The organism is Bartonella sp. TS82HLJMH (genome assembly GCF_042193495.1).
Taxonomy (GTDB): Bacteria; Pseudomonadota; Alphaproteobacteria; order Rhizobiales; family Rhizobiaceae; genus Bartonella; species Bartonella grahamii.
In genome coordinates this window covers 1-115,343 of sequence record NZ_JBHILU010000001.1, presented here as the reverse complement: position 1 = coordinate 115,343, position 115,343 = coordinate 1, and the positions used below count along the sequence as shown (strand labels likewise).

At 37.5% G+C, this 115,343-nt stretch carries 81 protein-coding genes and 4 tRNA genes (1 of these 85 running past the window's edge); 42 read left to right on the top strand and 43 right to left on the bottom strand.

Annotated features, from left to right (window positions below; all coding sequences use genetic code 11):
* Together ACFIKO_RS00425 and lepA are read left to right on the top strand one after the other, a co-directional pair.
* Window positions 1–829 carry the 3' portion of a DMT family transporter gene (locus tag ACFIKO_RS00425; RefSeq protein ID WP_375673039.1) on the top strand. Its footprint begins 65 nt before the window's first position, so the window shows 829 of its 894 coding nt (coding positions 66–894); its start codon lies beyond the left edge, outside the window; it ends in the stop codon at window positions 827–829.
* A 1,463-nt stretch (window positions 830–2,292) separates the two neighbouring features.
* Window positions 2,293–4,098: a translation elongation factor 4 gene (gene lepA / locus ACFIKO_RS00420; protein ID WP_375619306.1), complete on the top strand. Its 1,806-nt coding sequence runs from the start codon at window positions 2,293–2,295 to the stop codon at window positions 4,096–4,098.
* Window positions 4,099–4,266: 168 nt separating this feature from the next.
* On the opposite strand, the gene ACFIKO_RS00415 is transcribed toward lepA, so the two are convergent.
* Together ACFIKO_RS00415 and dapD are read right to left on the bottom strand one after the other, a co-directional pair.
* Entirely contained in the window at window positions 4,267–4,413 is a 147-nt protein-coding gene (locus ACFIKO_RS00415) for a hypothetical protein (RefSeq protein ID WP_375673038.1), read from the bottom strand.
* 141 nt (window positions 4,414–4,554) lie between these two features.
* Complete coding sequence (gene dapD / locus ACFIKO_RS00410) at window positions 4,555–5,403, bottom strand: 2,3,4,5-tetrahydropyridine-2,6-dicarboxylate N-succinyltransferase (RefSeq protein ID WP_375619245.1); 849 nt, start codon at window positions 5,401–5,403, stop codon at window positions 4,555–4,557.
* A gap of 106 nt (window positions 5,404–5,509) precedes the next feature.
* Here dapD and ACFIKO_RS00405 point away from each other — a divergent pair, with 106 nt between their 5' ends.
* Window positions 5,510–6,373: an LOG family protein gene (locus ACFIKO_RS00405; RefSeq protein WP_375673037.1), complete on the top strand. Its 864-nt coding sequence runs from the start codon at window positions 5,510–5,512 to the stop codon at window positions 6,371–6,373.
* 32 nt (window positions 6,374–6,405) lie between these two features.
* Here the strand turns inward: ACFIKO_RS00405 and truA are convergent, their stop codons facing one another.
* From truA to def, 3 genes are read right to left on the bottom strand one after another with little or no spacing between them, the layout of a single operon-like run.
* A complete protein-coding gene (truA, locus tag ACFIKO_RS00400) occupies window positions 6,406–7,149 on the bottom strand; it encodes a tRNA pseudouridine(38-40) synthase TruA (protein ID WP_375619247.1) in 744 nt (247 codons plus the stop codon).
* 1 nt (window position 7,150) lies between these two features.
* Window positions 7,151–8,080, bottom strand: coding sequence for a methionyl-tRNA formyltransferase (fmt, locus tag ACFIKO_RS00395; RefSeq protein ID WP_375619248.1), 930 nt, complete (start codon window positions 8,078–8,080; stop codon window positions 7,151–7,153).
* Window positions 8,080–8,616, bottom strand: a complete 537-nt coding sequence (gene def / locus ACFIKO_RS00390; protein ID WP_375673036.1) for a peptide deformylase — start codon at window positions 8,614–8,616, stop codon at window positions 8,080–8,082. Before def ends, fmt begins: the two co-directional genes overlap by 1 nt.
* Before the next feature lie 90 nt (window positions 8,617–8,706).
* Here def and ACFIKO_RS00385 point away from each other — a divergent pair, with 90 nt between their 5' ends.
* Window positions 8,707–9,888: a DNA recombination protein RmuC gene (locus tag ACFIKO_RS00385; RefSeq protein ID WP_375619250.1), complete on the top strand. Its 1,182-nt coding sequence runs from the start codon at window positions 8,707–8,709 to the stop codon at window positions 9,886–9,888.
* A gap of 111 nt (window positions 9,889–9,999) precedes the next feature.
* The gene (locus ACFIKO_RS00380) at window positions 10,000–10,584 is read left to right on the top strand and encodes a hypothetical protein (protein ID WP_375619251.1); all 585 of its coding nucleotides are present in this window, start codon (window positions 10,000–10,002) and stop codon (window positions 10,582–10,584) included.
* 1,201 nt (window positions 10,585–11,785) lie between these two features.
* Here the strand turns inward: ACFIKO_RS00380 and ACFIKO_RS00375 are convergent.
* Both ACFIKO_RS00375 and ACFIKO_RS00370 read right to left on the bottom strand, forming a co-directional pair.
* A tRNA-Ala gene (locus ACFIKO_RS00375) sits at window positions 11,786–11,861 on the bottom strand.
* A 116-nt stretch (window positions 11,862–11,977) separates the two neighbouring features.
* Window positions 11,978–12,358, bottom strand: coding sequence for a TIGR02300 family protein (locus ACFIKO_RS00370; RefSeq protein WP_012754501.1), 381 nt, complete (start codon window positions 12,356–12,358; stop codon window positions 11,978–11,980).
* 187 nt (window positions 12,359–12,545) lie between these two features.
* Here ACFIKO_RS00370 and aroA point away from each other — a divergent pair, with 187 nt between their 5' ends.
* The 5 genes from aroA to pncB all read left to right on the top strand — a co-directional run bounded on the left by aroA (window position 12,546) and on the right by pncB (window position 26,586).
* A complete protein-coding gene (aroA, locus tag ACFIKO_RS00365) occupies window positions 12,546–13,874 on the top strand; it encodes a 3-phosphoshikimate 1-carboxyvinyltransferase (protein WP_375619252.1) in 1,329 nt (442 codons plus the stop codon).
* Window positions 13,871–14,518 (top strand): (d)CMP kinase, encoded by a 648-nt coding sequence (gene cmk / locus ACFIKO_RS00360; protein WP_375619253.1) that lies wholly within the window; start codon window positions 13,871–13,873, stop codon window positions 14,516–14,518. Before aroA ends, cmk begins: the two co-directional genes overlap by 4 nt.
* 132 nt (window positions 14,519–14,650) lie before the next feature.
* Window positions 14,651–16,351 carry a 30S ribosomal protein S1 gene (gene rpsA, locus ACFIKO_RS00355; protein WP_026500132.1) on the top strand — a complete coding sequence of 567 codons (1,701 nt, stop codon included), beginning with the start codon at window positions 14,651–14,653 and terminating at the stop codon, window positions 16,349–16,351.
* A gap of 227 nt (window positions 16,352–16,578) precedes the next feature.
* A complete protein-coding gene (locus tag ACFIKO_RS00350; RefSeq protein WP_375673035.1) occupies window positions 16,579–25,149 on the top strand; it encodes a GH36-type glycosyl hydrolase domain-containing protein in 8,571 nt (2,856 codons plus the stop codon).
* Between the two features lie 132 nt (window positions 25,150–25,281).
* Window positions 25,282–26,586, top strand: coding sequence for a nicotinate phosphoribosyltransferase (gene pncB, locus ACFIKO_RS00345; RefSeq protein ID WP_375619255.1), 1,305 nt, complete (start codon window positions 25,282–25,284; stop codon window positions 26,584–26,586).
* A 1,184-nt stretch (window positions 26,587–27,770) separates the two neighbouring features.
* Here pncB and ACFIKO_RS00340 read toward each other — a convergent pair.
* The 10 genes from ACFIKO_RS00340 to nth form a co-directional block, all read right to left on the bottom strand.
* On the bottom strand, window positions 27,771–28,157 hold the full coding sequence (locus tag ACFIKO_RS00340; RefSeq protein WP_012754508.1) for a YbaN family protein: 387 nt from the start codon (window positions 28,155–28,157) through the stop codon (window positions 27,771–27,773).
* Window positions 28,158–28,564: 407 nt separating this feature from the next.
* The gene (locus ACFIKO_RS00335) at window positions 28,565–29,470 is read right to left on the bottom strand and encodes a metal ABC transporter permease (protein ID WP_375619256.1); all 906 of its coding nucleotides are present in this window, start codon (window positions 29,468–29,470) and stop codon (window positions 28,565–28,567) included.
* The gene (locus tag ACFIKO_RS00330; RefSeq protein ID WP_012754510.1) at window positions 29,467–30,333 is read right to left on the bottom strand and encodes a metal ABC transporter permease; all 867 of its coding nucleotides are present in this window, start codon (window positions 30,331–30,333) and stop codon (window positions 29,467–29,469) included. The genes ACFIKO_RS00335 and ACFIKO_RS00330 overlap by 4 nt, the downstream gene beginning before the upstream one ends.
* Complete coding sequence (locus tag ACFIKO_RS00325; RefSeq protein ID WP_375673034.1) at window positions 30,330–31,160, bottom strand: manganese/iron ABC transporter ATP-binding protein; 831 nt, start codon at window positions 31,158–31,160, stop codon at window positions 30,330–30,332. The genes ACFIKO_RS00330 and ACFIKO_RS00325 overlap by 4 nt, the downstream gene beginning before the upstream one ends.
* Entirely contained in the window at window positions 31,157–32,065 is a 909-nt protein-coding gene (locus ACFIKO_RS00320; protein ID WP_375619258.1) for a metal ABC transporter substrate-binding protein, read from the bottom strand. The genes ACFIKO_RS00325 and ACFIKO_RS00320 overlap by 4 nt, the downstream gene beginning before the upstream one ends.
* A 290-nt stretch (window positions 32,066–32,355) precedes the next feature.
* The gene (pheT, locus tag ACFIKO_RS00315; RefSeq protein ID WP_375673033.1) at window positions 32,356–34,770 is read right to left on the bottom strand and encodes a phenylalanine--tRNA ligase subunit beta; all 2,415 of its coding nucleotides are present in this window, start codon (window positions 34,768–34,770) and stop codon (window positions 32,356–32,358) included.
* Window positions 34,771–34,802: 32 nt separating this feature from the next.
* Window positions 34,803–35,885 carry a phenylalanine--tRNA ligase subunit alpha gene (pheS, locus tag ACFIKO_RS00310; RefSeq protein WP_375619260.1) on the bottom strand — a complete coding sequence of 361 codons (1,083 nt, stop codon included), beginning with the start codon at window positions 35,883–35,885 and terminating at the stop codon, window positions 34,803–34,805.
* 95 nt (window positions 35,886–35,980) lie between these two features.
* On the bottom strand, window positions 35,981–36,382 hold the full coding sequence (rplT, locus tag ACFIKO_RS00305; protein ID WP_012754515.1) for a 50S ribosomal protein L20: 402 nt from the start codon (window positions 36,380–36,382) through the stop codon (window positions 35,981–35,983).
* 33 nt (window positions 36,383–36,415) lie between these two features.
* The gene (gene rpmI, locus ACFIKO_RS00300) at window positions 36,416–36,619 is read right to left on the bottom strand and encodes a 50S ribosomal protein L35 (protein WP_012754516.1); all 204 of its coding nucleotides are present in this window, start codon (window positions 36,617–36,619) and stop codon (window positions 36,416–36,418) included.
* A 154-nt stretch (window positions 36,620–36,773) separates the two neighbouring features.
* Complete coding sequence (nth, locus tag ACFIKO_RS00295; RefSeq protein ID WP_375619261.1) at window positions 36,774–37,514, bottom strand: endonuclease III; 741 nt, start codon at window positions 37,512–37,514, stop codon at window positions 36,774–36,776.
* A 120-nt stretch (window positions 37,515–37,634) separates the two neighbouring features.
* Between nth and ACFIKO_RS00290 the strand changes: the two genes are divergently transcribed.
* The 3 genes from ACFIKO_RS00290 to ilvD all read left to right on the top strand — a co-directional run bounded on the left by ACFIKO_RS00290 (window position 37,635) and on the right by ilvD (window position 41,177).
* Window positions 37,635–38,066 (top strand): Hsp20 family protein, encoded by a 432-nt coding sequence (locus ACFIKO_RS00290; protein WP_375619262.1) that lies wholly within the window; start codon window positions 37,635–37,637, stop codon window positions 38,064–38,066.
* Window positions 38,067–38,092: 26 nt separating this feature from the next.
* The gene (locus ACFIKO_RS00285; protein WP_012754519.1) at window positions 38,093–38,344 is read left to right on the top strand and encodes a DUF1150 domain-containing protein; all 252 of its coding nucleotides are present in this window, start codon (window positions 38,093–38,095) and stop codon (window positions 38,342–38,344) included.
* Window positions 38,345–39,338: 994 nt separating this feature from the next.
* Window positions 39,339–41,177: a dihydroxy-acid dehydratase gene (gene ilvD, locus ACFIKO_RS00280; protein WP_375619263.1), complete on the top strand. Its 1,839-nt coding sequence runs from the start codon at window positions 39,339–39,341 to the stop codon at window positions 41,175–41,177.
* 967 nt (window positions 41,178–42,144) lie between these two features.
* Here ilvD and mutS read toward each other — a convergent pair.
* Window positions 42,145–44,889 carry a DNA mismatch repair protein MutS gene (mutS, locus tag ACFIKO_RS00275; protein ID WP_375673032.1) on the bottom strand — a complete coding sequence of 915 codons (2,745 nt, stop codon included), beginning with the start codon at window positions 44,887–44,889 and terminating at the stop codon, window positions 42,145–42,147.
* Between the two features lie 195 nt (window positions 44,890–45,084).
* Between mutS and ACFIKO_RS00270 the strand changes: the two genes are divergently transcribed.
* Window positions 45,085–47,385, top strand: coding sequence for an NADP-dependent malic enzyme (locus tag ACFIKO_RS00270; RefSeq protein WP_375619265.1), 2,301 nt, complete (start codon window positions 45,085–45,087; stop codon window positions 47,383–47,385).
* A gap of 67 nt (window positions 47,386–47,452) precedes the next feature.
* Here the strand turns inward: ACFIKO_RS00270 and secB are convergent, their stop codons facing one another.
* Together secB and ACFIKO_RS00260 are read right to left on the bottom strand one after the other, a co-directional pair.
* Entirely contained in the window at window positions 47,453–47,929 is a 477-nt protein-coding gene (gene secB, locus ACFIKO_RS00265) for a protein-export chaperone SecB (protein ID WP_375619267.1), read from the bottom strand.
* Between the two features lie 142 nt (window positions 47,930–48,071).
* Window positions 48,072–48,566 (bottom strand): FxsA family protein, encoded by a 495-nt coding sequence (locus ACFIKO_RS00260; RefSeq protein WP_375619268.1) that lies wholly within the window; start codon window positions 48,564–48,566, stop codon window positions 48,072–48,074.
* 172 nt (window positions 48,567–48,738) lie between these two features.
* Here ACFIKO_RS00260 and ACFIKO_RS00255 point away from each other — a divergent pair, with 172 nt between their 5' ends.
* Both ACFIKO_RS00255 and ACFIKO_RS00250 read left to right on the top strand, forming a co-directional pair.
* The gene (locus ACFIKO_RS00255; RefSeq protein WP_375619269.1) at window positions 48,739–49,431 is read left to right on the top strand and encodes a Tim44/TimA family putative adaptor protein; all 693 of its coding nucleotides are present in this window, start codon (window positions 48,739–48,741) and stop codon (window positions 49,429–49,431) included.
* Between the two features lie 52 nt (window positions 49,432–49,483).
* Window positions 49,484–50,080 carry a Smr/MutS family protein gene (locus tag ACFIKO_RS00250; RefSeq protein WP_375673031.1) on the top strand — a complete coding sequence of 199 codons (597 nt, stop codon included), beginning with the start codon at window positions 49,484–49,486 and terminating at the stop codon, window positions 50,078–50,080.
* Window positions 50,081–50,956: 876 nt separating this feature from the next.
* Here ACFIKO_RS00250 and ACFIKO_RS00245 read toward each other — a convergent pair.
* The gene (locus ACFIKO_RS00245) at window positions 50,957–51,490 is read right to left on the bottom strand and encodes a GcrA family cell cycle regulator (RefSeq protein WP_273787476.1); all 534 of its coding nucleotides are present in this window, start codon (window positions 51,488–51,490) and stop codon (window positions 50,957–50,959) included.
* A 488-nt stretch (window positions 51,491–51,978) separates the two neighbouring features.
* Between ACFIKO_RS00245 and ACFIKO_RS00240 the strand changes: the two genes are divergently transcribed.
* From ACFIKO_RS00240 to ACFIKO_RS00230, 3 genes are read left to right on the top strand one after another with little or no spacing between them, the layout of a single operon-like run.
* Window positions 51,979–53,193, top strand: coding sequence for an aspartate aminotransferase family protein (locus ACFIKO_RS00240; RefSeq protein ID WP_375619307.1), 1,215 nt, complete (start codon window positions 51,979–51,981; stop codon window positions 53,191–53,193).
* Window positions 53,190–54,125 (top strand): ornithine carbamoyltransferase, encoded by a 936-nt coding sequence (gene argF / locus ACFIKO_RS00235; protein WP_375619271.1) that lies wholly within the window; start codon window positions 53,190–53,192, stop codon window positions 54,123–54,125. Before ACFIKO_RS00240 ends, argF begins: the two co-directional genes overlap by 4 nt.
* 36 nt (window positions 54,126–54,161) lie before the next feature.
* On the top strand, window positions 54,162–55,163 hold the full coding sequence (locus tag ACFIKO_RS00230; protein ID WP_375619272.1) for an Hsp33 family molecular chaperone: 1,002 nt from the start codon (window positions 54,162–54,164) through the stop codon (window positions 55,161–55,163).
* Between the two features lie 727 nt (window positions 55,164–55,890).
* On the opposite strand, the gene ACFIKO_RS00225 is transcribed toward ACFIKO_RS00230, so the two are convergent.
* Genes ACFIKO_RS00225 through ccmA form a run of 5 tightly spaced genes read right to left on the bottom strand, consistent with a single transcriptional unit; the run spans window position 55,891 to window position 58,812 of the window.
* Entirely contained in the window at window positions 55,891–56,484 is a 594-nt protein-coding gene (locus tag ACFIKO_RS00225) for a DsbE family thiol:disulfide interchange protein (RefSeq protein ID WP_375673030.1), read from the bottom strand.
* Window positions 56,459–56,710: a hypothetical protein gene (locus tag ACFIKO_RS00220; RefSeq protein WP_375619274.1), complete on the bottom strand. Its 252-nt coding sequence runs from the start codon at window positions 56,708–56,710 to the stop codon at window positions 56,459–56,461. Before ACFIKO_RS00220 ends, ACFIKO_RS00225 begins: the two co-directional genes overlap by 26 nt.
* Window positions 56,698–57,477 carry a heme ABC transporter permease gene (locus tag ACFIKO_RS00215; RefSeq protein ID WP_375619275.1) on the bottom strand — a complete coding sequence of 260 codons (780 nt, stop codon included), beginning with the start codon at window positions 57,475–57,477 and terminating at the stop codon, window positions 56,698–56,700. Before ACFIKO_RS00215 ends, ACFIKO_RS00220 begins: the two co-directional genes overlap by 13 nt.
* A gap of 46 nt (window positions 57,478–57,523) precedes the next feature.
* Window positions 57,524–58,189: a heme exporter protein CcmB gene (gene ccmB / locus ACFIKO_RS00210; protein ID WP_375619276.1), complete on the bottom strand. Its 666-nt coding sequence runs from the start codon at window positions 58,187–58,189 to the stop codon at window positions 57,524–57,526.
* An 11-nt stretch (window positions 58,190–58,200) separates the two neighbouring features.
* The gene (gene ccmA, locus ACFIKO_RS00205; protein ID WP_375619277.1) at window positions 58,201–58,812 is read right to left on the bottom strand and encodes a heme ABC exporter ATP-binding protein CcmA; all 612 of its coding nucleotides are present in this window, start codon (window positions 58,810–58,812) and stop codon (window positions 58,201–58,203) included.
* Between the two features lie 295 nt (window positions 58,813–59,107).
* Here ccmA and acnA point away from each other — a divergent pair, with 295 nt between their 5' ends.
* The 11 genes from acnA to gpsA all read left to right on the top strand — a co-directional run bounded on the left by acnA (window position 59,108) and on the right by gpsA (window position 73,297).
* Complete coding sequence (gene acnA / locus ACFIKO_RS00200) at window positions 59,108–61,795, top strand: aconitate hydratase AcnA (protein ID WP_375673029.1); 2,688 nt, start codon at window positions 59,108–59,110, stop codon at window positions 61,793–61,795.
* 237 nt (window positions 61,796–62,032) lie between these two features.
* The gene (rpsT, locus tag ACFIKO_RS00195; RefSeq protein ID WP_375673028.1) at window positions 62,033–62,299 is read left to right on the top strand and encodes a 30S ribosomal protein S20; all 267 of its coding nucleotides are present in this window, start codon (window positions 62,033–62,035) and stop codon (window positions 62,297–62,299) included.
* 701 nt (window positions 62,300–63,000) lie between these two features.
* Window positions 63,001–64,572 carry a chromosomal replication initiator protein DnaA gene (gene dnaA / locus ACFIKO_RS00190; RefSeq protein WP_375673027.1) on the top strand — a complete coding sequence of 524 codons (1,572 nt, stop codon included), beginning with the start codon at window positions 63,001–63,003 and terminating at the stop codon, window positions 64,570–64,572.
* Between the two features lie 185 nt (window positions 64,573–64,757).
* Window positions 64,758–65,879, top strand: a complete 1,122-nt coding sequence (dnaN, locus tag ACFIKO_RS00185) for a DNA polymerase III subunit beta (protein WP_375619280.1) — start codon at window positions 64,758–64,760, stop codon at window positions 65,877–65,879.
* A 20-nt stretch (window positions 65,880–65,899) separates the two neighbouring features.
* Window positions 65,900–67,033: a DNA replication/repair protein RecF gene (gene recF, locus ACFIKO_RS00180; RefSeq protein WP_375619281.1), complete on the top strand. Its 1,134-nt coding sequence runs from the start codon at window positions 65,900–65,902 to the stop codon at window positions 67,031–67,033.
* A 54-nt stretch (window positions 67,034–67,087) separates the two neighbouring features.
* On the top strand, window positions 67,088–67,540 hold the full coding sequence (gene aroQ, locus ACFIKO_RS00175) for a type II 3-dehydroquinate dehydratase (protein WP_273787466.1): 453 nt from the start codon (window positions 67,088–67,090) through the stop codon (window positions 67,538–67,540).
* Between the two features lie 132 nt (window positions 67,541–67,672).
* Entirely contained in the window at window positions 67,673–68,644 is a 972-nt protein-coding gene (gene cyoA / locus ACFIKO_RS00170; RefSeq protein ID WP_273787465.1) for a ubiquinol oxidase subunit II, read from the top strand.
* 75 nt (window positions 68,645–68,719) lie between these two features.
* Window positions 68,720–70,738 (top strand): cytochrome o ubiquinol oxidase subunit I, encoded by a 2,019-nt coding sequence (cyoB, locus tag ACFIKO_RS00165; protein ID WP_375619283.1) that lies wholly within the window; start codon window positions 68,720–68,722, stop codon window positions 70,736–70,738.
* A complete protein-coding gene (locus ACFIKO_RS00160) occupies window positions 70,735–71,403 on the top strand; it encodes a cytochrome (ubi)quinol oxidase subunit III (RefSeq protein WP_375619284.1) in 669 nt (222 codons plus the stop codon). The genes cyoB and ACFIKO_RS00160 overlap by 4 nt, the downstream gene beginning before the upstream one ends.
* A complete protein-coding gene (gene cyoD / locus ACFIKO_RS00155; protein WP_273787462.1) occupies window positions 71,403–71,891 on the top strand; it encodes a cytochrome o ubiquinol oxidase subunit IV in 489 nt (162 codons plus the stop codon). The genes ACFIKO_RS00160 and cyoD overlap by 1 nt, the downstream gene beginning before the upstream one ends.
* Before the next feature lie 398 nt (window positions 71,892–72,289).
* On the top strand, window positions 72,290–73,297 hold the full coding sequence (gene gpsA, locus ACFIKO_RS00150) for an NAD(P)H-dependent glycerol-3-phosphate dehydrogenase (RefSeq protein ID WP_375619285.1): 1,008 nt from the start codon (window positions 72,290–72,292) through the stop codon (window positions 73,295–73,297).
* Between the two features lie 1,885 nt (window positions 73,298–75,182).
* Here gpsA and fabI read toward each other — a convergent pair.
* The 3 genes from fabI to fabA are packed head-to-tail and all read right to left on the bottom strand — an operon-like array spanning window position 75,183 to window position 77,837.
* Window positions 75,183–76,001 (bottom strand): enoyl-ACP reductase FabI, encoded by an 819-nt coding sequence (fabI, locus tag ACFIKO_RS00145; protein WP_273787460.1) that lies wholly within the window; start codon window positions 75,999–76,001, stop codon window positions 75,183–75,185.
* Window positions 76,002–76,049: 48 nt separating this feature from the next.
* Entirely contained in the window at window positions 76,050–77,270 is a 1,221-nt protein-coding gene (gene fabB, locus ACFIKO_RS00140; RefSeq protein WP_375673026.1) for a beta-ketoacyl-ACP synthase I, read from the bottom strand.
* A gap of 57 nt (window positions 77,271–77,327) precedes the next feature.
* Complete coding sequence (gene fabA, locus ACFIKO_RS00135; protein WP_012754549.1) at window positions 77,328–77,837, bottom strand: 3-hydroxyacyl-[acyl-carrier-protein] dehydratase FabA; 510 nt, start codon at window positions 77,835–77,837, stop codon at window positions 77,328–77,330.
* A 231-nt stretch (window positions 77,838–78,068) separates the two neighbouring features.
* On the opposite strand from fabA, the gene irrA reads away from it, so the two are divergent.
* Window positions 78,069–78,581, top strand: coding sequence for an iron response transcriptional regulator IrrA (irrA, locus tag ACFIKO_RS00130; protein WP_375619288.1), 513 nt, complete (start codon window positions 78,069–78,071; stop codon window positions 78,579–78,581).
* A 46-nt stretch (window positions 78,582–78,627) separates the two neighbouring features.
* On the opposite strand, the gene ACFIKO_RS00125 is transcribed toward irrA, so the two are convergent.
* The 4 genes from ACFIKO_RS00125 to ACFIKO_RS00110 all read right to left on the bottom strand — a co-directional run bounded on the left by ACFIKO_RS00125 (window position 78,628) and on the right by ACFIKO_RS00110 (window position 83,343).
* On the bottom strand, window positions 78,628–79,188 hold the full coding sequence (locus ACFIKO_RS00125) for an SH3 domain-containing protein (protein ID WP_026500127.1): 561 nt from the start codon (window positions 79,186–79,188) through the stop codon (window positions 78,628–78,630).
* Between the two features lie 1,330 nt (window positions 79,189–80,518).
* Window positions 80,519–80,752, bottom strand: coding sequence for a 30S ribosomal protein S21 (gene rpsU, locus ACFIKO_RS00120; RefSeq protein WP_273717519.1), 234 nt, complete (start codon window positions 80,750–80,752; stop codon window positions 80,519–80,521).
* A 186-nt stretch (window positions 80,753–80,938) separates the two neighbouring features.
* Window positions 80,939–82,612 carry a formate--tetrahydrofolate ligase gene (locus ACFIKO_RS00115; protein ID WP_375673025.1) on the bottom strand — a complete coding sequence of 558 codons (1,674 nt, stop codon included), beginning with the start codon at window positions 82,610–82,612 and terminating at the stop codon, window positions 80,939–80,941.
* Window positions 82,613–83,266: 654 nt separating this feature from the next.
* Window positions 83,267–83,343, bottom strand: a tRNA-Arg gene (locus ACFIKO_RS00110).
* Window positions 83,344–83,710: 367 nt separating this feature from the next.
* Between ACFIKO_RS00110 and ACFIKO_RS00105 the strand changes: the two genes are divergently transcribed.
* The 3 genes from ACFIKO_RS00105 to pgi all read left to right on the top strand — a co-directional run bounded on the left by ACFIKO_RS00105 (window position 83,711) and on the right by pgi (window position 89,834).
* On the top strand, window positions 83,711–84,850 hold the full coding sequence (locus ACFIKO_RS00105) for an efflux RND transporter periplasmic adaptor subunit (RefSeq protein WP_375619290.1): 1,140 nt from the start codon (window positions 83,711–83,713) through the stop codon (window positions 84,848–84,850).
* Window positions 84,847–87,981: an efflux RND transporter permease subunit gene (locus tag ACFIKO_RS00100; protein ID WP_375673024.1), complete on the top strand. Its 3,135-nt coding sequence runs from the start codon at window positions 84,847–84,849 to the stop codon at window positions 87,979–87,981. Before ACFIKO_RS00105 ends, ACFIKO_RS00100 begins: the two co-directional genes overlap by 4 nt.
* 188 nt (window positions 87,982–88,169) lie before the next feature.
* Window positions 88,170–89,834, top strand: coding sequence for a glucose-6-phosphate isomerase (gene pgi, locus ACFIKO_RS00095; protein ID WP_375619292.1), 1,665 nt, complete (start codon window positions 88,170–88,172; stop codon window positions 89,832–89,834).
* Window positions 89,835–90,148: 314 nt separating this feature from the next.
* Here the strand turns inward: pgi and ACFIKO_RS00090 are convergent.
* A tRNA-Ser gene (locus ACFIKO_RS00090) sits at window positions 90,149–90,238 on the bottom strand.
* A gap of 285 nt (window positions 90,239–90,523) precedes the next feature.
* On the opposite strand from ACFIKO_RS00090, the gene rplU reads away from it, so the two are divergent.
* The 4 genes from rplU (at window position 90,524) to ACFIKO_RS00070 (ending at window position 96,465) form a co-directional block, all read left to right on the top strand.
* The gene (rplU, locus tag ACFIKO_RS00085) at window positions 90,524–91,003 is read left to right on the top strand and encodes a 50S ribosomal protein L21 (protein WP_375619293.1); all 480 of its coding nucleotides are present in this window, start codon (window positions 90,524–90,526) and stop codon (window positions 91,001–91,003) included.
* Window positions 91,004–91,015: 12 nt separating this feature from the next.
* A complete protein-coding gene (gene rpmA / locus ACFIKO_RS00080) occupies window positions 91,016–91,285 on the top strand; it encodes a 50S ribosomal protein L27 (RefSeq protein WP_375673023.1) in 270 nt (89 codons plus the stop codon).
* 1,409 nt (window positions 91,286–92,694) lie between these two features.
* Complete coding sequence (ptsP, locus tag ACFIKO_RS00075; protein ID WP_375619294.1) at window positions 92,695–95,226, top strand: phosphoenolpyruvate--protein phosphotransferase; 2,532 nt, start codon at window positions 92,695–92,697, stop codon at window positions 95,224–95,226.
* Between the two features lie 1,149 nt (window positions 95,227–96,375).
* A tRNA-Ser gene (locus ACFIKO_RS00070) sits at window positions 96,376–96,465 on the top strand.
* 469 nt (window positions 96,466–96,934) lie between these two features.
* Here the strand turns inward: ACFIKO_RS00070 and ACFIKO_RS00065 are convergent.
* The 6 genes from ACFIKO_RS00065 to ACFIKO_RS00040 all read right to left on the bottom strand — a co-directional run bounded on the left by ACFIKO_RS00065 (window position 96,935) and on the right by ACFIKO_RS00040 (window position 102,452).
* The gene (locus ACFIKO_RS00065; RefSeq protein ID WP_375673022.1) at window positions 96,935–98,155 is read right to left on the bottom strand and encodes an MFS transporter; all 1,221 of its coding nucleotides are present in this window, start codon (window positions 98,153–98,155) and stop codon (window positions 96,935–96,937) included.
* A 936-nt stretch (window positions 98,156–99,091) separates the two neighbouring features.
* Window positions 99,092–99,247 (bottom strand): hypothetical protein, encoded by a 156-nt coding sequence (locus ACFIKO_RS00060; RefSeq protein ID WP_375620386.1) that lies wholly within the window; start codon window positions 99,245–99,247, stop codon window positions 99,092–99,094.
* Window positions 99,248–99,824: 577 nt separating this feature from the next.
* A complete protein-coding gene (locus ACFIKO_RS00055; protein ID WP_375620387.1) occupies window positions 99,825–100,052 on the bottom strand; it encodes a hypothetical protein in 228 nt (75 codons plus the stop codon).
* A 23-nt stretch (window positions 100,053–100,075) separates the two neighbouring features.
* The gene (locus ACFIKO_RS00050) at window positions 100,076–100,582 is read right to left on the bottom strand and encodes a hypothetical protein (RefSeq protein WP_375673021.1); all 507 of its coding nucleotides are present in this window, start codon (window positions 100,580–100,582) and stop codon (window positions 100,076–100,078) included.
* 77 nt (window positions 100,583–100,659) lie between these two features.
* Window positions 100,660–102,186, bottom strand: a complete 1,527-nt coding sequence (locus ACFIKO_RS00045) for an MFS transporter (RefSeq protein ID WP_375673020.1) — start codon at window positions 102,184–102,186, stop codon at window positions 100,660–100,662.
* Window positions 102,183–102,452, bottom strand: a complete 270-nt coding sequence (locus ACFIKO_RS00040; protein WP_375673019.1) for a hypothetical protein — start codon at window positions 102,450–102,452, stop codon at window positions 102,183–102,185. Before ACFIKO_RS00040 ends, ACFIKO_RS00045 begins: the two co-directional genes overlap by 4 nt.
* A gap of 1,038 nt (window positions 102,453–103,490) precedes the next feature.
* Here ACFIKO_RS00040 and tmk point away from each other — a divergent pair.
* A complete protein-coding gene (gene tmk / locus ACFIKO_RS00035) occupies window positions 103,491–104,150 on the top strand; it encodes a dTMP kinase (protein WP_375620391.1) in 660 nt (219 codons plus the stop codon).
* Window positions 104,151–104,738: 588 nt separating this feature from the next.
* On the top strand, window positions 104,739–105,950 hold the full coding sequence (locus tag ACFIKO_RS00030; RefSeq protein ID WP_375673018.1) for an MFS transporter: 1,212 nt from the start codon (window positions 104,739–104,741) through the stop codon (window positions 105,948–105,950).
* 311 nt (window positions 105,951–106,261) lie between these two features.
* Here the strand turns inward: ACFIKO_RS00030 and ACFIKO_RS00025 are convergent, their stop codons facing one another.
* The 3 genes from ACFIKO_RS00025 to ACFIKO_RS00015 form a co-directional block, all read right to left on the bottom strand.
* Window positions 106,262–106,531, bottom strand: coding sequence for a hypothetical protein (locus ACFIKO_RS00025; protein WP_375673017.1), 270 nt, complete (start codon window positions 106,529–106,531; stop codon window positions 106,262–106,264).
* 2 nt (window positions 106,532–106,533) lie between these two features.
* Entirely contained in the window at window positions 106,534–106,980 is a 447-nt protein-coding gene (locus ACFIKO_RS00020) for a hypothetical protein (protein WP_375673016.1), read from the bottom strand.
* A 182-nt stretch (window positions 106,981–107,162) separates the two neighbouring features.
* On the bottom strand, window positions 107,163–107,327 hold the full coding sequence (locus tag ACFIKO_RS00015) for a hypothetical protein (protein ID WP_375673015.1): 165 nt from the start codon (window positions 107,325–107,327) through the stop codon (window positions 107,163–107,165).
* A gap of 147 nt (window positions 107,328–107,474) precedes the next feature.
* On the opposite strand from ACFIKO_RS00015, the gene ACFIKO_RS00010 reads away from it, so the two are divergent.
* Together ACFIKO_RS00010 and ACFIKO_RS00005 are read left to right on the top strand one after the other, a co-directional pair.
* Window positions 107,475–107,978, top strand: coding sequence for a helix-turn-helix domain-containing protein (locus ACFIKO_RS00010; RefSeq protein ID WP_375673014.1), 504 nt, complete (start codon window positions 107,475–107,477; stop codon window positions 107,976–107,978).
* A gap of 864 nt (window positions 107,979–108,842) precedes the next feature.
* On the top strand, window positions 108,843–114,683 hold the full coding sequence (locus ACFIKO_RS00005; RefSeq protein WP_375673013.1) for a Vomp family autotransporter: 5,841 nt from the start codon (window positions 108,843–108,845) through the stop codon (window positions 114,681–114,683).
* The last annotated feature ends 660 nt before the right edge of the window (window positions 114,684–115,343 follow it).

Sequence of the window (115,343 nt, the reverse complement as noted above, 5' to 3'; positions counted from 1 at the left end):
AACAATATTGTGGGGTATTACATTTTTAGTCATTCATATTGCGGTACGCTATAGTGGTCCCCTGTTTTTTGTTGGATTTCGTTTTATTGTTGCATCTCTTATATGTGGGGCAATTTTTTGGCGCTCTATAAAAGGTATAACGGTTTATGAAGTTTTCGCTGGGATGGCGATTGGTTTAGCCATGTTTTTAGGTTATGCTTTTCAAGCAGCTGGACTTCAAACGATTATTAGTAGTCAGTCGGCTTTTATTACAGCGCTTTATGTACCGATGGTTCCAATCTTGCAATGGATTGTTTTTAAAAAACCTCCCCGTTTTGCTTGTTGGGTTGGTATTGTTTTCGCTTTTATTGGGCTTGTTCTTGTTTCAGGACAAAAGCCGGGGAATTTTGATTTTTCAAAAGGCGAAATTTTGACTTTGTTAGGCGCTTTAGCGATTGCTGGAGAAGTCATACTCATCGGAATTTTTGCCAATAAGGTTGATAGTCGGCGTGTGACCATTATCCAGTTATTTTTTAGTGGTTTTTTTTCATTTTCTTGTATGCCTTTGATGGGTGAAAGCATTCCTGAATTTTCGTGGGTATGGTTTAGTATTGGCATCGGATTGGCATTAATGAGTGCCATCATTCAATTGGCTATGAATTGGGCACAAAAGTCTATTTCCCCTACACGTGCAACACTCATTTACGCAGGTGAACCTGTATGGGCTGGTATTGTTGGGCGTTTGGCTGGAGAGCATTTATCCCCGTTAGCATTATTAGGTGGCTTGCTTATTCTGATTGGGATCATTGTGGCTGAAGTACAACCTTCACAATGGCGTAAAAAAAAATAAAGCAATTGAAAAAATTGATTAGCTATGCACCTTTTCTGTTATAATTTTATTACATGAGATTTTTGCTTGCAAAGTTTTCATTTTTGAGGCTTTTTTTAATATGAAGAAAAGGAGGCTTTATAAGTTATTTCAGCTTTTGTATGGCAAATTGGAGCAATAATATTTATCTGTCTGCTTAACCTCTGAAACGGGAAGTCAACCTTCATTGAGTTAAAGCATGAAGTGGTAAAGACAAAAAACAACTCTCATCTTTACTGTTATTGTTAAATTTAGCTTTACAATTTTCAAAAACATCCATGGTAATTTTTTTGAACAATAGAAATTACGCACCGTTGCACGTTATTCCTTTTGTTATTTCATGGGATCACGCTTTTCACGTAAAATAGAACACCTAAAGCAGCCTCCCATAATGTTGTATATTAACGTGTTTTTTTAAAAGACAATTTTCTTAATATACATCATATTCATTAACGGTTCGCGTGAAGTATAGAAAAACCACAGAGCATCTTAAAATAGAAGGCACTAGCATTTTCTTTGCCAGTTCTCAATATTACGACAGCCTTTGGCATTTGAAAGAGAGAGGCATGTTTACTCATTTCTTAAACGTTTTTATCCATACACTAGTCCTGTTTTATAATGGAGAAGCAAAAAATTTGATTGATTCATTATGAGAAGATTTAAAATGAGAGAGTCTCGCAATATTCAGAGTTTTCATTTAAATTGCAAAACAATAAACGATCATTATAAATCAATGTGTTATCCAATGAATCGAAGAGGATTGGTGTTTTTTATCTTTAATGGATGGAGGAAGAAGTTGTATAAAAATTACATAAAAATATCACTCAATAGAGCATATTTCTAAAGTTTTAAAAATTGAGAAGAAACGCCCTCGATATTCATGTTATTTTATATAAGATTGCTAAAAAAAGCAGGTTATTGCGTATAAATAAAAAAGTATTTCTTGCGAATTTTATTGTAAGCCTAAATGATATAAACGCCCATCATATAAATATTATAACACATTGATTTATAATGATAATATAGAATCATTTACATTGAATTAGAACTCTGAATACCGTAAAACTTTCTCACTTCAAATCGTTTTCATGTTAAATCAATCCAAATCTACTTGCTTACACGTCACAAGAAGGTGGGCCATGTGGGTAAAAACTGTACAAGAAAGCCATATCTCTTATAAACTCTTTCAAGTGTAAAGGATTATCGCAACATTTGAGGCTGGCAAAATGTGTTATGGTACCGGTTTATCCAGCATATGAGTCATAAAATAAGATGTGAAAATATCATTTTAGCACCTTTGGATTTAATTTAGCAAATAAAAGCCTCATTTTTTAGGTTATGAAAAGTTGTATTTTGAGAAGCTTTTTAGGTTTATATTCTTTTGATAGAAGCCGGAGCATAATTGGTCTTTGCGTTTTGTATTATTCTTTGCTAAATCGCCTTATATGACAATAGATCGTAATTATATTCGTAATTTTTCCATCGTGGCGCATATTGATCACGGTAAATCCACTTTAGCTGATCGTTTGATTCAAATAACAGGTGGGCTTGATACACGTGAGATGAAAGAACAAGTACTCGATTCCATGGATATTGAGCGTGAACGTGGAATTACTATTAAAGCACAAACGGTACGTTTACACTATAAGGCAAAGAATGGTGAAACCTATATTTTAAATCTTATGGATACACCTGGTCATGTGGATTTTGCTTATGAGGTTTCGCGTTCATTGGCAGCTTGTGAAGGTTCTCTGTTGGTGGTGGATGCAAGCCAAGGTGTAGAGGCGCAGACGTTAGCAAATGTTTATCAAGCAATTGATAATTCCCATGAATTGGTTGTTGTGCTCAATAAAGTTGATCTTCCAGCAGCAGAACCTGAGCGTGTTAAAGAACAAATTGAAGATGTGATAGGCATTGATACATCTCAAGCAGTAGAAATATCAGCAAAAACAGGTTTGGGTGTTCCTGATGTTTTGGAGGCAATTGTTACACAATTACCACCTCCACATACAGGCGATGTTGCAAATCCCTTGAAAGCAATGTTGGTTGATAGCTGGTATGATGCATATCTTGGTGTCATTGTTTTGGTACGGGTGATAGATGGTACTTTAAAAAAAGGCCAAACCATTCGTATGATGGGTACAGGAGCAAAATACCCAGTTGAGCGCGTTGGGGTGTTTACACCTAAAATGGTACAGGTTGATGAGTTAGGACCAGGCGAGATTGGTTTTATCACTGCCTCTATCAAAGAAGTAGCAGATACACGGGTTGGTGATACGATTACAGAAGAGCGCCGTCCTTGTGAAAATGCTTTGCCTGGTTTTAAGCCGGCGCAACCAGTTGTGTTTTGTGGTCTTTTTCCAATTGATGCTGCCGATTTTGATGATTTGCGTGCAGCCATGGGCAAATTACGCTTAAATGATGCGAGTTTTTCTTTTGAAATGGAAACATCCGCGGCTTTGGGATTTGGTTTTCGCTGTGGCTTTTTGGGACTTCTTCATCTTGAAATTATTCAAGAGCGGTTAGAGCGTGAGTTTAATTTGGATTTAATCGCGACAGCACCTTCGGTTGTTTATCGCATGAATATGAATGATGGTTCTGTTAAAGAGTTGCACAATCCAGCGGATATGCCTGATGTGGTTAAAATTTCTTCAATCGAAGAACCATGGATTCGGGCGACAATCATGACTCCTGATAATTATCTTGGGTCAATTTTAGAACTATGCCAAGAACGGCGGGGGATACAGGCTGGTTTGTCCTATGTTGGAACCCGTGCTATGGTAACGTATGATTTACCACTGAATGAAGTTGTTTTTGATTTTTATGATCGGCTAAAATCAATCTCAAAGGGTTATGCTTCTTTTGATTATCAGATGGCAGATTATGCAGAAGGGGATTTAGTTAAAATGTCTATTTTGGTAAATGGAGAGTCTATAGATGCATTGTCTATGCTTGTGCACCGCACGATTGCAGAAAAGCGCGGACGTTCCATGTGTGAAAAACTGAAAGATCTTATTCCCCAGCATATGTTTCAGATTCCAGTTCAAGCGGCTATTGGTGGTAAAGTTATAGCGCGCGAAACAATTCGTGCTTTGCGTAAAGATGTAACAGCGAAATGTTACGGGGGTGATGTCACGCGTAAGCGCAAACTTTTGGAAAAGCAAAAAGAAGGCAAAAAGCGGATGCGCCAATTTGGAAAAGTAGAAATTCCACAATCGGCATTTATTCAAGCGCTCAAAATGAACAAATAATGAAAAAAGGAGTACTGTCTCTCATTGATTGCGCTTTTGCTTTTGTTGATTGGTTCAGGTGCTTAAAGAACACTTTTAAATAGAATTGCGCTGTGCTTCATGTTTTTGTGTATTGCGTAATGGTGTCATGCTTCTCACGTAAAACAGAATGCTTTAAACGAAATACATTTATGTTGTATATTGGTGTGCTTGTTTTAGTGAATCATCACTCAATGCATCAAATTCCATTTCACAATAGGGGCTATGAAAAATATAAAGTAACATACACTGTGAATGATATAAAATCCATTTGGCATCACCGTCTTTACGCGTCATAAAGGTGCAAAGCGCACCTATCATACTCTTTTTAAGCTCAAAATATTATGACAGTCCTTATCACTTGAGAGAATTCTTGTATTCGAGGTTATTATTTAAGTAAAAAAAACGATGAAATATTATTATGAATTAATATTGTGTTTAAGAACGTAAAAGATCATTAATGGATGTTTTTTCTCGTGTTTTTTGATCAACGCGTTTTACAATAACGGCACAATAAAGGCTTGGTCCTGCTTCACCATTTGGTAAAGGTTTTCTAGGGAAAGAACCTGGCACAACCACTGAATAGGCAGGTACCTCACCGATAAAAATTTCACCTGTTGTACGATCAATAATCTTTGTAGATTTTCCAATAAAGACGCCCATTCCCAAAACAGCACCTTCACGGATAATACAGCCTTCAACAATTTCAGAGCGAGCACCGATAAAGCAATGATCTTCAATGATTGTTGGATTTGCTTGCAGTGGTTCCAAAACACCTCCAATACCAACACCGCCAGAAAGATGGACATGTTTACCAATTTGTGCACAAGAACCAACGGTGGTCCATGTATCAACCATTGTACCCTCATCGACAAAAGCACCAAGATTAACAAAGGATGGCATCAATATAACGTTGGGTGCAATGTAAGCAGAATGACGTACAATGGCTCCAGGAACGGAACGAAAATCAGCACTTTTAAAATCTGCCTCTTGCCAACCAGAGAATTTTGAAGGAACTTTATCCCACCAATGTGTTCCATTGATTCCACCAGTGATAATTTGCATAGGATTAAGTCGAAAAGAGAGCAAAACCGCTTTTTTCAACCATTGATGAACATGCCATTGTCCATTTTTTTGTCGTTCTGCAACACGGATTTCACCTTTATCAAGAAGGTTCAATGCATGTTCGACACCCTCACGGATTTCACCTTTTGTGGTAGTGTTGATGGAATCGCGATTGTCAAAAGCTTGTTCAATAATCATTTCAAGTTGTGTGAGATGGGTCATGACGAGAGTTCCGTTAAACAAGTTGAAAGCTTCAAGATTTATTCTCTATGAACTACGCGAAGAAATGTGTTCAGTCAATAAAACGATGAGGAAGTAGGATAGGTGCATGAAAAAAGGCTGTAAAGAAAAAAGAAAAGGAGAGCAAGAAAATTGGACACCACTTCTCCATACGAAGGATGCTCTACAAAAAGTACATAAAATCTCTAATTCAGCACAAATGCGTTCGTCTACTTATCGTTTAGCCTATATCGATCAAGATTTTATGATGCGTCCAGAGTTGCGCTCACAACGTATTGGTCTTGAATTTTTAAAGCCGGAAATAACCCTTAAAGAATATGATATTCAATCAACAGTTGTTTTGTTTGGTGGTGCGCGTATTCCTGAATCTGGGCAAGCAGCGTGGGCTGCAAAAAATGAAATACAAAAGAAAAATTTGCGTGCTATGTCACATTATTACGATGAAGCGAGAGAATTTGCGCGTTTGTGCTCACTTTATTCTGCTACGACAGAATATCGTGAATTTGTGGTTGTTACGGGGGGCGGACCAGGAATTATGGAAGCGGGAAATCGTGGTGCTTGTGATGTTGGTGCCCCAACGATTGGTTTGAATATTATTTTACCACATGAGCAAGAGCCTAATTCGTATGTGTCGCCGCATTTGTGTTTCAATTTTCATTATTTGGGGATGCGCAAAATGCATTTTTTAGTACGAGCGAAAGCATTAGCTATTTTTCCTGGAGGATTTGGGACTCTGGATGAATTGTTTGAGACGCTAACTTTAGTACAGACGGGGCGTATGAAACAGGTACCAATTTTATTGTTTGGCAAAGAATTTTGGAGCAATACTATCAATTTTGAGTATCTGTCTGAACAAGGTACAATTTCTCCTACTGATGTTAATTTTGTGAAATTTGTCAATACAGCAGCAGAAGCTTTTGAAGAAATTCGTTCTTTTTATAAACTGCCTTGATGATTTTTAAGACGTTCACTCTTGAAGGATAATTAATACTCTACTTTGGTTAAATAAAGACCTGAAGGAGGAGCAACAACACCACAATGTTTACGATCTTTAGCATGAAGAGCCGCTTCGAGATCTTGAGCTGTCCAACGTCCAATACCCACTTCCATGAGGCTTCCTGCGAATGAACGGATTTGATGATGAAGAAAAGAACGAGCTTGCGCATAAAGGAAAATTTCTTCACCTTCTCTTTGAACATCCAAACGGTCAAGGGTGCGAATAGGGTTTTTGGCTTGGCAATGAGCTGAACGGAAAGTGGTAAAATCATGTTTTCCTACAAGCTTTTGAGCAGCTTCATGCATGGCTTCAGCATTAAGAGGCTTTGGCAACCACCACACGCGTTTGGCATTTAAGGCTGGTGGAGAGCGACGATTAAGAATTTTAAAAAGATAATGGCGTTTTACAGCGGAAAATCGTGCATCAAAGTCATCAGGGACATTTTGTACGTTTAAGATTGAAATCGCTTCTCCCTGTTTACGTAAAAGAGCATTGAGCGCATCACGTACAGTATGGGGATGCCAGTTTTTTATGAAATCAACATGCGCAACTTGTCCCGTAGCGTGTACGCCCGCATCGGTTCTTCCTGCTGTTGTTATAGTCAATTGTTGTCCACTAAAGGAAAAGATTACTTGTTCAAGAGCTCCTTGTACAGTGTGAAGTTTTGCTTGACGCTGCCAACCAGCATAATTTGAACCATCATATTCAAGAGTGAGTTTAAAACGTGGCATCTTAAAAAACAGCAGAAATATGAGCACCTCGCAAAAAGGTTGCGCTATCAAGGATTTTACCACCCGATCTTTGGAGAGAGGTTATTTCTATCCGCCCTTGTCCACAATGGACAATCAAAGAATCTGGTTCGATCCGTCCAATTTCAAGAGAAGGACCTGTTGTTAAGCGACTATCAAGAATTTTTACACGTTCTTCTCGTCCCCCAATATTCATATTGCACCAGCAACCAGGAGAAGAAGAGAGCGCACGGATATGCCTATGAATAAACTCTGCAGGTTTTGTCCAATCAATGCGGGTCTCTTCCTTTTTGATTTTGGCAGCATAGGTGATGCCTGTCTCTGATTGTGGGGTCAGTTTAAGTTGTCCTTTTTCAAGAGTTGATAGGGTTTCTATCATAAGTTCTGCGCCAATATGTGAAAGTTTGTTTAAAAGCTCAGTAGTGGTGGTGTTATCAGTAATGGGGATGGAGCGAGAAAGAGCGATGGGTCCCGTATCAAGTCCTTCATCCATTTTCATGATCATAATACCTGTTTCTTTATCACCAGCCATAATTGCTCGTTGAACAGGTGCAGCACCACGCCAACGTGGTAAGAGTGAAGCGTGGGCATTAAAACAACCAAAACGCGGTGTTTCGAGAATAGCTTTGGGTAAAAGGAGTCCGTAAGCTACCACAATAGCAACATCAACAGAAAGTGCTGCAAATTGCTCCTGTTGTTCGATTGTTTTGAGTGTTTGTGGCGTAAAGATAGGAATAGATTTCTCTTTTGCTACATTGTGAACAGGTGAAGGGATTAATTTAAGTCCTCGACGTCCTGCTGGGCGAGGGGGTTGACTATAAACAGCAACAACATCATGACCTGCATCCAATAAAGCATGTAAAATAGGAACAGAAAAATCTGGTGTTCCCATAAAACTTAATCGTAAAGCCATTACAAAACTGCTTCCTGCATGTTTTTTTCTTTTGCGCGTTTTTTAAATTTTCGTATCACCATATCGCGTTTGATCTTTGAAATGTAATCAATAAAAAGGCGCCCATCTAAATGATCAATTTCATGTTGCAAACAAGTTGCCAAGAGATCGTCTGCTTCAATTTCTGTTTGTTTTCCTTCACGGTTCTGATAGCGAACACGAAGGCGTTTAGGACGTTCAACTTCTGCAAAATAGTCAGGAATAGAAAGACAACCTTCTTTATAAATATTACGCTCATCTGAAAGCCATAAAATTTCAGGGTTGATAATAACAAATGGTTTTTTCTGCTCATCTTCAGAATTTCCAGAGACATCTATAACCAATATACGTAGCGGTATACCAATTTGAATAGCAGCAAGACCAACGCCCTTAGCATTATACATGGTTTCCAACATATCATCCGCAAGTTTTTGGAGAGCTAAATCGACCTGGTCAACGGGTTTGGACACTTCCCGTAAAATCGGATCAGGTAAAGTAACTAAAGATCTCATTGGCATAAGTAGAGATTAATCAATGGTTTGTTATTGGTCAATATTGAATAACGGATTCTTGCGTTTTTTTACAATAAGAGCGTTATATTACAATTTATGTTTGATTCGTTTTTTTCCATACTCACTGGTGAGTTTTTTTCTAAGCTAATGCTTTTGCTTTTATTTTTACTTGTCTGTTTGGCATTTTTTATGTTGGTACATTCTCATCGAAAAAAAGCATTTTTGGAAAATGAAATTGCTGAACGCGCACGGGAGGCACAAATGCAGATGGCTACCTTGCTGAGAACACAAGCTGAAATGCAAGGCAGAATGCAAACGATGGCGGAAATTTTTGGTCAACGGCAGGCTGAATTGAATAAATCACTTAGTGAGCAACTCAATGGGATGACAACAAGCTTAGGCCAAACACTTCAGGTACAGACCAAATCCACTTATGAAAATTTGAATCGTTTGCAAGAGCGTTTAGCAGTAATTGATGCGGCACAAAATAATATTCAATCGCTTACGGGACAAGTTGTTCAGTTGCAGTCCATTTTAAGCAATAAGCAGACACGTGGTACTTTCGGTCAGGGGCGGATGGAAGCAATTATTGCCGATGCCTTACCAACAAATGCTTATGCTTTTCAGGCTGTTCTTTCCAATGGAAAGCGCCCAGATTGTCTCATTCATATGCCCAATAAAGCCCCTTCTCTTGTTGTTGATGCTAAATTCCCTCTGGAGGCTTGGAATGCTATGCGTAAGGCAGAATCAGCGCAAGAGCGTCAAGAGGCAGAACGCCAATTTCGTACCGATATGGAGGTCCATATTCGTGATATTGCACAAAAATATTTGATTCCTGGAGAAACCCATGACACTGCTTTCCTTTTTGTGCCATCTGAATCGATTTTTGCAACAATTTATGAGGACTTTGAAGCACTGGTACAAAAATCCAATAGAGCCCATGTGATTATTGTTTCACCATCTTTGTTGATGCTCTCTGTCCAAGTGGTACAAACCATTATGAAAGATGCACGTATGCGTGAACAAGCGCATTTAATTCAATCAGAAGTAGCAAAATTGATGGAAGATTTTGGACGAATGGATACGCGTGTTCGTGCGTTACAGAAGCACTTTCACAAAGCAGGTGAAGATATAGAGGGAATTTTGATATCGTCCTCCAAAATTATGAAACGAGCAAATCGCATTGAAACTGTCGAATTAAAAGAGAATCACTCCGAACCAACAAAAATGACAACATTATCTCAGTCGCAAACATTGCGTTTTGCTGATGAGGAATAAAGCAAAGCAAGCTTCTTAAATATCACAAGTCAGATCATGTTCTTTATTGATTGGTAATACTTTTTTAGTACCTCTATCTTGTTTTATTTCTTAAACGAGAGGAATAGGAATATGCGACACCTTTTGTTTTTAGGGGCACTGGTGTTTCTGCTAGATGGGTGTGCAACAACCACTCCCATACACACAAACAACGCTTGTGCTATTTTGGCACAAAAAAATGGTTTTTTTGACAATTGGGGTAAGGCTTCTAAACGTGCAGAACTGCGCTATGGGATTCCTATGCCTATTATTCTTGCAACCATTAATATGGAATCGAGCTTTCGTCACAATGCACGTCCTCCACGTAAAAAACTACTTGGTTTTATTCCATGGAAGCGTCAATCGACAGCCTATGGTTATTCTCAAGCGCTTGATAGTACATGGGCAATGTATCTTCGCTCTACGGGCAGATCTTTTGCATGGCGTACGAATTTTGCAGATTCTGCTGATTTTATTGCTTGGTACCATCGCCAAAGTGTTCAACGCAATGGAGTGAGATTTGATGATGCATATAGCCTTTATTTAAATTATCATATGGGACATGGTGCTTATGCGCGTGGCGGGCGTGTCTCTGCTGCACTTTCACAGGCAGCACAGCGCATGGCAAGGATATCTAGGCTCTATGAACAGCAATTAAAGAGATGTGGATGGCGTTAGGGAAGATTTTTGAAAATCTCAATTAGGGAATTTTTGCGGTAAAATTATTTGAGAGCCAAATTTCTTATGGCGTGGTAAAACTGTATCGTTTTTCCGATTGTCAAATGAAATAAATTGTTATTTTTTAGAATAAACCAAAGAGACAGAAAGCTTTTGCAATACACAATATATTTGAGTGCACTCTCGATATTTTTACCTCCTTTGTTTAAAAAATTTACAATGGAAACTGTCTCCTATTTGGCTCTGGTATTTCGCACAGGTCTAAGTAACAGAGATTATTAAAGAAAAATTTTAAAATTTAATCTCATTTTTTATTTTCATTATGCGTATTACTGGCTGATTATTACATGAATATTTTCTTTGTTAACGTATAAAATAGCAATCAAAAAAAATGCAATTCGAGCATCATATTAAAGTAAGAATCTCGAATGGCGTAGGGTTTTATCATTTCAGATCTCTTGAGGTTAAATCAATAAAAACAATTGGCTTGCACATAACAAGCGTAATTGGCATGTGGATAAAAACTGTGAAAGAAAAGACTAAAAATGTTTTTTATGAACATTCTCAAAAGTAAGAATTATCGGCAACATTGGGAATTAGCACATATAATGATGGCGCCACTTTGCTTTTACAACTCAACCTTGCTTGTGACGGGCAAGGAAACAAAATTAATTGATTCAATATGTTATTTAAACGTGAATATACCTTAGTATTGAGCAGGTAGATGCTACCCAAGGTGGGCAATTTTTTAATTGGCAGGACATCTGATCAGGCTAAAAATACTCGAAAAAAGTTCTGATTCACAATAATTGAGAAGTATATTTTAATATTTTATTCTCTCATCTTCGTTTAGATACTTCGTACCTTTTAAAAAGATATCGATAGCCAACATTATTATGATTTTGTGGAAATATTGTGATAAAGGGAATTCAAATTTTGTCCTTTAAAACAAGACGTAAGTTAAACAGATCATTTTCTGTATTTGTGCAAAGCATAAAAATTATCTACTTTCACGGTTACGACAGTAAAATTTTATAATCCAACAAATGATTAAAAATGTGTTATAATATCATTAAAATGCAAGGAACAGGCGCTATTTGAATGATGATTTAATAGCACATAAATCTTTTAAATTGATGCACAGATTCTCTATTATAATTGATACTATAATTAATTCCCTTGATAGAATATCTGGTCCTTTTGGTGGAGCTAAGCGGGATCGAACCGCTGACCTCTTGCATGCCATGCAAGCGCTCTCCCAGCTGAGCTATAGCCCCTATAAAAACAAATTTTTCCAAAAGGAAAGTATACAATTTCAGCTTTTTAGAACGATCAAAATTGAAGATCAAGAAGAATTTACATTCAATGGAAAAGATATCCTCTTTCACTTCTCTTAAGCATCGTCATCATTAGAAACACCGCCTCCGAGAATATCAGTAACGTCATCATCTTCATCGTCATCATCATGAGATAAAAATGTATCATCGTCATCACCGAGATCTACATCACTATCTTCTAAATCAGGAAGATCGTCATCTTTAGAATCCTCATCATCCTCTTCAAGAAGCATAAAAGCAGATTTTTCAAGTGCTGTATCAAGCTCTTCAGCATCAACGTCTTCCTCATTGTTCGCTTCAGCTGCTGCAACTTCAAAGTAAGAACGCGGATAAGAAATTCCTGTATAGGGCGACACAATAGGATCGCGATTTAGATCGTAAAATTTTTTTCCTGTTTCTGGATCAACACGTTTAGTTCCAAGTTCTTGTTTTGCCATAAACCGTGCCTCTTTGATTAACTATTATTCCATTAAAAGATAAATTTTATGGTGCTTAATCGAAAAATAATGCCTTTGTCAAAGATAAATACACTGTTCCACAGTGATTTTTTCATGACGTCTTTTAAAGCATGTGCTAAAGGATGCACAATTTCATAAAAGTTAGATAGAATTAAATAGAATTTCCATGCAAAAAGCAATCCCTATAACCACCTATAAATCGAGTAGTCTCTCTGGAAAAATTAAAATACCAGGAGATAAATCAATCTCTCATCGCTCTCTTATATTGGGAGGATTAGCAAGTGGTGAGACACATATTCATGGATTACTTGAAAGCGCTGATGTACTCAATACAGCTGCTGCTATGCAAGCTATGGGTGCCTGTATTATTAAAAAAGATGACTTCTGGACCATACGAGGAACAGGGAATGGTTGCCTTTTAGCTGCACAAAAACCTTTAGACTTTGGAAACGCTGGAACGGGTGCTCGTTTGGTTATGGGAATGGTTGGTCCATATCATATGAAAACAACCTTTATTGGTGATGCTTCTCTCTCTAAACGTCCAATGGGACGTATCCTTGATCCGCTGCGTCTCATGGGGGTTGAAATTGAAGCAACGCACGACGATCACCTTCCTTTAACGCTTTATGGTCCGAAAATGGCTAATCCGATTCGTTACCGTGTTCCAATAGCTTCCTCCCAAATTAAATCAGCAGTCTTGCTTGCTGGACTCAATACCGCCGGCATTACAACTGTTATTGAACCAGTTCTAACACGAGATCATACGGAAAAAATGTTAAAAGCATTCGGTGCACAACTTGAAATAGAAAAAGATAATGAAGGTGCGCATTTGATTCATCTGAACGGTCAACCCCATCTTACTGGGCAAACGATTCATATTCCGGGTGATCCTTCTTCTGCTGCTTTTCTAATTATTGCAGCCCTTCTTGTAGAAGACTCTGATATCACCATTGAAAATGTTTTGATAAATAACTCTCGAATAGGACTTATCGAAACATTGTGGGAAATGGGTGCTCAAATTGAATTTTTGAACCGACGTCAAACAGGTGGAGAGGATGTTGCTGATCTACGGATAAAATCATCGGTTCTTAGAGGCGTTATGGTGCCCAAAGAACGTGCTCCATCGATGATTGATGAATATCCTGCTTTGGCAGTAGCAGCAGCCTTTGCAGAAGGCAAAACAGTGATGTTAGGAATTGAAGAATTGCGTGTAAAAGAATCAGATCGACTGTCTGCTGTTGCTCAAGGACTCGAAATTAATTGCGTAGACTGTGAAGAAGGTCAAGATTTTCTTATTGTTTATGGGAAAGGTTCTGCCAAAGGTTTGGGTGGTGGACATGTCTCCACACATCTTGATCATCGAATTGCTATGTGTTTTCTCATTTTTGGGCTTGTATCAGAAAAACCTGTTACCATTGATGATAAACGAATGATCGCTACGAGCTTTCCAGAATTTATTCCTTTTATAAAACAACTTGGGGGGAAAATCGCTTGAAGCCTTTTGTTATTGCCATTGATGGACCTGCAGCCTCAGGCAAAGGAACCTTAGCACGCAAAATTGCTGCACATTATCGTCTTCGCCATCTTGATACTGGTCTTACTTATCGTAGTGTTGCTCATACGCTTTTACAACAAAATTTAGCTCTTAATGATGAAAAAAATGCTATTATTTATGCTAAAGAACTTGATTTTAATACTTTAAATCCTTCCCTTCTTTCTTCTCATGAACTTGGTGAAGCGGCTTCAAAAATAGCGATTAACCCTGCTGTACGCAAAATTCTTGTCGAAAAACAACGCAACTTTGCTAAAGTTTTGCCTGGCTGTGTGCTTGATGGACGTGATATCGGAACTATTGTTTGTCCTGATGCCGATATTAAGTTTTATGTTCTAGCCAATGTTCAAACGCGCGCCAAACGTCGCTACCAGGAGATTTTAAAAAAAGGTGTTCAAGCAAATTATCATGAAATCCTAGCTCAACTTGAACAGCGCGACAGTCGCGATATAATGCGCAAACAAAGTCCACTAAAACCAGCAAAAAACACCCACTTGCTTGATACGTCAGAATTGAGTATAGAAGCAACATTTGAAATTGCATGTAGTTTTATTGATCCAATCATAAAAATGCATATAATTGGATAAATTCGTTAAGGTGACTTCCAGCCTAGCGCTAACTTTTTTTCCTTTATTCAAGGAGAAAGGCAGGGAGTTGCTTATGTTAACACTAACCTAGCGCTCATACCTTATAACACAAGGTATATATTAGGAGTTCTTATGTCACAATACAATCCCACAACAGCGGATTTTGAAGCCCTTTTAACAGAATCTTTTCAAACCAATGATCTTAATGAAGGATCTGTTGTTAAAGGTCGTGTTATTGCAATCGAAAAAGACATGGCCATTATTGATGCTGGTCTTAAAGTCGAAGGACGTATTCCTCTCAAAGAATTTGGAGCTAAAGCAAAAGACGGTTCTTTGCAAGTTGGCGATGAAGTTGAAGTTTACATTGAACGCATTGAAAATGCGATGGGTGAAGCTGTTTTATCGCGTGAAAAAGCACGGCGCGAAGAAAGTTGGGTCCGTTTGGAGGAAAAATTCAATGCTGGTGCACGCGTTGATGGAGTGATCTTTAGCCAAGTAAAAGGTGGTTTTACAGTCGATCTTGATGGTGCCGTTGCTTTCTTGCCGCGCAGCCAAGTTGATATTCGTCCCATTCGTGATGTTTCACCTCTCATGCATAATTCTCAGTCCTTTGAAATTTTGAAGATGGATCGTCGTCGTGGCAATATTGTGGTTTCACGTCGTACTGTTTTAGAAGAAAGTCGCGCCGAGCAACGTTCAGAAATTGTACAAAATCTTGAAGAAAACCAAATTGTTGAAGGTGTAGTGAAAAATATCACAGATTATGGTGCCTTTGTTGATCTTGGTGGGATTGATGGTCTCTTGCACGTTACAGATATGGCATGGCGGCGTGTTAACCACCCATCTGAAGTCCTCACAATTGGTCAAACGATTAAAGTTCAGATTATTCGCATCAATCAAGATACACACCGTATTTCTCTTGGAATGAAACAGCTTGAAAGTGATCCTTGGGAAAGTATCAGTGTTCGGTATCCGATTGGTAAAAAAATTACGGGTGCTGTCACCAACATTACTGATTACGGTGGTTTTGTTGAAATTGAGCCAGGAATCGAAGGGCTGATCCATGTTTCTGAAATGAGCTGGACGAAGAAAAATGTTCATCCTGGAAAAATTCTGTCTACATCACAAGAAGTAGAAGTGGTTGTTCTTGAGATTGATCCTTCTAAACGGCGTATTTCTCTTGGCTTAAAGCAAACATTTGAAAATCCATGGGAAGCTTTTGCCAATAAATTTCCTGTCAATTCGCAAATTGAAGGAGAGGTTAAAAATAAAACAGAATTTGGTCTGTTTATTGGGCTTGAAGGCGATGTTGACGGTATGGTTCATTTGTCTGATCTTGATTGGAACCGTCCTGGTGAACAAGTCATTGATACTTACAATAAAGGCGATATCGTTAAAGCTGTGGTCCTTGATGTTGACATTGAAAAAGAGCGCATTTCTCTTGGAATTAAGCAGCTTTCCAGCGATAAAGTTGGAGAAGCAGCGGCTTCTGGCGAATTGCGAAAAGGTGCTGTTGTAACATGCGAAGTGATTGCTGTTAACGACAATGACATTGGTGTAAAATTGATTGACCACAACCTTGAGACAACCATTCGGCGTGCTGATCTCGCGCGTGATCGTGATGAGCAACGTCCTGAGCGTTTCGCAATTGGGCAAAAGGTTGATGCTCGCATCACAGCATTTGATAAAAAAACACGTAAAATTTCAGTATCGATTAAAGCTTTAGAAATTGCAGAGGAAAAAGAAGCTGTTGCACAATATGGTTCTACAGACTCGGGTGCTTCTCTTGGTGATATTCTTGGTGCTGCTTTAAAAAAACAAGAACAAGATTAATCATCAATCATTAAAGCTTACGGTGTTATTAAGGTCACTCATTTTAGGGTGACCTTTTTATTTTCTAAAAAATTGTCTGCTTATTTTCTAATTATTGCGTAAAAAATTATAAATGCTTGCAACTAAAAACAAAAAGTTTGTTTTTTTGTCTATCAACGGTTCACTATTCAGATAAAATGCTTACAATTTAAATAAAAAACGATGTAATTGAATAACAATGGGACATTATGACGTGCATAATACCTTTCATAAAGTGCTTTTTTTCTCAAAAAGAGAAAAAAAACCATTTTATTAATACGGATTTTCCTCTTCGTGCAATTTATAAGGTACGGGAAGATCTTTATAACTTAGGGCATGATATAGCTTCTGGTAAAGAAATTTTACTCCCTGAATATGAAGGAGTAGAAGATTTTCGCAAGAGATTGAATGAAAATGCGAAACTTATTCTTAATGCCTTTCATACCAGTGATTTTGCAGCCCGAAATGATGAGACTATCGCACCGTCTGCTCAATGGCTCATTGATAATCATTACACCATTGATAAAACTATACAAAAGCTACGTCGTAATCTACCTAAGTCCTTCATAAAGCAACTTCCTCTTTCTACACACAAAGCGGAAATACCACGAATTTTTGCTTTAACTTGGCTTTATATTGCGCATACCGATAGCAGCTTTTCACAAGAAACACTCACTGCTATGACCAATGGATTTCAAGAAGTTTGTGCGCTCACAATTGGTGAATTGTGGGCTCTTCCTTCTGTTATGCAAATGCTGCTCATTGAAAATGTCCGTCGTCTTTCAGTACGTATCGAAAAAGCGCGACATATGCGCCATCTTGCTAGTCAAGTAGCTGATAAAATTTCTCTTGTAGAAAATAAAACAAATCTACACTCTCTCTTTACGCAGTATAAACCATTTACTGTTGATCCAACGTTTTCAGCACATTTATTCTATCGCTTGCGTAGTGCATCTGTCGATTCAACCGTAGCATTAACTTGGCTTGAAAAGCAATTGAAAAGCCAAGGCAGTAGCTTAGAGATTGCAACAGCTGATGAACATACCCGACAAGCAGCAGATGGTGTGACCATGGGAAATATTATCCGTGCTCTTAAAGCTATAGATGATGTTGATTGGACAGCATGGTTTGAAACAGTGAGTTGTGTCGATTCTATTTTGCGTAAAAATAGTGATTTTTCTGAAATTGATTCTCACTCACGCAATATTTATCGACAAGTCATTGAAAAAGTTGCACGCTTTTCGCCTCTTAGTGAGCTGGAAATTGCACATAAAGTTGTAGAAATGGCAAATTCCACTTCTAAAGATATGCCTCATCATTCTTGTGTGGGGTGGTACCTTGTTGATGATGGTCGTGGCATATTTGAAAAGGCTTGTGGATATATCCCGCCCTTTCTCATAAAATGGACACGAGCTTCCTGTTGCTCAAAATTGAGAGTTATCGCCATTCCTGTCTCTTTTCTGACGCTCGCTCTTTTGCTTGTAATTTACGCCCTTTTACAAATATCTGGCATGACATTAGGGATGTCTTTTTGCTTTACTGTATTAGCGCTTTTTCCTGCTATCGATGCTGCTTTTGCTTTATTTAACACTGTTGTTTCATGGTTTGTCCCATCAAGACAACTCATTGGCTATGAATATAAAGAAGGTATTCCAAAACATGCACGGACAATGGTTGTTGTACCTACTTTGATGACATCACGCGATGATATTGATGAACAAGTGCGCAATCTTGAAGTGCACTATCTTTCCAATCCTAAAGGTGCCATTCATTTTGCACTCATTACAGATTGGGTGGATGCTCCATTGAGAGAAACGCAAGATGATCTTGATTTATTGCACTATGTGCAAAAGAGTATTGATAAACTCAATAGTCGTTATCATTGTGATGAACTTCCTCTTTTTTTCCTTTTACATCGCCGACGCCTTTATAATACAAGCGAAAAATGTTGGATGGGATGGGAACGAAAGCGAGGAAAACTTCATGAACTCAATCGGCTCTTAAGAGGCGATAAAAACACAAGCTTTTATCCTCCCAATCCACACCTTCCTATGGATTGCCGTTTTGTTATGACGCTGGATTGTGATACACGTCTTACTCCAGAGAGCGTCGCGAAACTTGTTGGAAAGCTTAATCATCCACTCAATCATCCCATTTTTGATCCGCAAAGTGGAAAGGTTGTAAAAGGCTATAGCGTTTTACAACCACGCATTATTCCTTCTCTTACAACAGGAAAAAAAACATCAATTCTCCAACGGGTTTTTTCTATCAACCGTGGCATTGATCCTTATGTTTTTGCTGTTTCTGATACTTATCAAGATCTTTTAGGAGAAGGTACCTTTATCGGTAAAGGTCTTTATAATATTGATGCATTTGAACAAGCGCTTGATGGCAAAATTAAAGAAAATACTATTCTTAGTCATGATCTCTTAGAAGGAGGTTATGCTCGTACTGCTCTGGTAAGTAGCATAGAAGTCATTGAAGACTATCCAACCGCTTATAATATTGATGTTATGCGTTATCATCGCTGGATTCGCGGTGATTGGCAGCTTTTGCCTTATCTTTTTTCCCACCGTCAAATAAGTTCCGTGACGCGTTGGAAAATGCAGGATAATTTACGTCGTTCTCTTACTCCACTTATGTGGTTAATCGCAGCATTTGCAGGATGGACTTTTTTGTCTTTCAAGAGTGCAATTGTCTGGCAAATATTCTTGTTGTTTAGCTCCTTCATTTCTCCCATTCTATGTGTATTAAAAACGCTAGTCTCGTCCAATATAGATCATTCTTTGCGTGGACATTTTCAATTAATTTGGAACAAAACTGCTCTTACAAGCGCTGATATATTTCTTAAAACGACGTTTCTTGCTCATTCGGCGTATTTTATGACCGATGCGATTATTCGTACACTCTATCGTATGATGATTTCAAAACAGCATCTTCTTGAATGGAAAACTTCTGCCGCAACAAAATCAATGCCCAATAGTTTGCGTTTCTATGTTTTTATAATGGCACCAGCATCGCTTATTGGTGCCCTTACTGTAGCACTTCCTCTTTTTTCTGATAGTTTTGCAAGCTTGATTGCTTTGCCTTTTGGGATAGCATGGTTTTTTTCACCCTTCATTGCTTGGATTGTGAGTCAACCTTCAACCTTTCAAGATAGCCTTGATCTTTCCTCAAAAGATGAAAAAAAACTTCGCTCTATTGCACGGCGGACATGGCTTTATTATACAACCTTTGTCAATGCACAAAACAACTATTTGCCTCCCGATAATTTTCAAGAAGATCCTGAACCTCTTGTTGCTCAACGTACATCTCCTACGAATATTGGCGTTTATCTCCTTTCTATTATTGCTGCACGTGATTTTGGCTGGATTGGTTTTGAAGAGACCATTACCCGTATTGAATGTACATTACGCTCTCTCACAAAAATGGAAAAGTTCCGTGGTCATCTCTATAATTGGTATGAAACGGATACACTCAGGCCTCTTTTACCTACTTATGTATCAACCGTTGATTCAGGAAATCTTGCCGGTCATTTGATAACACTCGCTTCTGCCTTAAGTGAATGGGCTGAAAAACCGCCTCTTTTTTTTCAAAGTGATCGGGAAGGCTTATCGGATGTTCTTGTTATTCTTGAAGAAACTGTCAAAGAAATTCCAGATCATCAACCCAATTTACGCTCTTTACGTCAAAAAATCGAAGAAAACATCACTCGTTTTCATGACTCTGTCTTCACTTTTGTAAAACAAGAAAATACGATTCCTTCTCACATCATAGACCTTTCACATGCAGCCCACGATATTGTGCACTTAGTCAGTAAACTTGACCACAAAATTCAAACGATAGAATCTGCTCGTGCGCTTTCTTGGGCTAAATGCCTTATCGATACCTGTAACGCTTATCATCATGATGCGACTGCTCATTGTGATACTGAAAAATTACGTAAAAAACTAAACAGGTTGGCTATAGTTGCACGGCAAATAGCCTTTGATATGAAATTTGACTTTTTAGAACAGCCTAAACGGCATCTCTTATCCATTGGATATCGTGTTCAAGAAAACAAACTCGATGAAAATTGTTATGATCTACTTGCTTCAGAAGCACGTCTTGCAAGTTTTTTTGCTATCGCAAAAGGAGACATAAAACTTAAACATTGGTTTTGTCTTGGTCGACTCCTCGTACCCATAGGTTGGAAAGGTGCGCTCCTATCATGGTCTGGATCGATGTTCGAATATCTTATGCCATCTCTCGTAATGCATGAACCTTTAGGATCTGTCCTAGATCAAACAAATCGATTGATTATTCGTTGTCAAATACAATATGCTCATAAACGGGAATTGCCATGGGGTATTTCAGAGGCCGCATTTAACGCTCGCGATCATTTAATGAATTACCAATACGCTCATTTTGGTGTTCCAAACCTCGGACTCCAACGTGGTCTTTCACGCAATGCTGTCATTGCTCCCTATGCCAGCCTTCTAGCGGCACAATATGCTCCTGTTTGCGCTGTCGCTAATTTAAAACGACTTCGTGATCTTGGAGCTTTAGGAACATATGGTTATTATGACTCTGTCGATTTTACCCCTTCACGCGTGAAAACAGGGGAAAAATACGCTGTTGTACGCAATTATTATGCGCACCATCATGGCATGTCTATCCTTGCTCTTAACAATGTTATTTTTCAAGGGCGAATGCGTGACCGTTTTCACCGTGATCCCATTATTGAAGCAACGCAATTGCTGTTACAGGAAAGAGCGCCTCATCTCATTCCTATTATTCATACCAAAGCTGTTAATCGTATGCGCAATAAGTCTCAAGCACTTGACGCCGCTCCTTTGCGCATTATTACAAACCCGTTGCTCAAACCACGAGAAACGTTACTTTTGTCTAATGGCTTTTATTTTACCATGCTAACAGCGAATGGTTCTGGCTACAGTCGGTGGCACGATTATGCGATTACGCGCTTTATTCCTGATGCAACAGAAGATCAACAAGGTACTTTATTCTTCTTACGCGATACGCATAGTGGACGGTGGTGGTCTGTTACTAGTGAGCCAACACGTGTTATTGAAGAAGAAGCTGTCAGCATTTTTACAGATGAAAAGGCTGAATATACAAAAATGGTTGATGGTATAAAATCAACACTTGAATGTCTTATTACATCTGAAGGATGTGGCGAAGGTAGACGTATTCAACTGATGAATACGACAAATAAAGAGCGCCTCATTGAAGTGACTTCTTATGGTGAATTAGCGCTTGCCACAATGGATACAGACGAAGCTCATCCTGTTTTTTCCCGTATGTTTATAGAGACAGAAATTGCTGAGGAAGGTAAAACAATTTTTGCTAAAAGGCGCAAACGCTCACCTAGCGATCCTGAAATCTATGTTGCCCATTTTGTCTCTAGTACAACAGATATTCTCCAAGAGACAGAAGCTGAAACGGATCGCTCTCTGTTTATTGGGCGGGGTCGATCTATTCATCGGCCCGCTGCATTTGACCAAAATACTCGTTTCAGTAACAGTCAAGGTTGTGTTCTTGATCCTATTATGTCATTGCGATGCCGTATCAAAATTTCAGCATATGGAAAAGCAGAACTTATTTTTTGGACTTTTGCTGCTCATACAAAAGAAGCGCTGCATAATCATATTAAACATTATCGACAACCCGATATGTTTCAAAAAGAACTTTCAAGGGCATGGACGCGCTCACAAGTCGCACTGTATCAGAGCGGAACCCAGCCTAAAGAAGCTATTGTCTATCAAAAATATGCCACATCGCTTATCTACCTTGATCGAACATGGCGTCTTTCTCCTGAAATATTAGCAAAAACGCTTGGAAAACAGTCCGATCTTTGGCCTATGTCCATTTCAGGAGACAATCCACTCTGTCTCCTTAGATTAAATAACGAGGGAAATATCTCTGTACTGCGTGAGCTCCTTAAAGCACACGAATATTGGCGTATGCGCGGACTCATCGTTGATTTGGTAATTCTCAATGAACAAGTATTTTCCTATATACAAAATACACAACGGGCTCTTGAATGGGTCTGTGAATCTTATCGACACCACGCACAAGAGGCAGATGAACGCCAACATATTTTCATGCTTCAGCGTGACAAAATAAATGAACAAAGTTTTAAAACGCTTCTTGCATCAGCGCGCATCGTTCTTGATGCCCAAAATGGCTCTTTATCTGAACAGCTTAAACGATTTGATGAGAGTGATTTTGATCTTACAGTTCATAAAAATTATCATGAATTGCATGATCAATTAGATTACCAAAAATATAACGAAGGAAGGCAAGTTACAACACAAACTGAACAAAATTTTTTTGCTTCCATTGGTCTTATTAGCCAACGAAAACCATCCTCTTTTCCCATAAATGGAGAAGATCTAAAATATTGGAATGGTTACGGTGGTTTTAACCAGTATAACCATTATGTAATACGTCTTCATGGACGTACAACCACACCGCACCCGTGGATTAACGTCATCGCTAATCACAAATTTGGTTTTCATGTCTCTGCTGAAGGTGCAATTTTTACTTGGGGTAACAATAGCCGCGATTATAAATTAACTCCTTGGGCAAATGATCCAACATCTAACCGGCCAGGAGAAGCACTTTATCTGGTTGATCGCCAGTCTTTAAAACGTTTTTCACCCGTTTCTGCTGTAGAATGTGATGAAAATATTGTCTATGAGGCTTGTCATGGTTTTGGATTTTCAACTTTTAAATCGACACATTCAGAAATTGCATTAGAACTGACTCATACACTCGATCCGGAAAAACCAGTTCGCTTTTCACGTCTTACCCTCACGAATGAAGGGACAAAACCACGCAGTTTACGCCTTTATAATTATGTTGAATGGGTTTTGGGAAATACCCGTACAAAATATGCCCCCTTCATTATTTCCTCTTATGAGGACAAAAGGGGTGTACATTTTATTCAAAATCCTTATCACATTGAAAAATCTCAACAAGTCACATTTTTATCGGCATCTGAAATGCCAACCAGCACCACAACCAATCGTGCTGAATTTATTGGTGCAACGGGAACCGTAACGCATCCAACTGCGATCCGTAAAGCTGGTGCTCTTTCGAATACCATTGAAGCAGGATGTGATCCTTGTTCAGCATTTTCCTATGATATTGATCTTCAAGCAGGGCAAACAAAAGAAATCATCTTTTATCTTGGCAGTGCTGAAAATAGACAAGAAGCTGAAAAATTACTTAATCACGTACGTGCAAGTGATTTTGAAATTCTGCTCACAAAACAAAAACAGCAATGGAGCGATTTTGTTTCTCCTTTTCAAGTTAAAACACCGGATCCCTCTTTTGATATTATGGTCAATCATTGGCTCCCTTATCAGACCTATGCATGCCGCATCATGGCACGTGCAGGATTTTACCAAGCTAGTGGCGCATTCGGTTTCCGCGACCAATTGCAAGATAGCTTGTCTTTGCTCTTACTTGAACCCCAACTGGCACGTGAACAATTGTTAAACGCCGCCGCGCACCAATTTCTTGAAGGAGATGTGCAACATTGGTGGTTACCCGATACAAATGCTGGTGTTCGTATGCGCATTTCTGATGATATTGTTTGGCTTGCATATGCAACAGCTCTTTATGTCAATACCACTGGCGATGATACCTTTCTTGATACGCTCATTCCTTTTATTGAAGGCGATATGCTCAAAAGTGGGCAACAGGATGCTTATTTTCAACCCACCCAATCCTCAATGGTTGCAACAGTTTATGAACATTGTGTTTTAGCTTTAGACCTTGCCATTAAACGTTGTGGACCCCATGGTCTCCCTCTTATTTTAGGTGGGGATTGGAATGATGGCATGAATTTGGTAGGTGTGGAAGAAAAAGGTGAAAGCACTTGGTTAGGGTGGTTTCTTGGTACTACATTACAAGCATTTATTCCTTTGGCCAAAAAACGTGGTGATAACAGCCATATGCAAATATGGAGTACATACCTTGAACGCTTAACAAAATCTCTAGAGGAAAACGGTTGGGATGGTGCTTGGTATCGACGTGGTTATTTTGATGATGGAACACCTCTTGGTTCTAAAATCAATGATGAATGCCAAATTGATACCATTGCTCAATCTTGGGCTGTCATTTCTCAAATGGCGTCGCCTGAACATCAAAAGCAAGCAATGACATCAATGTTGGAACATCTCTATGATAAAAAAGGCGGACTTATTCGCCTTTTTTGGCCACCTTTTGACAAAAGCACACTTGAGCCTGGTTATATAAAAGGTTATCCTCCAGGAATCCGAGAAAATGGTGGTCAATACACGCATGGTGCCATTTGGAGTATTTTAGCATTGGCAAAAATGGGGCAAAACGATAAAGCTTATGCGTTATTTTCTATGATTAACCCGATTACCCATGGACAAGATCCTGAAACTTATCGTGTTGAACCTTATGTGATGGCCGCAGATATTTATTCTGTTGAACCACGATGTGGTCAAGGCGGTTGGACATGGTATACAGGCTCAGCCGGTTGGTTTTATCGCGCTGCAACACAAGCTATTCTTGGAATACAGCGTCAGGGAGACCTGTTGTTTTTACAGCCACATTTACCCTCTATTTGGCCAAAATATGAAGCAACAATGAAGTTTTATGATGCCGTTTATACCATTAAAGTAAAATGGGGACCTAAAAATATGCTCCATGTTAATGGCAAAAAATATACCGAAGTTCATGCGGGGATAAAGTTACACAAAACAGGTCAGCATGAAATTATACGTATTGTTAAATCTTAGAGATGAAAGATGAAAAAGAGAGCAGACTTTTTTATTCTTGCCCAAAACTGTAGAGTTGTTATATCGCACCGCCTATATTGTCCGTGTTGGTGCATAATATTTTAGATTTTATGAAACTGAAAGAAAAAGGTTATGAATCATCCGGATATTGCTAGACGTGTTTACAATCATACTTGGAAACTTGATCCCATTATTCGTTCACTTCTTGATACGGATTTTTATAAGCTTCTTATGGTACAGATGATTTGGGGGTTGTATCCTGATGTTAATGTTACTTTTTCCCTCATAAATCGCTCTAAAACAATACGTCTTGCCGATGATATTGACGAGAGTGAATTACGTGCTCAACTTGATCATGCTCTTAGTTTGCGCTTTACAAAAAAAGAAATGATCTGGCTTGCTGGTAATACATTTTATGGACGCAAACAAATTTTTGAACCGGATTTTCTTCAGTGGCTTGAGAATTTTCAACTCCCAGAATATGAACTAACCCGCAAAGATGGCCAATATATGCTTCATTTTTATGGTTCGTGGGCTCATAGCTCTATGTGGGAAATTCCAGCCCTTGCTATTATCAGTGAATTACGTTCACGTGCAGCTATCAAAAAACTAGATCGTTTTGCTCTTGATGTACTTTATGCGCGTGCTAAAGCAAAAATGTGGAGTAAAGTTGAACGTCTCAAAAAATTGCCTGATATTAAAATATCTGACTTTGGGACAAGGCGTCGCCATTCTTTTTTATGGCAGCGCTGGTGTGTGGAAGCATTAAAAGAAGGCATTGGTAATTCTTTTACTGGAACTTCTAATGTTCTTCTTGCCATGGATACGGATTTAGAAGCTCTTGGAACCAATGCACACGAATTGCCCATGGTTATTGCGGCTCTCAGCAACAACGATGATGAATTACGCAGAGCTCCATATCAAGTCTTGCAAGATTGGAACCGTTATTATGGTGGAAATCTTCTCATTGTTTTACCTGATACCTTTGGTACAGAAGCATTTTTACGCAATGCACCAGATTGGGTCGCTGATTGGACAGGTTTCAGACCCGATAGTGCACCCCCTATTGAAGGTGGCGAACGTATTATTCAATGGTGGAAAGAAAAAGGAAAAGATCCACGCGAAAAACTTTTAATTTTTTCTGATGCTCTTTATGTCAATACAATTGAAAAAACCTATCATCATTTCCATGGTAGAGTGCGCATGAGTTTTGGATGGGGCACGGATCTTACCAATGACTTTACAGGCTGTGCACCTCAGGAAATCGAAACTCTTGATGCTCTTTCCCTTGTTTGTAAGGTGACCTATGCCAATGGTCGACCAGCCGTAAAGCTTTCAGATAATCCTGAAAAAACGATCGGTGATTCAAAAGAAGTACAACGTTATCTCAATTTTTTTGGTAATAAAAAGCGAATTGCTAGACCTATAAAGACGTAGTTTCCGGTTCTTTAAATGAGTATACTGACTCATCATATTGTTTATAAGATTGATTTTTATCCTGCCCTAAGGATGAGGGTTCTTAACCTTTGCTGGTCTGTAAATAGTTCGGTTGTTTTTTGAGCAGATTCTACTTGGGCTACCACGCATACGCTTCACTTACATAAGGATCGACAGATCAGACTTAAAAATATTCACTACGCATTAAAAAAATACTTAACTTGCTAGGGAAGTTTAGCCAAGGGGGCTTCCTTATATCATTGTCATAAATAACGGTGTTATACAGTACAATAAGATACTATCATTTTGCATGTTGAAAGAGCGTGTGCGAATATCATAAATTTTTCTCATTTCAACCCTGTTAAATCAAGCACACTCATCTCCTTGTATGTATGAAGGTTTTCAAGTTTTAAGGGTTATTGTTGTAGCTCGACAGTAGGTTTGTACTAAGTGGGAAGAGATCGGATTAAGTAGGAATACGTGGTAATTTGTTATTTTTATGTACAATTTTGACTATTAAATGCGCGTTTTGTCAAAATAGATTTTTACGCCTAAAATTGCAAAAATTACCGAAAATCAGAAAAAAATGCGTTTCCATAGTAAAAATGAAAAAAGGCTTTGAAACTCCTTTGAGAACACCTTTAAAATTCTTTGAAAAAAAAATAAATTGATACAAAACCCAGTGTCAAAATATACAAAACCAAATGACAAGCTACAATTGTAACATTAGAAATTGCTAAGGTAACATTGGAGGATGACAAATAGCACGGTGACTATCGGTGTGCATTTTGTAAGACAAGGATGATGATGTTTGCTTTGTATTATATCCTCATTAAGAGATATGAAAACAAACGAAACGTCTTTTTAGAAAGAAAAGGCTATCATATCAATGACTTTTCAATGACGTATATATAGAGATTCATACAAACATGTCTTATAAAAATAATGACTCTCTTCCATGAATGTGGTTTATCCAAGTGAGAACATTTTGAGTGTGCGTAAACAGTCTTCTTTGTTCATAAAAATCATTTCACAAATATATTATTAATTAATTGCTTTCAAAAAGCTTACTACGTCATATGCATTTTGGATATGGAGAGCTTATATTCAAAACTTAAAGGTCCTCATAGTTTTTACAAATAAGTCGAAGCTAAAAAGAATATCTCATAAAGCCTTTTCTATCATTATGAAGATGGACGTGTTACAATATAAATGGCAATCAGCAGTAATATAACCGCAACAAGTAAGGAAATCCATAAAGGAGGGTGTACCATTACGAAAAAGGATAAAAATCCTCCTGTCATACTCATTATTGCAAAAACTTTAATGAATGGAGAGATTGCTTTTTTTTCTTCCCATCGCTTAATAGGGGGACCAAAAATACGATGATTATTCAACCATTGATGAAAACGTGGAGAAGAACGCGTAAAACACCATGAGGCAACTAACAAAAAAGGCACAGTTGGCATAATAGGTAATACTACACCGATAATACCTAATATAACCATTGTCCACCCTGCTATATAATAGCAGATACGCAAAGGGTGAGATATCTTCAAATCTTTTTTCATTTTCTTGTATTTTTTTCCTCTACGCAAAATCCTCTAAAAAAACATTATATCTGTTTTTTTCTGTTTACATGTCTGAGTGCACAATTACGTTCTACCCCTTCATGCGTAAGCGTCTTTGTTGTTATAAGTTCCTTGAAAATACCGAATAGCTTACGCAATATGATAATCATTTTAAGTGATTTCAAGAAAAGAGAAGAGATTTTAGAAAATCAAAAAAATAAAAAGGCTGCAGAATAAATCAATGCAGCCTCTTAATTAAGAATGCAGCGTTGGGGGGAGAAAATGTACCGCATTCACTTGCTAGACATTAGGAGGAAAAATAACCTAGCACCCTGAACATTAATTAAAATAGAAATGAGAAACAATATATAAAAATGCATGGCTGATATGCATGAATTTTAACACTTTTAAGTTTCTTGAACTGTGTTTCGACCAAAGAAAATCATCATGAAAATAGCCATAAAAATCAACGTCAAGATCAACACAATTGTGGAAGCAGAATCAGAGCCGATAAATAAGCTGAGATAAATCCCTAAAAAACCAGAAAAAGCTGCAACAAGTATAGCGATCATTAACATAAAAGAAAACCGCTTTGTAACAAGATAGGCAATTGCTCCTGGTGCTATCAGTAAAGAAATAACGAGCACGATACCTACAGCTTTCAAAGCCGCAACAATTGTAAGAGAAATCATCGTTAGAAGGGTATAGTGGAGTAGAGATATTGGTAACCCCATTGCATGTCCTTGAACTGTATCAAAAATATACAACATAAAGTCGCGCCATTTTGCTGCTAAAATGAAAGTGACAACAACAGAAATGATCGCCGTTTGTGTTATATCAAGCCAGTTAACACCCAAAAGATTACCAAATAGAATATGATTCAAATCTAAGCTACTATAAATAGACGTGGCTAAAACAAGCCCCAAACCAAACATTGAAGAAAAGACCACTCCCATCACCGTGTCCTGTTTGATACGGCTATTGCTCCCTAAAAAACCCGTTAATAGTGCACACACCATCCCTGCAACAAAAGCACCACAAGTAATCAGAGTCATTGTAATGTTCTCTGGACGCATATGCTGAAACCAAGCAAATGGCAAAGAAGTTAAAAATGCGATTACCCATGGTGTTGTCATATAACCAACAACAACACCTGGAAAAACTGCATGAGAAATGGCATCGCCTAACAGCGCCCATCCTTTCAAAATAAGAAAACAGGAAAGCATCGCCATGGGAATAGAAAGAATCATGACAATAAGCATACCCTTAAGCATAAAAGAAAACTGAAACGGAAGCAGTAATTGATCAATCATGATAATATTACACCCTTTTTTGCCGCATTTATGCGTAAGCGCGCAGCAATATACCCATGTTTAGGAGCAAAAATAAAAGCCAAAACAAATAAAGATGCTTGAAAAAGCACAACAACCCCCCCCGTTTGTGCATTTAAAAAATAACTCACATAAACACCCAAGACACTTGTAAATGTTCCAATTACAACTGCAATAACCAAGATATTCACGAAACGATCACTTAAAAGATAGGCTGTTGCCCCAGGTGTCACAACAAGACAAATGACTAAGAATGCTCCAACGGTTTGCATAGCAGCAACAGTACAAGCGGCAAGTAATGTGAAAAAGAGAATCTTTAAAAACTTTACATTTAATCCAATGGCATGCGCATGCGTTTCATCAAATAACGAAACAAGAAGATCTTTCCATTTCAAAAGCAATATAAGCAACGAAAAAAAGCCGATAAAAGCCAATTGTAGAATATCTGATGAACTAACGGCTAAAATATTTCCCAAAACAATCGTATCAATATTAACAGCCATTGGTTTTAATGATTTGAGAAACAACCCAAAGGCAAAAAAGGAAGAAAAAATGAGCCCAATAATGGTATCTTCTTTAAGTTTTGTTCGGTGGTTAAAAAAGAGCATTGCTGCTGCTGCAAGACCACCAGAAAAAAAAGCGCCGAGTGAAAAAGGTAATCCTAAAAGATAAGCTCCTGCTACACCAGGAACAATCGAATGGGAAAGAGCATCACCAATCAATGACCAACCTTTTAACATCAAAAAAGCTGAAAGAAAGGCACAAACACACCCAACTAACCCAGAAACCCACATTGCATTCACCATATATTGATAGCTCAGTGGCTCAAGCAACCAAGAAATCATGCAACGTGCTCCACTCTTTCAATATCTTCACAAACTGCAGACTGCTTTCTTCCCATGAAAACATCATTTTTTTTTGTGCTTTGAAGATCAAAAATATGGTGGTGCAAAGACCCTCCAAAAGTTTTCTCCAGATTTTCCTTTGTAAAGATTTTTTCTGTTAACCCAGAAGCTAAAACGGTTCCTTTTATTAAAACTGTATGATCACAAAATTCGCGAACAGAACCCAAATTGTGCGTTGAAACCAAGATCACTGCTCCTTCTTTACGAAGGTCTTGTAACAAAGCAATGATTTTATCTTCTGTTGTAACGTCAACCCCTGTAAACGGCTCATCTAATAAAATAGCTTTTGCTTTCTGTGCAAGAGCGCGCGCTAGGAAAACACGCTTTTTCTGTCCACCAGAAAGTTCTCCAATCTGGCGCTTGGCAAAAGCCAACATATCAACGCGTTCTAAGGCAATACGAACGGCTTCATAATCTTGTGTACGGGCATAGCGAAAGAAATTCATATGACCGTACCGTCCCATCATTACAACGTCTTCGACTAAGACAGGAAAATTCCAATCAACATCTTCACTTTGAGGAACATAAGCAATAAGGTTTTTTTTCAAAGCTATATCAACGGGCAAATCAAACATGCGAATTTTTCCCTTTGAGGGGCGTACAAACCCCATAATCGCTTTAAATAACGTTGACTTACCGGATCCATTAACACCAACTAATGCCGTAACAGACCCCTTTGGACTTTCAAAGTTCACTTCGCGTAAAGCTGTATGTCCATTACGATAAGTTACCGTTACTCCTTGGGCAAATATTCCAGATTTCGTCATTGGCTTTTTACTCCCTCTAATAAAGCATTGCTAATACGCCCACTCGTGACACGTAATAAATCAATATAAGTGGGTACCTCACCATTTTTCTCACTTAAAGAATCAACATAAAGAACACCACCGTATTTAGCCCCTGTTTCTCTGGCAACCTGCTTAGCAGGCGCAGGGGAAATAGTGCTTTCAGAAAAAACTGCATGAATATTGTATTTGCGAACCATATCAATAACATGCTTGACCTGCTTTGGTGTTCCTTGCTGGTCAGCATTGATGGGCCATAAATAAAGTTCTTTTAGATTAAAATCACGCGCCAAATAGCTAAATGCTCCCTCACTGGTCACAAGCCAACGCTTATCTTGCGGTACGGCTTCTAATTCAGCCTTAATTGGATCAATCGTTGCACGAATTTTTTGTTTATAAATTTCAGCATTCTCTTTATAAATAGCAGCATGTTCAGGATCATATTTTACAAAAGCATCGCGAATATTATCAACGTAAATCAAAGCAGAGGTTGGTGACATCCACGCATGAGGATTGGGTTTACCGCTAAAGGGGCCCTCACCAATTTTAATGGGTACAATACCTTTTGAAACAACAACACTTGGAACATCCTTGATATTTTGAAAAAACTTTTCAAACCAAAGCTCTAACTCTAATCCATTCCACAATACAAGGTTAGCTCCCTGAGCACGCATAAGATCGCGTGGGGTGGGTTGATATTCATGAATTTCCGCACCTGGTTTTGTAATGGATTCAACCTCAGCAGCATCACCTGCTACATTGCGTGCCATATCAGCAATGATGGTGAATGTCGTAACAGCTTTAAATTTACCAGCACACAAAGCAAAATTGGGTGTAAAAAAAATAACACTTCCAAAAACTATGGTGAAAAACGTTCTTACGTTCATTGATTCTCTCTTTCCTTTATATGCCTTCTTTTATTGCAAATAATTTGCATTATCATTTAGCAATAGCAGTTATCTTTTACATTTGCAATGAAGGATTAAGAGAAAAAATAACTTTTCAAGATGTTTAAAAACAGCTTTTTTCATATTGAAAAAATTGATGATTTAAGCAGCTTATTTTAGTAAGGAGATCTGCTTTCAAGAAGCCCTATAGCTCTTGAATGCCAAAGAAAAAGGGAGCACTCAAAAATGCTCCCACTTCATGTAAAATATCTCATAAAAAATGAGAATACTCAGTAGCGCAAATATGCACCTGTCATTTTGGTAACATTATCCACGATCTTTAAGGCAAGCTTTTCTAAATCTTCATCTGTTAGAGTCCGTTCTATGGGCTGAATAGTTACTTCAATCGCAACAGATTTTTTATCTTCGCCAAAGCTTAAATCTTCAAAAATATCAAAAACCTGCACTGAATTAATAAGTTTTTTATCGGCTCCACTTGCTGCACGAATAATAAGAGAAGAGGCAACAGTTTTATCCGCTATAAAGGCAAAATCACGCCGCACCATTTGAAAAGGTGAGAGTTTCAAAGGAGGACGGTTTTTGGTCGTTTTTCTCTTTGATTCTGGAATTCTGTCTAGAAAAATTTCAAAGCCGCATAAAGGGCCACTGACATCTAACTTTTCTAATGTAGCAGGATGAAAAACACCAAAAAAACCAAGAATAATCTTTGATCCAAGTTTTATGACACCTGAACGACCAGGATGATACCAATCTGGCGCTCCAACTTCAATCTGCACTTTCCCAACATCCATATCGCATGCTTCTAAAATAGCTAAAGCATCTGCTTTGGCATCAAAAACATCAACGACGGTTGCATTTCCATTCCAAAAACGACCAGCTCCTTTAAATTGCTCTGTTCCGCGACGAATCCCACTAACAACACGGTGTTGTTTATCAGGGGTATCGCCTTCATAAATATTGGAAACTTCAAACAAAGCAAGATCGGAAAAACCACGATCAGCATTTCTCTGTGCCGCCATAATCAAGCCAGGTAAAAGGGAAGGACGCATCATTGACATATCAGCAGCAATAGGATTAACCAATTTAAGCTCTTCTTGACCTCCTCCAAAAGCGAGAGCTTGATTTTCAGAAATAAAAGACCATGTTACCGCTTCTTTCATACCACGTTGCACTAAAGCCAAACGTGTAGCACGTGAACGAATTTGTGCGCATGTTAAAATTTGATCTTTTCCTTCTGCGAAGTTTTCCAAAGGAATAGGTTTAATTTTATCTAGCCCATAAATCCTCATGACTTCTTCCACCAAATCGGCTTTCCCCATAATATCAGGGCGCCATGATGGTACTTTTACTGTAACGACATCTCCTTTTCCTTCAATGAAAAATCCAAGTTTTGTTAAAATAGAGATGACTTTTTCAGGATCTATTTCCAAATTTGTTAAACGTTTAATTTCAGAAAAAGGAAAAGCGATCTGTTTGATTTCTTGTTGCTGATAGCCGACGATTCTCTTCTTAGATACTTCACCACCACAAAGACGTAAGACCAATTCTGTTGCAATCTCAAGTCCTGTTTCTATAAAAGCCGGATCAACACCTCGTTCAAATCGATAACGTGCATCACTGATAAGACCTAATGCTCTTCCTGTTTGTGCAATGCTTTGTGCATCCCAAAGCGCTGATTCAATAATAACGCGATGTGTTGTTTCATCACAACTCGTTCTTTCACCGCCCATGATACCGGCAATCGAAACAATCCCCTCTTCATCTGCAATGACACAATTCTTAGCGCCCAAATGATAGATTTTTCCGTTCAGTGCTTGAAGCTGTTCTCCCTCACGAGCACAACGTACACACAAATTACCTTTAATTTTATCTGCATCAAAAACATGAAGTGGACGACCAAGGTCAAAACTTATGTAATTGGTCATATCAACAAGCGCATTAATCGGTCTCAAACCAATTGCATTCAAACGCTGTTGCATCCACTGAGGTGATGCACCATTTTGAACATTGCGCACTTCACGCCAAGCAAAACCTAAACATAATGATGAATCTTGCGAAAAATCTAATGAAACATCGAGAGGTGTTTCAAAGGAAGGCTCAAATTTTGACAAAGATAATTCTTTTAATTTTCCCATTCCAGCGGCAGCAAGATCACGGGCAATACCACGAACACCTGTACAATCAGAGCGATTGGGGGTCAAGCCAATATCAATGATCGGATCATCTAAACCAGCATAAGTTGCAAATGAATCTCCAATAGGTGCATCTTCTGGAAGTTCGATAATCCCGTCATGTTCATTTGATAATTCAAGCTCCGCTTGCGAACACATCATCCCAAAACTTTCAACACCGCGGATTTTTCCTACAGATAATGTCACATCGAGTCCTGAAATATAAGTGCCTGGTAATGCAAGAACACCAACAAGACCTGCACGCGCATTTGGTGCCCCACAGACAACTTGAACAGGTGTAGAAGTCCCTGTATCGACGGACAGAATCTGGAGTTTATCTGCATCAGGATGCTTTATTGCTGTTAAAACTTTTGCAATCACAAAACCTTTTAAAGAAGACCGATCATCAACGTAATCAACCTCAAGACCTATAGCTGTTAGCTTCTCACAAATTTCATCCAAAGATGCACCTGTCTCTAAGTGATCTTTTAACCACGACAACGTAAATTTCATTTTAAAACCTCACATGAAAGCGATGACTAAGATCACACATTTCTATTAGGAAAAAAAGCAGGCATATCAAAGCAACGAAAGCCATAATGGTCTAACCAACGCAGATCAGCATCAAAAAAAGCTCGTAAATCAGGCATACCGTATTTCAACATGGCAATACGATCAATGCCCATTCCCCATGCGAAACCTTGATATTCATCGGGATCTAAACCAACATTTTTCAACACATGAGGATGCACCATTCCACATCCTAAAATTTCCAACCAATCCTGTCCTTCTCCGAACTTTACTTCTGAACCAGAACGATCACATTGAATATCCACTTCCATAGATGGTTCGGTAAAAGGGAAAAAAGAGGGACGAAAACGCATTTTTACAGAGTGAACTTCAAAAAATTCTTTACAAAAGGTTTCATGTAGCCACATCATATGGGCAATGGTGGAGGTTTTATCAATGACAAGACCTTCTACCTGATGGAACATGGGCGAATGCGTCGCATCCGAATCCATGCGGTAAGTTTTTCCAGGAATAATGATCCGTATCGGTGCTTTTTGTTTTTCTAGTGTGCGAATTTGTACGGGTGATGTATGGGTCCGCAATAATTTTCGTTCTCCCATTTTATCGACATCAAAAAAGAAGGTATCATGCATTTCGCGTGCTGGATGCCCTTCAGGAAAATTCAATGCCGTAAAATTATAATAATCTGTTTCAATATCAGGTCCCTCTGCAAGAGAAAAACCCAACTTCGTATAAATGGCAATAATTTCCTCAATCACCTGTGAAATAGGATGAATGCGTCCCCGTTCTATAGGTGAAGAGCGAACAGGCAAGGTAACATCAACCGTTTCACGAGAAAGACGGGCATCTATTGCCTGTCTTTTCAGAAGATCACGTTTTTGCGCCCATAATTCTAAAATACGATTTTTTAATCCATTAAGAACTGGTCCAACTTTATGGCGCTCGCTAGCATCCATCTTCCCTAATGCTTTTAATTTTTCAGAGATGCTACCTTTTTTACCCAATGCTGCAATACGCACTGCTTCAAGTGCCTGTTCATCACCCGCTGCCTCTAAGGCTAAACAAATTTCTTGTTCCAGACGCTCAATATCGTTCATATTTTTGCCTATTTCTTTAATAAAAAAAAACCCGCACTCGCAACAGCCAGCACGGGACCTCGAATAAATAAATGCTTTAAGAGAACACGACTGGCTTACTTGACAGCGCCTTCAAAAGCATTAGGCGTCGTATCTTTTAAATATTCCAAAGCCTTTTTTGCCGAAGCTACTAAAGCAGAAAATGCTTCTGCTTCGTGGATTGCTATATCTGAAAGAACCTTACGATCAACCTCAATACCGGCTTTTGATAAGCCATCAATAAAACGTCCATAAGTTAAACCTTCTGCGCGAACAGCCGCATTAATTCTCTGAATCCACAAAGCACGGAAAGTACGTTTCCTATTTTTGCGATCACGATAAGCGTATTGCTTTGAACGATCAACTGCTGCTTTAGCTGCACGAATGGTATTTTTACGACGACCGTAAAAACCTTCAGCCTGTTTAAGAACTTTTTTGTGCTTAGCGTGTGCTGTCACACCTCTTTTCACACGTGCCATATTATAATCTCCTCAAAATCAAAAGCGTAAGGTTTAAACACCATTCGGCAAATAATGCTGAACGACTTTTTTAGCATCTTGTTCACACAAAACCATTGTTCCACGTGCATCGCGAATAAATTTATTCGAACGCTTAATCATACCGTGGCGCTTACCGGCAGCTGCTACTTTAATTTTTCCTGACGCAGTGATTTTAAACCGCTTTTTAGCGGATGATTTGGTCTTCATCTTGGGCATTTTGCTACTCCGTACATTAATTTATTCAATAAAATATTTTATTCACTCAAGCGGACCAACGCTTGAACAAGCATTTAAACAGCCACGGCATGCCCTGCCGGGCAGTTCTAATAGTGTTTCCATAAGCCACTACACACAAAATAGCAAGACCGTATTACAAAAAAATCGGAGCTCCATTGCCTTGAAGCTCAACTAAAGGTGCCGGAATAGCATTTGTTTTGATAGCTGCTTTACATAGATCAGCAATAATGCATTGCCTACATTGTGCTTTACGTGCTTGGCAAACATAGCGTCCGTGTAAAATCAGCCAATGATGCGCATGACGAAGATAATGGATTGGTATAATCTTTAATAATTTTTTCTCAACAATCTCTGGTGTTTTGCCAGGCGCTAAACCAAGACGATTGCTTAAGCGAAAAATATGTGTATCTACTGCCAATGTAGGCTGACCAAAAGCAACATTCAAAACAACATTAGCTGTTTTGCGCCCCACTCCAGGAAGGGACATAAGTGCTTCACGCGTATCAGGTACTTGACCACCATAACAATCAATTAAACAGTTACAAAGTGCATAAACATTGCGTGCTTTTGCTCGCCAAAGACCAATTGAACGGATATGATGTGCTATTTCTTCTTCTCCTAATGCAACCATTTTTTCCGGTTGATCAGCAAGGTGAAATAATTCTTTTGTCGCTTTATTAACGCTTACATCTGTCGCTTGAGCCGAAAGCACAACGGCAACCAAAAGCGTAAAAATATTTGTATAGATAAGATCACTCTTAGGCGCTGGACGTTGCACAGAAAAACGGCGAAATATTTCTGCAATTTCATTTTCATTATATGATATACTAGATAAATTTCGCACTTTTGACAATTTTATGGTACTTTGAGGCATTGAACTCTCTTAAATCTTTTCTCTTGAAGTTATCATTCACGCTCGCCATATGAGAGGAATGCAGCGAGCACTTTTATAGAGTTTGGTCAAGTAAAGCCATTTTAAAGAGGATACTCATGAATGACACATGTGACACCTTTCTCCAATCCCTTTCTTTTAGGGTTTGAAACCGTAGAAAAAATATTGCAACGTATCGGTAAAGTTGATGAGGCTTACCCAGCCTATAACATTGAACGTTTGCATAAAAATGATGATGCAAATCATATCCGGATAACTTTAGCTGTTGCTGGATTTAAGATTAACCATCTTAATATTTTGCTCGATGATAATCAATTGGTTATTCATGGTAAACAAACAGACAACCAAAATCATCAATATTTATATCGCGGTATAGCTGCGCGACAATTCCAGCGAACCTTTGTTCTCGCGGAAGGGATGCATGTTACAAATGCAGAGTTGAAAAATGGTCTTTTATCAATTAATCTGTATCAACCAAAGTTAAAAAAAGAAATAAAACAGATTCCAATTAAAATCAGTAGTGGTGAGTCATAAAAGTTAAGGCGTAAAGGAACAGTGAAATGGGAGAACATAAACAAAACTTGTCGTTTCAGAACACATCCTACTCTGATGCGGGACAGATTGCCTATTTAAAAAAAGTTTGTACAGATGATCTGGCTAAAAATTTTCCAGATCTTCCACCAATGACCCCAGGAATTACGATATGGGCTCTTTTTGGTGAAACAGGTTATCCTATCATTTTATCCGATGAGCGTTCTATCGCCCTTGCTGGAGCCAATGAGCATGAACTACAAATTGTAACTTTGCACTAGATTACCTTACGAGAAAACGCTGTACTCTTTATACATTCTATCTGTTTTTTCGTAAAGGGTTTAATGTGAGTTATAATGAGATAAGTATTGGTTTATATTCATAATTAATTTTTTACAACTGGAATGAGAGTCCCGAATATCATAAGGTTCTCTCATTTTAGATCCTCTTGTATTAAAACAATTAAATTCACTTGCTTGTATGTCACACGCAGGGAGAGCCGTGTGGATAAAAACGCTTGAAGAAAGTAATAAAAATATCTCTTGTTAATTGTCTTAATTACCAAGGATGTTCGCAATATTGGGGATGAGAAAAATGTATGATGATGTCAGTTTGCTTCTTCATAAGTGTGAAGATGTTCTCTATAGATTTATATTATTCACGGGGATTTTTATACCATTCATAGGCGCTATCGTGAAATAGGTTCGAGTGTGCATTGAAAGATGTTTCTTTAAAATGAGTACATAAAGGCTATACAAGTATATTTTGTTTGAGGTGTTCTGTTCTTCCCGAGGGGAGTAACTCCATTGAAGAGTGTAAAAACAAAAGCATGAGATAATGCGTCATCATTATTTAAAATATATTGCTATGAATGCTTTTGAAAGGTGTAAAGCTGAATTGTAAGGAGATGATAGATTTTTACCATGATGCCTTTATATTCTTTCCAAATTAGGCTGTCTTCTTGTTCCAGAAATTACGCAAACAGATAGATGCAATATACTTACCAAATCTGGCATACAAAAATCTGGAACAGTTCGTGTTACACTAAAGCGTTTTGATATTTGTCTCAAACGTGGAATTGCACAGGGATTAGATGTTGATTAACAGGTAATAAGAAAAACAAAGGCTTTACGAAAAAGTTTATGCAGAGCTTTTAATTTTGTGCTTCAACTGCCTCAGTACAAGGTATTTTTCTCTTTTGAATATTAAAGCTCTTGTTTTTATAATGAAGTTACAGCACAACAAGCAAAATGAAATTATTTGAGGGGAAAAATAATGCCTTCTTACCGTTCAAGAATATCAACCCACGGGCGTAATATGGCAGGAGCTCGTGGACTTTGGCGTGCAACAGGGATGAAAGATACTGATTTTGGTAAACCCATTATTGCGATTGCGAATTCTTTTACACAATTTGTACCAGGGCATGTCCATTTAAAAGATCTTGGGCAATTAGTCGCACAACAGATAGCAGTTGCCGGTGGTGTTGCGAAGGAATTTAATACCATTGCTGTAGATGATGGAATTGCGATGGGGCACGATGGAATGCTCTATTCTTTGCCCTCACGTGAAATCATTGCTGATTCTGTAGAGTACATGATTAATGCACATTGTGCGGATGCACTTGTCTGTATTTCTAATTGTGACAAAATTACGCCTGGTATGTTAATGGCTGCTTTACGGTTGAATATTCCGACAATCTTTGTTTCAGGCGGTCCTATGGAAGCAGGTAAGATTAAATGGAAGGATCAAGATCTAAGGGTTGATTTGGTCGATGCCATGGTTGCAGCAGCTTCAGAACAGAATTCAGAAGAAGAAGTTGCTGAAATGGAGCGTGCTGCCTGTCCTACATGTGGTTCTTGTTCCGGAATGTTTACGGCTAACTCCATGAATTGCTTAACGGAAGCATTGGGGCTTTCGCTTCCCGGAAATGGATCAATGTTAGCAACACATGCAGATCGACGGATGCTTTTTGAAGAAGCTGGAAAACAGATTGTTGCATTGGTTAAACGTTATTATGAAAAAGATGATGAAACAGTTTTGCCGCGCTCTATTGCTTCACGCAAGGCTTTTGAAAATGCAATGACCGTTGATATTGCCATGGGGGGATCAACCAATACAGTACTGCATCTTTTAGCCGCGGCGCAAGAAGGTGAGGTGGATTTTACCATGACGGATATTGATCATCTTTCACGTCGTGTTCCTGTTTTATGTAAGGTTGCTCCTGCTGTTGCAAATGTACATATGGAAGATGTTCATCGCGCTGGTGGTATTATGGGGCTTTTAGGCGAACTGGATGCGGCGGGACTCATTGATACGTCAACTTATACGGTTCACGCAAAAACGATGAAAGAAGCTCTTTACCGTTGGGATGTGAAACAAACTAATGAACCAACAGTTCGTACATTTTATCGTGCTGCTCCTGGTGGTATTCCAACACAGACAGCTTTTAGCCAATCTTGTCGCTATGAGACCCTTGATCTTGATCGTGAAAAAGGTGTGATTCGCGATAGGGAACATGCATATTCACAAGATGGAGGATTGGCAGTTCTTTATGGAAATCTTGCAAAAGATGGCTGCATTGTAAAAACAGCAGGCGTTGATCAATCAATTTTAACTTTTAAAGGTCCGGCAAGAATTTTTGAAAGCCAAGATTCAGCTGTTTCAGCTATATTAACTGATAAGATTAAAATAGGTGAAATTGTTTTAATCCGTTATGAAGGTCCACGTGGTGGACCAGGAATGCAAGAAATGCTTTATCCAACAAGTTATCTAAAATCTAAAGGATTGGGCAAGGTTTGTGCACTTGTTACGGATGGACGTTTTTCAGGAGGAAGTTCAGGGCTCTCGATAGGGCATATTTCACCAGAAGCTGCTGAAGGAGGAGAAATTGCGTTGGTGGAGGAGGGGGATATCATAGAAATTGATATTCCAAATCGTAGAATTCATATGTTGGTGGATGACGTTGAGATGAAGCAGCGCCGTGCTAAGATGGAAGCAAAAGGAAAAGGTGCTTGGCAACCGATTGAGAAGCGTCAACGTAAAGTTTCAAAGGCTCTCAAAGCTTATGCAGCGATGACCACATCTGCTGCAAAGGGTGCAGTACGTAATATTTGATGAGTTTATGAACTTATCAGAATATTTCGAGTCATGATAAGTATGATTAAAAAGCTATCAATATAACTAAAAGCTGCTGCGGATTTTTTATTTTAGCAGCTATGTAAGACAGATAAAGATAGATATGGTATGATTACGTTTCATATCATATTTCAATTTTATACGAAATTACGATTTCCTGTTCTTATATTTATGAAAGTATTGTACTGGTGCCATTATCTTGTTGTACCGTAAAAACACTGTCACTTAGGGCTGTGATATATGACATCCTCCTTAATATATTAAGTGTTTTTTAGTGTGGGGTGAATATTCTTAGACTTGTTTATCAAGCTTTTAGTTTAAGTGAATCACATGACTAGGAAGTCAAGGTAAATCCCTTAGAATCTGGACTGTTTGCAGACTTGATTCGAATGAAAATCTTTATCCTTTGAGGTGCGGGAAGGAGTTTAAGGATATTTAGGAAAATAAAATGCTGCTGTGATATATCTGATTATATAGTTCATATGAAAACAGTAAAAGAGCTCTTTATAACTTAAAATGTGAAGAAAATGCGAGAACCCATTATCTGTGAATTTATTATGCAAAATGGGGTGGCATCCCAACACCGACAGCTTTAAACTAAAACTGTTGCTATGATAACAATAATATTGATTGTGAAAAAGCATAATTCATTAAATATTGCGTATTTGCAAGGTGGAGGAGATTTCATGATAATCTTTACAAAAAACGACTATCTTGTAAAATAGTCCGTATTGACCAATTTTTTGTATACGGGTCAATATTGACCTAAGGAAATATGAAATATAATGCATAGGATTTTGCCTCTATATGCATTACACTTATCAAAATATATCGTGTAGAAAAGAGATGGGAATACTGTAAACAACAGTTTGTGCTGTTGCGTATCAAAAAGGGATACTTTATCTCCTATTAAGAAGACTTTTTAATAAAAAATAACATCCGTTTTCTATAAAGAGTTACTCTTTTCAAGCTGTTTGAGGTGGTAAATTGCTTCTAAAGCTTGTTTAGGAGAGAGTTCATCGGGATGGATATTTTTTAAAGCTTCGTGAAGTACACAATGTTTATTTCTTGCTTCATTGACGGGAGATGTTGCTTTAAGAGAAAAGAGTGGTAAATCATCAATGAGTTTATGTCCTTTTCCAGCCATTTCACCTTGTTCTAATTGATGGAGTACATCTGTTGCTCGTGTAATAACGGCTGGGGGAAGTCCAGCAAGCTTTGCGACTTGTACACCATAGGAACGGTCAGCAGCTCCTGGTGTGACCTCATGAAGAAAAACTACATTACCATCCCAATTTTTGACTTTCATGGTTACATTATGCAATCTGTCAAGTTTTTCGGTAAGTGCAGTCATTTCATGAAAATGGGTAGCGAGAATAGCACGACAATGGTTAAATTCATGGAGATACTCAACGGCAGCCCAAGCAATAGAAAGTCCATCAAAAGTTGATGTCCCACGCCCTATTTCATCAAGAATAACAAGGGAATGGTGGCTAGCATGATTGAGAATCGTTGCTGTTTCAACCATTTCCATCATAAAGGTTGAGCGCCCCCGTGCAAGATCATCGGAAGCCCCGACACGACTAAACAGGCGGTCAACGACACCAATATGTGCTGAAGTCGCTGGAACGAAGGATCCCATTTGCGCCATAATAGCAATAAGAGCATTTTGCCGCAAAAAAGTTGATTTTCCTCCCATATTAGGCCCTGTCAACAGCCAGATTGCTGCATATTGCTGATTTTCTTGCACAGAGAGATCACAATTATTGGCAATAAAAGGTTCTGCTGCTTGTTTGCGGAGTGCTTGCTCGACGACAGGATGGCGTCCTGCTGTGATATGAAAGGTAAGTGAAAGATCAATTTTAGGTCGGCAATAGCCTTGTTCTTCAGCAAGATATGCTAAAGCGACAGAGACATCTAAAATAGCAAGTGCTTCAGAGGCTTTACGAATAAAATCAACTTGTTCGGTAATTTCCTGAACGAGAATATCAAAAATCTCTAGTTCAAGTGTCAATGCGTGATTGGCAGCATGGGCAATACGGCTTTCAAGGTCCGCAAGCTCTGTTGTCGTAAAACGCATAGCGTTTGCCATTGTTTGCCGATGAATAAAACGTGCTTTAGCTTGTGGATTATTTGTAAGAGCAGATGCTTGTGTACTGGTTACTTCAATGAAATAACCTAGAATATTATTATGCTTTATTTTAAGCGTCTTAATATCTGTTTCTTGGGCATATTGCGCTTGAAGTTCAGCAATGACACGGCGTGATTCATCACGTAAAGCACGCATTTCATCGAGCTCTTTATGATAATTTGAACGAATAAAACCACCATCACGTTTAAGGAGTGGGAGATCATTAGCTAATGCTTGTTCTAAATGAAAGTATAACGTTGTGGGTAAGTTTGAGAAAACCTGTTGTACATCACTTATTTCTTGAGGCAGAAGCTCATTATTAAGAAGTTGATGCAATTCACGAATGATTTCAAAGCCGCGCTGGATTGTCGCCATATCACGGGGACCTCCTCGTCCAAGAGCCAAACGTGAAGCGGCGCGGGGCATATCTGGTCCTCCTTTTAAAGTAAGCTTTATCGCTTCTGCAAGAGAAGGATTACGTAGAAAAAAATCGATAGAATCCAAACGTGTATCAATAGCTGAAGGAGTGGTGAGGGGAGCAATGAGGCGATCGATGAGAAGGCGTGATCCTCCTCCTGTTACAGTGCGATCAATAGCTTTTAATAAACTTCCATCCCGTTGACCTGATGTCGTACGAATAAGTTCAAGGCTTAATCTGGTTGCGGCATCAATAAAAAGAGTCGCACTTTCATTTTGGCGCTCAGGCTGCATGAGGGGAGGACGATGCGTGATTTGTGTTTTTTCGATATAACGAATAGCAGCTACAATTGCAGAGAGTTCGGAACGTGAATAATCGGCAACGCCTTCAAGAGTTGAGAGTTTAAAATAATTGCAAATATCGCGTTCAGCAGTTAGTACCTCAAAGAGGCAAGCAGGTTGAGGTGAAATGATACGATCAAGAACATTAAAAAGCGATTTGTGAGATTTATCATGAAAGAATGAATCAGCAACAATGATTTCTTGTGGATCCACACGCATAATATCTGCTAAAAGTTTTTCTTGCCGGCTTTCTGTTACACGAAATATGCCTGTTGAGATATCAATCCAAGAAAGAGCAAATTCCTCTCCATCGCTAGTTTTTATACGGGAAAGTGTCATCAAATAATTTGCGCGTGTTGGATCAAGGAGTTTTTCTTCAGTTATCGTTCCAGGTGTTACAAGGCGAACAACATCACGCCGAACAACAGATTTTGAGCCACGTTTTTTTGCTTCAGCAGGATCTTCTATTTGTTCACAAACAGCAACTCGGTAACCACAAGCAATCAGTTTTTGTAAATAATCATCAGCGGCATGAACGGGAACACCGCACATAGGAATATCTTGTCCTAAATGTTTTCCGCGTGCTGTGAGTGTGATTCCTAAAGCCTGAGCAGCTTCAATTGCATCATTAAAAAATAATTCATAAAAATCCCCCATTCGGTAAAAGAGAAGGGAATCATGATGGACGGCTTTGATTTCTATGTACTGCTCCATCATAGGTGTCAGACGTTCTTGAGAGGAAGCAGATGAGGAGGCAGGCTGTGGAATTAAATTATTTTTATGGTTATTTTTTTTATCCATTTGTACGAGGCCTGTTCCTTTTAAGTGAAGTTTTTACTCTTTTTTGTTTACTTCAATATCTATTTATCTCTAAATTGCAACGCATCATCAGATTTGCTAAGGCAAGAATAGCGATTTCTAATATATGAATCAAATTTAATGACTATACGCATTATCAAGCAAAATTTACACTGTTTTTGGAGAAAATAAAGTGAGATGAAAGAGAGCGAGCAGGATCAGAAAATGTCTCAAACTGTTTACAGTGTGAGCGAACGAGAAGCTCTAGATTTTCATAGTCGTGATCGACCAGGAAAGCTTGAGATTGTTGCAACAAAGTCTATGGCCACACAGCATGACTTAGCACTTGCTTATTCACCAGGTGTTGCAGTTCCAGTTAAGGCAATTGCTCAAAATCCAGCGCTAGCTTATGATTATACAGCAAAAGGAAATCTTGTTGCTGTTATTTCAAATGGTACAGCTATTTTAGGGTTAGGCAATTTAGGAGCCCTTGCCTCTAAGCCGGTCATGGAAGGCAAAGCAGTGCTGTTTAAGCGTTTTGCGGATATTGATTCCATTGATTTAGAAATTGATATAAACGATACAGAAAGTTTTATCAATTTGGTGCGTCATTTAGAACCTTCTTTTGGTGGAATTAATCTTGAAGATATTAAGGCGCCAGAGTGCTTTATGATTGAAAGCCACCTACGCGAGGTGATGAATATACCTGTTTTTCACGACGATCAACATGGTACAGCAATTATTGTTGCTGCTGGTGTTCTCAACGCTTTGACTTTAACAGGGCGCGATATGCAAAATACGCGGTTAGTCTGTAATGGTGCTGGTTCTGCAGGAATTGCTTGTATTGAACTGATTAAAGCGATGGGATTTCGTTCCGAAAATATCATATTATGTGATACAAAGGGTGTGGTCTATGAAGGCCGCAAAGAGGGAATGAATCAGTGGAAATCTGCGCATGCTATTCAAACAGATAAACGTACGCTTATGGAAGCAATGGAAGGTGCAGATATATTTTTTGGGGTTTCTGCTAAAGGTGCTCTTACTCCTGAAATGGTAAGATCTATGGCACCACAGCCGATCATTTTTGCTATGGCTAATCCTGATCCAGAAATTACGCCGGAAGAAGTTATGCAAGTGCGTCATGATGCCATTGTCGCAACAGGGCGTTCCGATTATCCAAATCAGATTAATAATGTTCTCTGCTTTCCTTATATATTTCGTGGTGCACTGGATGTGCGTGCAAGAGTTATTAATGAAGAAATGAAGATTGCTGCGGCAAAGGCTCTTGCCAATTTAGCGCATGAAGAAGTGCCTGACAGCGTTGCAGAAGCTTATCGTGGAAAGCGATTAAAATTTGGTCCTAATTATATCATCCCTGTTCCTTTTGATCCGCGTTTATTGACGGTTGTTTCAATAGCGGTAGCAAAAGCAGCAATGGAAAGCGGTGTTGCGCAAAAGAACATAGATGATTTAGAGGCCTATGAGCGCGATTTGAATGCGAGACGTGATCCTACTTCCTCGATGATGCGTGGGGTTTATAACCATGTTCGTCAAGCACCAAAACAAATTGTCTTTGCAGAAGGTGAAGAAGAGCAAGTTATGCGGGCAGCCGTTTCCTATGTTCATCAAAAATTAGGACAAGCGATTTTGGTTGGTCGTGAAGAGCAAGTAAGAGAAACAGCTATTATCGCTGGAATTGATCTGGAGCGTGAAGGTATTTCTATTATGAATGCTAAGCTTTCCTGTCGTACAGATGCTTATGCGAATTATCTTTATAAAAAGATGCAGCGTCAAGGCTGGCTGTTACGTGATTGTCATCGTCGTATCAATAATGATCGCAATTATTTTGCTGCGTGTATGGTGGCACTAGGAGATGCTGATGCAATGGTTACAGGGGTGACACGCAATTATGAAACAGCGCTGATCGATATACGTCGTGCAATTGATGAAAAACCAAAAGAACGATTGATTGGTATCTCAATGGCCATTTGCCGAGGACGAACTGTGTTTATTGCGGATACAGCTGTTTATGAAAATCCTAATGCTAAAGAACTTGCGGATATAGCGGAACAAACCGCTTCGTTTGTACGTGGATTCGGATATCAACCACGGGTAGCATTTTTAGCATTTTCTACGTTTGGTTATATGAAAGGGCAAATCACACAGCAAATTCAGGATGCGATTAATATTTTGCATGAACGCAAGGTTGATTTTGAGTTTGATGGAGAATTGAGCGCCGATGTGGCGCTCAATTCCAAATTGATGCAGCAATATCCATTTATGGGATTAACAGAGCCCTCTAACATTTTGGTTATGCCTGGATATCACGCGTCTTCCATTGCAAGCAAAATGTTACAAGAACTTGGTGAAGCAACCATCATTGGTCCTATTTTAATTGGATTGGAAAAATCTGTCCAAATTGTACCGTTTAGCGGAAACGATACAGATGTTGTCAATATTGCAATGCTTGCGGCTTATCATGCCGCAAAAGTTGTCTAAAGGAAAAAAGCCCCTAATATACCAATAATATATCAAGGGGCTTTATGATAGCAAAAGAATAAATTTTTTAAGATGGTTGTATTTGATTGTCTTTTTGTTCTTCAGCGAGACGCTTTTGGAAGAGGGCTGCAAAATCAATAGGATCAATCCATAAAGGTGGAAAACCACCATTTTGAGTAGCATCAGATATAATTTGGCGAGCAAATGGGAATAAAAGACGAGGACATTCAATAAAGACCAATGGCATAACATGTTCTTGTGGAATGTTTTTAAGGTGGAAAACACCACCGTAAATCAGTTCTACATGAAATAAGATTTCAGTTTCATCATTGGCTTTAACGGAGAGAGACAAAACGACATCATAATTGTCATCACCAATTGGGTTAGCATTGACGTTAATATTGATATCAATTTGTGGTGATTTTTCACGTGTACGCAATGAACGAGGAGCACCTGGGTTTTCGAATGATAAATCTTTTAAATATTGAGTTAATACAGCAAAAACCGGCTCTCCACCACTGTTATTCATTTCATCTTCGGCCATACGACGAACCTCTCTCATTATAATATGTATATTTATTTTAGATCTAAAGACCAAATTGGTTATCACGCCTTGCAAAAGGTTGCAAGAAATGCGCTCTTTATCTTGAATATTTTTTTAGTTTGGTACAGATTTTTTAGGCATTTCAATGGTTATTATCATTTTTGCGCCTTGGAGATTCTGTCGTATCATAAATTGTGTAATCTTCTGCATTAAGATCAATTATTTTTTCAGCATCATTTTTTCTTTTAGTATTGGAATTCATTTTGTTTTGTAATGATATAAAGAAATGCCAAACAACAGAGCGAATTGGTTTAATAAGAAGTAATATTCCCAAGAGATCACTTACAAAGCCAGGAAGAATAAGTAAAATTGCACTAAACATGATGAAAACATCATTAATAATATTATTCTCTAATGTACGCCCTTGGATAAGTTCAGTTTGTATGTTTTTTAAAAGGCTAAACCCTTGAACTCGCAATAAAACAACCCCAACTATGGTTGTGAGAATAACCAAACTCAAAGTTGCTAAAATACCAATTTCTTGACCAACAAAGATAAAAACAGCGATCTCGATTAAAAGAATGCAAAGAAAGATAACAACAAAAAAACGAGGATTTATAGAATAAAGTTTTATCACATGCAAATTTCCTTCTGGATGAGGTGGGGAGGAATTCTTAAGAGCACTCCATTTAATATAAAATCTATAAAAATATTTGAATGGTAGGATTCCTTATTTTACATATTTATTGATAAATGGTATTGACTGCAATGTTTATTAAAGATTTAAGCTTTGGAGATTGACAGCGCCCATGGAATTTGACGTTATACTTGTCATAGCTCTTGTTGTTATGGTTGTTATTTTTGTGCAACTCCGTAATGTATTAGGGAAACGAATTGGGTTTGAAAAGCCCCCCTTTGATCCTTATTCACGTCGTTCTAAAAAACAGGTTGAAGCAGAAACGGCTGATAATATTGTTTCGTTCCCTTATCAGAAAAATTCACAAAAAGACGACTTTAGTGAAATTGATAAAATTGCACCGGAGGGGAGTATTTTGAATAAAAATTTGCGGGAATTTCATAGAATGGATCCTCATTTTTCTCCTCAATTTTTTATAAAAGGTGCACAAATTGCTTATGAGATGATTGTAACGGCTTTTGCCAAAGGTGATCGCAATCAACTTAAAAGTTTGCTTTGTCAGGATGTTTTTGAGAGCTTTTGTACGGCTATTGAGCAACGAGAAAAAAATAAAGAAAGAATAGAATTCACTTTTATTGGAATTAATAAGATCGAATTTGTTGCGGCGGCAATACAAGAAAAGGATGAACTTTTAACGATACGTATTGTCAGTGAGATGATTTCTGTTACTTATAATGAACAGGGCGAGCGTATAGACGGTGATCCTGATGCTATTGTAGAAATCAGGGATATTTGGACTTTTGTTCGCAATAGTTTATCATCAGATCCCAACTGGAAGCTTTTTGCTACAGAAAATGAAAATTAAAATACTTTTTGTTTTTCTTCCATAAGCATTCAATGATTTATGAGAAATTAAAATGTCCTCAAGTAAACGGAGACAAAAAAGAGATTTGTTGGCTTCACAGGATCACCTTTTATGGGAGATGGTTTGTCGTACGATAACACCGCTTCACGGTAAGATGCTCTCTTCTGCTTCAGCAACTATTGCAAATATTAATGATAAAAAACAGCCTGTAACTCAAATTTCCTCATTGTCTCAGGAAAATCAACAACCCTCGACAATTATTAAAAGAGAAAAGAGGGCAGTTACACAAGTACAAAAGATTCATTTCTTTGATCATGTTGCACATCGTAAAATTTCCCAAGGTCGTTATCCTCTTGAGGCGCGTCTTGATCTCCACGGTTATATGCAGGAAGAAGCTTATTTTTTCTTAAAAAAATTTCTACAATCCTCTCAGCAGAGAGGATTGCGTTATGTCCTTGTGATTACAGGAAAAGGACGATCCGTTGGGAGCGATGGAGTTTTGTATAGATTTGTTCCGTATTGGTTATCAACACCAGCTTTTCGATATTATGTCCATGCATTTGAGCAAGCAGCTCGTCAGCATGGCGGAGAAGGTGCACTTTATGTTTGGTTGCGCCGTTTTGTGTCGGGAAAAGGAAAGTGGTGTTAGTGATGTTATTGTGGTCGTTCTAGGTTTAATATTTATTTATACTTAATAATTTATTGTTTTCGTATATTTCGTAAGAGCCTTGAATACAATATCCCCTTATTTATAAATTTTACATTCTACGTATTGCTTCACGCTTTTGTTTATCGCGTTCTTTAATGGGGCACATCCCTCACGCAAAACAGAATGACATTGGATGCATATATTTACAGGCTTGTTTTAAAAAAACATCTCTCAACGCTCCCAAGCCTATTTTGCAACGGCATACATGAAGGGTATAACGATAAATCCATTAAGACTCCTATCTTTATGCTTAATAAAAGAGCAAGCTGGCATTATCACACACTTTGCTAGCTCCCAATGTTGCAACAACTCTTGAAGCCCTTGGCACTTGAAAGCATTTGTAGAAGGCATGCTTTTCTTTAAGTGTTTTTACTCTCCCCAGTTCTCATCTCATTCGTGACGCCCAAACGAAAGATTTTGATTGATTCAATATAAGAGGGCTTGAAATGAAAGAGATATTGATGGATCTCATTTAGGTTGCAACGCGATAAATTGTTTTTATAAACCACAGCATTACTCTATTAAATACACGAAGAATAAAAACATGAGAAATTGTCTTATTCAAAAGATATTGCTATGGATAGTGTTAAAAGTAGTACAACTAAATTAAAGAGAATCTTGGAAATAAACAGGAATATAACTTTACAACACATAATTGTGCAATAGCACAAAAGATACAATTTCGTTGAATAGTTTCATGAAGAAATTTTTTCACTCATTAAAAGCTCTATTAAATTTCTTTCTCATAATAATTCAATAATTAAAATTTCATAACGAAGCGCAGAAGGTGTAGAATATGAGATTCAATTGAGGATATTACACTCTTATACGACGTCTTTCAGATATTGGTTGAAATGCTAACTTAGCATGGAAGGCACAATAGGGGCTATTTTCATCAGAATCTGCACCACAAAAATGAAAATCTGCTGATAATGGATCGCCAACCGGCCATCTACATGTATTTTCACTCAATTGTAAAAGATTAAGTTGACGTGATATAGGCACAACTACATTGGATTTTGTGGACATATCAACTTCTTTTATATCTTCCGCTACAAATTCTGTCTTTAAAGCTGTTTCTTCAATACTTACAGATGATGTGTTCATTGGCGATACCGTGGATGTGTTGCGACGCACACGTGGAGATGATGGGCTGCTTCCCACGGGGGTTTTTTGCGTACGCGCACTTCCTTGTGCTGTTTTACCGCGTCCTGGCAACTTTAATCGGTGTACTTTGCCGATGACTGCGTTTCTGCTGACCCCACCTAATTGAGCAGCAATTTGACTTGCACTTAACCCTTCACTCCAAAGCTTTTTAAGAAGCTCAACGCGTTCACATGTCCAACCCATACCAGCACTCCATTCCGATTACGTCACTAAGATGCTATCCCCCTTTGCATCTTCAAATGTTTTAATAATATTCTCACTACGCTGAATGAAAGAATTTTACACTCTAAGCGAGCATAAGAAAATCATCCAACCTGTGGACTTACAAACTAAAACACATCATCTTGCTTATTATATTATAAATTACAATATGCACTCACTCTATGACAAGAGTCTTTACCTCTTGAAGAGTTTATTTAGAATGTTTTCCCCAACTTGCAAATCAATCATAGGTTAAACTTTCACTTTTGTTTAAGGCTTTTTCCCAAAATGCTTATTTGTAGAACCTTCATTGACTTTTTTTCAATTGGTGTAATGATCTATTCCATAGGTGTAATCATTAATCGTAATGAAATGTTGAAAGCACCGTAACAAAATGTACCATGTTGTTTTATTTGTAGTGTTGCTTTGTATATATATATTGAAAAGGTTAAAATATAAAGGAAATTATGATGGATGCCGTCTCTATACAACCACTTTATGAATGCTTCGCACGACGAGATTTGCATTTTAAACAGGGGCATGGTGTATGGCTTATTTCCGATAAGGGAGAACATTATCTTGATTTCACATCTGGCATTGCTGTTAATGCATTAGGGTATTCACATCCAAAATTGGTTGATACGCTTAAAATGCAAGCTGAAAAACTTTGGCATGTTTCTAATATTTTTCAATCCCCTGAACAAGCAGCTCTTGCTACGCGGCTTTGTGCAAATAGTTTTGCGGATAAGGTTTTTTTCTGCAATTCAGGCACTGAAGCATTGGAGTGCGCATTCAAAACGGCACGTCATTATTACTATGCTGCGGGTCATTCAGAACGCATTGAAATAATTACTTTTGAAGGGGCATTTCATGGACGTACACTTGCAGCACTTGCTGCGACTGGGCATGAAAAATATCTTGAAGGCTTTGGACCTAAAGCTGGTGGATTTATTCAAGTACCTTTTTGTGATGAAATCGCTTTGCGTAACGCTATTAATAAAAATACCGCCGCTATTCTTATTGAACCTATTCAAGGAGAAGGAGGAATACGAACAGTTTCTCATGAATATTTAAGATTTTTGCGCAAAATATGCGATGATAATGGTCTGTTATTGATTTTGGATGAAGTCCAAACGGGTATAGGACGAACAGGGAAGCTTTTTGCTTATGAATGGAGTGATGTCTCGCCTGATATTCTTACTCTCGCAAAAGGATTAGGAGGAGGATTTCCATTAGGTGCTTGCCTTGCAACGGATAAAGTTGCAAAAAGCATGACACTTGGGACCCATGGTTCAACCTTTGGAGGAAATCTTCTTGGAATGGCTGTAGGAAATAGTGTTCTTGATATTTTGTTAGAGCCAAATTTTCTCAACCATGTTCAGCGTATGGGAAATAAACTAAGAAGTGGACTTTTGCACATTCTCAATATCTATCCTGATATTATCTGCGCAGTTCAGGGGATGGGCCTAATGGTGGGTATTCAGTGTGTTGTGTCTTCTAATCTTGTCGTTAATGCTTTAGAAAATGAATATCTCTTAAGTGTTGCTGCCAACAACAATGTTGTGCGCTTATTGCCTCCTCTTATCATTAGGGAAGAAGAAATAGATGAAAGTTTGCATCGTATTGAAAAAGCAATAGCGTATCTTTCGCAAGTAAACAAAGAAAGACAAATATTACACACATGACAAATGCTCTTCGTCATTTCACGGACTTATCTATTTTAACGCCATCAATAGCACGCGCACTGATCGATTATGCAAAAATCCTTAAAGCATCTTTTAAAGCAGGGAAAGGTTCAAAACCTTTTATAGGTAAAACACTTGCGATGATTTTTGAAAAACCATCCACACGAACCCGTATTTCATTCGATATCAGTATGCGCCAGCTTGGGGGAGATACAATCATGCTCACGGGGTCAGAGATGCAGCTTGGTCATAGTGAAACTATAGCTGACACGGCTCGTGTTTTATCCCGTTTTGTGGATATCGTGATATTACGAACAACAAAACATCAACGTATGCTCGAATTGGCACAATATGCACAAATTCCTGTCATTAATGCCCTTACAGATGATACACATCCTTGCCAAACTTTAGCAGATATATTAACCTATGAAGAGCATCGGGGGCCAATTGCTGGCAAAATATTCGCGTGGATGGGGGATGGTAATAATGTGCTCCATTCCTTAATTGAGGCCGCAGCTCTTTTTGATTTTCATTTGCGTATTGCTACTCCAAAGGGCAGTGAACCACAAGAAAAATTTATACATTGGGCACGTGAACGAGGAGCGCACCTTACACTAACCCATAGTCCCCAAAAAGCAGCTCAAGATGCTGATTGTATTATGACCGATACATGGGTCTCCATGGGACAAGAATTTCGTGCTCGCAGTCATTCCATTTTTCAGCCTTATCAAGTCAATGAAGCTCTCATGAAATTAGCAAAATCTGATGCTCTTTTTATGCATTGTCTTCCTGCTCATCGTGGTGAAGAAGTGGTTGATTCTGTGATTGATGGACCGCACTCCGTTGTTTTCGATGAGGCTGAAAATCGTCTTCATGCTCAAAAAGCAATTCTTTCTTGGTGTTTACAAGATGCGTTTTTCTCTCCACAATAGCCCCTCTACAACAAATTATATAAAAAAGGCAAAGCTATGAGTAAACAAGCTAAAGATGAAGCCTCTCTCAACAACAACTTCTTGCATGAAGATGATACTGTTATTCCCTTTCAAGTCGAAGAACTTGATATCCGTGGACGTGCCGTACAACTTGGGGAATCTTTAAATTCTATTCTCACAAGACATCAATATCCTGAACCGGTTTCTTATCTTCTAGCAGAAGCTTTACTTTTAACTGTTCTGCTTGGAACTTCTCTAAAGCTTACAGGAAAATTTATTTTACAAACTCATTCCGATGGACCGGTTAATATGTTGGTATGCGATTTTTCGCCTCCTTCCAGTTTACGTGGATACGCTCGTTTTGATAAAGAACAGCTTAAACAAGCCATAGACAATAATCAAATCTCTTCAGAAACACTTTTAGGAAAAGGCACTTTAGCCTTCACAATTGATCAAGGTCCCCATATGCAACCCTATCAAGGGATAGTTGCATTAGATGGATCAAATTTACAAGAAACTTCTCGTATTTACTTTGATCAATCAGAACAAATTCCTACCGATATCCGTTTGGCTGTTGCTATATTAATTAATCGTGACCAACAAGGAAAAACGCAGAAAAGCTGGCGAGCTGGAGGTATTTTGATCCAACTTTTACCCCAAGAATCGTCTCATCATAAAATAGATGCCTCTCATCAAAAGCGAGAAAAAACGAAAACCCATAGCCAATTGGATAACCAATGGCAGGAAGCTAAAATACTCATGGCAACGATTGAAAGTTCAGAATTAACAGATCCCCAAGTTGGTAGTAAACAGCTCTTGTTCCGTCTTTTTCATGAACAAGGCGTTAGAGTTTTTAATCCTTTTTCTCTTGTCGATCAATGTTCTTGTTCACATGAAAAAATTAAAGGAATCCTAGAAGGATTTTCTATTGATGAACGCAATAAAATGGTTAAAAATAAATATATTTCAGTCACATGTGAATTTTGCTCAAAAACGTATTGTTTTACACCGCAAGAATTTTTAGAAGAAAAAACCTAATCAAATATTTTTCATAAAAAAATGATGATTACAACAAAAACCTATTTTATTTGCGTCATAAAAGTTTACCCATAAGCTCATATGAACTTCTAGAATATTTCTTGTCTTAGAGTTTTTTAATGTATACGAGTGATCTTTCTGTTGAAATCAGTGATCACGTCACAGAGTGCTTAAAAAGAGCTCTCTGTAAAATATATTTTCTTACTCGAATTTATCTTATTAAGAGTCAAAAAAGCTTATTAGTTATAATCATAAGATAAATTATCGAGAGAATAAGAATGTATAGACTCAATATGGACTTTATAGATTCTATTACGAACAGATAGTGTAATGGGAATAAATATACTAATGACGCTGAGAAGGAATGGATTTGTTATATTTTTGAGGTTTGCTCTACAGATATTTCTTTGCATATGTTTTTGAATCAACAATGGTAATGCTCTTGCCAAATTTTCCTAAGAAGAATGAGGGTCCGTATAAATAAAATAGCATACATAGCATGATAAAACGTTATGTTTTTACAAACCTGCATTATTATATTTTTCAACTTAAAATATCGCTAATTATTTTCATGTTTAGACAATTCATAAAAGGTATTTTTAGTCTTTATCTTAAATGTTTTTTTGATTCAACATATAGAAATTTTAAAAAATTTCATAGTACACGAGATTCTCATTTAATAGATAAAAATAGTAAATTATTATTTATAAATCAATATGTTGATATTTTATTTTTCTTCTGGCATGATCGCTTGTTCAATTTTTGGTAGAATTTTTTTTTGATAAATTTGCCATGTTAAGGGACCAACATGTTTGGCAATAATGATGCTCTCTTTATTCAAGAGAAAGGTTTCTGGGGGGCCATATATTCCCCAATCAATGGCTGTATATCCTGAAATATCAAAGCCAATAAATTTAAAAGGATTACCAAAACTGTTTAAAAAGCGCAGGGCGTTTGTTTTGTTATCTTTATAATTAATACCAATCAGATCAAAACGTTTATCTTGTGCAATTTTCATAAGAATAGGATGCTCTTCGCGACAAGGCAAACACCAAGAGCCCCAAAAATTGACCAATGTGACACGTCCTTTAAACTGTTTTGAATTGAGATAACTTTTTTTATCAAGAAGAGGAAGATGAATATTAGGAGCAGATTTTTCAGCTAATGCGTTTGGGAGAAGAGAAGAATCTTGAAGGTATTTTTTATCCATAAAGTTGAAAAAAAGCACCATGAGAAGAAGAAAAAGCACAAATGGTCCAAAAAAAACAAGCAGAACAGGCAAAGATATATTTTTTTTAAGTTTTGGAGGGATGTTTTTCATTATACTTTTCTTTTTGTGACAGCTCTTTTTTGTTTAGCTGCTGAAGAATTTTTTTTTGGTATAGGGCTTTGCAAAGAATATATCCAATAAGACATAAGAGGGATATTGCAGAAAGCACATAGCTTAAAACAACAATTTGCTCGTGTTTAAGGGTGCTAAGGAAAAAATCAATTTTCTGAGATAGATTTCCTAAAAGTTCGCCCTGGATGCCATTTAGGTCGAGCATGATGAAGAGTCCTCTTGTTGTGCACGGCGGGATTTTTTAATCTGAAGTATTCGGATATAATGACTATTGATTTCATTTCGCATAGCCATCAAATAGAGCGCAATAAACATAAATATGAAGCAAAATAGCATTGTTATAAGGGGCCATAACATAGCATTGTCGATTGTTGATCCTCCAGCACGTAGCAATGATGCTGGTTGATGCAATGTATTCCACCAATTAACGGAAAATTTAATAACAGGGATATTAACAAATCCAACAAGTGTAAGAATTGCAGTAGCGCGAGCGCCTTTTACTTGGTTGTCAAAAGCACGTCCAAGCAGGATAATGGAAAGATAGATAAAAAGCAGAATTAAAACTGATGTTAACCGTGCATCCCAGACCCACCATGTTCCCCATGTAGGTCGCCCCCAAAGTGCTCCTGTCATGAGAGCCAATGCGGTAAAAATCGCTCCAATAGGTGCTCCACATTTAAGTGCTACATCAGCAAGATGATATTTCAAAATCAGATTTCCTAATGCCGCTGCACTTATCGTTACATAACAGAATGTAGACAACCACGCAAAGGGTACATGAAGGTACATAATCTTAACAGTAATGCCTTGTTGATAGTCACTAGGGGAATGCATCACCAGAATAAGCCCTAAAATAAGGAAACACAATGTTATGCCAGTCAACCAAGGTAAGACGATACTACTTATTTTCATGAAAAGGATGAAACTTGCAGGGAGTGACCTGATTTTATATGGACGAGATAGTTCATTCATGAAATTCATAATAGGCAGAGTTTTTCTATGCGGCAATCATCTTTTATTATTCTGATAAAAGTTTAAGCGTTATCGCAGCAACAAAAGAGCCAAAGAGACTCAAAAGAAGTGAAAAAGCGCTGAGAAGAGCCAAGGACGTGAGAAAAGAAATATTTGGATTTATTGGGGCTGTAGCAGCCGAAACACCAAAAATCATAATTGGAATGATCCACGGCAAGATAATGATAAAAATAAGCAGAGTACTGTGCAACAATGAGGTTGCGAGTGCAGCGCCTATGGCGCCAATAAAAATAATGGCTGGTGTTCCGCATAAAAGGGTAAGTATTGTTGTAAAAGTTATTGTTACATCTAAATGGAGCATGAGGGCTAAAATAGGTGTAGCAAAAATAAGAGGAAACATTGTTCCTACCCAATGGGCAAGACATTTGGTAAAGATAATTAGTGTAAAACTTTGTCTTTTTCCTGAAAGGATAAATTGGTCGAGATTACCATCATCGCGATCGATTTGGAAAAGTTTGTTCAGATTGAGAAGTCCTGCAAGAAGGGCTCCAAACCACAATATACCAGGCCCTATTTGTGCAAGAATTTTGGGATCAGGTCCAATGGCAAAGGGGGTTATGACAACAACAGCGATAAAAAACAATAGTCCTGTTAGTGAAGAGGCTTGTGGTGCTAATAATAGTTTAAGGTCACGCCAGAACAGTGCTTTCATTTTATTCTCTCCTAGAGAGGTAAAAATTTTTCCAGAGCGATTTTATGGTTTTCTGGAATACCTAGGGAATTATGAGTTGCAGCGATAATCATACCGCCTTGATTGAGATGACGCTGGAAAATACGAGCAAGGAGTTTTTGAGCATGGTTATCAAGCCCAGATATTGGTTCATCTAAAATCCAAAGAGGACGATAGGAGAGCAAAAGGCGAGCAATAGCTACGCGTCTTTGTTGTCCAGTTGACAGAGCTTTAAAGGGTAAATGTTCAAGGTTAGAAAGACCAACATCGGCAAGAACCTCATGCACAAAGCGTAAATGTTGACCGTAAAAATCTGCCCAAAATTGCAAATTGTCAATGACAGATAAGAGAGGTTTCATAGCATTTTGAGGACCAAGATAATGACACGCAGTCGCAACAGGGTATATTTGATCATGGTCTTTAAATATTATATGACCTTCAGTAGCTTCAAGAAGACCGACAATGATTCGGAGTAATGTAGACTTTCCGATACCATTAGGACCGGTGATTGTCATCAGTTGCTGTGAAAATAAACAAAAAGAAAGACCTTTAAACAGAATTTCCTCGTTTCTGTAAGCGGCTAAATCTTTGCCTGATAACACCATGTGATTACCTATTTTGTTTTTATTTTCATATTCTTTATTGCATTATAGAATAAAAAACACATTTTTTGTGCAATTGTACCTAGAATAGTTCTAGAAATAGTTCTATAAAGGATACCTTACATCAATATCTGGTGTAAAATGGTTTCTGGCGCTGATTTCCGCATTTGCCTAAGAGGGTGGAGGGGGAAATGGATAGCGGAGATGATTGCGTCTGCGCTCAAGCTGCGACCTTGACTCGTAGTTTGTGTTGTTCATTCCTGGAAATTGGGTGGTTATAGTATGAGGGTGGACAGTCATGACTCAAATTGATAGCTTTAATTGTCGCAGAGTATTAAATATTGGTGGTAAAGAATATACTTATTATAGCTTGATCGAAGCGGAGAAGAATGGACTTGAAGGTGTTTCTCGTTTACCGTTTTCGATGAAAGTTATTCTCGAAAATTTATTGCGATTTGAAGATGGTCGCACAGTTAAAAAAGAGGATATCCTCAATGTTGCTAAGTGGTTAAACGACAAAGGGAGCGCTGGGGCAGAAATTGCTTACCGTCCTGCACGTGTTCTTATGCAGGATTTTACAGGTGTTCCAGCAGTTGTTGATCTTTCTGCAATGCGTGATGCTATGGTCAAACTTGGCGGTAACGCTGAAAAAATCAATCCTCTCATTCCCGTTGATCTCATCATTGATCACTCAGTTATTGTTGATGCTTTTGGCAATTCCATGGCTTTTAAGGAAAACGTTGAGCATGAATATGAACGCAATGGTGAACGCTATCGTTTCCTTAAATGGGGGCAGCAAGCCTTTCAAAATTTTCGCGTTGTTCCTCCAGGAACAGGGATTTGTCATCAGGTTAACCTAGAATATTTAGCACAATGTGTATGGATGAAGAATGAAGAGGGGTGTGAGACGATTTATCCTGACACCTGTGTGGGAACTGATTCGCATACGACTATGGTTAATGGTTTAGGGGTTTTAGGTTGGGGTGTTGGTGGTATTGAAGCAGAAGCAGCAATGTTAGGCCAACCTGTTTCTATGTTATTACCTGAAGTGATTGGTTTTCGTCTAACAGGTAAACTTAAAGAAGGTGTAACAGCCACCGATCTCGTATTGACGGTGACTCAAATGCTACGCCGGAAGGGTGTTGTCGGTAAATTTGTTGAGTTTTTTGGTCCTGGTTTGGAGCAGATGACGCTTGCTGATCGGGCAACGATTGGAAATATGGCACCTGAATATGGAGCAACGTGTGGTTTTTTCCCAATTGATAAGGAGACAGTGCGTTATCTCAATATGACAGGGCGTGATGAAAATCGGATTGCCTTAGTAGAAGCTTACACCAAAGCACAAGGGATGTGGCATGACGAAATGGTGGCTCATCCCATTTTTAGTGATACAATTGAATTAGATATGGGAACGGTTGTCCCTTCTATGGCTGGTCCTAAACGTCCTGAAGGACGTATTGCATTGGAAAGCGTTGGACAGGGTTTTGAGAAGGCATTGGTCGAAGACTATAAGAAGACTTCTGAACAGGATAGGCGTTATCAGGTCGAGGGTGAAGAATATACGCTTGGTCACGGTGATGTGGTGATCGCTGCGATTACGTCGTGTACGAATACATCGAATCCAAGTGTTCTTATTGCAGCGGGTCTTTTGGCACGAAATGCTGTGGCAAAAGGTCTCAAGAGCAAACCATGGGTAAAAACTTCTCTTGCACCTGGTTCACAAGTCGTTGAAGCTTACCTTCAAAATTCGGGTCTGCAAAAAGATTTAGATGCATTAGGATTTAACTTAGTAGGATTTGGGTGCACAACATGTATTGGGAATTCTGGTCCTTTGCATCCAGCTATTTCCAAAACGATTAATGACAATGGTATAATTGCATCTGCAGTTCTTTCAGGAAATCGTAATTTTGAAGGGCGTGTTTCCCCTGATGTGCAAGCGAATTATTTAGCTTCACCACCGTTAGTTGTTGCACATGCGCTCATCGGGACGGTGTGTAAAGATTTAACCAAGGAACCTCTTGGTGAAGATTCAAATGGCCAACCCATTTATTTGAGAGATATTTGGCCAACTTCTCAAGAAATACAGGAATTCATTGAAAAAAATGTCACGCGTAAGGTTTTTGCCGAAAAGTATGCAGATGTTTTTAAGGGAGATGAAAATTGGCAAAAAGTTCAGATTCCTACGGGTTCTACCTATTCTTGGGATGAGCAATCCACCTATGTACGCAATCCACCTTATTTCGATGATATGCAGAAAACACCTGATATCTTACCAGACATTAAAGATGCACGGATTTTAGGTTTATTTGGTGATAAAATCACGACGGATCATATTTCTCCTGCTGGTTCTATTAAAGCAGCTTCTCCTGCCGGAAAATATTTAATGGATCATGGTGTTAAAGTGGCTGATTTTAATCAGTATGGAACGCGTCGTGGGAATCATGAAGTTATGGTGCGTGGGACCTTTGCCAATATTCGCATTCGTAATTTCATGTTGGGGGAAAATGGTCGAGAAGGAGGTTATACGGTTCATTATCCGTCAGCGGTAGAACAAGCCATTTACGATGCAGCAATGGCGTATAAACAAGAAGGTACTCCACTCGTTGTTTTTGCTGGTATTGAATATGGCAATGGATCATCGCGCGATTGGGCAGCCAAAGGTACCAATCTTCTTGGTATAAAGGCAGTGATTGTACAGTCTTTTGAAAGGATTCATCGCTCTAATCTTGTTGGGATGGGCATTGTTCCCTTTATCTTTGAGGAGGGTATAAGTTGGAAATCTTTAGGCTTAAAGGGAGATGAAAAGGTGACAATTGAAGGAATTCATAACTTGAAACCTCGTCAAAAGACAGCAGCGAAAATTACTTTTTCTGATGGTACGACAAAAACCGTTCCGTTATTATGCCGTATTGATACTGAAGATGAGCTAGATTATTTGCATCATGGGGGAATTTTGCAATATGTCTTGCGTAAGTTAGCCGTTTAAATTCTTTTATTTGTTAAGGAATATCTATTATTAAGCTATAAAGTTGCGGATCAAAGAGTTTGGCTTCGTTTTTTTATGACTATCTTTGAAAATCTAATTGACGTTAGCTTTGGGATTGCGCTATAAGCCACACAGTTATAGGCAGCTTTATAGTTTTGCTTGGGTTAAATTTATTTATATTGGTAGAGTTATTCTTTAAACTCATTTTACCAAGGTGTTGAAAGAGAGATTATATTTATGGCGAATACACCTTCTGCTCGAAAAGCGGTGCGCAAGGTTGCTGCGCGCACGCAGGTTAATAGGGCCCGCCGTTCGCGCGTTCGTACCTTTATACGTAAGTTTGATGATGCTTTAGCGGGTGGTGATAAGGCATCTGCAGAGATTACATTTAAGAATTTTGAGCCTGAAATTATGCGTGCGGTTTCTAAAGGGGTTTTTCATAAAAATGCTGCTGCGAGGAAAGTGTCGCGTTTAGCTAAACGTTTGAAGGCTCTCAGCGTTTAAGCTTTTTCTCCTTTATTAAGAATCAAGCCAGTATCCATGAGGATGCTGGCTTTTTGTTTATTATTTCAAATAAGTTTCTATCGAAAATAAGAATCGATAATGATTCTCCTTTTGAAAAAGGAGAGAAAGTTTATAGGGGGAGCATAGTTATCCACAAGCTTTGTGGATTTTTACAGAGTCTTTTTTGTCAAGCATTTTATTTTTTTTTTTAAATCTGAAGAGATTCTTTAATTGTTGGTAAATTTAGAGAAAAAAAATGAATTGAATCAATATTTTTTTCATTCCTCATTGATACAAGCATTTTTTTCGGGTTTTTTGATTTTATTTTGACCTCTTGCATTTTACCTCTGCTGTTTTGTATGGTTCTTATGAAGACTAAAAAGCATGAAGGGGTCACACCAGCGCATTATTCTGTATTTTGTTGAGTACAAGATGTTTTGACTTAGGCTTTTCGAAGCTTTTGTGCTGGAGAGGTTTTCTGACGATTTTTTAGTTTTCTTAATGGATATGTTTACCATTTTAGAAGGGTGGGTCATATCATGAGTGCAAGTAAATCTTATTGGTCATCTTTGTTAGTGGGGTTGTGATGAGGCTATCCTAGGGGAGGGTGAGTAATCTTATTTGGGGTAGGGCGTTTTGCCTTCGCTAGATTTATTTTAGTTGTTTGGCAGGACAAAATTTTATTTTTATCAGGATGGAAGATGGTGGATAAATTGAACTCTAAAGCTAGTTCCTTTAAAAGGGTTTCGGTGAATATCCTGTCGGCAGAGAACATAATAAAGAATAGGATGACGGAGAGTGATGAGGAAGTTTGTAGAAATGCTTCTATAGGGCCTTCTATTGTTTCAGAGGAGGAAAGTGCGGCGGCTTTTACACGTGTTATGGCGCAATTAAAGGTGCAGGTTGGTGTTGAGGCTTATACCAGTTGGTTTGGACGTGTGAAGCTTGCTGAATATAGCCATACTGTTGTAAAGCTTTCTGTTCCTACTGCTTTTTTACGTTCATGGATTAATAATCACTATGGTTCTCTTTTGACTCATTTATGGAAACAAGAAAATTCAGCAATTCTTCGTGTTGAAGTTATTGTTCGTGGTATGGAACGCGTTTCAAGAGATGTCGTTTGTAAAAGAAGTGTTCCTTCTGTGGTGCTAGAGGAGCAGGCGGCTTCATCTTTTGTTGAAAGTTGTGCAGAGCATTCAGTTAAGAGTTCTCAAACGGGAGTTTTTGGATCTCCGCTTGATTCTCGCTATACTTTTGAAAGTTTTGTTGAGGGGGCTTCTAATCGTGTTGCTTTAGCAGCTGCGCGTTCAATTGCGGAGGGGCATAAAAGTGCTTTGCGTTTTAATCCTCTTTTTATTCACGCATCTGTTGGTTTAGGAAAAACACATTTGCTTCAAGCGATTGCTGCTTCTGCATTGAAGCGTTTAACGTCTGCGCGCGTTATTTATTTAACTGCTGAATATTTTATGTGGCGTTTTGCAACAGCTATTCGTGATAATGACGCTCTTTCTTTTAAAGAACAGCTTCGTGATATCGACCTTTTGATTATTGATGATATGCAGTTTTTGCAGGGTAAGTCGATACAACATGAGTTTTGCCATTTGCTTAATATGTTGCTTGATAGTGCAAAACAAGTTGTTGTCGCTGCAGATCGTCCGCCAGCAGAATTAGAATCGCTTGATCTTCGCGTTCGTTCTCGTCTTCAGGGAGGGGTAGCCCTTGAAATTGAAGCACCAGATTATGAAATGCGTTTGCAAATGTTGCGCCAGCGGTTGAAGGTGGCACAACAAGATGATGGCATGGTATCAATTTCTGATGATATATTGGAATATATTGCGAAAACGGTTTTAGGGTCGGGGCGTGATATTGAAGGTGCATTTAATCAGCTCTTGTTTCGTCAATCTTTTGAGTCTGATTTATCTTTAGAGCGGATTGATGAGTTATTAGGTCACTTGACACGTCCTGGTGAACCTAAGCGCATTCGGATTGAAGAAATTCAGCGTACGGTAGCACGTCATTATAATGTTTCTAAACAGGACTTGTTATCTAATCGTCGAACACGTACGGTTGTGAAGCCACGACAAGTTGCAATGTATTTAGCAAAAGTATTAACTCCTCGCTCGTTACCAGAAATTGGGCGTCGTTTTGGTGGACGTGATCATACAACAGTTTTACACGCTGTGCGTAAAATTGAAGATTTGGTTTGTGGTGATCAGACCTTGGCTAAGGAACTTGAACTGCTTAAGCGGTTGATTGGAGAACAGGCTGTATAGTGTTTATCGTTTCTTTCTTTGGAGAAACTTTAAAGAATTTAATGAAAAGATTTATTTTTTCTTATGCAGGAGTGACTTGCCATTTTAAGAGAGGTTTAATAAAGTCTAGCAGGCGATTCTTTGAAGAGGATCTATTTTAATGCTAAGGAATTCTTATAGTTTTTAGTAAATCATACGGGGCTTTTATGCGTATTACAGTTGATCGCAGTCAATTTCTCAAGTCTCTTGGTCGGGTTCACCGTGTGGTAGAGCGCCGTAATACTATTCCTATTTTATCGAATGTGCTGATTGATGCAGAAAATGGTCGTGTGCAGTTAAAAGCAACAGACCTTGATTTAGAGGTTACGGAATCTTTTGCAGTTAATGTTAAACAAGCTGGAGCAACAACTGTTCCAGCACATTTGCTCTATGATATCATTCGAAAACTTCCTGATAGCAATGAAGTTGTATTATCCGTCGATGAGAATCAGACAGGCACAATGTCCGTTGTTTCGGGTTGTGCACATTTTCAGCTTCAATGTCTTCCGAAGGCAGATTTTCCAGAGTCGCTTCCTGGGCAGTTTGGTTATCGTTTTTCTCTATCGGCATCAAGCTTAAAACATTTACTTGATTGTACGCAGTTTGCTATTTCTACTGAAGAAACCCGTTACTATCTTAATGGTATTTATTTACATGTTATTAATGATGGTGTTTTGAAATTGCGTTTGGTTGCAACTGATGGTCATCGTTTGGCACAAGTTGAGATGGAAGCTCCTTCAGGAGTTGAGGGAATGCCTGGTGTTATAGTCCCCCGTAAAGCTGTAGGAGAATTGCAAAAACTTCTTTCAGAAGAAAATGATAGCGATGTATGTATAGAGCTTTCAGAGACAAAGATTCGTTTTTCTGTAGGTTCTGTGATTTTTACATCAAAATTAATTGATGGAACATTTCCGGATTATCAACGTGTTATCCCTCTTGGAAATGATAAAGAATTAATTGTTAATAGGCAGGACTTTTCTTCTGCAGTTGATCGTGTTTCAACGATTTCAAGTGATCGGGGGCGTGCAGTTAAATTAACGATTGAGCATGGACAGTTAAGGCTTGTTGTTAATAGCCCAGATTCGGGCAGTGCAGAAGATCAATTATCAGTAACTTATGCATCTGAACCGCTTGAGATAGGATTTAATTCACGTTATCTTTTGGATATTGCTGGGCAGCTTTCAAGTGACGAGATGGTTTTTATGTTGGCTGAGGCTGGAGCACCAGCTCTGATTCGTGATAATGATGATGCGGATGTGCTCTATGTACTGATGCCTATTCGCGTTTAGGGGCAATTGTTTTGCAATGCATGGCCAGTCATGTGCACAAAGTGGCAGTGAGGCAGCTGAAGCTTTTACGTTATCGCAATTATCCTTTTTTCAATATTCATTTTTCTGGTCAGCATGTGGTTTTTACCGGCCATAACGGTGTTGGTAAGACGAATCTTTTAGAGGCGTTATCTTTTCTTTCTCCTGGTCGTGGTTTGCGGCGTGCTGCTTATTCTGACGTTAGCTTTGTAGATGGTGGCGGTGGAGGATTTGTTGTATTTGCGCGTCTTGAATGCGCTCTTTATGGTGAAGTAAAGATTGGTACAGCTTTGGAGGTTAGCGATAACAGTCGAAAAGTCCATATTAATGGTGTAAATGAGTCGGGTGATTGCCTAACAGATTATTGTCATATTAGTGTCCTAACACCGTCCATGGATGGTCTTTTTACAGGTCCTTCGCTTGAGCGCCGTAGTTTTTTGGATCGTATGGTTTTGGCGATTGATCCCTTGCATAGGCGCCGCATAGCCGATTATGATAGAGCTATGCGCGCACGTAATCGTTTGTTTTTAGATGGAAATGAAGATTGTGCTTGGTTTGATGCTTTAGAAAAGCAGATGGCAGAACTGGCGACAGCTATTTCTGCGGCGCGTGTTGATGTTATTCGTCTTTTAAATGATATGTTTACACAAATGCCATCACAGATACCTTTTCCACGAGCTTTTTTGCAAATTGATGGTTTTTTGGAAACAGCTCTTAGTGAAATATCAGCAATTGAAGTTGAAGAGCAATTTTGTGATCGATTGCGGCGTAATCGCGCAATGGACCGTGCTGCTGGGCGGACGTTAGAAGGACCACATCGCGCAGATTTGCAGGTTTTTTATGCTGATAAAAATATAGCAGCAACATCGTGTTCAACAGGTGAACAAAAAGCGCTGCTGACAGGTTTAGTTTTGTGTCATGCACGTCTAACAGGTATGATGTCGGAAAAAGCTCCCATTCTTCTTCTTGATGAAATGGCTGCTCATCTTGATTCGCATCGACGCGCTGCTTTATTTGATATTCTTGATGATTTAGCTGTACAAACATTTATGACAGGAACAGATCGTCTTTTATTTGATGACTTAAAAGGACGCGCAGAATTCTTTGAGATTAAGGATGGGGCTTTATTGTCGTAAAAACATGCTAAATATTTTTTTAATAAGTGATAGGTCTAAAAGAAAAGGCATGCTATGTCTGAGATGATAACGATTTTAAATGGTCCTAATTTAAATTTTCTAGGTCAACGTGAGCCAGAAATTTATGGAACTGAGACTCTGGAAGATATTGAAAAAAGATGCAGAGAATGGGCAAAAAAAAATGATATCATAATAAATTTTTATCAAAGTAATTGTGAAGGGCAGTTGGTAGCATGGATACAAGAAGCAATAGAGGAAAGTTCTGGATTGATTATTAACCCAGCGGCTTACAGTCATACATCTGTTGCACTTCTTGATGCCCTAAAAATGTTTTCAGGGCCAAAAGTAGAAGTTCATTTATCTCATATTTACCAGCGTGAAGCTTTTCGTCACCACTCTTATACATCTGCAGGTGTAGACGCTATCATAACTGGGTGTGGAGGTGATGGATATTGGTTTGCACTTGAATATATTGCAAAACAATTAAGCAAAACAATTAAATTGTGATAGGTAAAGAATAAGCGTTTGATAAGAGTAATATAGGCATTGAATTCACTTGATAATTATTTTCAAATCTGTACAATACGAGGTATATATATTTATGACAATTTTTGGTGCATATGACGGGGGTAAATAGAGATGAAAAGCTTTGTTCGACAATTAGAAATGCTTGTGATTTTAGGGGGAGCACTGCTTTTATCTGGTTGTAAAATTGATGTTATACAGCCATCAGGTTATGTTGCACGTCAACAGCTCATTTTGATAGTTGTTTGTGTAGTGGTGATGCTTTGTGTTGTCATCCCAGTTATGGTGAGTGTGGTATTTTTAGCTATAAAATATCGTGCATCGAATATGAAAGCGGACTATTCTCCTGATTGGGCGCATTCAAATAAAATTGAAGCGTTGATGTGGGGTATTCCAATTGTAATTGTAATGGTTTTAGGTTCATTAACAGCTTATTATACTTATAAGCTGGAACCTACAAATCCTCTCCCAGTGGAAGTTGTAGGTGAAGGAAAGCCATTACAGATTGATGCCGTTTCTCTTGATTGGAAATGGCTTTTTATTTATCCTGAATATGGTGTTGCATCGATTAATGAGATTTATGCGCCTGAAGGACGTCAAGTTTTATTGCAATTGACGTCAGAGAATTCTGTCAATGCTTTTTGGGTCCCCAAACTGGGTACAGTTCTTTACGCTATGCCGCAGATGAATGCTAAGTTGCATTTGGTCGCTGAAGAGCAAGGAGTATTCAAAGGAACCTCAGCAAATTACAGTGGTGATGGTTTTTCGAGTATGCGGTTTAAGTGGCATTCTGTGTCTTTGCAGGACTTTGAGGATTGGATTGTAAAAGCTCGGGCTAATGGTCGAGTACTTGATCGTGCATCTTATCGTCAACTTTCTATTGCGCCTCGTATGGGTGATATTGCTGCGAAGAAAAAAGATGCTGAAGTTCGTTATTTTGCACCTGTTGAGAAGCGCCTTTACTATCGTGTTGTTAATCGATGTGTCGATGAAAATACGGTATGTAATGAGGATTTAATGAAACGTGCTGCTGCTCAGACGCTATGGGGTGCACTATGTTCAGTATTTGATCCTGATGTTATTTAAAGGGTCAGTAAAGAAAGAGCCCTTTTAACATAAGGTTTCTTTTAAACTTGAATTTCATTTGAAATGGGTTGAGAAATGTTTGGAAGACTTACAGATCCTACGGCAGGTGCTTTTCATGCACTTGCACATGAGCCGATCGTTTTATACACGTGTATTGCGATTGTTGTGGTTGGTTTAATTGCTGTTGTTGCTCTAACAGCACTTGGGTGGTGGGGGATTCTATGGCGAAATTGGATTACAACTGTTGACCATAAACGCATAGGCATTATGTATATAGTTCTTGGAATTATTATGCTTGTTCGCGGTTTTGCGGACGCACTCATGATGCGAACACATCAAGCTTTAGCTCTTGGGAGTGAAAGTGCAGGTTATTTGCCCCCTGACCATTTTGATCAAATTTTTTCGGCGCATGGCACTATTATGATTTTTTTCATGGCCACGCCTATTTTATTTGGTCTTTTTAATTATCTTATACCGCTTCAAATTGGTGCGCGTGATGTTGCTTTTCCCTTTGCAAATAATCTAGGTTTTTGGATTACGGCTGCAGGGGCAATATTGATTAACATATCCCTAGGTGTTGGGAATTTTGGTCGTGGTGGCTGGTTGATGTATCCACCTTTTACAGAATTGCAAACGAGTCCAGATACAGGGGTAGACTATTATTTATGGTCACTTCAACTTTCTGGTATAGCGACAACAATGGGGGCGGTCAATTTTGTTGCGACTTTGATTAAGATGCGTGCTCCTGGGATGACGATGATGAGAATGCCTGTTTTTTGTTGGAGCGCTTTTGTTAGCAATGTCCTTATTTTAGTTATTTACCCTGTCTTAACTGTAGCATTTGCACTCTTGGCATGCGATCGTTATTTGGGCATGAATTTCTTTTCTAATGTTGGTGGCGGAAATCCGATGGTATGGATTAACTATGTTTGGGTTTTTGGTCATCCTGAGGTTTATGTTTTGGTTGTTCCTGCTTTTGGAATTGTTTCTGAGGTTGTATCAACTTTTTCTTCAAAACGCCTCTTTGGTTATACTTCGATGATATGGGCCATGTTGGTTATTTTGATTCTTTCGCTTCTTGTTTGGGGACATCATTTCTTCACAATGGGTGGCGGTGAAGCTGTGAATACTTTCTTTGGTATTGCGACAATGATTATTGCCGTTCCAACAGGTGTAAAAGTCTTTAATTGGCTGCTAACTATGTATAAGGGGCGGATTCGCTTTGAGCCTCCAATGCTTTGGTGCATGGGAATGATTTTTACATTTGTTGGTGGTGGATTAACTGGTGTTTTGTTATCTATTGTACCAGCTGATTGGCAGTTTCATAATTCGTTGTTTTTGGTAGCGCATTTCCATCATACAATTATTGGTGGTGTCGTTTTTGCGTACTTGGCGGGGATTGCATTTTGGTTTCCAAAAGTTTTTGGTTATAAACCGAATCGGGCATTGGGTATTGCATCTTTCTGGTGTTGGTTCATTGGTTTTTACCTTGCCTTTTTCCCAGTCTATGCACTTGGTTTAATGGGTGGGACGCGTCGTCTCCAGCATTATATGGAACCTAGTTGGCAACCGATGTTTATGATTGCTGCATTGGGTGCTTTTATTATTTTGCTTGGTATCCTTTGTTTTGTGCTGCAAGTTGTTTTGGCGATTTGGTACGGTATCAAACATAAGGGACGTTTACCTGTAACATTAAATGATTCTTGGGGTGATGCACGGACCCTTGAATGGTCTATCTCTTCACCGCCACCTTCTTACAATTTTGCAATAGTTCCGAAAATACAGTCTGATGATGCTTATTGGAATATGAAGAAAAGTGGTTATCAACGTCCTACCAGTGGATTTACAAAAATTCATATGCCGTCCAATACATCGGCTGGAATTATTGCGGGATTCTTCTCATTAGTTGTTGGTTTTGCGCTTGTCTGGCATATTTGGTGGCTTGTTGCGGTCGGTTTGATTGGTTTTATTGCGACGCTTGTGTGTCATTCATTAACAGGTGACCATCATGGTTATTATATTCCGGCTGAAGAAGTACAAAAAACTGAAGATGCCTTTACAGCTGTTCTTAAAGAACAAGGAGTGACAGTATGAGTGCAGTAACAATGAATAAAGTGAGTGCTGTGGATGAACATCACCACGATAATAGTTCGGTAATGACGTTTGGTTTTTGGGTCTATATTCTCTCAGATTTGATCCTGTTTTCGACACTTTTTTCAAGTTTTGCTGTTTTTTCTGCTTCTTATGGTGGTGGTAAGGCGGGCAATGAGTTTATTGATTTAAAATTTGTTTTGGTTGAGACTGCTTTCTTGTTGTTTTCATCCGTCACTTATGGTTTTACAATGGTACAAGCACATAAAAATAACATCAGTGGTGTGCGTTTATGGATGGCTATTACCTTTGTATTTGGCTGTTGCTTCATTGGTATGGAACTTTACGAATTTCATGAACTTTTGGGTGAGGTCTTTTATTACGATCCAAATGCTTATGCTGGTATTGATCCTGCAACGGGTTTACAGCTTTTTGGACGGGAGATTCTCTCTGCTTATTGGTCAGCATTTTTTGCTTTGGTTGGCACCCATGGACTTCACGTAAGTGTTGGTCTTCTTTGGATGGTTGTGATGTTTTTTCATCTTCGTCGTAATGGCTTGGATCAGAACAATAAAACACGTTTAGCATGCCTTTCCATTTTTTGGCATTTACTTGATATTGTATGGGTTGGTGTTTTCACCATGGTTTATCTATTAGGAGCGTTGTGATGAGCATGCAAAATGAAACACATGGTCCCAGTACTGGTTCCTATTTGGTCGGTTTTATTCTGGCTGTATTTTTCACCCTAGGTTCTTTTGTTCCTGTGATGTATGGAATGATGGAAAGTTGGGCAGTTAGTACAAAGGTTGCATATCTTATTGGGATGGCGATCATTCAGATTATAGTACAAATTGTTTTCTTTTTGCACTTGAATTCTGGTCCAGATGCCAAGTGGAATTTAAGCGCATTGTGGTTTGCTGCTATTTGCGTTTTTGTTATTATTGGGGGAACTTGGTGGGCTATTTCTCATTTGAATTATAATATGATGGGTGGTTCTGGACGTGTTATTGAACCGGAAATATCAAGTAGAGATGATTCTTCAGTATCTGAGCAGTTATCAAACAAAGATATATCCGTAAGAAAACAGCCAGAAAAGATACAGGGCTCAGAAATGCCTGTGGAGCAGGGGCTAAGTACGCAGTCTCCTGTGGAGTAGTTGTTAGAAGTATCTGTGGAGCTGATGCAGCATGTATCAGCTCTTACAAGAAATTCGTAGGATATTAAAGAGAGGGGTGGGTACAAGATATCAGTGGAATGAGTCTCATGATTTTAAATGTACTTTTATTTTAAAAGAGAAATTCCATAGAGTATTTAGTCAAGCCTTAATTTTTGAGATAAATAGCTCTTTGTAGGATATACAAAAAGTGATGTTTATACAATTTACTACAAAGAAAGAGAATGTGAGAAACAAGTTTTTATGTTGTGTGAGATAAAAGCTACGATGCGGTAATGTTTTTATGATTTACAGGATTTATATTAAAAATAGCATTAGAAGTTATTTGTAATAATAATATGCCACTGAAATCAAAATTTAGAGAATAATCAGAAAACTTAATGAAAACCGTTGCAATGACAGTTATTGGTGCTGGTTCTTTTGGTACTGCATTAGCGATTGCTCTTGCTCGTAATGGTCATAATGTTTTACTTTGGGGATATAAATCCCAACATATCAAAGAATTACAGGAACAACGTTGTAATCAAGTATATTTACCCGATATTCAATTTCCTGAAAATTTATTACTTGAAGCTTCGCTTGAAACTGCAATAGCAGCAAGTCGCAATATATTAATCGCTGTTCCAAGCCATGTATTTCATCAAGTTTTGTATAATATTCAGCCTTATTTAGATCAGCATTCACGTGTTATTTGGGCAACAAAAGGTTTAGAACATGGTACCGGACGTTTCTTACAAGAGGTTGCTCGTGAGATTTTAGGTGAAAAAATTCCTTTAGCAGTTTTTTCTGGACCAACGTTTGCTCAAGAACTAGCTATTGGTTGGCCTACTGCAATGACGATAGCAGCTTCTGATGTTGAGTTTGGTGAAGAATTGCAGCAACTTTTTCATTGTGACAAAAGTTTTAGAGTTTATAAAAGTTCAGATATGATTGGTGTTCAATTAGGGGGAGCAGTCAAAAATGTTATTGCTATTGGTGCAGGAATATCAGATGGCATGGGGTTTGGTGCAAATGCACGAATAGCTCTCATCACACGAGGACTAGCTGAAATCAGTCGTTTAGGGGGGGCTATGGGTGCTGAGCTTTCCACATTTATGGGAATGACAGGCTTAGGTGATCTGGTTTTGACATGTACTGATAATCAGTCGCGTAATCGCCGTTTTGGAATACTTCTTGGTAAAGGAGTAGATATAAAAGAAGCGGAAAAACAAATTGGTCAGGTTGTGGAAGGGTACTTAAATACCAAGGAAGTACATACGTTGGCGCAACGTATTGGGATAGAAATGCCCATTGTAGAACAAATTTATCAAATTCTCTATTGTGGTAAAAACATAACTGAAGCGGCGAACGCATTACTAAGCCGTACTCTTAAGGATGAAATACAATGATATCCTGTTTTTTTAAATAATTCCAATCGTAAAAAATAGAAACATGCTATGATAGGCATATAAAATAGATTGTATTGATGGTTGTATAAGACAGTCATATTCTAGGAAATTATAGATTCATATCATTCGATTCTTTATGAAACGTGGATGAAATATAAAAGTTTTGGCTTTTGTCTAAGAACTATCTCTTTGAAAATAAATTATCGTTTCCCCTTACACATGTTTATGTAATATAATGAATTTATGCAATGTAATGAACAAGATATTTTGATTTTCTCTTAAATTCATCTCACAATGATATTTGCAAACAGAATAATACAAGACTCATTAGGTGGAAGCATCTTATTTATGTAACATATAAGCTAAAAATATCATTGCTATTATCCAATTTTCAATATTATTTTCTGCGTGTAACAGCGTTTATATCTCGATAGGGGCAGGGATATCGTGTGTCTCTGTTTGTGTAATTCTTTAAAACAAGAAGACAATCTAATTTGGGAAGAAGATGAAATTTTAAAGATGAAAACCAGTTTCCATTTCTACCATCATTTTTAAATTCAGTTTTATGCTATCTAAAGCATATTTTTTAAATAATGGAGATTACCTCACACCTTGATGTGTCAGGTAAAATAGAACGCCCAAAATAAAACACTATTGCTGTTGTATATTCACGCGCTTGTTTTAAAGAGACCTCTCTTAAAACTCCCAAGCCCAATTCGCGACGGTGACCGTGAATAGTGTAACGATAAAGCCATTGTGCACATCCCCATCTTTACCTTTACGAAGGAGGAAGCCGGGCATCATCACACATCTTACCCAGCCCCCAATGTTGAGACAGCTCTTGGCACTTGAGGCTGTTCAGTAGAGATGTTTACGCCTTTTATTTTCTCACATGTCAATTCTGTTTTTTATATGCAAGAAATGACTTTTGAAAATCTAAAATTGAAAAAATGTTATTGTACTTATTTGTGGCTGTCATTTAAACTGAAAAAATAATGTGATTATAAAGATAAGAAATTGATTTATATGAATAATTCATTTTATTTTTGTATTGGATTAATTAAAAATATGTGTTTGCTTGTCACAAGCGGTTTAGTATGTGGATAAAAATTATTAAAAATACTTCTAATGAATCATCTTAAGTATCAAGGGGTGTTTCAACATTAGAACATGGCAAGTAAAATGATGGTGTCGGTTTGTCATTTGTATAAACATTAAAATGGTGGAGCAAAAAGGATTTATGTACTTCACGGGGATTTTTATACGTTCTACAGATACCATTGTGAAATGGAATTGCGTGTATTGAGAGATATCTTTTAAAAAATGCATGAAGGAGCAACAGCCGTAGTGTTTTTGGGCGTTCTATTTTACCTGATATATCAGAGAAATGCTTTCATGAAAGAACGAGAAAAATAAAAGTGTGAGGTAAAGCGTAACCCCTCTTATTTAAAAAATATTGATGTGGATGCTTTTAAAACTGTAAAGCCTCATTAAAGAATAATAGTAAGGCTAATGATTGATTTCTTTACGTCTTCATATTCTTCCTAAATTAGATTGCCTTTGCGTTTCAAGAATAAATAAAACGGTAGGCAATATTTTTTTCAATCTGGTATACAAAAGCTGAAGCTAAGGATTTTAATAATCCTCTAATCTCTGTTTCAAACTGCGAGGGCTGGGGATTGATTTATAAGCAACAGCAAAAGCGTATGCTTTAGTAAGGTAAATAACGTCATAAAATACAAAATTTATCAACCATGGATTGAAGAAATATTCCGGATTTTTATGAAACACTTTGCAAAACAAGGTATCTGGTTTTGTATTACACTTATTCTTATAAAGACCTGCACATGTGCCTTACGTCATATTTTTCTAAGTGCGATGATTTTTATCCTTCCTGAGTATCATCACTTTTTTTCAGCTCTTCAAGTATTGGCATAGACATGATGTTATAGCCTGAATCAACATAATGGATTTCACCTGTAACACCTGATGATAAGTCAGAGAGTAGATAAAGAGCAGATTTTCCAATTTCATGAATATTTACGGTACGACGTAATGGGGCATTACGGCGTTGATGTGAAAATATTGCACGTGCAGCTGCAATACCATTCCCTGCTAAAGTTCTAACAGGACCAGCGGAAATCGCATTGACACGGATATTTTGAGGACCAAAGTCCGCTGCTAAATAACGTACCATAGCTTCGAGAGCTGCTTTAGCAACACCCATGATGTTATAATTAGGCACAACTTGCTGTGAAGCACCATAGGTAAGAGTTAAAAGTGTTCCTCCATTGGGCATAAGCCTACCCGCGCGCTGGGCAATTTCAGTAAAGGAATAAGCTGAAATAACCATCGTGCGTTGAAAGTTTTCACGTGTTGTAACATCAACGTAACGCCCTTTTAGCTGAGTTTTGTCTGAAAAACCAATGGCATGGACAATAAAATCAATTGTTTTCCATTCTTTTTCAAGTTGCTCAAAGACGTAGTCAATATTTTCAATTTTTTCAACATCACACTCTAGCACTAATTTGCAGCCAAGTTTATCAGCTAGAGGCTGAACACGTTTTCCAAAAGCATTCCCTTGATAAGTCAATGCTAATTCAGCTCCTGCTTGTGCGAGCTGACAGGCAATGCCCCAAGCAATTGAATGGTCATTCGCAATCCCCATAATAAGGCCACGTTTGCCCTCCATCAAACCTTTCATATTATTCTCCGTAAGACCGTACTTTTTTCAATTACTAAGAACTTTTGTTTATTCATAGCGTTGGAAAACAAGCGTTGCATTGGTACCGCCAAAGCCAAAAGTATTTGACAATACGGTATTCAGTTGTTGATGATCACGTCGTTTACGAACGATTGGCATATCAGTAAAAGCTGGATCAAGTTCTTCAATATGGGCACTTTCACAAATAAAATTATGCTGCATCATTAACAGTGTGTAGATTGCTTCTTGAACACCAGCTGCACCCAAGGAATGACCAGTCAGAGATTTTGTGGCAGAAATTGGCGGGCATTGATCACCTGCTCCGAAGATACGGCGGATCGCTTCTATTTCAGGGGGATCACCAACAGGTGTTGCTGTTGCATGGGGATTGATATAATCAATCTTATTTTTGACGGTCGCAAGTGCCATGCGCATGCACCGCTCTGCTCCCTCACCCGATGGAGAGACCATATCGTGTCCATCGGATGTAGCGCCATAACCAACAATTTCTCCATAGATTTTTGCACCACGTGCTTTAGCGACTTCTAGTTCTTCAAGAACCAAAACGCCAGCACCACCAGCAATAACAAATCCATCACGATTAGCGTCATAAGCACGCGAAGCTTTTTCTGGTACATCATTATATTTGCTGGACATAGCACCCATAGCATCGAATAAAACAGATAATGTCCAATCCAGATCTTCGCAACCACCAGCAAAAATGCGATCTTGTTTTCCATATTGGATTGTTTCATAAGCATTGCCGATACAATGATTGGATGTAGCACATGCGGAAGAGATTGAATAGTTTACGCCCTTAATTTTAAAAAAAGTTGCAAGTGTTGCGGATGCCGTAGAACTCATCACTTTAGGCACAACAAAAGGACCGATGCGTTTTGGACCTTTTTGGCGTGTAATATCAGCAGCCTCAACGATTGACTGAGTTGAAGCACCTCCAGAACCCATAATAATACCCGTGTGTTCATTCGATACTTCATGCGGTTCTAGACCCGCATCAGCAATTGCCTGATCCATGGCGATGTGATTCCATGCTGTTCCACGCCCATGAAAACGTAGAGCACGCCGATCTACAAGTTCTTCTATATTAATATCGGGTTTGCCGTAAACTCTGCTACGAAAGCCTAATTCGGCATATTGAGGCGCGTAAGAAATTCCAGATTTTGCTTCACGTAAACTGGTTAAAACAGCTTCAGGTCCATTTCCAATCGCGGAGACAATTCCCATTCCGGTTACAACAACTCGACGCATTCATACCTCCTCGTTCCATACAGAATAGTGAAAAGTTCTTTCTGACGGAAATAACGTTCAATCTTCTTTGAATAAAGCAACGCGTAAATCATTCGCCTTATAAATAGTCTCTCCATCTGCTTTTAGCCACCCATCAGCTATTCCTAAGACTAAATTTCCACGTCGAATACGCTTAAAATCTATTTCATATTCAAGAATTTTGGTTTGTGGAGTTACCATCCCTGATAACTTTACTTCACCTGTTGATATCGCTCTCCCTTTTCCTGGTTCGCCTAGCCAACCAAGAAAAAAGCCTGTTAATTGCCACATACCATCCAGTCCGAGACATCCTGGCATGACAGGATCGCCTATAAAGTGACAATTAAAGAACCACAGGTCTGGTGTAATGTCAAATTCGGCGCGAACCATTCCTTTATCGTATTTACCATCAGTTTCGCTAATTTGAGTGATTCGATGAATCATCAACATTGGCGGTGCTGGCAATTGCGCATTACCTCTACCAAACATTTCGCCGCGAGCGCAGCTTAGAAGCTCTTCATAAGTGTAGCGAGACTTTTGTTCAGCCATTGTTACTCCATTTATTTGCATATATTTTTATTTCTGCGCTTTTCCCAACCTACTTTTAGAGCAAATTTCAAAGAGAGGGAAATGATTTTATATCATTTTTAATGACAAAAGCCCTTTTTTATGTATTCTACACAGGTAATTATTTAAAAATGGAATACAAGATTACACCATACTATTCCCATTTTTTTGTATTTTGATCTTATTTAGCAGGAATATATTTGGGTTTGTAATATGTCAGTAAGTGCAGACGATTTAGGTATGAATGAAGAACAACAGTTCACAAAAGAGTGTGGAAAAATTGTGCAATATTATTCCATTTCGATGTTAGAAAAACGTTTGCGTCAAAATGGTCTGCGTCCAACACGTCAGCGGTTGGAGCTTGCACATATGATTTTTTCTCAAGGAAATCGTCATATTACTGCTGAAGAGCTCTATGAGGAAGCGGGGAGGGCAGGTGTACCTGTATCTTTAGCAACGGTTTATAATACGCTTCATCAATTTACGGAAGCGGGATTGTTACGGATTATTGCCGTAGAAGGCTCAAAAACTTGGTTTGATACCAATACCTCTGATCACTACCATTTTTATATAGAAGGCGAAAATCGTATTCTTGATATTCCTTACAATTTGGAAGAAGCTCCCATTATTAGAAATTTGCCTAAGCCACCAGAAGGTATGGAAATTTCACATGTTGATTTGATCGTACGATTGAAACCAAAAAATCAATCTTGTGATAGGCAGTGAGGATATTCAATGAGGAATAAAAGTTAAACTTGATAAGTTTGAGTATTCACCAACCTTTTACTTTTTCATCAGGATAGATTCCCCATAACTGGGGTTGCTGAAGCCATCCGCGCGTATTATTAATGTTTAGTTCGCACCATTGTCCATCACATTGGCGAATATTACCAATGACATTAGGTTCTACTTCCGCCACAAGTTCTGCGTTGTCGGTGGGGTTTTTTCGTAGCATCAGCCTTTTTGTTTTATCTTTTTGCCATGGAATAGTTATAGCAGTTCGCTTTCCCGATAAAAGCGACTGATACACCCACCCCTCATCGCCTTCTGCATCACGAATTTTGCGCCATTGATCATATTCTTGAATGATTTCAATAGGTAAGCCCTTCTTTTTGTAGGTAAAAATGATAGAATAGTTGCTTCCTGGTCCGACGCGTACATTAACGCTGGTGGGTTTAATCGAAGCAAATCGCGGAAGTGGTAAACCGCTGGGCCCTAAATTTTGATTAAATGTTTGTGCGTGCAACAAATGAGGTGAACCCAATACAATGACTGTTGCTATTAAGATGCATGATGCGAGTATTGAAACGCGAAACCAACGAGAATTTTGCACACTGAACTCCTTTATTTCATCATATATTGGAAATTTAAAATCTGAAAGATAAGACGTGAAACTGATAAAAATTATGACATATCGCTCGTTAAAGAGATCTAAACAATGAAAAAATTGTTACGAGAATAGCAAAATAAGGAAAACAAAAGTTTGTATTTTTTAGTGCTTATATTGTTTATGAGGGGATAAATATAAATAAACACTAGATTTTTATGTAGCTGTACGCGTGATAAAACAGTAAAGTACACTGGAGACATAGCAGTTTTTGTACAGGAAATTAGGGCTAAAGTATTGCATCTCTTTTCTGAGTTTGTTTCTCGAAGTAAAAGTACATGTATGCATATTATGAACAAAAAGCTATTTAATAAATAAGTTATCATGTGGCTTGAAAAGAAGTTTTGAATGGACAAAATAATACGATGAATAAAACATTTAAGCTTAAAAATATGAGTAAAATTATGGGGTAGATTAATATATGAAGGGCTGATTTTAACAGGACAGTTTTTCGTGATAATCCATTTTATGAAATTTGCTATACTATAATTTTATGCCATGATAATGCTTATTCGTATGGTAGATAAGCTAGATCCATCATACCATTTACCAGCTCTCAACGTTACGTAGTTCTTATTAATTATGGCGTTCATAAGAAGCATTTTTATTTTTTTCTAACTTAGTATAGAAGAAAGTTGAATGAAATAGAAGGGCTTATTCAATACACTTATGGGGGTTATTACATAAGTGATGAATAGAAAAAATTTATCAAGAAAAAAGAAGCTGTAGTGCAGTGGTTGAGATTCATCATCGTTTAGAGAGACAGAGTCAAGAAATATAAAAAGTTATAGAATTATATCGTTTTGTTACATAACTGAAGGGAAAGAGGATTATGCATTTGATATCATATTTTTAACATAATCGCATATTGCGATAGTTACTTTTGTTTTGCAATCTGATCTAGGATGTTTGAAAGATATAGAATATTTAATGACAAAAAAAGAAAATCATCATGAAATTTGTACATAAAAAAAGTTATTAAGAGATATCCGGAAGGAGAAAAATTATAGCGAAAAGTGATAATAAAACATCTTACACTCAATTTACATAGGAACAAGTCGCTTAAATACCTAAAGTGTAGTTTGTTATCTGTTTTTTGAAATATAAGAGTGAAAAAAACACTCCTATGACAGAAACCGTATTATTTTCAGATAACTAACATATTAGATAACATTGTACACAAAAAAACCACACACAAGCAATTTATTGCAATCACCTATGAAGATAAAATTCTAGAATCTTATTATCTACTACTTATGCACTTACATAAAGTATATTACTTTACCGCAACAGTCCGTCCGTTACTAACAAAACCTTCTCTTTGCGCACGCTTACGAGCAAGCTTACGTGTACGACGAATAGCTTCAGCTTTTTCACGAGCACGCCTCTCAGACGGCTTCTCATAATAACTACGCATTTTCATTTCACGGAAGATACCTTCACGCTGCATCTTTTTTTTCAACGCACGGAGCGCTTGGTCAACATTATTATCACGAACGAGTACTTGCACTATCTATCCTGCTTTTTTCAGTGTCATAAATGATAGGAAAAACCTACGTCCTTTTAAAGGCATATCCAAAAGGACAAGCACCTATATCATATAAATAAGACATTTGTCTATATTGCTTTTTAAAATTATATTCTTTTTGCAATAAAACGCTTTTTATAATGAATGATAGAATTTACGGTTATAAATTTATGAAAGTCCTTGTATTTGATCATTTTCGTCAAGCTGAATTTTTTCAGCCGTGGGATAATGGGGTAGTCCCGGCATGGTCATAACATCTCCACAAATGACAACAATAAAGCCGGCTCCTGCGGAGAGACGAACTTCTCGTACGGGAATTTCAAAATCAACAGGAGCACCATATTGCTTGGGATCAGAAGAAAAAGAATAAGGTGTTTTTGCCATACAAATAGGGTAGGTGCCAAAACCTTCTTTTTCCCAAGATTCAAGTTTTTTGAGAATAGGGGCTGGGATGATGGCGCCACGCCCACCGTATAGCTTTGTTATAATACAATTAATTTTTTGAACGAGTGGAATATTATCTTGATATAAAACTTTAAAATGAGAATGTTTTTCTTCAATCAAGGTAACGAGTTCTTGTGCAAGTTCTATAGCGCCTTTTCCACCTTGTTCCCAATGCTTACAGATAATAGCTTTCTGTCCAGTTGTTGCAACTATTTTTTGTAATGTTTTTATTTCAGCGTCGCTATCGCTGTCAAAATGATTGATAGCCACAACACAAGGAATACCGTAGTGCTCCATATTTTTTATATGTCGTAAAAGATTAGCTGTTCCTTTTTCTAAAGCGGTGATATTTTCTTCTGTCAGGTTATTTTTATCCACACCACCATTCATTTTTAATGCACGAATAGTTGCGACGATCACTGTAGCATTTGGTACAATACCTGCTTGCCTACATTTGATATTGAAGAACTTTTCTGCTCCAAGATCTGCTCCAAACCCTGCTTCTGTGACAACATAATCAGCAAGTTTTAAAGCAGTTTTTGTTGCTATAACTGAATTGCAACCATGGGCAATGTTGGCAAAAGGTCCTCCATGAACGAGAACAGGATTATTTTCAATTGTCTGTACGAGATTGGGTTGTATAGCATCTTTAAGAAGAACTGCCATTGCACCTTCCGCATTGAGATCAGAAACGGTGATGGGCGTTTTATCATAACGATAAGCAACAATAATTTTTTTGAGTCTTTGTGTAAGGTTTTCTAAATTTTCAGAAAGACAAAGAAGCGCCATAATTTCTGACGCAACAGTAATATCAAAACCTGTTTGGCGTGGAAAACCATTTGTTATGCCCCCCAATGAAATAACAATATCGCGCAATGCACGGTCATTCATATCAAGAACGCGTTTCCAAACAATGCGACGTGGATCAATGTTTAGAGTATTTCCCCAATAAAGGTGATTATCTATCATTGCGGCAAGAAGATTATGAGCAGCTGTAATAGCATGAAAATCACCGGTAAAATGTAAATTAAGGTCATCCATTGGAACGACTTGCGCATAACCACCACCAGCAGCACCACCTTTTACACCAAAACAGGGACCTAAAGACGGTTCTCTCAAGGTAGCTATTGTTTTTTTACCAATAAGATTAAGAGCATCACTTAGTCCAACTGTTGTTGTTGTTTTGCCTTCTCCGGCAGGTGTGGGATTGATAGCTGTGACGAGTATAAGTTTACCATCTGGATTTTTATCAAGCGATTTTATGTATTCAGAAGAAATTTTAGCTTTATCATGGCCATAGGGAATGAGATTTTCATGTGAGATACCAATTTTTTGTGCAATTTCAATAATATGCTGCTTTTTAGCAGTGCGAGCAATTTCAATATCTGTTTTAGGCATGGAAAAATTCTTTAAACTTATCTTTTATTAATGTTCGAGATCTGTACCCCATGGATTAATTAGAAGAATTCATAGAGAACAGAAAGTGTTAGGATATCATAGAAGTCGATGACATGCTATGCAAGAGATAATGCTAAAGAAGCACGAGAAGAGTTTCTTTGCTTTTAAGCAGTAAAAATATGTTTAATTCAATTAAAAATATCTCGAAAAGAAGCTTTGGTTTGCAACAAAATGCTAATGATATTAATGGATACCATAAGTGTTTTATGGCGGCACATCTGAAGTCCCTATTAAGATGGGATTGCTAGGAATAAAATATCCAGAAACATCTAGTTATGGAAAAATTAGAAATAAGCACGCAAAAAATTATCTAACTGATTAAAGAGTATAATCCGGAAGAGACTAAAAACAAGCACATAGATCGAAAAAAGAAAACAACATACGCTGCTTATGCAATCGTTATGATTATTAGCTAATAAAAGCACCTTGGAGCTGAATCGAAGGACTCATAACATCTTATTCTAGCAAAATGGCTAAAGAAACGACTGACAACAGAATAAAGTAACAAAATACAAAAAACAAAGATAGGCAAAAATAAATCACAAAATAAAGAATTTAAAGAGCCTGAATTTATAAGAAGATATCATTGATAGATGGCGCACCCGAAGAGATTCGAACTCCTGACCCCCAGATTCGTAGTCTGGTGCTCTATCCAGCTGAGCTACGGGTGCATACATTTCAGTTTTTTACATTATCTATGACAAAGGGTTCCTAATCGTTTCATTAAAGAAATGCAAGTGAAACTTGGATAGTAATAAAAAAAAACTCTCTTTTTTATGAGATATTTTAAAAAAGGATATAATATATTATGGTTTCAGTTGGTTTTGATATAATCATTTTTTGTTGTGACCGTACAAAGCAATATGAACGATAGTTAACTTGACGTTTTAATCTATGAAAGATAGTCAAGCAAAGATGAGATGTGTTTTTTGCGGTGGGGGGTAAGATGTATACACCCGCTGTTTGGTTTTTGTGTAAAACGCCGATATTACTGTTGAAAACTATTTCAGATGAACATGACACAGCAAGGGTGGATGTATGGCGTTATTAAAAAAGAGCTTTCCGTTGGTATTTTTAATCGTCGTTTTAACGGTTACTTATTGGGCTGGAAAAAAGAGTGCAGAACAACCCATTTCTATGGTAGATAAAACAAGAGTATCGTATAAAGCTTCAAAGGAAAAAATGGGAAGACCACCGGCGAATGTTGTTGTTGATCTTGTAAAAGTTCAAGATTTTTATGAACAACTTAACGTTCTTGGGAGTGGAAAAGCTCTTGCAGAAGTCGATCTTACCCCTTTATCCTCAGGTGTTATTGATAAGCTTTTTGTATCTGCTGGTACAAAAGTACAAGTCGATGATGTGATTGCAAAGCTTGATTCTAAAAAAGAGGAAATAGCGGCTGCAAAAGCAAAAGTACAACGTGATAATAATGCATTAACGCTTTCGCGCATTCTTAAATTACGCGCCAGCAATACAGCAACGGAAGTCCAAGAAATTACAGCACGTTTAGAGTTGGATAACGCAAATTTAGTTTTGCGTAATGCTGAATTAGATCTCGATCGGCGAACAATTCGTGCACCGATTCCTGGAGTTGTTGGTATTTTGCCCGTTGATGTGGGGAATAACGTGACCCTTAATACCGTAATAGGGCGTATTGAGAATAGAGAACGTATTTTGGTCGATATATGGGCCCCTGAACGATATGTGTCGCGCATCCATAAAGGAGATGAGGTAACGGCAACATTAACTGCGCAGCCAGACAAATCTTTTGTTGGTCATATTTATGCGATTGATAATATTGTTGATCCAGAAAGTCGCACGCTTCATGCTCAGGTTGAAATCAATAATGAAAAAGATATGCTCATGTCTGGTATGTCCTTTTCTGTTGTATTGCAATTTCATGGTGGTTCTTTTCCTGTCGTTAATCCTCTTGCGGTTCAATGGAATAGTAAAGGGTCATTCGTTTGGCGTGTGAGAGAAGGAAAAGTAGAGTCTATTCCCGTATCAATTATTCAGCATAAAGCGGATCAGGTTTTCGTGAAAGCTCCCCTAGAAAATGGTGATCAAGTTGTTATTCAAGGGGTGCAAATGCTTTATCCAGGAAGTAAAGTAACTATTGATGACCCAAAGTCCCATCAACAGCAATTATCAGCGGTTTATGGAACGGATATACAATGAGCCAAGAATTAAGCACAAAACAGCCTATGTCAAAGGTGGAGCAAGGTGGTCTCATTGCCTTATTTATTCGCAGACCGGTTTTTACTTTTGTTTTAAATGCTATGATCATCATTGCAGGATTTGCAGCATGGTTGAATGTTGATGTAAGAGAATTACCCGATGTTGATACTCCAGTAACAACGATTATGACGATGTTTTCTGGTGCGTCAGCAGAAACCATTGATCGTGAAGTAACAAAAGTTATAGAAGATGCTGTTTCTCGTGTTTCAGGTGTTAAGACGATTTCTTCAACATCTTCTTTTGGACGCTCTCGTGTGCAGATTAATTTTAATGTCGGTGTTGATTTGAATGTAGCGGCATCTGATATTCGTGATGCTCTGTCTCGTATTGCTTATTCTTTACCAAAAAATGCAGATTCTCCTTTGATCATTAAAGCAGATTCGAATGCTGCTGCTATGATGTATTTGGTTGTGACGTCACCAACAATGAGTATTGATGATTTAACAACGATTGTAAATGATCAGATTGTTGATGCAGTTTCTGCTGTTGATGGTGTTGGTGATGTACAGGTTGATAGTGCTCGCACAAAGATTTTTCAGATTGATATAGATCAAGCAAAACTTGCAAGTTATGGATTAACTGTAGCAGATATTTCACGTGTTCTTGCTGATATGACAACGGATGTGCCAGTAGGATCATTACGCAATTCTAAGCAAACTTTAGTTGTCCGTGCCACTGCACGTTTAACAACACCAGAATCTTTTGAACAAGTTGTTTTAAAGCCTCATGTGCATCTTGGTGACGTTGCGCATGTTACTTTATCGCCGGATATAGAAACGGTTATTCTTCGTATCAATGGAAAGACAGGTATTGGATTAGGTATCGTGCGGAAAGCACAATCCAACACGCTTAATATTTCTCAAGGTGTAAGAGCCGTTGTTGATAATCTCAAAAGTATTGTTCCTTCTTCTGTATATATAGACGTTATTAATGACGATGCGATTTTTATTAAAAGTGCCCTTCATGAGGTTGAGGTTGCGTTGGTCATTGCTATTTTGAGCGTTATTTTAGTCATTTTTCTTTTTCTCAGAGACATTCGTGTAACACTGATACCTGCTTTATCTCTTCCCGTTGCCTTGATTGGTACCATTGCAGCTATTTATCTTGTAGGGTTTTCATTGAATATTCTCACATTTTTAGGACTTGTTTTAGCAACAGGGCTTGTTGTGGATGATGCCATTGTTGTTCTGGAAAATATTGTTCGATGGCGCAATATGGGGTTAGGTGCCAGAGCTGCAGCGGTGTTAGGAACACGTGAGGTTTTTTTTGCTGTTGTCGCAACAACCTTGACTTTAGTGGCTGTATTTGTTCCTATTTCCTTTCTTCCTGGGCAAGTTGGAGGGCTTTTTAGAGAATTTGGTTTTGTTTTGGCAATTTCTATTTTGCTTTCTTCAATTGTTGCCTTAACGCTTTGTCCCATGTTGGCTTCACGTTTTCTCAAAGAACATATTGAGGAGAAGGAAGAAAAGGCCCATCATTTTACTTTTTTATATAAATTAGGTACTTTTCTTCATAAGGCATATACTTACAGTTTGCATAAGTGTTTAGAAAAGCCTTGGTCTGTTGTTTTTGCTTCACTTATTTTTGCGGGTCTTTGTGTTGGAGGCTATATGAAGCTGAAACAGGAATTAACCCCAGCAGAAGATAGGGCTCTTATCTTTTTGGTTATTAATGGACCACAAGGTATTTCAACACAATATTTGAACGAGCAGGTAGAGCAAATTGAAGCAAGTCTAAAGCCATTACGTGATGCAGGGGAGATTGCTAACAGTTACTCTATTGCGGGTATTGGTGGTTCACCCAATACTGCTTTTTTGGTTTTATTGCTTTCATCTTGGGATGAACGTTTACGTAGTCAGCAAGAAATTGTGAAGGATGTTAATGCAAAGGTTAGACAGTTTCCCGCAGTTTTTGTGTTTGCTGCGGAGGGGAATTCTCTAGGTGTGAGAGGAACTGGGCAAGGATTACAATTTGCAATTCTTGGCAATGATTATGCAACACTACAACCCATTGCTGATAAGCTGGTGAGTGCTTTACAAGATGATCCGCGTTTTATTCGACCACGTCTTACTGTTGATGCAACACAACCACAATTTTTTATTGAAATCAATCGAAAAAAAGCTTCCGATTTAGGGATTGATATCACCAATTTGGGCGATACATTACAAGCAATGTTGGATGGTAAAAAGATTGGTTCCATTAACGTGGATGATCATTCTTACGATGTTAAATTGATATCGCGTAAAAATTCTATGAAGAGTCCTAGTGATTTAGAAAATATTTTCTTAAAGATTAAAGACAATCGATATGTTCCTTTATCGGTTATTGCGCATTTACATGAAAAAGCTATCGCTCCCCAATTAAAACGAGAAAAACGCATGAGCGCTGTTATTTTAAGCGCAAATCTTGCTCCAGGTATCACTTTAGGGGAAGCTTACCAAACTGTACAGAAAATTGCTTCTCCTTTGTTATCGAAAGGAATCTACGTGGTTCCCCTAGGAGAAGCTGAAACGCTTAATGAAACATCTTCCAATTTTATGATTGTTTTTGGCATTGCCTTTTTGATTATTTTATTGATTTTGGCTGCTCAGTTTGAAAGCTTTATTTCAGGATTCATTATCATGGCTACGGTCCCATTAGGGATTGGTTGTGCTGTGATTGCTATGCTATTAAGTGGTGTGAGTCTTAATATTTACAGCCAAATTGGACTAATTTTGTTAATTGGCGTTATGGCAAAAAATGGTATTCTCATTGTTGAATTTGCAGATCAATTACGAGATCAGGGAAGAAGCGTGCGTGAAGCCGTAGAAGAAGCAGCAAATATTCGACTTCGTCCAGTTTGTATGACAATGATTTGTGCCATTTTAGGAGGTATTCCTTTGGTTTTAGCCAAAGGTGCTGGCGCAGAAGCTCGTATAGCTTTAGGTTGGGTTATCGTTGGTGGTTTAGGTTTAGCAACTATTTTTACGCTTTATGTCACACCGGTTGTTTATCTTTTTTTGGGGCGGTTTATAAGACCGAAAGCAGAAGAAGATTTACGCTTAACAAAAGAACTCAATCAAGTTAAATGATGTATTCGATAGAAAAGATTTTAAAGTTTATTCTTGTAAAAATATCATTTTCGGATCTTATCCTTTTATTTTGTATATTTCTTCATTTTTATGTGAGCAGTGAAAATAGCGAGCAATAAAGGAGACGCTTTCTGCTTTGTTATGTTTTGGCATAGATTTCATTATCAATAACCGTATAGGATAAGCTTATGGGAGATAGCTTTTCGATTCGAAATGAAAAGGCTTTTGAAGCTACATTAAAAGCTTTAAGAAACCATGCCGCAAAGGATGGGGTCTATGATATTCGTCGACATTTTGTAGAAGATGAACAGCGTTTTTCCCATTTTTCCCTCAGACTTGATGATCTTCTTTTCGATTTTTCAAAATGTGGTGTGACATTTAAAACATTGCAACTTCTAGATGATTTAGCTGTCGCAGCAGATGTGTTAAGCCGGCGTGATGCAATGTTTTCTGGTAAGGCGATTAATACAACTGAAAAACGCTCAGTTCTTCATATTGCGTTACGTTTACCTGCTGATGAAATTTTCATGTTGGATGGTCATAATCTTATTCGCGATATTCAAGACGTCCTTGAAGATATGGAAAGATTTTCTGAAAAGGTACGTGATGGCAGCTATAAGGGAAACAGTGGCGAGAGAATAAGTGATATTGTCAATATTGGTATTGGTGGTTCTGATCTTGGTCCTGCAATGGTCACAAATGCTTTAAAACCTTATCATGATGGTCCACAGTGCCATTTTGTTTCTAATGCTGACAGTGCCCATATTTCTGATACTCTCTCTATTTTGAATCCAGCAACAACTCTGTTTGTCATTGCTTCTAAAACTTTTACAACGGCTGAAACAATTGTAAATGCTCAAGTTGCACGTCAGTGGATTTGTTCACATTTAGGAGAAGAAGCCGTTGGTACGCATTTTGTTGCTGTTTCAAGTGCGCTTGATAAAGTAGCAGAATTTGGCATAGATTCCACAAGGGTTTTTAAATTTTGGAATTGGGTTGGAGGACGTTATTCAATTTGGTCCGCCATTGGACTTGTTGTTATGTTTGCAATAGGTGGTGGAAATTTTCGCCAATTTCTCAATGGTGCATTGCAAATGGACCAACATTTTAAAACTATGCCTTTGCATAAAAATATTCCTATTCGTTTTGCTCTTTTAGGATTCTGGCATCGTGTTATTTGTGGTTATTCATCACGTTCTATCATTCCTTATGCACAGCGTTTAATACATTTTCCAGCTTATTTACAACAGCTTGATATGGAATCAAATGGTAAGCAAGTTTCTCTGGATGGAAAACCATTAAGTTTTTCAAGTGGTCCGATTGTTTGGGGGGATTCAGGGACAAACAGTCAACATGCTTTTTTTCAGCTTCTGCATCAAGGAACAGATATTATTCCTGTAGAATTTATTTTATTTATAAAAGGGCATGAGCAAAATTTACATTCTATGTATGAGATGTTGCTAGCAAATGGTTTAGCACAATCAAAAGCATTGATGAAGGGGCGTAGTATTGAAGATGCTCGGCATATCTTGATAAAAAATGGAGTTGATGAGGGTGAAGCAGATCATTTAGCACTTCATAGAAGTTTTAAAGGAAACCGTCCCAGCATTACGCTGGTTCAAGATTTATTAACACCCTTTGCTCTCGGTCGTCTTATTGCGCTTTATGAACATCGTATTTTTGTTGAGGGGATTTTAATGAATATTAATTCATTTGATCAATGGGGGGTTGAACTTGGTAAAGAATTAGCAAATGAGTTGCTACCAATTCTTCGTGGAGAAAGTAAAGCGGATAATCGCGATAGTTCAACATTAGGGTTGCTAGCACATATTCAAGAAAGACGTGCAAAATAAATATAATTTGACAGTAGGTTTTGTACTAACTAAGCAAAAGTAGAATGAGAGAGAAATATGAGATAATTCTCTAACTTTACTATTCATTCTCTTATTATCTGAACTATATTTATGTAACAGAAAACCAAAAAGTGAAAAATTGTAATAATGAGAATTTATTCGCAAAAACGATAAAGAGCTTTGAAAAGTCTTGAAAACCTTTTGAAAAATGGATTGGTACAAAACCTGCTGACAAGCTACACTAGATAAAAATATACAGAATCCACCGGCAAGCTACGATTAAAGACATTTTAATAATATCGCTTTATAAACTTTGGCGGAGAGAGAGGGATTTGAACCCCCGATAGAGTTGCCCCTATGCCGCATTTCGAGTGCGGTGCTTTCAACCACTCAGCCATCTCTCCATAATAAAGTGAAACAAAAATCGGCACTATTTGAGTGTATAAGGGGTAGATAACCTTCAATTGTTTTTGGTACAACCTTTTTTTCTTTTTTATGGGACTTTATTGACAGAGAATAGAAATTCCTTCATATATACGGAACATAAGCGTGGAGAAATCTGCGCGTATTTGTGTTGAAGAAGGTTTTATCCTTCTTTAAAATCTATTACGACTGATAAAAAGCAGCCTATTTTCCCTTATTTCAAGGCAGAAATTAAATAAGAGCTGGAGTGAACGGAAGGATAAAAAATGTTCGCAGTCATTAAAACTGGTGGTAAGCAATACCGCATTGTTGCTAATCAAGTGGTAAAAGTTGAAAAAGTTAGTGGAAATGCGGGTGATGTTGTTGAATTCAATGACATATTGATGGTTGGGCAAGAAGGTAATGCAGTTATTGGTACTCCTGTCGTTGCTGATGCATTGGTGACAGCTGAGATTGTAGAACAGGCACGTGGGCGCAAGGTTATCGCATTTAAGAAGCGCCGTCGTCAAAATTCTAAACGTACGCGTGGTCATCGTCAAGAATTTACGAAGCTTCGTGTTTTAGAAATTTTAATGGGTGGTTCAAAACTTAAAAAAGTGGCTGCAGAACCGATAAAAGAAGAAGCAACTGCACCAAAAGAAACAAAAGATGCTGCTTCTGTTGAGAAGACGGCTAAAAAAACGGCTGAAAAAAAGACTGCGTCGCAGAAGAAAGCGTCTGTGGCATCAAAGAGTAAGAAAGATTAAAGGAGAGCGTCTATGGCACATAAAAAAGCTGGTGGTTCCTCGCGTAATGGTCGCGATTCAGAATCGAAACGTCTAGGCGTTAAAAAATTTGGTGGTGAAACCGTTATTGCTGGAAATATTATTATTCGCCAGCGTGGTACACGTTGGCATCCTGGCAACAATGTCGGCATTGGAAAAGACCATACGCTTTTTGCATTATCAAATGGAAAGGTTTCTTTTCAACGCAAAGCGGCTGATCGTTCCTATGTTTCAGTCATTCCTATGGTGGAGGCAGCAGAGTAATCTGTAACGCTCTCTAGCAATCAACGGGATTCCATTGAATTGTAGTTGTTGTTTTATAAGTATTAAAAGGGAAAGATAGAATCTCATCTTTCCCTTTTTGCTTTGGTACTATAATAAATGTAGAAGATATACAAAAAAGGTAGAATTGGGGAAATGACTTTTCTCAATGAGGGAGGGAGTTTGTGCGGTGTTATGTTAGTATTTAGTACTGAACGTATTGATATCATGATAGAATTTGTTGATAAATTTCTGTATAATAATAGTGAGGAGAGATTTTCTTTTTATGCATGAAAAAGTGTCTAGTAATTTCTTTATAAGAGAAGCAGTTTGTTTTCAAGAAATTATGAGAAATTTAATGAAAGCATTATTTATGTATCATTTTGATAAAGATGGATCTTTTTATTGGCATTGTAGTATTGATGAGTTGTCATACTGTTTTTAGGTGGCGGTGTGGATAGGTGGGGCTATTCATTTAAAAGGATATAGGGATAAAAAATCCATAAGATGGCAGTCAAAACATTTTGAAAGTGACGTGCATTAAGGAGTTTTCGGTAAATCGAGAGTAAAATTATATTTTTAAGGAGGACGGTGTTTAAAGATATAAAAATAACCAATGTGCAATCAGCGCTCTTCAAGAATATTGTTTCTGATTTCACTATTATTGTATTATGCATTTTTGAAAATAAACAAGCATAAGAGCTAGGGTTAAGGCAATAACTGTTTTCATTTTTTACTTTATTTATCTTATTTGTAGAGTTTTTCTTGATTTTAGTAGTTGATGATGGTGCTTGGGTGATGCTCGTACTTTGCAAATATGCGACAGAGGATATTGTGTATTTGCGATATTGATTGAAGTAAAGGAGTAGCTTAAAATATATAAATGTTATATATCAATGATTTAGCATCATAGGATGAGCTGCACGGAATTTTAAAGATGATAATTTGCATGGAGCAATTTATAATTACGTAATGAATTTATAAAGAGGGATAATAGGTTAAATAAACTTTGAGGAATCAGTTAAAATATTAGCTGAAGTTACAGATGATTGGGAAGGATGCTTTCTTGTAGGGAGAATAATGAAAAGTTATGTTGAATAACTTGGAATAATGAGAGCGTTTTTAAAACATAGTTTTTTAGGTGATTGGTGCTGTAAAAATCGGGGTTTTGTCTTTGTAAAGTAAAAGAGTAAGAGGCAGACTTGCTTATGATGCTTTTAAGCACTTCGCTAGATGATAATATCCAATTGTATTATCGCTTATATTGAGGTATTTAAGCACCTCACTTAGCTACATTTCGTAAAGTATAAAGAGAACTGTGGTGGTATTTATAGCTTGTATTTTGGGAAATGCAGCTTTGAAAAGGAATTTATCAGAGATATTGGTGTTCAAATGTGAGGCAATTTGAATTCATGATGAGATGTGAGAAAGCAGAAGCAATGAATGTAGATTTTATCGAGAGTGAAATCTTGTCTATAAGATCTGTACAACTTGCAGCTGCTTTTGATCATAAAAATGATGCAATTTATGCTGCTGCTGAATTGCTTGTGCAGGTTGGTGCGGTTGATAAGTGTTATCTGGCAAGCATGCTTGCATGTGAAGAAACAACCAATACTTGGCTTGGAAATGGTATAGCCATTCCTCATGGTATGGCTGAAAATCGTAATTTAATTATCAAGGACGCCGTTGCTGTTATACAGGTTCCTGCTGGTGTTGAGTGGCAGGATGGCAAGAAAGCACATTTGGTTATTGCTATTGCAGCGTGTCCAGATCGCTATAGAGAAATTTGTAAAAAATTGACGTCTCTTTTATTTGATAAAAAACAGCTTGAAGTACTTGCAACAACTATGGACAAACAGAAAATTGTTACAACTTTGTTTGATCAAGATATGAGGCTAGAAAAAACTTTTATAGGTGACCTTTCGGTGTGTCAGGAATGGACTTTAGATTATCCAAGTGGTCTTCATGCACGACCAGCTTCTCTTTGGGTTGATTTTGCGAAAAAGGCTCAAAATTCTATCAGAGTTCGCCATGGTCAATATGCCGTTGAAATGAAAAATTTGGTTGGTTTATTGCAATTAGGAGCAAAAAACGGTGATGTTCTTATTTTTTCTACAGATGCTGCAGAAGGAGCACAACTTCTCAATGATGCCATTGCTATTGCAAAAAAAGTGAGTATTAGTGAAAAATGCCTGATGAGAGCAATGGAATCTCAAACAAAGGCTTTTCATGGTTGGTATCCACGCTCTATGCAAAAAGGCATTTCTGGTGTTGGAGCAAGTTCAGGATTAGCATTTGGTAAGATTTTTGTTTTAAGGCAAAATGATATTTCCATAATAGATCAGCCAGTTGATTTTGCAGCTGGTGCGGCATGTCTTGAAAATGCTCTTACAAAAACAAAACATAAAATGGCATCTGTGATTTCTGATATTACAGTGCGTATGGGAGCAGATTCTGCTGCGATTTTTTCTGCGCAAATGGTTTTGCTTGAAGATGAAAATTTAATAGCTCAAGCTTGTCGTTTTATAGCAGAAGGTCATGGTGTTGCTTGGTCTTGGGATAGAGCGGTTCGTCAATTTTCAGATATGTTTTTTAAGGTAGATAATCCTTTGTTAGCAGCACGTTCTGTTAATTTAGTTGATGTTGGTCGACGTGTTTTAGGTGAAATCAATCCATCCTATAGATCATTCTTTTTAAATGATATTCCACATGGTGTAATTCTAGTTACAAATGACCTTTCTCCTTCTGATGTAGCACAACTTGATTGTACAAGGGTAAAAGGATTAGCAACAGCATGGGGAGGTCCATTATCTCATACAGCTATTTTGGCGCGTACTCTTGGTATTCCAATGGTTGTTGCTGCAGGTGATGATATTTTAGCGATACAGTCTGATATTCAAGCTATTATTGATGGCAATAACGGGTTTATTTATCTTGATCCTACGCTTGAAGACGTTGAAGATGCTCAAAGGCATATTGATACTGTTGTGCAAAAACGTGTCAGTGAAATAAGTGCGTGTAGATTACCAGCGCAAACAACAGATGGTCAAAGAATTCGTATCATGGCTAATGTCAACTACGCAAATCAGGTTCCTGTTGCGCTTGATTTGGGGGCTGAAGGTGTTGGACTCATGCGCACGGAATTTTTGTTTTTAGAGAATCCACATATTCCGGATGAAGAGCTACAATTTAATACATATCGGGCGATGATTACAGCTGTAGGAGATAAGCCATTAATTATTCGTGCACTCGATATTGGTGGGGATAAACAGGTTACGCATTTACACTTATCTAAAGAGGACAATCCTTTTTTAGGTGTTCGAGGGACGCGGCTTTTGTTACGTCGACGTGATCTTTTGGTGCCTCAATTACGTGCTTTGTATCGAGCAGCAAAAGAAGGCGGAGATCTATGGATTGTGTTTCCGATGGTAATGTCTGTTTCAGAGATTGTCACTATAAAAAAGATTGCAGAAGAAATCCGCAATGATATTGATGCACCAAAATTAAAACTTGGTATTATGATCGAAGTTCCAGCAGCCGCCATTATGGCAGATGTGTTGAGCGCCCATGTTGATTTTTTCTCAATTGGAACCAATGACCTAACACAGTATACAATGGCTGTTGATCGGCAAAATCCGTACCTTGTGTCTGAAGCTGATAGCCTTGATCCAGCAGTTTTGCGTATGATTTATCAGACTATTCAGGGAGCTTTACAACATAAGTGTTGGGTTAGTGTATGTGGTGGTATGGCTGGAGATCCTTTGGGTGCAATGATTTTAACAGGGTTGGGAATTAATGAGCTTTCTATGATATCTTGCGATATTTCTCCAGTAAAGGCGTGTTTGCAGACTCATAGTTTTGAAGATATGAAAATTTTAGCACAAAAAGCATTACAATGTGAAACTGCACGAGCTGTACGTGCTCTAAGCAAGGATATAAGGTGATAAAGAACATTAAGGGGAACAAGCTAGCTCATTTTGCAGAGTAATCAGATCGTTCGTCCTGTAAAACATTATTCTTCTATATGTTACGGGGAGGAGTAGCGTATGGATAAAAACACTTTAAGAAAGAATAAATGCCTTTTATGCATTCTCTCAAATAGCAAGGGATGTTGCAGCATTAGGGGATAAATAGCCTGATGGTACTTGGCTTGTACTTTTTATTTAATGATAGATGATGCTATTCAATAGATTTTATACCATTCATAGACACCGTATGAGATCGATGTGACAAGCTTTAAGAAGAAATGTTTTTTAAACAAACGTGTGGATGAGAAAGAAAATAGTATTCTTAGAGTATTCTGTTTTATTATGAGAGCATATCCCACTTAAAGAATGCGATAATCAAAAGTATGAAATAATACGTAATCTCTTTTAAATAATAGAGACTACTTTAGATATTTTGGAAACTGTAAAGCTGAATTTAAAAGTATATGGTAAAGATGAAAACAGGTTTGCATCTTTATGATTTTGTATTTGACAAAAATGAGACTATTTTCTCATTTCAGAAAATAAGATATATTCATACATATTAAATTAAAAATGCAAAGGTCTTTTTTGTATTAATTTTTTTTCTTTAGTATCAACTAAATATAGAAGTGTGAAATTGAATAGAGGATTTAGATTAGGGCTTATTCTGTGATCCTATGAAGGAGGAAACTGACACCATCACACTATTCTACAACCCTCGATGTTGCGTTCGTGCTATTTGAGAGAATGCATAAGAGGCATTTATCCTCTCTTAAAATGTACTTCCTCCACATACCATCTCCGCTTATGACGTATAAGCAAGTGATTTTAATTATTTGATTGCGCAAAATCATGGACTGTATGCCAATTTTAAGAGAAGTATTTTTTGTGAAGCAGAAAGTGCGTAAATAAGCATGAAAATTTATGATGGTGACAATCTTTTTATTCCAATTATTGTATTATACAAACCTATCCACGGAAAAAGTTTTTTCTTAAAAATAAAAGATGTGCTTGTTATTCAACAGATATAAGCTCTTACTTTAACAAATGAATTTGTTTTTTGAGTTTTGAATGTATAATTTAGGCTTGCACGTTATTTCTTTCTGGGTATAGTGCGAGACTTCTGGAGAGGTGGCCGAGTGGTTGAAGGCGCACGCCTGGAACGCGTGTATATGGGAAACCATATCGAGGGTTCGAATCCCTCTCTCTCCGCCATTAATTTAAAACGAACTTTCATATTCTTGATATGAGATAGCTTAAAAAGCTCAGTATTTGCAGGATTTTTTATTGTTTGCAATTGACTAGTTCACGTCGATCTATGCTTGCCATTATGTATGCCTAGAAACTGCAGTTGAATTTCCATGAGTTTTACAATTTCTAAGCTCCTCTCCTCTCGATTTATAGATAACCTGATCTAGCATAAACGATCTCTTCAAATATCATTAAAGGATTTTTGCTATTATCACTAATTTCTGATAGAGCTTCAGAATTAATGGTGATCATAGTGCTATTTGCAATTCCGATTAACGGGCTAAATGCGGTTTATTCATATGAGAGGTAATGAACACTTCGGCTTTTCTCACGCAATGTGCTCATTTAAAATTAATATCATAAATATTTGTACAAAATTTTTATCTATACGATAATCAAAAAAGGCTGACGTAATATAATAATTGAATATCATTCATGTGTCGCTTTCTTTTATTTCTAAGCTTTGTATGTAAATAGATAGTCCGTGTAAAATAAATAAAGGGGCGCAAAAACCTATAAATATACACAGGATGTATAATGTAGAAAATGAAAAAAAATTTCCGGCAGATAAAAGCACAATAGAGAATAAAGCTGTTATGATGCGCACACTGGCATCGCCTGCCAAAATTACCTCGGCTAAATTTTCACTAGGTGTGATAGCTTGTCCAATTGTTATTCCCGATACCCTAAAATAAAATTGCCCAATACCTAATAAAAAACCCATAATATAAAGGGAATATTGAGTAAAATTTAAATATAAAACAAAAGAGATTGCGATCACTGCGAAAGTCGGAGTTCCCCATACAAAAAAACGAATTAAAGAAGGAAGTTTCCGTAAATAATAGGATGAGATAAGACCATTGACCACAAAACCCAGTGCTGACAAAGCAAAAATAGAATTTTGAATAGCTGTAAATTTTGTATTATCTGATGTTATAGATGCAAGAACAAGAGGCAATAGAACAATAGTCCCCGTATAGAGAAAATTATTCAAAATACGATTAATCGTTAAAAAACGCAACGCAGAAACCCGCCAAAGACACCTAAAACCAACTCCATAAGCTTTTTGAGATGGCTTTTTTAATAGCTCTTTTACTCTGTTTATTTGTTGTATAGACTTTATACGAAACCATAGGCTGGCATTCAAAAGATAAATAAACACAATAAAGGCTATGGCTATTTTGTGCCCAAAATGCGCAATTATAAAATATATAAGCAATGGGGATATAATAACAAAAAACTGACAGCAACTAGTATAAAATGCAAAAATTCCAGCTTTTTGTTTGGGAGCTGGAACCAGCTGATTCAAGGTACTATTGTTATTTGGATTATCAGCCCCCATCAAGAGAGCAAGTAAAAAAAACACAAATAAAATAAGTACCGGATTGTTCATAAATAATAAGAACGATAATAAACAAGCGCAAATAATTTGACTATAAAACCCAATTATAAAGCCTTGATAGCGCACCAACACATTTCCCAAACATAAGCCTGAAATTCCAATTGCGATTAAATTAACAACATTTAAAGTAGCAGACGCTTCTCCCGTTGTATCTTGGAATTGTAACAAAGAAAGGCCAATAGATAATACACCACTAGCACAAAAACTCGTCAAACAACCAATCAAAATCATAAGAAAAACAGAATTACGCAAGAGCTTTCTCACTCTTAAACAGAGACTCGAGCCATTTTATGATTTTCTCTATTGTCGAATATGGTTCGGTACTAAATTCCAGTTTTTCATAAAATTTTATTTCAAATGCGTTATAGGTACGTATTTTTTGCAAGTCATCTGTCAGCATGAATTCTATACTTGATAACGTTGCGCCCATAGATTGAGACAAATAATAGGAAATTACTTTCCAATACATATGGGCACGTTCTCTTGCCAAATAATTTTCCAAGACATATTTCAAGTGACAACCATCTAAAATATATTTCGAACAATGGTGCAAAGAATAACAAATAAAAATAGCATCCGTTTCATGTACGGGACAAGAAGAAATATTAATATTTTTATCATTTCATAATATTATAAAAATTTCAGTTAGCAGATCTTCTAAATTTAGTCTAGTCATAACAAGATTGGGTGCTAATTTTTGGGCAACATGAGACCAAGCCAATCTTACTACTAAAGTTCCCAAAACCTTTAAGTCAGATTCTGGATAAGCTTTTTTTAAATTCCCCACCCATATGGTTCTATGACATATAATAATTGGCTCATCTCGTCTGAATGAACAAGATGTAATTCTAAACCAATATTATCACAAAGCTTTGAGCTCTTGAATTGCCCGTATCTTAATCTGGTATTCTTAAATCATTATAGCAATTAAAGAGTTTTTAAGTATTCCAACTTTTATTAAACTTTGTAATAATGTATTGGAATCTCCCCTTCACTGACTTCGACAATTATTGTATCACCACTATAAGAACAAAAAAATTATCTTTGAATTTTCTTACTTTTAGAAAGAAAAATGAGCAACACTCTTCCTTAACTAAAAAAACATGCTCTCTACCTTTTTCTTTATGATTATCAAAAACTTATTCTGTTACAATTCAATCATCAATTATTAGGATAAATATTTTGCGTTTAGCCTAATAAATTGTTATGATCAATGTTTCTTTCTGTTCTAAAAATCAGCGCTTTTCCTCCTAGAGATACTCGTAATTGCTGTACAATCTTTCCAAAAAAGGCACCTCCTTCAACATTGCTATTAAAACGATCATTCTGAGAAGTTTTATACATACACACGGCATTATACGGAATGCTATGTATTTTTTTAACTTACTCAACTAACCAACAATTTTTGATGGGTAAAATAAATTACGAAATTTGTGTGCTGTCACAATTCGAAAAACAATCATCTCTCTCTCTAATGATAGGCGATGTCATTAGAAGAAAGCCTTAACGATATCAGTAGAATAAATTAATCAGAAAAAATTGCAGCGTTGATGGAACCAATTTTATTTCATACCTTGTAACTCTATCTAAATTTTAATCATTTTTGTTAAAGGTTATTATGCAAATTTTTCTACGTTCAGCATTCTTTTTCCACTTGTTTGCAACAAAAGATTAATAGCTAAATTCACCTGTGTCATAATAGTTCTTCTTTTGGTAAAATAGAGCTGCTTCAATCTCGACATATAAATATTTCAATTCTTTAATATATTCTCTTAATATGGTTTAAATTACCAACACACCAAAACCCAAAATAAAAATATTTATTTTACTTAAGTTATTGAATATTATTTAAAAATTATGGAAATAGAGCGATGCAAGAGTTAAGAAATTATTTAAGAGTTCAAATTCATCTACATTAGAGTCATCTCGCATGATAATAGCAGTTGTCATTAGGTGTATTAAGTATGCTTGATAACTTTTCTGCTTCATGCTTGTAGGGAGTTCTAGATAGAGATAATACCAGAATCCATCCGTGAATGCTCGGCAATAAAACTGTAAACAAAATTATTTTCTTGTTGTTTAATCCGTTAAGCTTGATCCATTTTTCATATTTGTCTATATTTTCAATTAGTTGCGCTGCTGAATCCATGTTTTCCTCCCAATTGTTGTATTTTATAAGAAATTGCTACGAATGATCCTCTCCAAAGCTGATAATTCATCATCACTGTGTCCCCAAATTGCTATAATAGCTGGGCAGGTATTTAAATCGATGGTTAGGGGGAGGGGCTCGTTTTCTTTAAAAAAGAGCATAAAATGAACCACATTTTCCCAAGAATGAATTTTTTGTCGCCATACGTTAACATCTTTTATAATATGACCGTCGATCTCGTTGATAAGAAAGATAATACGCCCTTTTTTCTTAAAACGACTTGTGGTTTGTGAAAACACGCCAGCAATAAGGTTAACGGAGCTTTCAAGTAAACCATCTTCATAGTAATGCGCGAACAAGGTGGGTGCAATTCCTCCGTGGAGGCGGGCTCCTAATTCGATCATCATTGGACCACGAGCTGTTTGCATGATTTCCATATGCGCAGGACCATAATCAATTCCCAGCGCGCGAATGCATTGTTTTACATAAGAGATAAGAAGGGCATAAAAGGGATCTTGAGCATCAAGCACTTCATAAACAAAAGCACTTCCATTATGAATATCTTTTTTATATCGCGATAAAGCACATATCTTTATAGTCTCTCCATTTACAACGGCGTCGACGATGTATTCCTCTCCCTCCAGTCGATTCTAGAGGACCATGCCGCCACTTCCTCACGGCTGGAGAAAAACAAAATGCCATCACTCCCAGCAGAATCATTTGGCTTTACTACATAGCCGCTGGGACTTTCAAAACCATCGAGAGTACAATTGTCTTTTGTAAGAATTTTTGATCGGATGTAAGATAAACCATTTTCACAAAGGTGCCTTTGCATTGCTGCCTTTTTCCGTCGCCAATCGGTGGTTGAGGGATTATTCCCAGGGCAATTATAATTATTCCCAGGGCAATTATAATAAGCCGCCAATTGCTCTGCACAATAAATACCTCTTTCGGCACCTGCTATTACAGCCTCTATCGTGCCGATAGGAAAGCGTTTCTTTATCTCATCTACACTATGAAGCTTCGCTTCTGCCATGCCCTTTCTCTGATAAGAAAGCATAAAGTGTGAAAAAGGAGCTGCTTGAGAGACAACACCATAACAAGCATAGCCTAATTTTTGCAAAGCAGAGCCATAGAGGGCACCAGTGGAGAAAGGGTCGACAATAAGAATAGGTTTTCTCATACTTTGTTCCGCTGTGATAAAAGGAAAAGAACATAAATAAAGATTATCAGCCCTATAAGGGGCAGAAGATAAACAGCTGCTTGAGGACCCATAAGGACAGAGCTTGTAAGAAGACCAAGGATAACATAACCTGCCGATTGGGAGAAGACTATAAAGCATGCCGTTATAGCTTCCCACCAGCTCTGCTTGAGCCTCTGTTTTAGTCGCTTCAATCGTATATTTGCGGGCATTAATTCGCATGGTATTCATTGAAAAGCCAATAAAAAAGCAAAAGACCACAGCCAAATAGGGCGATTGTGTGGTGCTAAAAATAAGATCAGCTACGCTCAACATAAGGGCTGGGAGAATAAATTCAAAGCGAGGGATTTTGATAAAAGCAGCCAAAAAAGCGCCCACGCCCGCAACCGCACTGCAAAGCCCATAATATTCAGAGCCAAAATTTTTCACACTCTGAAAAAGAATGGTTGCCAGCGTATTATAAGCGCAAATATGAAAGCCAATAAGCCCTATGCAGACGCATAAAAGTTTAAGCTCACGGGAGAGACCATCCGCTTGCGGTGTAGGTTCTGGCTTATTACCAGTTTCAAGTGCTGTGGTATCTGTGGCGTTATATTCATCGCAAAAGATAATATATCTGGCTATAAGGCTTATAATGATGTCAAACACACAAAGTGATACAATCAAACCATTATAGCCAATTTCAGCCGCCGCCCCTCGAGGGCTGGTCGCTTCTAAGAGATAACCACTTAGTGCTGCTCCCAAAAAGGCGCCAATTTGCACCACTGTTTGCATAATGCGGGAAGCCTTTTGGGCACTAATATAACCACTAAGTGCTAGTTTAGTATTATAAGTCTCGAGCGTGCTTAAGGTAATCAAAGAGAGATAGCCGATAGAGATAGAGACAGCGATAAAACCAAAGGGGGAATCAGCGTAATGGAAAAGAGCAATCAATAAAAGAAGGCTATAGATAATGATCCGCCTTTGTATAAATCGACCAACCGCAGTGAGGCTTTAATGCGCACAAGTTCGCTGTTTTTCAAAAGATAGGGCATAAGGGTGCCCAAAACCATGGTTACGCCTAGGAAAACCGATGAGGATGTTATGCGATAAGCATTCCAAAGATTACTTAAAAATAAAAACATATCAGAAAGATACAGCAGGACAACAAGCCCATAAAACCGAAACATCAGTTGTTTGTGCACATCATCCTCCCCCATTTCAGAATCTCTTAAAAACACACAGTATTATAAATCAGCACACATGTTCACAAGCTATGAACATATACATGTATTACTGGGCATATCAAGTTTTTTCGGTAGGGAAAATTTGAACGCTGATGTTTATGGTAGTGATAGCTTATTTTCAGGAGAATGAGTAGGATGAGGCTTATTTTTACTGCGTCTCTTGCAGGGGGGCTTGCCAATAAGGAACTATGTCCTAGAGATATATTTTGTGCTTTCAAGTTGATTTTGTTTATACTCAAGGTTTAGGTTTTGCTATTGACCGTTGTTAGATGTTGTTGTGACAATAAACTTCGTTATCTATCAGAAACATTTATGGCATTAGCGCTAAGATATTGTATTAAAGCCTTTACATAGTAGTCTTTTTATATAGAGAGAAGGTGTTATTGGTTCAGTTTTAGGAGGCTTTGTTACGGCTGATTTAGACGTTGTCGTTGTTTGAGGGCTTATTATAATATTTTTAGTTTCAGTTTATGAATATACCGAAAAATATAGTGAAACATTTGATTCAAACGCTTTTGCAAGACATATTTCAATATCTCAGCGATGTTTTCCGATAATTGCTCTGCTGCTTTTTGACGGAATCGAATATCAAATGCTTATAGCGAGGGCAGTGGTTTGAGAAAAGATAGAGTTGATTTCATTAGATTCTTATGTAGCGCAATCTAGTGTCAGCTTTTAGGGACAATAATATACTTAGATCGAACTCATTTCTATACACTTACACGACGCTATAGGAGTAATCCTCAGAAACTCTACTAGAATTCGTTAAAAAATGGCAGGGCATGTAGTGTGAGAAAAAATATATTTTTTACAAATACTTAATCTAATTTTAAGTTATCTAAAATATAAACTTATCTTAAAACTAAGTCTATATACTGCCATTTATCATAAAGTTATACAAATGCGGGAATATTGTGGTTTTCTGTTTAGAGACGAGTTAAAAAAACCTTATTAAACATTAAGAGATTTCAGACATAAAACAATTTAACTTATGGAAAGTATATAGACAAAATGTATCTTGATAAAAAAGTTTATAATTCCATGTGGTCTTCAAAGAAATTTTCTGGTTCTTTTATTGTCTTATGCGGGTTTGATGGGAGTGGAAAGACAACACAAACAAAAGAAATTGCTCGCCATTACTCAGCAGAAAAACATATAATACAAACTTTTCAACCCAGTTATTGGTATAGAAATAATCCAGAAATTAGAGATTACTTAGATAATGGAAAAGCAATTGATCCGTTGCTTTTAGCACTCTTATCAGCGACAGATAGACGCAAACATACGCTTGAAATTATTGAACCTTCCTTAACGTCATCGCAAAATTTATTAATTAGCGATCGATATGTTTATTCTAGTCTTGCTTATTTTTATGCTCGAGAGCTTTCTGTTGAAAGTGTCGTTAAATTAAATCAATCTATTCCAAGACCTCATATTACATTTTATCTTCATTTACCGCCCACTACTATACTGGAGCGGTTGCAGAAAAGGGATGGTTTAAACTTAAAATACGAAGAAAAACTCTTTTTTATTGAAAAAGTTTACAAAGTATACCAAGTTTTATCAGAAATAGATGAGCGGTTTATAACAATTGATGGAACTGCTCCTATTTCTTTAATTCATCATCAAATACGACATCATATAGATAAGGTTTGTTTTGATGATGAATAAAATCATTTATTAATCAAGTTATCCACGATAAATCCCCTTTATATATTTGTACTCTAAATCTGAAACTTTAGAGATATGATTGCAATAATTTAACTGCTCAGGAAGATATTACATTATATATTTTAATTGGAAAACTAACTGTAATGGGCTTATTTTAAAAGATTTAGAGAAGGGGAGAAGAAAAGTTATCAATATTTATTGTGAGGATAATAGTATGTTTATTCTTTTAGAGACGAAGTGTGGTGATAGAAGAACGACATGGAGGGATATACTCGAACATATTTTAGTGCACGGAATAATAAGGACAATGATGTGTGTGAAGCTTTCATACCGTAAAATTGTTTCACATATGTATAAAGGTGTAGCTTCTGAATAAAACGCACATAAAATATTAATTTTGTTTTTGTCCATAAATGTTCCGTTTTCATAGAAGAATTAATCATACAACAGCACAAAGATTGTAAAAGCCTCAAAAAAGAAATTTTGCTTTCTTAAATTTAATGATCTAAAATGAAAATTGTAAGAATGCCTGTTTTTAAACAGGATGTATCATGCATATCGACTGGGATTCATTTTAGAGGGTAATTTATGTTCACTTCAAATTTGAAGGAACGCATTGCTTTATTTGAAAATAGAACTTTTCTCTATTTTACTTTGAGTGGCTTATTTGCTACATTTGGAAGTGGACTAAATTATATTACATTGTCGTGGCTCGCTTACAATCAGACGGGCTCAATCCGTGGTGTAGCGTTGATGATGCTTTTTCTTTGGGCGCCTGGCATTATTTTTGCGCCTATTTTTGGCATATTGGCAGATAAATATAACCGTAAAACGCAGATTATTATTTCAAATTTTGTGAGAGGTTTGGTAATCGTAAGCTGGGTAATGCTTTGGCATTTTGGTATAGAAATTGAATTGATGGTCTTATCTGCTCTTTTGGGTATTTTTATCCCTTTTTATATGCCATCAGCTATTTCTTTAATTCAAAGTATTGTGCTGAGGGAACAGCTCATCAATGCAAATGCGACTATCGATATGGTTTATGAACTTGGCACTATCGCAGGTATGGGCTTAAGTGGATTGATACTGTCCTATGCAGGAACAAAAGGAACTCTTCTAATAGGTGGTATATTCTTTATTATTGCTGGTTTATTTAATTTTGCAATGAAGGTACCTAAAAACCGAAGATCTAAAAACCAAAACCAGCAAAACTGGTGGGAAAATTATACAGCATCCCTTCATTATTTTAAACAGAATCCAGCTCTTTTTGTACCGTATGTAAGCCAAATGATTATTATGACTCTTTTGATGACCATTCCTGTTATTCTCGTTCCTTATATACAAGAGGTTTTGCATGCGGATAGCAGGACCTTTGCAATATTTGAGGTGCTTTATTCTATGGGCGTATTGACAGGTGCGTTTTTTTCACCACTTCTTTGTAAAGTTTTATCCATAAGGAAAACATTAGCTATTTTATTAGCTTTTATGGCTATTGGTCTCGCTATTCTATCTGTTAATACACACAATTTTGTTGTTTTTCCTGTTTACTTTATGATTGGAGTTGGACTTTCGAGTTGGGCTCTTTCGATTTCTTTATCACAACTCTCTTGTGATCCTGAATACCAAGGAAGATTGCAGGCAAGTTTTAATGGTATCTCTGGATGCTTGATCCTCGCAGTCTATCTCATTATGGCAAGCGATAACAGTAGCATATCACCTCAATCGATATATTTTTTTCAAAGCATTGTTGCGCTTGTTGGAATACTCATAGTGCTTTTTTATAAGCATGAAAAACAATAAATTACATTTAAGTGTAGTAATATACGCTATTTTATAAATATTTACGCTACAGCATATTTCATATTTTGCTTTTATAGGGGAGTGAGAAAATGTAAAAGTTGGTGCTTAATGAATAAAGCATAAATTGATGGATGCTAGAGAATACTCTCTATTTTTTGATAACGACCCACAAGAATTGCTGCGTTTCTTTAATTCATCTCACTGTTGTTAAGAAGACGAAACCGTAACACTTTAAATCTAAGTTTTTTGTTTAAGCGCAGTAGAAAGTAAAGCGATGAGGTAATATCGTATCATACGGGGAGAGTGTTGCATTATTTTTGTTTTTCAAAATCCATATGAAAAATTGTATCAATTTCATCTTCATTGGGATGGGTATTTCTACGACGATGCAAGGTTTGCATAATCTCTTTTTTTAAAACAGCATCTGTTTCACTTAAACGGTGAATACTGAGTTCCAATTCAAGAGATAACGCCAAATCCACGCACAATTTAAGCTCTTCTCCAATGTCGAAACCGCGTTGATAGTCGTCATAAAGACCAACTAGTGTATCAGATAATTCTTTATCGCATAAAGAGGCCATGTTTAATTCCTCCGCGTTGCGGTTTTCCATGCGTCTTTTTTAAGTATCACTCCACTATTATTACTTAGAATTGCCATGTATACGAACCTCATGGTTTTGTCAATTTTCTGCAAAATACACGCTTTTAAATCAAAGCCTATTAAAGATTTTATTACTCCAAGATTTTGAAGCGCCCAATTGTAAATATGGATGGCAATGTGTTTACTATAGAATTTATAGCATTTAAAATACATTGCTAAAAGGCTTTTAATACGCGCAGAGGAAGAGTATTCTGACGATAAACCAAACACCCTGAAATCTCTATTGCCAGTTACAGCTAAATCAGTACCATTAATATATAAAATAAGCAAACATGGTTTGTAAACGTCTAACTTTTTAATAACGAGTGATGATCTCATTTTTTGTAGAATACCAATTATTTTGCCTATTTTATATTGATTTTTAGACATTGATAAACTTTTTACCTTATAAAAACCTATGGGAAATGCATTAGCATATTTTTGTAATAAGATTTCAGTGGTATATTGCACAGCATGAAATGAAGAGAATCGTATTAGGCTTTTTGCTTTTGAAAGAATATGACTGCAACTTTTGAGAAAGCAGTTGGCAAGAATTGGCTTGGCATGCAAACTTATAGAGTTGGCAGTGGCGCATTTAGTTTTTTCATTGGGCTGTGTCCAAATGTTTTTGACTCTGGAAAATAGCCTCTGATAGGCTTGAGTTTTTCCAAGGTTATATTACAGGGGCGCTGCTCAGCAAAATACCACGGCGATTGCATTTTTTGTGTAATTGTCATAATTTTCGCTCCTGCTTAGACGGATGCTGTAACATCCATTTTTGTGGGGTTATGTATGTAGATCTTTGCCTAACATAAGGGGCAGTAACAAGAGGTATAATGCAAATATTGAATTAAGTCAACGCAATATTTGTATTATTGTATAATTTGGCAAAAAAAGAGATTGAACCCAAAACAGAACAAGCGAAGCGATTACGTTTGATACGAGAAAGTTTGCTATTTAGTAGACACCAAATAGCAATCCGTTTAGGTATTAATAAAGCCATTTATGATCACGCTGAAAGAGGCACGACCTTTCCCAATGTAGAATTTTTGGCTGTTTTATCACAGAAATTAAAAGTCAATTTAAACTGGCTTGTAACGGGCGATGGCGAGATGTTTTCAGATATGGCAAATGCGAAAGCAGCTGGTTTTAAACCGCGAGCGATTCCTGCTGGGCTGATGAAAAAGCTTGGACATTTAGCTTATACGACCTATCATGATGCAAAAATAGATCTTTCTCCTGAAGATGTTGCGGAATTAGCAGCAGAGCTTTATGGAAAATTGCAAGAGCTTATTCAAAACCTCAATGATATGGAAGAAGTCGAAGCCACTTTGCCACTTTTAAAATTACATTTAAAGCGTAAAATCGAAACTGAAAAGCACATCTAGAAAATTCATAAGATACAAACGAACAGCCTTTTTAAAAAATAAAACTTTTTTGGTCTCTTATTCAACATGAAAAAATGAATAAATTATCATTATAAATTAATGTATTGCTCTAATAAAACTGCTTATAAAAAGAATTACAGTTAGTAATACAAAAAAATTTACACAACAGTGAAAATACAATGACGATGTTTTGTTCCTATAAAAGGGTCACAGACATATAAGAGAGAAGAACAAAAGACTATTTATAGGTGCGCTTTTGTCTTTTATGAAGATGATGAGATGAGCACGTTGAAACTTTTTACAGAGCTTGCATCATTATATAAAGAAAGATTTCTTTCAAAGACATGTATCATATATTGAAACAGCTTACCTCGCAGAAAAGAGTGAGGTCATTATGATAATCGTCATCCATTACATTATGCGATAAGTTAAAAAAATCATAAATTTATGCTTGTAAGAACAGCTAATTTATTGAGAAGTATTTTGACAAATTTATAAAAAATTATTTTTTACACTCTTGCCATTCTTCTGATGCGCTTTATTTAAAAATTAGAATTGCTCTTTAGTGAAACTATTTTTGTTAAGAGATAAATCGCAGTGTTTTTGAATGGAGATCAAGTTATATTTTCAAAGTCTTGTGTTTTTATTTATTTTTTAGCTTGAATCCCTCTAGCTAAAAGGGTTGGGGACCTTTCTAGATTCGATGTTGTTACAAAGATTTTAGGGCGATGCCGTAATAAATAGCGGTGTCGATGGGAGGGTTTTTTCTTGATTTGTTGGTTTTTGAAGTGCGCAAACTGATGGGTTTGCCATGTGTGTTTTCACGCGTTGTGATGATGTTGAGCTCTGTAGGAGGAGATTCTTATGAAAAAAAAATATTCTACACCAAATTTAATTAAAGCTTTCTCTCTCAGCGCGGCAATGGCCACACTCTTATCAAGTGTTTCGCCAGTTTTTGCTGCCAATCTTGCGATAGTAGGAGGGGCTAGTCAAAGTACACCTGGTCCCGGTGTTTCCTATGCACATGGTAGTCATGGTAGTGTTGTTTTATCTGGTGATGATGATTTCTGTGGTGCAGACAATGTTATCGGGCGTGGCGGCAAGCAACAGCAGAGTGTTGGTGATAGCCAACGAATAACCGTAGAAAAACAATATGAAAGATTTATCAATGGTTACACTGGGACAAACGGGCGTAATGCTTATGGCACGACCACTGAACAGGTTACTTGGCAAAGCGCTGGGATTCTGAGCAAAAATGCTACTTATATGGGAACAAATACTGAGGGATCTCAGAATATTATGCCTGAGGCTTATGGTGTTTATTCTTTTGCTACTGGTTGTGGATCTGCTGCAACGGGTAATTATTCAACGGCATTTGGTGCTGGCGCAACCGCAAAAGCTGGTGGTGCACAAGCTTTTGGTGTTTCTGCGCTTGCAGCTGGAAAAGTAAGTGTTGCTATGGGGGTAGGGTCAGAAGCATCGGGCGAATCTGCTGTTGCTATTGGTGGGCTTGCGACTGCTTCTGGTAAAAATAGCGTTTCTATAGGTGTGCGTTCCCAAGCTACGTTGGACGATGCGATTGCGTTTGGTTCAGATGCAACAGCGAGCGGTATAAATAGTGTTGCTATTGGTAAGGTGGCATCTGCATCTGGTTACGATAGTATTGCATTAGGATTAAAGACCAAAGCAACTGACGAGTACGCGGTTGCTATAGGCACGAAGGCTGAAGCTCAAGCTCTTGGTTCTATTGCAATAGGTGGTGGGGAACCTGCAGACAACGGGGAGGAAAGAAAAGTAATAGCAAAGGGTAAAAATTCGATTGCCATAGGTACTCATACCTATGCTGAGACAGCTCATTCAGTTGCAATTGGTATAAATGCACAAGTGCGTGTTATAGATGGTGTTGCTGTGGGGGGAGGATCTGTCTCTCGTGTTGAGAGTGGTGTTTTTGGTTATGATCCTGTAACAAATACTACAACAACAAAGAGTGATCTTGCATGGAAAAGCACTGCAGGTGATTTTAGTGTTGGTAATACTAACCAGAATTTAACGCGACAGATTACAAATGTTGCAGCAGGGAGTAATGACACTGATGCAGTGAATGTGGCGCAATTAAAAGCTATGAGAGATGTTATAGCAGGGGGAGGAGGCTGGAAACTTTCTGCTAACGATAGCGATCCTACAGATGTGAATTCAGGTAATACCGTAGATTTTTCAGTGAAAGATACAGAAGTAGGAAAAGACAACTTAAAGATTGAAAAAAGTAATGAAGACGATAAGCATAAAATTCAATTTACTTTGAATGATACTCTCACACTGACACAAGTTACCACAGGCCGAAGCAAGATGAGCGATGATGGCTTTTTTGTTAATGGTGAAAACGGTTCTCGCATGACTAGGGATGGCTTTTTTATTAATGGGAATGATGGTCCGAGCATGACTATTAATGGTATTGATGCCGGAAATCAAAAGATTATAAACGTAGCAGAGGGGACTGAAGATACCGATGCAGTAAATTATAAACAGCTAAAAGCTATAGAAAAAGCAACCAAAACGAGTTGGCAGCTTTCTGTTAACGGTGGAGATGCTACGGCTATTGGCCCAAACGGTACAGTAAATTTTCAGTCAGCTGACAATAAAGGTACAAAAAATATCAAGATTACAAAAGATAATGACCACAATGTCACGTTTGATCTAGCTGATGATATTAAGGTAATGACTGTCACAGCAGGAGAAAGCATTATGAGTGCTGCTGGCTTTGGTTTTGAAGATGGTAATGGGCCGAGCATAACTGTTAATGGCATTCATGCTGGTGATAAAACAATTAAAGGAGTAGCGGCAGGGGAAAACGATACCGATGCAGTAAATTATAAGCAGTTAAAAGACTTTACAGCAGGGATGGCAACAGGCTGGAAGCTTTCTGTTGATGGTAACAATGCTACAGATGTTAAAGCTGGTAGTACAGTAGACCTTGTTGCGGGTGCGAGTGAGGATGGAAGCAAAAATATTAAAATTGAAAAAGACAATAATAAAGTCACATTTTCTTTAAATGATAATCTTAAATTGACGAGTGTCACTACAGGCAGAAGCATTATGAGTGATGATGGCTTTGGGTTTGAAGGTAATAAGGGACCCAGAATTGCTTTTGATGGTATTGATGCTGGCAATGAAAAAATCACAAAAGTAGCTCAAGCAGAAGACGATACCGATGCAGTAAATTATAAGCAGTTAAAAGACTTTACAGCAGGGATGGCAACAGGCTGGAAGCTTTCTGTCAATGGTGAGGAAGCTACAGATGTTAAAGCTGGTAGTACGGTGAATTTTGTTGCAGTTAAGCAGAAAGACGATGATAATAATGAGAGTGAGAACACAAATATAAAAATTGTCAAAAGTGAAGGCAATAACGTATCCTTTGATTTAAGCGAATATATTAAAGTTGGTCGTGTAGAAACAGGGGATAGCAGAATGAGTAATGCCGGTTTCATGATCAAGGATGGTCCAAACATGACCAAGGGTGGTATTTTTGCTGCTAATACAAAAATTACAGGAGTACAAAAGGGTACGAATGAGAATGATGCCGTAAATGTTTCACAGCTGAATGAAATAAAAGATCAAATAGTAGATAATAGCCTTGTTAAATGGCATGAAGATCAAAAGCTTATTACCATTGGTGCGCAAAAAGATGGTATCGAAATCAATGTTGCAAATAATGATGCCAAAAATCGAATTATTTCTGGTGTTGCAGTCGGAAAAGTCAGTTCTGATTCAACAGAAGCAATAAATGGTCATCAGCTTTTCAATTATGCTGATAATATTTCAAAATATTTTGGCGGTGAGACAGATGTAATTGATGGCTTCAAACCAACTTTTACGGTTCAGAAAACGAAACATAATAATGTAACTGATGCTTTCGCTGCTGTTGATACTTCTATCACAGATATTTATAGTCAGATTAATAATGTAACAAGTAATAGTCTTGTTCAATGGGATGAGGACGAAAAGCTTATTACCATTGGTAAAGAAAAAGGCGGAACAAAAATCGATATCGCAGGTACTGAGGGAGAGCGAACTATTACGGGTGTGAAAAATGGAGAGATTTCAGAAAATTCAACAGAAGCAATTAATGGTAGCCAGATTAATAAAATATCCCAAAATGTTGCTGAATTTTTTGGTGGTGGGACCTCATTCGAGAATGGAGTCTTTAAAAAACCAAGATATAATTTAACTACTATTGATGAAAAGGGTCAGGTCAAACAGAAGGAGCATAATGATGTTGGATCGGCTTTAGATGGACTTGATACAAATATCAGGCATGTTAATGCAAATTTGATCAGTGGGTTTAATGATGTTGCTAAATATTTTGGTGGTGGAGCAGGATATGATGAAAATGGAGAATGGCATGCTCCTACTTTCCAAGTTTATCATATCGGCGATAATGGTGCTGTCTCTAAGAAGCCCTATAACAATGTTGCTGATGCTTTTGAAGGTGTGAATAATACTTTCACAAATATTCACAATCAAATCTCTGATATAACAAAAAATAGCCTTGTGAAGCAGGAGGGCGAAGACGGTCTTATTACTGTTGGTAAAGAAACCGGTGGTACAAAAATAAGTATTGCAAATAAAGATAATCAAGAGAGAACACTTTCTGGTATAAAAGATGGAGAAATCTCTCAAGCATCAAAAGAAGCAGTAAATGGTTCACAGCTTTTCACGGTTGCTCAAAATACATCAAAATATTTTGGTGGCAGTACAGATGTATTGAATGGTATAGAGCCAACATTCCTTATTCAGGATAAAGAATATCATAATGTTTTTGATGCATTTACTGGTGTGAATATTTCTATCCATAAGATTGATGATAAGATTTCTGATGTGATAAAAAATAGTCTTGTTAAACAAGATGGAGGTGTATCAGGTGTTATCACTATTGGTAAGGATACAGCTGGTACTGAGATCAATGTTGCAGGTGTTGGTAAGCTAGCACGCAAGATTTCTGGTGTTAGGGCAGCAGAGGAAGGTGATGAAGCTGTTAACAAAGATCAACTTGATAAAAGCATAAAGGATATTACTAAAGATATTGAGATAGCAACTGCTGCTGCGGTTCTCTATGATAAGAATGACGATAATAGTGTTAATTATGGTAGTGTAACTTTGGGCGGCGATAAGAACAACGGACCAGTTGCTCTTCGTAACGTGAAAGATGGTAGCATTTCTGAAAATTCCAACGATGCAATCAATGGTAGTCAGATTAATAAAATATCAGCAGATATTGCAAAGTTTTTTGGCGGTGGTGCAAAGTTCATTAACGGTGCTTTTGAAGGGCTGAAATATACTTTATCGGCTATTGTAGATGGTAAGGTAGGGAAGGCTAACTTTTATGACGTTGGTTCAGCTTTAACAGGTCTTGATAAAAATGTTCAAGATGTGAATCAACGCTTAACAAATGTATCCAATGAGTTTAATCAACAAATTGAAGGTATCTCTAAAGATGCTTTACTGTGGGATGATGAAGAAGAAGCATTTGTTGCACGTCATGAAAAAGATGGGCAGAAAACAAACAGCAAATTGAAGTATCTTTTGGATGGTGAGATTGCTAAAGGTTCAACAGATGCCATTACGGGTAACCAGCTTTATTCCATGAGTAACCAGCTTGCTAATTATTTCGGTGGCGGTGCCAAATATGAGAATGGCAAATGGACAGATCCTACTTTTAAGATTGTTCAAGTCAATGCTGATGGTACGACTGTTGAGAAAGAGCACCATAATGTCGCTGATGCTTTTGGTGACGTCAATAAAAATATGTCAAATATTAATAACCGTATTGATGATGTCATCAACAAGGTCGATTCAGATGCTTTAAAGTGGAATGATAAAGAAAAAGCCTATGATGCTGGTCGCGATGGAAAGCCGAATAAAATTATCAATGTAGCTGATGGTAAAATTGCAAAAGATTCGAAAGATGCGGTCAATGGTGGACAACTTTGGGAAACTAATGAACGTGTCACTGGTGTCGAAAAAGATGTGAAGCATCTTACCAACAGAGTTGATAACATTTCCAATACGATTGCTGATATTGGTGATACAGTTCTTAATATTGATGCCAAAGTTGATAACATCAATAATAGAGTTGACGACATTGAAGAGGATGCTGTTCGTTATGACAGAGATGAAAACGGCAAAAAAACCAATAAAATCACATTAGCGGGTGGTGATCCTAGTGAACCTGTTATGATTGATAATGTGGCTGATGGTAAAATTGAAAAAGGTTCGAAAGAAGCTGTAAATGGTGGTCAGCTCCATGATTATACTAAAGAACAGATGAAGATTATTCTTGATGAATCCAAGCAGTATACAGATCAACGGGTTAATAATATTGTGATTGATGCGATTGATGATGCTGTTGATCGGGCTAAGCAATATACAGATATGAAGTTTGATGTTTTAAACTATAGTATTGAGAGTGTGAAAAAAGAGGCAAGACAAGCAGCGGCTATTGGTCTTGCGGTGTCTAACTTACGCTACAATGATACGCCTGGAAAATTAAGCGTTGGATTTGGTAGTGGTTTATGGCGTAGCCAATCTGCATTTGCCTTTGGTGCAGGTTACACTTCCGAAAATGGAAAATATCGCTCTAACATATCCGCAACAACTTCTGGAGGTCACTGGGGTATAGGTGCAGGATTCAATATGACATTGAACTGATAATAAACAAAATACATAAAAAACTCCTTTCACCCCTGTCTCATAAGGCAGGGGTGAATTTTTTTTACGTATGTAAAAAGAATTTATATATATATATATATAAATTGATAAGCACTATAATGATGAATACAGGTTTCAAAAACAACATACAAGTTCAACAAAGTGAACTGCTTATTTCAAAATAAGATAATGAGTTTTTTCATAAATTATAAGTTCATTATTTTCTGCTTTAATTTTTAAATCTAAAAAATCTGTAACACTCTACAGATAGAAAAAAACCTAACTCTCTAGAAATCTATTAAAAACTTTCTATTAAGACAAAATATATATTTAAATGTATTTCAATTTTACTGGAGGAAGTTATAGAAACAATAACTAAATTAACTCTACCCCTTGAAAAAAACAAACAATAAGTTTAAAGGTTAAAAAAACCAATCACCACAAAAAATTTACCTTCCTAGGAAATTTAAAAGAGTAAAGCACGTTAACCATAAAACCTAAAAACATAATTTTTCTATCTTTTCAATCAGGTACTAAATTTTATGTCTATAAAAAACCAATTCTAGAGAACCTTGTAGCATTTAAATGTGTCTTTTTTATGTTTTGGAGGTGTTTTTAAGTTTTTTCATTGGAGAGTTTGTTATGAAAAAATTCTATACC

Excerpts from the sequence above, each read along its gene's own strand:
- ACFIKO_RS00320 (WP_375619258.1), bottom strand. The coding sequence starts at position 32,065 with ATGAACGTAAGAACGTTTTTCACCATAGTTTTTGGAAGTGTTATTTTT.
- ACFIKO_RS00100 (WP_375673024.1), top strand. The coding sequence starts at position 84,847 with ATGAGCCAAGAATTAAGCACAAAACAGCCTATGTCAAAGGTGGAGCAA.
- ACFIKO_RS00380 (WP_375619251.1), top strand. The coding sequence starts at position 10,000 with ATGCGACACCTTTTGTTTTTAGGGGCACTGGTGTTTCTGCTAGATGGG.
- ACFIKO_RS00025 (WP_375673017.1), bottom strand. The coding sequence starts at position 106,531 with ATGGCCTCTTTATGCGATAAAGAATTATCTGATACACTAGTTGGTCTT.
- ACFIKO_RS00230 (WP_375619272.1), top strand. The coding sequence starts at position 54,162 with ATGAGTAAACAAGCTAAAGATGAAGCCTCTCTCAACAACAACTTCTTG.
- ACFIKO_RS00240 (WP_375619307.1), top strand. The coding sequence starts at position 51,979 with ATGGATGCCGTCTCTATACAACCACTTTATGAATGCTTCGCACGACGA.
- pheT (WP_375673033.1), bottom strand. The coding sequence starts at position 34,770 with ATGAAATTTACGTTGTCGTGGTTAAAAGATCACTTAGAGACAGGTGCA.
- cyoA (WP_273787465.1), top strand. The coding sequence starts at position 67,673 with ATGAAAAGCTTTGTTCGACAATTAGAAATGCTTGTGATTTTAGGGGGA.
- ACFIKO_RS00290 (WP_375619262.1), top strand. The coding sequence starts at position 37,635 with ATGACACATGTGACACCTTTCTCCAATCCCTTTCTTTTAGGGTTTGAA.
- ACFIKO_RS00285 (WP_012754519.1), top strand. The coding sequence starts at position 38,093 with ATGGGAGAACATAAACAAAACTTGTCGTTTCAGAACACATCCTACTCT.
- irrA (WP_375619288.1), top strand. The coding sequence starts at position 78,069 with ATGTCAGTAAGTGCAGACGATTTAGGTATGAATGAAGAACAACAGTTC.
- ACFIKO_RS00115 (WP_375673025.1), bottom strand. The coding sequence starts at position 82,612 with ATGCCTAAAACAGATATTGAAATTGCTCGCACTGCTAAAAAGCAGCAT.
- ACFIKO_RS00105 (WP_375619290.1), top strand. The coding sequence starts at position 83,711 with ATGGCGTTATTAAAAAAGAGCTTTCCGTTGGTATTTTTAATCGTCGTT.
- ACFIKO_RS00220 (WP_375619274.1), bottom strand. The coding sequence starts at position 56,710 with ATGCTCGACCTAAATGGCATCCAGGGCGAACTTTTAGGAAATCTATCT.
- ACFIKO_RS00215 (WP_375619275.1), bottom strand. The coding sequence starts at position 57,477 with ATGAATGAACTATCTCGTCCATATAAAATCAGGTCACTCCCTGCAAGT.
- rpsT (WP_375673028.1), top strand. The coding sequence starts at position 62,033 with ATGGCGAATACACCTTCTGCTCGAAAAGCGGTGCGCAAGGTTGCTGCG.
- fabB (WP_375673026.1), bottom strand. The coding sequence starts at position 77,270 with ATGCGTCGAGTTGTTGTAACCGGAATGGGAATTGTCTCCGCGATTGGA.
- pheS (WP_375619260.1), bottom strand. The coding sequence starts at position 35,885 with ATGAACGATATTGAGCGTCTGGAACAAGAAATTTGTTTAGCCTTAGAG.
- aroQ (WP_273787466.1), top strand. The coding sequence starts at position 67,088 with ATGTCTGAGATGATAACGATTTTAAATGGTCCTAATTTAAATTTTCTA.
- ACFIKO_RS00005 (WP_375673013.1), top strand. The coding sequence starts at position 108,843 with ATGAAAAAAAAATATTCTACACCAAATTTAATTAAAGCTTTCTCTCTC.
- fabA (WP_012754549.1), bottom strand. The coding sequence starts at position 77,837 with ATGGCTGAACAAAAGTCTCGCTACACTTATGAAGAGCTTCTAAGCTGC.
- fabI (WP_273787460.1), bottom strand. The coding sequence starts at position 76,001 with ATGAAAGGTTTGATGGAGGGCAAACGTGGCCTTATTATGGGGATTGCG.
- rplU (WP_375619293.1), top strand. The coding sequence starts at position 90,524 with ATGTTCGCAGTCATTAAAACTGGTGGTAAGCAATACCGCATTGTTGCT.
- ACFIKO_RS00370 (WP_012754501.1), bottom strand. The coding sequence starts at position 12,358 with ATGGCAAAACAAGAACTTGGAACTAAACGTGTTGATCCAGAAACAGGA.
- dnaA (WP_375673027.1), top strand. The coding sequence starts at position 63,001 with ATGGTGGATAAATTGAACTCTAAAGCTAGTTCCTTTAAAAGGGTTTCG.
- mutS (WP_375673032.1), bottom strand. The coding sequence starts at position 44,889 with ATGGATAAAAAAAATAACCATAAAAATAATTTAATTCCACAGCCTGCC.
- ccmB (WP_375619276.1), bottom strand. The coding sequence starts at position 58,189 with ATGAAAGCACTGTTCTGGCGTGACCTTAAACTATTATTAGCACCACAA.
- ACFIKO_RS00325 (WP_375673034.1), bottom strand. The coding sequence starts at position 31,160 with ATGACGAAATCTGGAATATTTGCCCAAGGAGTAACGGTAACTTATCGT.
- cyoD (WP_273787462.1), top strand. The coding sequence starts at position 71,403 with ATGAGCATGCAAAATGAAACACATGGTCCCAGTACTGGTTCCTATTTG.
- ACFIKO_RS00330 (WP_012754510.1), bottom strand. The coding sequence starts at position 30,333 with ATGATTTCTTGGTTGCTTGAGCCACTGAGCTATCAATATATGGTGAAT.
- ACFIKO_RS00040 (WP_375673019.1), bottom strand. The coding sequence starts at position 102,452 with ATGGGGGAGGATGATGTGCACAAACAACTGATGTTTCGGTTTTATGGG.
- ACFIKO_RS00340 (WP_012754508.1), bottom strand. The coding sequence starts at position 28,157 with ATGAAAAAAGATTTGAAGATATCTCACCCTTTGCGTATCTGCTATTAT.
- ccmA (WP_375619277.1), bottom strand. The coding sequence starts at position 58,812 with ATGGTGTTATCAGGCAAAGATTTAGCCGCTTACAGAAACGAGGAAATT.
- ACFIKO_RS00030 (WP_375673018.1), top strand. The coding sequence starts at position 104,739 with ATGTTCACTTCAAATTTGAAGGAACGCATTGCTTTATTTGAAAATAGA.
- ACFIKO_RS00020 (WP_375673016.1), bottom strand. The coding sequence starts at position 106,980 with ATGTCTAAAAATCAATATAAAATAGGCAAAATAATTGGTATTCTACAA.
- ACFIKO_RS00415 (WP_375673038.1), bottom strand. The coding sequence starts at position 4,413 with ATGACGCGTAAAGACGGTGATGCCAAATGGATTTTATATCATTCACAG.
- argF (WP_375619271.1), top strand. The coding sequence starts at position 53,190 with ATGACAAATGCTCTTCGTCATTTCACGGACTTATCTATTTTAACGCCA.
- tmk (WP_375620391.1), top strand. The coding sequence starts at position 103,491 with ATGTATCTTGATAAAAAAGTTTATAATTCCATGTGGTCTTCAAAGAAA.
- pncB (WP_375619255.1), top strand. The coding sequence starts at position 25,282 with ATGAATCATCCGGATATTGCTAGACGTGTTTACAATCATACTTGGAAA.
- ACFIKO_RS00160 (WP_375619284.1), top strand. The coding sequence starts at position 70,735 with ATGAGTGCAGTAACAATGAATAAAGTGAGTGCTGTGGATGAACATCAC.
- ACFIKO_RS00055 (WP_375620387.1), bottom strand. The coding sequence starts at position 100,052 with ATGGATTCAGCAGCGCAACTAATTGAAAATATAGACAAATATGAAAAA.
- rpmA (WP_375673023.1), top strand. The coding sequence starts at position 91,016 with ATGGCACATAAAAAAGCTGGTGGTTCCTCGCGTAATGGTCGCGATTCA.
- rplT (WP_012754515.1), bottom strand. The coding sequence starts at position 36,382 with ATGGCACGTGTGAAAAGAGGTGTGACAGCACACGCTAAGCACAAAAAA.
- truA (WP_375619247.1), bottom strand. The coding sequence starts at position 7,149 with ATGCCACGTTTTAAACTCACTCTTGAATATGATGGTTCAAATTATGCT.
- acnA (WP_375673029.1), top strand. The coding sequence starts at position 59,108 with ATGACTCAAATTGATAGCTTTAATTGTCGCAGAGTATTAAATATTGGT.
- nth (WP_375619261.1), bottom strand. The coding sequence starts at position 37,514 with ATGCCTCAAAGTACCATAAAATTGTCAAAAGTGCGAAATTTATCTAGT.
- cyoB (WP_375619283.1), top strand. The coding sequence starts at position 68,720 with ATGTTTGGAAGACTTACAGATCCTACGGCAGGTGCTTTTCATGCACTT.
- gpsA (WP_375619285.1), top strand. The coding sequence starts at position 72,290 with ATGAAAACCGTTGCAATGACAGTTATTGGTGCTGGTTCTTTTGGTACT.
- fmt (WP_375619248.1), bottom strand. The coding sequence starts at position 8,080 with ATGGCTTTACGATTAAGTTTTATGGGAACACCAGATTTTTCTGTTCCT.
- dnaN (WP_375619280.1), top strand. The coding sequence starts at position 64,758 with ATGCGTATTACAGTTGATCGCAGTCAATTTCTCAAGTCTCTTGGTCGG.
- ACFIKO_RS00350 (WP_375673035.1), top strand. The coding sequence starts at position 16,579 with ATGACGTGCATAATACCTTTCATAAAGTGCTTTTTTTCTCAAAAAGAG.
- ilvD (WP_375619263.1), top strand. The coding sequence starts at position 39,339 with ATGCCTTCTTACCGTTCAAGAATATCAACCCACGGGCGTAATATGGCA.
- ACFIKO_RS00255 (WP_375619269.1), top strand. The coding sequence starts at position 48,739 with ATGGAATTTGACGTTATACTTGTCATAGCTCTTGTTGTTATGGTTGTT.
- ACFIKO_RS00060 (WP_375620386.1), bottom strand. The coding sequence starts at position 99,247 with ATGTATAAAACTTCTCAGAATGATCGTTTTAATAGCAATGTTGAAGGA.
- def (WP_375673036.1), bottom strand. The coding sequence starts at position 8,616 with ATGCCAATGAGATCTTTAGTTACTTTACCTGATCCGATTTTACGGGAA.
- rpsA (WP_026500132.1), top strand. The coding sequence starts at position 14,651 with ATGTCACAATACAATCCCACAACAGCGGATTTTGAAGCCCTTTTAACA.
- ACFIKO_RS00225 (WP_375673030.1), bottom strand. The coding sequence starts at position 56,484 with ATGAAAAACATCCCTCCAAAACTTAAAAAAAATATATCTTTGCCTGTT.
- ACFIKO_RS00250 (WP_375673031.1), top strand. The coding sequence starts at position 49,484 with ATGTCCTCAAGTAAACGGAGACAAAAAAGAGATTTGTTGGCTTCACAG.
- pgi (WP_375619292.1), top strand. The coding sequence starts at position 88,170 with ATGGGAGATAGCTTTTCGATTCGAAATGAAAAGGCTTTTGAAGCTACA.
- ACFIKO_RS00015 (WP_375673015.1), bottom strand. The coding sequence starts at position 107,327 with ATGACAATTACACAAAAAATGCAATCGCCGTGGTATTTTGCTGAGCAG.
- ACFIKO_RS00245 (WP_273787476.1), bottom strand. The coding sequence starts at position 51,490 with ATGGGTTGGACATGTGAACGCGTTGAGCTTCTTAAAAAGCTTTGGAGT.
- aroA (WP_375619252.1), top strand. The coding sequence starts at position 12,546 with ATGCAAAAAGCAATCCCTATAACCACCTATAAATCGAGTAGTCTCTCT.
- ACFIKO_RS00335 (WP_375619256.1), bottom strand. The coding sequence starts at position 29,470 with ATGATTGATCAATTACTGCTTCCGTTTCAGTTTTCTTTTATGCTTAAG.
- secB (WP_375619267.1), bottom strand. The coding sequence starts at position 47,929 with ATGGCCGAAGATGAAATGAATAACAGTGGTGGAGAGCCGGTTTTTGCT.
- lepA (WP_375619306.1), top strand. The coding sequence starts at position 2,293 with ATGACAATAGATCGTAATTATATTCGTAATTTTTCCATCGTGGCGCAT.
- recF (WP_375619281.1), top strand. The coding sequence starts at position 65,900 with ATGGCCAGTCATGTGCACAAAGTGGCAGTGAGGCAGCTGAAGCTTTTA.
- rpmI (WP_012754516.1), bottom strand. The coding sequence starts at position 36,619 with ATGCCCAAGATGAAGACCAAATCATCCGCTAAAAAGCGGTTTAAAATC.
- ACFIKO_RS00385 (WP_375619250.1), top strand. The coding sequence starts at position 8,707 with ATGTTTGATTCGTTTTTTTCCATACTCACTGGTGAGTTTTTTTCTAAG.
- ACFIKO_RS00270 (WP_375619265.1), top strand. The coding sequence starts at position 45,085 with ATGAAAGAGAGCGAGCAGGATCAGAAAATGTCTCAAACTGTTTACAGT.
- dapD (WP_375619245.1), bottom strand. The coding sequence starts at position 5,403 with ATGACCCATCTCACACAACTTGAAATGATTATTGAACAAGCTTTTGAC.
- ACFIKO_RS00405 (WP_375673037.1), top strand. The coding sequence starts at position 5,510 with ATGAAAAAAGGCTGTAAAGAAAAAAGAAAAGGAGAGCAAGAAAATTGG.
- ptsP (WP_375619294.1), top strand. The coding sequence starts at position 92,695 with ATGATGAGATGTGAGAAAGCAGAAGCAATGAATGTAGATTTTATCGAG.